The following is a 109,354-nucleotide window of genomic DNA, read 5'->3' on the forward strand; positions in this document are numbered from 1 at the left end:
TCGGGGGGTGGTGGGGGCGTTTTGGGGCGGTCCCCGCCCCCCCCGGCGCCCTCTCTTTTTTTTCACCCCAACCCCCCCGGGGGGGGGTCTTTTCGCCGCGGCGCCCGGCTCAGGCTGTGATGACCGGGCGCTTACTTGCCGCAGTGGTTGTCGTTCACCGTCGGCGCCATCGTGCCCGGAGCCTTGCCGGTCGCATCAGGCAGAGCCCCCTGCGGGCCCGGCGGGCAATTCCGGTCGGCATTCGAATTCGTCGTTGAGAAATCGCGAATGCTATTGGTGATGGTCGAATCCGTGCCGGTGTCAGGGCCGCCATTATCCGGGACTACGACCGTCCGCCCGCTACCGTCGGCAGCGGCTCCGGACGGGTCGCCGACGTTCTGGGCCATCGCTGACGTGGCCAGACCGATCGTAAGCGCCGAAGCTGCGAGAATTTTCGTGAGCATGATGCTTCTCCTTTTTACGAGGGTCGTCGCGTTGCGACTACGAAAACAACCGTTCGGGCGGGCGAAGGTTCCGACAAATTCCCCATGAAATTCAGCATGTTCTCAGGTGTTCAAGGCGGCCGCCATGCCATTCTCCGCGGGCATGCATCTGTGGACTTTTCTGACGGCCCGGCCCGGCATTTTGCTCGCCGCATGAGCGTACGCCTTACCGTCCCGCCGGAACAGGAATGCTCCTTGTGAGTTCATACCTTTGTACAATGCGACGCGCTGATGCGAATGGCGGCAGCGCAAACAAGGAGAGCAGACATCATGGGCCTTGGAACCATTCTCATCATCATCTTGGTCCTTGCCTTGCTTGGCGGCTTCAGCGGCTTGGGCGGCGGACCGTTCTATGGCACGGGCTATTACGGTGGTGGCGGCCTCGGCTTGGTGCTGCTTATCGTCATTATCCTGGTCCTGCTTGGGCGCATTTGATGCATGTCGTGCAAAAGTGTGCAGCGGTTTTGTGATAACGACATGCATAAAACAGGAAGCTAAAGCGCGTCGCATGAGGCCGGCCAAACGCGACACGCGTTAGTGTCACGCTCGCGACAAAAACGCCTGCCGCTTGGTAATTAGCGCCGGGCGTTTTGTCGTGAAAAGACTAGATTTCCAAGATCCTTGGCAAACCGGGACCCTGGCTAGAAAGGGCGACTCGGTGCCGAACCTTTCGGCGCCGAGGACGCCACCATAGCAGCAGCTTATTGTTGGCGATCGGCGGCCAGCGCTTCTTTCAGATCGGCGTTGAGCACACCCTCGTTGAACAGCGACATGATACGGGCTGCCAACCGCTCGCGGACAGGACTGTCGTCCGCAACACCCAACTCGCGGCAGCAGTCGTCGAGCGCTTTTCTCAGCACGCTCAGTTCGGCTGGAGTTGCTGCACCTTGCATCGGCATGCCATCCTCCCTTGAAAAGGGCGAAAGCGCGAAGCGTCTTTCAAGCGTCCACTCGCCGTGCCTGTGTGGACGACTCCAATTCAATTAGCGCCGCTCTCGTCCAAACTCAATGTACGGAAATTACCAAGCAGACAGTTTGGGAACGACTGCCTTGCACCTGCATTGTTGCTGCGATCCAACCCACCCCTCATTTGGATCACTGGGCGTAGCCCACGACGCCCGAATGGAGCCCGTTGCATCCCTCGCGACGGGCTCTTTTCGAGCCCGGCGATTCAATTGTCGTTTTCGTACCAAACCGACTTTGGTACGTTTCCAACTCTAACTTTCAGTCGGATGTTTTCGTAGGCAAGCGGCAGGAGAAACTGCCGTGCATCGATTCATTTTTTTATTTAGTAGGCTCCATACCTTTCAGTGCTTATATAAGCGTTATCGTCCGCAGGTTATACCGGGCGCGGACGGCTGGGAGATAAAAAGGCTCTTGCCCTGTTTTGGGCCCAGCTATGTCTGATCCAGCAAATTCCAATAAAAATCCGTACAAAAACAAGCTGTTGCGCCGAATGAGCGCCGGCGATTTCGCATCTCTCGAGCCGCACATCGAGCGCTGTTCGCTGGAGTTACGGCAATCGCTCGAAGTGTCCGGATCGCCGATCGAGGCCATTTATTTCCTCGAGGACGGCATCGGTTCGGTGGTTGCGAAAATGCCGAACGGCAGCGATGCGGAAGTTGGCCTTGTCGGCTTGGAAGGTATGACCGGCTCGGCCCTGATAATGGGCGACGACCGTACGGTCCATGATTGCTATGTGCAGCTGGCGGGAGAAGCTGCCAGGATCGACGCCGAGCCGTTCAAGGCGGCGCTGACGCAAAGCCCGACGCTGCGGCTGTTCTTGCTGCGCTACGTGCAATATCTGCATGTCCAGACTGGCTATACCGCGCTGGTCAACGCGCGATCGAAACTTGAAGACCGGCTGGCGCGCTGGCTTCTCATGTGTGACGATCGGGTGGACGGCGGCCGGCTGACGATCACTCACGAATTCCTGTCGATCATGCTTGGCGTAAGACGTCCGGGTGTCACGGTCGCGCTGCAGCTGCTCGAGGGGCGAGGGCTCATCCGGTCCCGCCGCGGCGAAATTATCATTCGCGATCGCGATGGTCTCGTCGCACTGGCGGATGGCGGCTACGGCCTGGCCGAGGCCGAATATACCCGCCTGGTCGAGCATATCGGCGAGCGCTGACGCGGCGCTTTCCTGGCCGATTGCTGCCGCAGGTCGAGGCCCCTTGCGACACTACACGGCGGGTCGGAAAAATTTTCAAAGCTCCCGGACCGTCAGGGAACTTGTTTCCCGTCGGAGGGTTATGGGACGCCTCTACTTTGCGAGGCGGCACCAACCATTCGGGAGAGGATCATGGCGACCACGAAAAAGGCCGCGAAGGCGGCAAGCAAGGGCCTTGAGGATCTGTTCCTCGACGGGCTCAAAGACCTCTACTACGCCGAGAAGAAGATACTGAAAGCGCTGCCTAAAATGGCCAAGGGCGCGGAGTCGGAAGAAGTGACCGCCGCCTTCGAGAAACACCGCATGGAAACCGAAGGACATGTCGACCGCCTGGAAGAGGTGTTCGAGAAATTCGGCAAGCCGGCCCGCGGCAAGACCTGTCCGGCGATTGACGGCATCATCGAAGAGGGCTCGGAAGTGCTCGAGGAGTATAACGGTGCTCCCGCGCTCGACGCCGGGCTTGTCGGCGCGGCGCAGGCCGTCGAACATTACGAGATCGCTCGCTACGGCACTTTGATCGCGTGGGCGGAAGAACTCGGCAAGAGCGACGTTGTCGAGCTGCTCAGGGCAACTCTCAAGGAAGAGGTCGCGACCGACGAAGCGCTTTCCAAGCTCGGCGAAAGTGGTGTCAACGAACGCGCAATGCAAGAAGCCGCTTGATTTCAAAACCGCAACCGAGCCTCGGAAATGGTTGCCAAGGCTCGGTTGGCCGCGGTGAACCGGTGAATTCTGCATTGGTCTGTCATGAACGGCAGGACGGGGCAGCAAGAGCTTGAATCGGTGCCTCGGGACGGACTTACTCGATCTGCTCGAACGTGCATTGCCGGGGCTGCTTGTCCGGCCGCCAGCGCAATAGCTTGGTTCCATGCCGGAACCGGTCGCCTGTCACATGGTCGAAACGAACCTCGACCACCAGTTCAGGCTTTATCGGCTCCCATTGTCCGCTGCGCTCCGTGCTCCAGCGGCTTGGCCCGCCCGGCGCCTTGCCGGTGAAACCCGGTTTGGCCCGCAGTTTTTCCAGCTGTCTGGTTAGCGCCGCCCTGTCGTCCTTGCCGATGGTCGAGGTGAATCCGACATGGTCCAGCCTGCCTTCGTTGTTGTAGAGGCCAAGCAGCAGGGATCCGACTTCGTTGCTGCCGGCGAGATAGCGAAAGCCGCCGACCACACAATCCGCAGTTCGCAGCCGCTTGACCTTGACCATGGCGCGCTCGCCGGGCCGGTATGGCCCGGCGATCAGTTTTGCAACGACACCGTCGGTCGAGCCATGGCCGGCGCCTTGCAGCCAGCGCTCGGCGGCAGCGGCGTCGTGCGTATATTTGGACAGGTGCAGTTCGGGCCGTGCCGCCGACGCGACAAAGGCCTCAATCGCCTGCCTCCTGGTGGTGAGAGGCTCTTCGATGATGATCCCGCCGCCGGGTTCGGCCAGCATGTCGAACAGGACCAGCATGGCAGGCGTCTCGAGGCTCAACTTGCGGATCCTGCTTTCGGCGGGATGAAGACGCATTTGCAGGGCCTCGAACGAGGACGATCCGTCGACCTCGATGACGATTTCGCCGTCGGCAACAAACCGCCGCGACCTCACATCGCGCAGCACCGCGACCAGTTCGGGAAAATAGCGGCCAAGCGGCTTGCCCGATTTTGCACGCAGATCGACGGCATCGTCGCCCTTGAACACGAGGCAGCGAAACCCGTCCCATTTCGGTTCGTACTGCCAAAGCCGGTCGCCGCCAGGAATTGCGTCGGCGGCTTTGGCTTCCATCGGACGAAGGTCGAGCGGCAACGGAAATGCGGTCATGGCTGGTCCGCGCCGCCGCTGAGGCATTCGCTACCGCCGTCGGCCATTCCCCTGCGCCCCGCTTTCCCGCCTCGGCACCTTGCGGCCGGTTTGGTCGGGTGAAGGCGACCGCGGATCGACCTCGTCGGACCCACCGATCTCCTTGGTGATGCGATAGGCCAGATAAGCGACGGCTCCGGCAAGCAGCAAGCGGACCATGACTGCAAATCCTTCGTTGGCGTGAACCCACCAACCCGCAGGCCGAAGGTTTTGTTCCGCCGCTGCCTATCGCCGGGGTGAATCGTCGGCGGCGCAACCAAAATCCAGGCGCATCGTTTGTTGCTTATCGACGAAAAGAATTTGCGATGAAGACGCTCTTGCCCTTGTTCGCTTTGACCCTGGCGCGATTCCTGGCCAGCAGCGCTTGGCCTGACGGGTGACCGCGATGCTCCTCGTTGTTCCGGTCTGGCAGGACATCGCGGCACGACTGCTTCTGACCGCGCTCGCCGGCCTGTTGATAGGCCTCAACCGCGAGGCGCGCGGGCACGCGGCGGGGCTACGCACCACCGTGCTGGTCGGATTGGCCGCCGCCATCACAATGATCCAGGCCAGTATTCTGCTCGAGACCGTTGGCAAGCACCCGGATTCGTTTGCATCGATGGACGTCTTGCGCTTTCCGCTGGGCGTGTTGACCGGCGTCGGCTTTATCGGCGGTGGCGCCATTCTTCGCCGCGGCAATCTTGTCAGCGGCGTCACCACGGCGGCCACGTTGTGGGTGATGACGGCGATCGGATTGGCTTTCGGTGGTGGCCAATACGGCTTGGGCGCGGCCGGCACGGCGCTGACGCTGGCCACCTTGCTGGTCCTGAAATGGGTGGACCTTCGAATGTCGCGCGAACACCATGCCCAGTTGGCGCTGACGTGGAAGGCCGCGGCTCGACAGGAGCTCGATGCGCTCATCGGGCCGCTTGGCTACCAGGCACGCCTCGTCGCAATAGAGAGGCGCCCAGATCTCAAGGACCCTGTGTTCTCGTTCGAGATCAGTTGGAGGCGGCCCGACACGGGCGCACCGCCGATGGATCTGCTGGCATCGGTGGGCGAGCATTGCGAGATCCAGAAGTTTGATCTCCTCAGCGAACCTGCCCGCTAGCTGGCGGCTTGCAACGATCGCGGCCTGAATCAGGCCATAGCTTCTCCACACCCCTTTCGATACCTATCTGTCGAGGCAGGACTCAAGGAGCAAGCAAAAGACCGTGGCACAGCGATCGGGAAGTGCTGATCTTCCACTTCACGGCGGACGCGTGCCGAAATGGCTCGGCGACCGCATGACGCGGCTTGGCGCGGTCATGTGCGAGGCGATCATCCACCATTACGGCCGCGATGAGTTGCTGCGCCGGCTGGCGCATCCGTTCTGGTTCCAGTCCTTTGGCGCCGTGATGGGGATGGACTGGCACTCTTCCGGCATCACCACCAGCGTCGTCGGAGCGTTGAAGCGCGGTCTGTCGCCGCTTTCCGGCGAACTCGGCATCCACGTTTGCGGCGGCCGCGGCGCGCATTCGCGCAAGACCCCGCACGAGCTTGCCCTGATCGGCGAGCGTGTCGGCCTCGACGGGCAAGGCCTCGCGACTGCCAGCCGGCTTGTCGCCAAGGTGGACAGCGCCGCGGTCCAGGACGGTTTCGATCTCTATCTGCACGGCTTTATCGTCACCGACGACGGCAAGTGGGTGGTGGTGCAGCAGGGCATGAACGGCGACAGCAAGGTGGCGCGCCGCTATCACTGGCTGTCCGAAGGCCTGAAGAGCTTTGTCGACCAGCCGCATGCTGCCATCGAGGGCGCCAACCAGGGCGAGATCGTCAACCTGACCGACCGCCGCGCTGAAGCGTCGCGCCAGGGACAACTGGACCTTCTGCACGACCTTGGACCGGATCGCATCGTGAGGGAGCTTGCCGCTTTGGAGCGGGGTTCGGCGCCAGCGCCGGAGCCGGCACAAAAGCTGCTGCCGCATCTGGTGATGCCGGCGCACCACGATGTGCGCGAAAGCGATGTCGTCATGCGCCGCCTGCACGGCAACATCGCGGCGGCGGCCGAGCGCGGCCCGACAGATTTCGCCGGGCTTCTCCTGGTGCCCAATGTCGGCGCGCGCACGGTGCGGGCGCTGGCGCTGGTCGCCGAAGTCGTGCATGGCGCGCCGTGCCGTTTTTCCGATCCAGGCCGTTTCTCGCTGGCGCATGGCGGTAAGGACAGGCACCCGTTCCCCGTGCCGCTGAAGGTCTATGACGAGACCATCGGCGTACTGAAGTCGGCTGTCCAGAAGGCCAGGCTCGGCCGTGACGAAGAGATCGGCGCCTTGCGGCGGCTGGACGACCAGTCGAGGCAGGTCGAGCGCTATGTCACCGGCCCAAGCCTGAAGGAAATCGTCGCCGGGGAGTTCGAGCAATCGCATCTGCTCGGCGGCCGCAGCGTCTTCGGTTGGGAGGTCGTACCCGAAACGGCCGCAGTCAAATCAACGAAGTGATCGGCTCGGATCAAGCCTCCAAGTCGATCAGGGCGACGCCGAGTTCGGGACGGTGCCTGCGGCGCAGATGGCCAGGCGTCTCCACCAATGTGACCTCGAGCGTCGGCCGCACGATGCCGTCCAGCAGATGACCGCCCCTCGTGGTGCCGTCACTCAATCCAAGGACTGCGTGGACGTGCAAGCTGGGCCTGCCGTCGTCGCCGATGGCAACATCGCCGATCGCGCTCAGCACTTCGCACTGTTCCCGGACGGGGATTTTCCGATAGGTCTTTTCCCCGGGGTCGAACCAGCCGACAGTCGCCGTTTCGAAAGCACCGAGCGCGGTCAGCGACGCACTGCCAACGCCGTGGTCGACCGCAAACGCGGTCAGCTGCGCAAACGCCTCGTCGCCGGGATCAAGCACAACGACGAACGTTCTCTGTCCGGCGCTTTCGGCAACAAGCTGTGATTTCATGATTTCGCTCCAGCCGTCAGGAATTCAAATCCACCACACCACCAATGCCAGCAAGACGAGACCCACTAGGCCGGCGATGAAAATGATCCGGCGCGCCCGCGTCCGCAGGATGATCTCGCCCTGCCGCGCCTGTTCCGCTGAAAAGACAGGACCATCCTTGTCCCGGTCGTTGCTCATCCATCGTCTCCTTTCGGGCAATTATTCAGCATTGAATAGATCTGGCGCCCGATAGAACACAATCTCGTTTGGCGGATGAGGTTCCACGATGGACCATCGACGGTTGGAACCGACTGGGACTCGGCCGTCTGCCGAGGCGGGACGGAGATTGACCACGAGGTGAACCCAGCCGGCTTGGACCGGCTGGGCGCCGTTTGCATCTATTCCTTCGGCGCGGTCGCGGGCGCGGTATAGCGGCGGCGCACCGCGTCCAGGACGTGGCTGCGGCTCTCCTGCGCCGAAAGTGTGCCGTCTTTCTCCGCTTCGGCGGTTTCGCGCGCCAGTTCCTTGTCCCTGATCTGGTGGCGAAACCATTCGGAATAGTCGCCGGCGCGCAAATGATGTTCCCAGGTCCTGTCGTCGATGCCCTCGGCGATCTGGGCGAAAATCATCAGATTATGGGCGCGGAGGTTCATCGCATTGTCGGGGCCGCGGAAATAGAAGCTGCCCTTCTCGTCCAGCTGGCCCTCGGCATATTTGCGGCTGTGGCGCTTGAGCGACTGTCGCGGTTCGATCGGCTCGACCATGGCAGGTTTCTTGCGCGCCTGCGGCCGCCAGAACAGCACGCGCTCGTCTTTTGGAGAGTTCAGGTCCTTGTGCTTTGGCGGTTCGGTGCCGGTCTCGTGACAGAACGTCTTGATGACCTTTTTCGCCTTGGGGCCGAGTGCGATGACGGCGGTGACCAGCCGCAATGCCTCGGTTGAGATCGCGTCCGGATGAACCGTGATCAGGATCGTGCCCGGCAATTCCATGGCCAGCACCATTGGCGTGTCGTCGCGCCGCTTCGGCAAGAGGTGATGCGCCTCGTCGATGATCAGCCAGTGTGGTCGTGCCGTGCGGAAGCGAACACCGCCAAGGCCCGGCAGCAGGTCGGCAAAGAAGTCCGGCCGCTCGTTAACGCGCAGCGCCAGGCCATTGACGACCAGATTGTTGTCCGGCTTCTCCAGGAGATCGAGCAACTGCGTCTTCGTCGGCGCGTTCGAGCCGTCGCCCAGCCGGACGGCGCCTTCGAGGCCGTCATAGTCGCCTTCCGGATCGAAGATGCAGAACTGGAACTTTCTCTCGACGAAGCGCTCCGTCAGTGCGGTCGCCAGGGTCGATTTGCCGATGCCGGAGCTGCCGGCGATCAGCACCGTATCGGTTGGCGACAGATACACCTCCTTGCCATCCTCCGAGCCAAGCAGAATGCCGTCGCGGTTCGGCACAAGCTCGCGATCGCGCTCGACCACCTTGGCGATCAGTTCCTCGACGCCTTTTCCGCGCGCGCCGCGTGTCACGAGATCCGCCGTATCCTTGACTGCCGGCAGTGCGTTGTCGACGGCCACGCTGAAGCCGCAGGCGCGCAGGAAGGCGTGGTCGTTTTCGGCGTCGCCGACACCGACGACGTTGTGCGGCGACAATCTGAGGTCCTGAAGCGCAGCTGTCAGCCCGGTCGCCTTGTTGATGCCGCTGGGCAGGATCATCACCGCGCCCTTGTTGAAGATGATTTCCAGCTCCAGCCCCAATTTCTTGATGACCTCGAGCGCGGTAGCCTGATGCGGTTCCCAGGTTGCGACGATCGAGCGTCCGACCGAAAGCGGTTTGACACCGCGTTTCCTGAGTTTGGCGATGAACTCGGGGGCGGGCGGCGGAGATATCGTCCGCTCCTCCTCGCTGGCCGGCGTGTAGATCAGCGCCCCGTTTTCCGCGACCACCTTGTCGAAGATCGCGACTTCGGGAAAGACGCGTTTCAGGTCGGGCAGCTCGCGCCCGGTGACGAGAATGAGTTTGCGCCCGCTCTTCTTGAAGCGTTCAAGCGCCGCAAGCGTCTTCTCGGCAACGACCCCTTCATGCGCCAGCGTGCCGTCATAGTCAGTGGCCAGGGCAATGAAATACATGCCGTCAGTAGCCGCCCACGATCGGCAATATCTCGCCGGTGATATAGCTCGAGCAGTGCGGCGAGGCGAGGAACACGTAGGCCGGCGCGATCTCCTCCGGCTGGGCCGGCCGTTTCATCGGCGTATCAGCGCCAAATTTCGAAACATCGCCGGCTTCCTTGTCCGAGGGGTTGAGCGGCGTCCAAACCGGGCCTGGCGCCACGGCGTTGACCCTTATGCCCTTCTCGACAAGGTTGCCCGAGAGCGCGCGGGTGAAGGCATGAATGCCGCCCTTGGTCATGGAGTAATCGACCAGTTGCTTCGAACCCTCGATGCCGGTCACTGAACCGGTATTGATGATCGCCGAACCGGGTTTCATGTGCGGCACGGCCTCCTGCGCCATGTGGAAATAGCCGTAGAGGTTGGTCTTCAGCGTCGTGTCGAAATGCTCCTCGGTCAGCTCGCTGAAATCGCTGGAGTGGATCTGGAAAGCGGCGTTGTTGACCAGCACGTCGATCCGCCCAAACTCCTGCACGATCTCAGCCACCGCGTTGTGGCAGTGGTTGCGTTCGCTGACGTCGGCCTTGATCAGCATGCAGCGCCGGCCTTCCGCTTCGACGGCCCTTTTGGTATCTTTGGCGTCCCTATCCTCCGAGAGATAGACGATCGCCACATCGGCGCCTTCACGCGCATAGAGCACGGCCACCGCACGGCCGATGCCTGAATCGCCGCCGGTAATGACGGCAACTTTGCCGTCGAGCTTTTTCGATCCGATATAGTACGGCGCATCGTAAAGCGGCGCCGGCTCGATCGCCCATTCATGCCCCGGCTTCGGCTGGTGCTGCTCGGGGAAGGGCGGCTCGGGATATTTGCGGGCACCGGCCTGCATGGCGCCTTTTTGCCTGCCATTGGATTTGGACTTGTCCTTCTCGTCGATCCGGCGCTGGATGTGCCGTTGCTTGGCGGCCTCGCCGGCGATTTCCGATTTCATCTGCATGGTCATCTCCCTGGCTTGAAACCCAACAACGCATGTCCGGCGAAAAGGTTTATGCGACCACGTCATTCCTTGAGCCCGGCGACACGCTCCAGCAGCGGCCGTTGCAGCAGCGGCAGATAGCCGACGGCGCTGAAGGCCGCGTTCCTGACGCCTTGCATGATGCCGTTGTCCGATTGGGCCAGCGAGAGGATGCGCTCGCTGAGCGTGATCCACCGTTGCCCCACCGGGTGGCGTTCGCTTGTGTAGCCGGCAAGCGTGCCGTCGACGAAACGCCTGGCGAATGACGCGGCGTCCTCGATGCCGAGATTCATGCCGCGCGCGCCCAGCGGCGAATGGACATGCGCGGCATCGCCTCCCAGGAAGGCGCATGCGGTTTGATAACGCGGTGCCTGTCGCACCGGAATATGGAAGCGGTCGGTCCGCAACAACCGCGTGATCCGGTAATTGCCGGGGATGCGGGCCAGCGCATCCTCGGTGTTGGAGACCGCGCGATAGCGCTTCTCGCCGATCGGGATGACGAAACCGACGTCGCCGTTCCTGTGAAGAAATGCGTGGGCGGCCATCGGCTCATAGGGCCAATCGTCGATGTCGGCGTCGGCAATGCTCCATTGCCGCCGATGCGTGTAGCCATCGAAGCCGATGCCCATGGCATCACGCACCGTGCTTTGCGCACCGTCGGCTCCGAAGACAAGGTCGAAACTTGCCTCGTCACGGCCGTCTGGCGCCTCGATCCGCACCTCGGCCCGGCCTTTGTGCTCGACCATGCCGACAAATGTGCTTCGCCATTCGACGTCGATGCCAAATCCCTTGAGCGTATCGGTCATCAGCGATTCGGTGTCGCGCTGCGGCAGCGACAGCAGAAAATCATGGCGGTGGGGCAGGATCGAGAAATCGATCTCGCCGAGCGCTCGTCCTTCGAAGTAGAAACGGGCTCGGCGAATTTTCAATCCTTCGGCGAGCAATCGGGCAGCGACTTTGGACGGTTCAAGGATGTCGAGGCTGTGCGAACTGATGCCGACCGCCTTGGCGAGCGGCGTCGGGCCTTCCTTGCGGTCGATGATGCGAGGTGCAATGCCGCGCCTTGCCAGTTCGACTGCCGCCGTCAGCCCGGTCGGGCCGGCGCCGACGATCAGGATGGAAGCGTCCCGCGAAGCCGTCATCGTCAGGCGTCAGCTTTTTGGCAGTGCGTAGGCAATGATGTCGTCGCCGATCCTGGTCTCCATGAAATGGTGGCCGCCGGGTGCAAGGGTCGCCAGCCAGGTCAGGACATAAAGCCATACACCGGCGGCATTGCCGGCAAGCAGCAGGCTGCCGGCGGCCAGCAGGGCGATCCCGGCGGGCAGATAGTACCAGGATCCGCCCAGCGCGATCAGCCAGGCACCGCCCCCTCCGATCAGCAGGCCGAGGATCGTCAGCAGCGCGCCGACGAACATCGTCCACCAGAAGGCAACGCCGGACCGGCGGGGAATGGGATGGGGGTGGGGGATGATCATGATGCTTATCCGGGTGAAACAGAACGTGACCTCATCCGAACGTATGGAGGGTTCGATGGTTTCCGGTCAGCCCGACCTGATGGGCCAGGGCGAGGTAACCATTCTGTGATCTCCGCTGCCCCAGCCGGAACTTACCCACGCAGCCGCAGTTAGGGGTTTTGGGGGGTGAATACGGTTTGCTGGATGCGAAATCGGCGAGGGAATGCCGCAGGTCTTTTCAAGGAGCGCCAACGGCATTTCACGCTTCGCTCTGTGGGGCGCGTGTTTCATGGCGATCTTTGCGGCTCTCGGCGGCACCGCCATCCTGCGTTCGGACTTCGTCACCGGCGTTGGCCGGCCGTTGGCGCAACCAGTGCCGTTCAGCCACAGGCACCATGTCGGCGAGCTTGGCATCGATTGCCGTTATTGCCATAGCGGCGTCGAGACTTCGTCATCGGCGGGTCTGCCGGCGACCGAGGTGTGCATGACCTGCCATTCGCAGCTTTTCACCAACGCGGACATGCTGGCGCCGATACGGGCAAGCCTTGCTTCCGGGCAGCCATTGCAGTGGCAGCGGGTGAACAGTGTCCCCGACTTCGTCTATTTCAATCATTCGATCCATATCGCTAAAGGCGTCGCCTGCGAGACTTGCCATGGCGAGGTCGACGACATGCCGCTGATGCGGCGGGCGCACGCACTATCGATGGAATGGTGCCTGGCATGCCATCGCGATCCCGAGCCTAATTTGCGTCCGCCGCAGGACGTGTTCCTGATGCACTGGAAGCCACCGGCCGGCATCGCCGAAATCCGCCGGTCACTCATCAGCCTTCTCGATATCCACCCCGAGACCATGACCGACTGTTATGTCTGCCACCGCTGACAAACCGATCGCGGCTCCAGACATGGCCGGCCTGGGCGAACGGCTTTCGCCCGGCCCGGAGCTGTGGCGAAGCCTCGACGAGCTCGCCGATACGCCGGAATTCCGCCGCTTCGTCGATGCCGAATTTCCCTCGATCGCCGAGCGCATCCCGCGGCTCGACCGGCGCACGCTGCTGAAGCTGATGGGTGCATCGCTGACGCTGGCCGGGCTTGCCGCCTGCAGCCGGGCCGAAGACATCCTGCCTTATATCCGCCAGCCGGAAAACATCGTTCCCGGCAAGCCGCTTTATTACGCGACCACGCTTTCGAGCGATGGCTACGGTATCGGTGCGGTGGTCGAAAGCCATGAGGGCCGGCCGACCAAGGTGGAAGGCAATCCCGACCATCCGGCCTCGCGCGGTGCGACGGACGCCATCATGCAGGCGGCGGTGCTGTCGCTTTTCGACCCCGATCGCTCGCGCATGCCGCTGAAACACGGCGAACCGGCGGCCTATGGCGACTTCCTTGCCGACATGGCCGAGCTCACCTCGCGGCTGGCCGGCTCAGGCGGTGCCGGCGCGGCGCTGCTGATCGAGGCGACGACCTCGCCCACCATGAAGGCGCAGCTGGAGGCGCTGCGCGCGCGCTACCCCAGGCTGAGGCTGTTCCAGCACGATCCCCTGGCAACGCCGTCCGGCGCCGAAGCCACGCAGACCCTTTTCGGCAGGGCGCTTGCACCGGTCTACCGGTTCGATCGCGCCGACGCGATTGTCAGTCTCGACGCGGATTTCCTGGGCGAGGGCCCCGGCCGTCTCGCTTACGCCCGTGACTTTGCCGCGCGGCGTCGCGTGCGCCGGGCGGACGATACGATGAGCCGGGTCTATGCGGTGGAATCGACGCCGACGATCACCGGCGCTGCCGCCGATCACCGCAGGCCGGTGCGGCCGAGCGAGGTCGAAGCCGTCGCCGCGGCGCTGAGCGCGGTGCTTGGCGGCGAAGCGGCGCCAAGCGCCTTGGCACTGGACCCGGCCTGGTTGGCTGCCACTGCGGACGACCTGAAGGCGGCCGGCCGCGCGGCGCTGATCGTGCCGGGCGCCCATCAAACACCGTTCGTCCATGCCGCGGCTCTTGCCATGAATGCGCGGCTTGGTGCGCTTGGCAACACCTTGGAACTGATCGAGCCGCCCGACGCGATGCCCATCGAGGGCGACCTCGCTGCACTTTGCCAGGCGATCGCCGCGCGAGATATCGACACCGTTGTCATACTCGGCGCCAATCCTCTCCACACCGCACCTGCGGGGTTCGATGTCCGCGACGTGTTTTCGCAGCTGAAGCTTCTTGTCCACTGGGGTCTCTACCGCGACGAAACCGCCTTCGTCGCACACTGGCATGTCCCTGCTGCGCATGACCTCGAGAGCTGGAGTGACCTGCGCGCCCATGACGGAACCGCGTCGATCGTGCAGCCGCTGATCAGGCCGCTTTACCAGGGGCGGACGGTGCATGAAATCCTGGCCGTGCTTGGCGGTGAACTAGCTGTTTCTGCGCTGCCGCTCGTCCGCCGGACCTGGGCGCAAACGACGCGGGCGCAAGCACTGGACGATCCCGCGTGGCGAAAGGCGCTTCGCGACGGCTTTGTATCCGGCAGTGCCAGCACTCCAGTCGAAGTTGCGATGCCCCCGGATTTGCGTGGCCTGAAGCCACGCATCGAAGCGGCAAAAGGCGTCGAAATCCGTTTCGTTGCCGATCCCTGGCTGCGCGACGGACGCAATGCCAACTCGTCCTGGCTGCAGGAATTGCCGCGGCCGCTGAGCAAGATCGTCTGGGGCAATGCAGCGCTAATGTCGCCGGCGACGGCGGGGCGGCTTCAGGTGGAAAACGCCCGGGTCATCAATATCGCCTCGAACGGCACGGACATCGATGCGCCGGTCTGGATCATACCTGGCCATTCCGACGAGACCGTGACACTTGCTCTGGGCTTCGGCCGGAAGCTCGGTTCGGTGGCAGCACTCGCCGACGGCCACGACGCGTACAGGCTGCGAAGCCTCGAGGCTCCCTGGATCGTCTATGGCGCCACGGTCGCGCCGCAGGACGGCAGCGCGCGGGTCATCACCACGCAGCACCACCAGGCGATGGAGGGCAGGGCGATCGTTCGCCATGCCTCGCTCGAGGCCTTCCGCAAAAATCCACACTTCGTGCGCGACGGCGCCCCGCCCGCGCCAACCGGATCGCTCTATCCCGACTGGCAATACAGCCAGGAAGCCTGGGGCATGTCGATCGACCAGTCGGCATGCATCGGCTGCATGGCTTGTGTCTCTGCCTGCCAGGCAGAAAACAACATCGCCACCGTCGGGCCGGACGAGTCGGAACTCGGCCATGAGATGCATTGGCTGCGGATCGACCGGTACTATTCCGGTCCGCTCGACGATCCCGACGTCTTTTTCCAGCCGGTGCCTTGCATGCATTGCGAGAAGGCGCCGTGCGAGGTCGTCTGTCCGGTCAACGCCACCACCCACACCCATGACGGGCTGAACGCGCAGGTCTACAACCGCTGCATCGGCACGCGCTACTGCTCGCAGAACTGCCCCTACAAGGTGCGGCGCTTCAACTTCCTGGACTTCCAGAAATTCGAGAAGGATGCGGCTGGACCGGAACAGGCCGCGCACAATCCGGACGTCAGCGTCCGTTCGCGCGGTGTGATGGAAAAATGCACCTACTGCGTCCAGCGCATTTCCGAAAAACGCATCAAGGCGCAGATCGAAAACCGCCACATAGCCGACGGCGAAGTGGTGACCGCCTGCCAGCAGGCCTGCCCGACGCAAGCGATCGTTTTCGGCGACCTCAACAGCAAGAGCGCCGCTGTCGTGCAGGAAAAAGCAGCGCCGCAACACTACGCCTTGCTCGAGGACCTCAACACGCGACCCCGCACCACCTATCTCGGCAAGATCAGGAATATCAACGGCCGTCTCTCGCCAGGCGGGAAAGCCGATGGCTGAGGCTATTGCTGGAAAACCGGGCGCACTGCCCGTTCTGCGCGGCCGGCACGACCTTCCGGAGATCAGCGGCCGTATCAGTGCGATCGTCCTCGACGGCAGGCTGCCGCGCTATTTCTGGACCGCGTTTTTCGCCTGCTTCGTCTTCGTCCTCATCTTTCTCTATTCGATTACCTATCTGATCTCAGTCGGCGTTGGCGCCTATGGCGTCAACATTCCGGTTGTCTGGGGCACGATGATTGGCAATTTCGTCTGGTGGATTGGCATCGGCCATGCCGGCACGCTGATCTCGGCGGTGCTTCTGCTTCTGCGCCAACCATGGCGCGCCTCGATCAACCGCTTTGCCGAGGCGATGACGCTGTTTGCCGTGGCGATGGCGGGGCTTTTCCCGATCCTGCATCTCGGCCGCCCATGGTTCTTCTACTGGCTGCTGCCGCTACCCACCACGCATATGCATTGGCCGCAATGGCGCAGCCCACTGGTCTGGGATTTCGCGGCGATCGCCACCTATGCCAGCGTTTCGCTGATGTTCTGGTATATGGGCCTGCTGCCCGATCTCGCCGTCCTGCGCGACCGGGCGAAATCGCGCCCGGCGCAGCTGTTCTACGGGATACTGGCGCTCGGCTGGCGCGGTTCGGCCTTTCATTGGGCGCGCTACCAGACGGTCTATTTCCTGATGGCGGCACTGGCCACGCCTCTGGTCGTCTCGGTGCATTCGATCGTCTCGCTCGACTTCACCTTCGCCATCACGCCGGGCTTCCATTCGACTATCTTTCCTCCCTATTTCGTTGCCGGCGCGCTGCTGTCCGGCTTCGCCATGGTGCTTACCATCGCCATCCCGCTGCGCTGGGCGTTTTCGGTCCAGGATCTGATCACGCTGCGGCACATGGACAATGCCGCCAAGCTGATGATCGCCGCCGGCATGATCGTCATCTACGGCTATGCCTCCGAGGTTTTCTTCGCCTGGTATTCGGGCGAAACCTACGAGCGCACGATGATGTGGCAGCGCGCCTTCGGACCTTATGCGCCGCTGTTCTGGACCATGCTCGCCTGCAACGGCGCTGTTTTGCAATTGCTCTGGTTCCGGCGGGTGCGCCTCAACATGGCGGTGCTTTTCGCCATTGCCCTGATCATCAATGTCGGCATGTGGATCGAGCGCTACGTCATCGTCGTCACCGGGCCAAGCCGCGATTACCTGCCGTCGTCCTGGGGCGAACAATCACTGAGGTGGCTCGACTTCGGCATCCTGTTCGGCTCGATCGGCACCTTCTTCGCATTGGTCTTCCTGTTCATCCGCGTCCTGCCGGCCATCACCATTTTCGAGGTCGAGGAGCTGGCCGGGGAGAGGGGCGGCGCAAGATGAGCCTTTACGGCGTCATTGCGGCTTTCGCCGATCCCGGAGCGCTGACCGAGGCGGTCCGCACCATGCGGGCGCGCGGCTACCGGCGCATGGACGCGTTCTCACCGTTCCATGTCCATGGGCTGGCCGACATGCTCGGCATGCGCAAGACGCGCTTGCCATGGGCCATCCTTGGCGGCGCCGTCGCCGGCGCGGTGTTTGTCTATGGCCTGATCCTCTATTCGGTCGAGATCGATTTTCCGCTCAATGTCGGCGGCCGGCCGCTGCATTCCTGGCCGGCCTTTCTCGTCATCGCCTTCGAGGCCGCGATACTTGGCGCTGCGCTGGCCGCATTCTTCGGCATGCTGGCCGCCAATCGCCTGCCCGAATATTATCACCCGGTCTTCAACGCCACGAGCTTCACCTATGCGCGCGGCGGCAAGTTCTATCTGCTCGTCGAGGCCGCCGATCCGAAGTTCCGCAAGGGCGTGACCAAGGGCCAGCTGACACGGCTCGGCGCCGAAACCGTCGAGGAGGTGGAGGCGTGAACATGCGCACGATCCTGCTGTCGGCAGCCTTGCTGGTCGCCGGCTGCCGGCAGGACATGGAGGACCAGCCGCGCTACGATCCGCTCGAAAGCAGCAACCAGTTCGCCGACGGCATGTCGGCGCGGGCGCCGGTCGAGGACACGGTCGCACGCGATGCCGATCTTTCGCCGGTACCCGACACGTTTCCCTATCCGGTCACGATGACGCTGCTGCGGCGAGGCCAGCAGCGCTTCGACATCTTCTGTTCGCCTTGCCACGGCCGCGCCGGCGACGGCCACGGCATGATCGTCGAGCGGGGCTTTCCGGCGCCGCCCACCTATCATCAGGACGCGTTGCGCAAGGCGAGCGACAGGCATTTCTACGACGTCATCAGCAACGGCTATGGCGCCATGTATTCCTACGCGGCGCGTGTCCCGCCTGCCGACCGCTGGGCGATCGTCGCCTATATCCGCGCCCTGCAATATTCGCGCGATGCACCAATTGCCGAGCTGCCGGAAAGCCTCCGCGCCGAGCTCAATGCGGAGCCGGATCGATGATGCGGGCGATGATGCGGCTTGCCGCCGAACGTTTGATTTTGCCGGCGCTTGCCGTGGCCGCCGTAGGACTTGTGCTTTGCGCCACGGGATTGGCCTTCGACTTCAGAGCCATGTTGGCCGGCTGGCTGCCTGCGGCGCTCTTCCTGCTCGGCCTACCGCTCGGCGCGCTGACCATCCTGATGGTGCATGGGCTGACCGGCGGCCGCTGGGGCGAGGCAATCCGCCAGCCGCTGCGCGCTCTCGTCGCGACGCTGCCGCTGGCGCTGCTTCTGCTGCTGCCGGTTCTGGTCTGGCTTGACCTGGTCTTTCCTTGGGCGAGTGCCGACGCGGCTGCATTGCCTGAGACCGTGCGCCAGAAATTCTTCTATCTGAACGTTCCGTTCTTTTTGCTGCGCTTTGCCGCCTGCGGCGCGATCTGGCTGGTGTTGGCGTGGCGTGTGCTCGACTGGACAACGGCCGATGGCGGCCACGGCAGCGCCGGCCGCGGCAAGGCCTATGCCGCTGGATTGATTGCGCATGGGCTGGCGCTCACGATCTTTGCCATCGATTGGATGCTCTCGCTCGAGCCGGAGTTCTCCTCGACCATCTATGCGCTGCTGGAAGCGTCCGCCGAAGTCGTTGGCGCTTACGCCCTGGCGATGACGGTACTGTGCGTGAACCGCTCGATCGAGGTCATGCCGGGCGGCGAGGAGGATGTCGCGCTCAGCGAGGATTTGGCCAACATGCTGTTCGGCTTCGTGCTGCTGTGGACCTACCTGTCGTTCATGCAATGGCTGGTGACCTGGGGCGGCGACCTGCCGAACGAGATCCGCTGGTACCTCATCCGCAGCAGCAATGGCTGGCAGTATCTGCTCTGGCTGCTGATTGCGCTGCAATTCGCGATCCCCTTTGCCGAGCTGCTCAGCCGGGATCTGAAGCGCAGCCATGCCGGCCTGCTGTCGATCTGCGGCATCGTGCTGGCCGGCCACTACGTCGATGTCCTGTGGCGGATCAGACCGCCGTTGGCGGACGGTAATGTGATCGCATTCTGCTACGATCTTGCCGCGCTGGCAGGAGCTGGCGGCCTCTGGCTTGCGCTGCTGCTTTTCGTGCTTGGCCGGCCGGACCGGATCGCCCTCTGGTGCCGGAGGCCGGTCCATGGCTAGGGCGGCCCGCCATCCCGAAACGCGTGACGTCTGGCCGGGCGCGCTGCTTGCCTTCGCGGCCGGCCTGCTGCTGCTCCTGGCCGCAACAGTCATCGTCCTCGGGTTCATCTTCGACACCAGGCCGTTCTGGCCGCTGCCGGGACCGTCATCGGTCGGCAAGCGGGGCAGTCCAGCCTTGCAGCGCTTTCCGGAAGACGACCTCGCTGCCTTCCGCAAGGCGGAGGAGCGGGAGCTGAACAAGGTCGGCTGGGTCGACCGCACCGCCGGCATTGCCCGCATTCCGATCGAGGACGCCATGTGGGCGATCGTCAGCCATGGTTTGCCGAACTGGGGGCAGCCGGCGCCGGCCGCCGGCGCCGACTGCCGATTGGTCGAGGCCGAGATACCACGCGCGCCACAGGCCGCGCGCTGCCGGACCGCGCCAGGCCAGGGAGGCCGGCCGTGAAGGCCTGGCTAACTGCTTTTTCCCTTCTCGCGGCACTGCCGGCCATGGCTTTCGCACGCCCGGCCTTCGATCCCGAGATCGGCGCGCAGCTCAGCCTCGACCGGGTGTTTCGCGATGCGTCCGGCGAGCAGCGCACGATCGGCCAAATGCTTGCCGGCCGGCCGGCGCTGCTGATTTTCGGCTACGACAAATGCCCGAACCTTTGTGGTGTGACCCAACAGGCGGTCGCCTCGGATTTGAAAAAGACCTCGCTCGACCCCGACACCTATCGCGCTTTGTTCGTCTCGATCGATGCCGCCGACACGCCCGAAGATGCGGGCGATGCGCAAGCCACGGTCGCCGCGGCGGCCGACGCGAGGAACCTGTCGGCGTGGCGGTTCCTGACCAGTGCCGACGGCGCCGGCGGCGCCCTTGCCGCGGAAGCCGGCATCAGTTTCGACACCCACGCCCCGATCGACCAATTCGCCCATCCGATCGCGGTCATCGCGCTGACGCCAAAAGGCCGGATAGCGCAGGTGCTGCCGGCGCTGAGCTTCACGTCGCGCGATCTTGAGCTTGCCCTTGTCGAGGCATCTTCCGGCAGGCTCGGCTCGATCGCCGATCATGTCTTCCTGCTCTGCGCCGGCTTCGATGCGTCCAAGGGGCGATATACGCCGGCGATCTGGGCTGCGTTGAAGCTCGCCAGCATCGTGATGGTGGTGGGGTTGGCGACGGCCATACTGCTGCTGGCGCGCGGGAGGCGGGCGTGAGCTTCGGCATCCGGTTTTTCCCGCAGGAAGCCTCGTCCATCGCAGGCAGCGTCGATGCCTTGTTCTACACATTGCTGGCTTTCGCAGTCGCGCTCGGCCTGTTCCTGACCGTTCTCGTTGTCGGCTACGCCGTCAAATATCGTATCGGCTCCGCAGCCGACCGTACCGGGGCGCGTGCCCGCAGCCTGCCGCTGGAGATGACGTGGACCATTGCCAGCCTGGTGATGGCCTTCATCTTCTTCGGCTGGGGCGCAGTCCTTTTTGTCCGGCGCGACCGTCCGCCACCGGACGCCGTCGAGATCGCCGGCCTCGGCAAGCAATGGATGTGGGAATTCCGCCATCCCGGCGGCCAGCGCGAGATCAACGAGCTGCACGTGCCGGTCGGCAAGGCGGTGGTGGTGTCGCTGGCATCACAGGACGTCATCCACTCCTTCTACGTGCCAGCCTTTCGGGTCAAGCAGGATGCCGTTCCCGGACGCACGGCCAATGTCTGGTTCATCGCCACGCAGCCGGGGCGTTATCACCTGTTCTGCGCCGAATATTGCGGCACGCAGCATTCCGAGATGGGCGGCTGGGTGACGGTGCTGGCGCCGGAGCAATATGCATCATGGCTCGGCAGTCAAGGTGAAGGCGAAAGCCTTGCCACGAGCGGCGGGAAACTGTTCCGCGCGCTCGGCTGCTCCGGCTGTCACGGCAATTCCAGCAAGGTGCGGGCGCCCGGCCTCGATGGGGTTTTCGGCCAGCCGGTGGCGTTGGCCAACCGGCAGACGGTCATCGCCGACGAACGCTATCTGCGCGATTCGATCCTTGTCCCGAACAAGGAAATCGCCGCCGGCTACCAGCCGGTGATGCCGAGCTTCGACGGTCTCGTTGACGAAGCCGAACTGCAGATGCTGATGGCCTATCTCAAATCCCTATCGCTCCAATCTCCCTCGTTCCCGGCGGCAAAAAACGAGGCGCCGCAATGAGCAGCGATTTGGCGTCGGCAAGCTATCTCGCAGAAGGTGCCGGGCCGCGCTCCTGGCTGCTGACAACCGACCACAAACGGGTGGCGTGGCTCTATTTCGTCTCGCTGACGGCCTTCTTCTTCCTCGGCGGAACCTTTGCCGTGCTGATGCGCATCGAGCTTGCGACGCCGGCCGGCGACCTGGTCTCCGACGATGTCTACAACCGGCTGTTTTCGCTGCACGGCATCATCATGGTGTGGCTCTTCCTGGTGCCGTCGATCCCGGCAACGCTCGGCAATTTCCTGCTGCCGCTGATGATCGGCGCGCGCGACCTCGCCTTTCCACGGCTCAACCTGGCAAGCTGGTACGTCTTCATGTTCGGCAGCCTGTTCGCGCTCGCCTCGGTGGTTTTGGGCGGCGTCGACACCGGCTGGACCTTCTACACGCCGCTGTCGACGCTCTATGCCAACGGCTTTGTCTCGACCGCGGCATTCGGCGTTTTCATTGTCGGCTTTTCGACGATCATGACCGGCATCAATTTCATCGTCACCGTCCACACCTTGCGAGCGCCTGGCCTCACCTGGTTCCGGCTGCCGATCTTCGTCTGGACGCTGTACGCCACCAGCCTGGTGATGGTGCTGGCGACGCCGGTGCTTGCAGCATCGCTGATCCTCATCGTGCTGGAGCGCGTCTTCGGCATCGGCATCTTCAATCCCGCCCTCGGCGGCGATCCGCTGCTGTTCCAGCATCTGTTCTGGTTCTACTCGCACCCCGCCGTCTACATCATGATCCTGCCAGGTATGGGAGTGGTCTCGGAAGTGCTGCCTTGCTTTAGCCGCCGGCCGCTGTTCGGCTACAAGGCCGTCGCCCTGGCTTCGATGGCGATCGCCGTCTTCGGCTTTCTCGTCTGGGGCCACCACATGTTCGTCAGCGGGCAGTCGGCCTATGCCGGCGTGGTGTTTTCGTTCCTGTCCTTCTGCGTCGCGATCCCATCGGCGATAAAGGTCTTCAACTGGAGCCTGACGCTGCGCAAGGGCGAAATCAGCTTCGAGACGCCGATGCTTTATGCGCTGTTCTTCCTGGCATTGTTCACCTTCGGCGGGCTGGCCGGCCTTTTCCTTGCCGCGCTCGCCATCGACGTCCACGTTCACGACACCTATTTCGTCGTCGCCCATTTCCACTACATCATGGTAGGCGGCATGGTGACCGCCTACATGGCAGGGCTGCATTTCTGGTGGCCGAAACTCACCGGCCGAATGTATTCGGAGGTTTGTGGCCGTATAGCCGCGGCTGTGACCTTCATCGGCTTCAACCTGACCTTTTTTCCGCAATATGTGCTCGGCTTTCTGGGCATGCCGCGGCGCTACCATACCTATCCGCCGGAATTCGCTTTCTGGCACATCCTGTCGTCGGCTGGCGCCGTGGTGCTGGCGATCGGCTATCTGATGCCGCTCCTCTACTTGGCATGGTCGCTGTTTCGAGGCGCGCAGGCGCCGGCCAATCCGTGGCGAGCGACCGGGTTGGAATGGCAAACAAGCTCGCCGCCGCCAGCGCATAATTTCGATCGCATGCCGACCGTCACCAGACCAGCCTACGACTATCCAATGAAAGGCCTGACCGAGAAACGGTCGGACCCGGTGGAGGATCTGGTTTGAAGTCACCGACGACAAGCATCGCCTTCGACCGGCCGGCTCGCGAAACGGCTGCCGACAGCTTCGCCATGTGGGTGTTCATCGGCTCCGAGGCGATGCTGTTCGGCGCCATCCTGCTCGTCTTCATGTTCGCCCGGTTGAGTTATGGCGACGCCTTCGCCGGCGCGGCGAAGCATCTGTCGCTGCCGTTGGGCACGGCCAACACCGTCGTCCTGATCACCAGCAGTTTTGCCATGGCGCTCGCCCATATGTACACGGTCGCGCGGCGATGGCGCGCCGCTGGCTGGGCATTGGCTGCGACGGCGCTGCTCGGCGTCGTCTTCCTGGCGATCAAGGCGACGGAGTACGCCAGGGAATTCAGCGAAGGGCTGGCGCCGGTGCTCGGCGCACCTTTCATCTATAAGGGCCCGGATCCTGTTCATGCCGAATTCTTCTTCGGCCTCTATTTCGCGATGACGTCACTGCACGCCTTGCATCTGATTTGCGGCGTAATCGTCATCGGCGGCATCCTCGCGCTGTGGCCACGCACGATCGAGGCCAGCCGGTTCCGGCGCGTGCAGGCAATCGGCCTCTATTGGCATTTCGTCGATGTCGTCTGGGTCTTCCTGTTCCCCGTCCTCTATCTGATCAACAGATGAGCGAGTTCCGCAAACTCACGCTTGCTTATATCGGGCTTTTAGCCTTGCTGGCCCTGACCGTCGGCTCGTCCTTCCTCGCGCTCGGCGGCTTCAATTCGGCACTCAATCTGGTGATCGCCGCGGCCAAGACCGCCGTCATCGCCATCCTGTTCATGCATCTCGCCAACGACGGCGTCCTGCCGCGTCTTGCGGTCGCTGCTGCCGGGTTTTGGCTGATGATCCTGTTCGGGCTGACGCTGATCGGACAATAGGCCGAAGCGGCGCACCTCGTGATGCCTTGCCTGCGCTCGGACCGGCCTCATATGGCCCGCTTTTGCCCGGCCGCCAGCGTAGAAATCTTTTGGCCGTGGCCATTGAGTTGCCGGGCCTCGTCCTCGGCTGCGTCTTCGAGCTTGGCGACGAGCAGATCCTTGAGGTCGCCAACCTCTTCCTCGATGTCTTCGATGGGTACGCCGGCATCGGCCGCCTCTTCCTTGCATTCCCTGGCGAGGATTTCCGCCTCCCTTTCAAGCTTGATCGGAGGCGGCGGCACATGAACGTTTTCGTGGATCCAGTCCTGCAAGAATTCTATCGCGCTGTCACTCATGGCGCTCACCTATAGCGGCAACCCTGTAGTGCACATTAACGTACGTGCTGCAAAATGGATGCTTGGCAACGCCGGATTTCGGGTAGCGATACTTGACGATAGCGTGATCGCTTAGGAACTGGAGCTTCTGCAGCCAAATGGAATCACTTGGCGTCGCGGAATTGCGTCTAACCAGACAGTTGGAGCGGGATCTAATTTGAAAGCATCCCGCCCTAAGACGTGTTGCGCCGACGCGCCGGTGTTGCTCGATTCGGATCGCTTGTCGGCCGACCATCGTCATCGGCAGCAGCCGGTCGTGTCGGCCGCTCAGCGGCGCGGTCGGCGCGCATTTTGCGTTTATGCGCCATCCAGAACGGCAAGAGCTCGGCAAGAAAACTGTATATCGTGGTCTTCATCGGCATGCTCCGGACACGGGTTACAACTCGTGATCCCCGAGTTCCGTTCCGACAAAGAGTTCCGTTCCGACAAATCCGTCGCTTCTACAATTGCGATTCGATCGGCAGGCAGCCAACCAGCGCTGCAACGATGCGCCGATAGAGACTGGCCTCCGGTTCACGCGAATATTGACGCATCTCGCCATCCGCCATGCCGAGCCACCGCAAGGCCCCTTTGTCCAGGACCAGTTGATAGCTCGTCTGCGGCGACTTTTCGTGCTCGAACAGCCGGCGCAACTCCATCACCAGATTGGCATCGTGGAAAAGCACGCCCATTTCCGCATTCAACGACACCGAACGCGGATCGAAATTGAAGGAACCGACAAACCCCAGCGTGTCGTCGACCGTAAAGGCTTTGGTATGGAGGCTGGCTCCCTTTGAGCCGAAAACGGAGATGTTGGCCTGGCGGTTGAAGGGTTGCAATTCGAAAAGCTGGATACCTTTTTTAAGCAGCTTGCGGCGGTATCTGGCATAGGCGCCGTGCACGGCGGCGACGTCCGTCGCGGCGAGCGAGTTGGTGAGGATTGCAACCTCGGCGCCACGATCCACCAGCTTCGACAGGATGGCCAACCCGGTGCGGCCGGGGATGAAATAGGGCGAGACGATTTCGAGGCGCTGCCTGGTCGCCGCGATAGCGGGAAGCAGCTCTTTGGTCAGCCAGTTCCTGCGCCGCTTGCCGCGCACCTTTTCCGGCGGATCGGAAATGACGCGAACGCCTTTCGTCCAGCAGACGTCGCTGTGCGCTGCAATGAACTCCGTGATCGTGCGCCAGGCACTGAGGCTGTTCAAAAGCTGGCCGTCCGCGGTCGCATCGAGATTGTCGAGGAAATCGGCGCGCGAGCCCACCGCAGCCGGGTTGAGCAGCTGGATCGGCTTTGCCGCCTCGCAATTCCAGAACGCCTCGAATATCTGCATCGTCTGCCCTACGGCAGGACCGAGAAGCAACAGGTCGAGATCACGGAAATTTGTCTCCGCGGCGTCGAAATAGGCATCGCCGATATTTCTTCCTCCGACGATGGCCAGGCTCCCGTCGGCGATCCAGGCCTTGTTGTGCATGCGGCGGGTCATCGCAAACAGCCGGGCGACCATCTCCAGCGAGCGAAAGATGCTGCCGTTCCTCATGCCGCTGGGGTTGAACAGCCTCAGCTCGATGTTCTTGTAGCTGTTGAGCGCCAGGTAAGCGGCGTCGCTGTTGCGCGGATTGATATCGTCCAGCAGCATGCGGACGCGGACACCGCGCTCCGCCGCCTTGACGACCTCCTGCATCAGCAGCCGGCCGCTATGGTCGTCGTGCCAGAGATAGTACATCAGGTCGAGGCTGCTGGTGGCACTGCGCGCGGCAAGGATTCGTGCGGCAAACGCGTCATAATTGTCGGCGATCAGCACCAGCCCGCTATTGCCGGCAGCGATCTTGTCCCGGGCAAACCGCGAAATGGCTGTATCCATAAAGTGCACCGACAAACATCAGCGAAGCAAACCGTCTGAAATCTGACTAACAACCCTTCAGGTTCATTCTGGTTGCAGTCGCGGCTGCCTTATCGCGTCAAGGTTCAGCCGGGCCTTGATGGGCAGATGGTCGGAGGCGCGCTGCGCCAGCGGCGTCTTGTGCACCTCGATGCTGGAAATCAGGTGCGGCGGCCTGGCCAGGATGCGGTCGAGCGCAAACAGCGGAAAGCGCGACGGAAAGCTCGGCAGAACCGCATCGATCGGACCGAAATGCGGCAGCAGGGCCAGCAGCGAAGACCTGTTGCGGACGCGCCATTCGTTGAGGTCGCCAAGCAGGATTGTTGGCCGCAGAACCGGGTGCGTGGCTTCGACAAGTGCGTTGGCTTGCTGCGAGCGCGAGCGCCGCAGCAAGCCGAAATGCGCGGCTATGATCCTGAGCGAGACGCCCTTCAGCTCCAGGTCCGCAATCACCGCGCCGCGCGGCTCGAGGCCGGGCAGCCGGATCTGGTTCACGCTTTCGACCACGCCGCGGCGTGCCAGGATCAGATTTCCATGCCAGCCATGGCTGCGGCGGTTTTCCGGGATGTGTGTGGGGACGAGATCGCTGTCGCGCTCGAGTGCTGCGAGATCCAGCAATCCCTGCCTGCTTCCGGTTCTTTCGTCGGCCTCCTGCAAAGCGATGATGTCGGCGTCGAGTTCCTTGACCACGGCCGCGACCCGCTCCGGATCGAACCTGCCGTCGGTGCCGACGCATTTATGCACATTGTAGGATGCGACCGTAGTGCATGAAATTTCATTGCCGGGTGCCGCAAACCGCGGCACTTCCCTTCGCAGCGCAGCGCCAAGCGACCTTGGGAGGGTAGGCGATCGATCCAGCATGTGGTCCATTTGCTGTTGAGTCGGCGAGTGGCGGCCATTGCGATTATGGCGCGTGCGGAGGTCTGAAACAACGACGACCTTGGAAAACCGTTCCCGTCGGTCTTCTTCCACCGCGAGCAGCGGTGAGGTTTCATTGGAAGTCCGCCTCTGTCATGGAACAATCGCAGCCGCGCGCGGTTCAGCAAACTTGCGCCGAAAACGATCTGACGCCATGCGGCGTGATCGAAACGGGATGGCCGGATCATGGAAACACCCACCTTCTGCACCACGCCGTTGCTGCGCATCGCGTACATCGCCGGTGGCCCTGGAGCCGGCGCGCCCGTTCTGCTTCTCCACGGCTGGCCGGACGACGCAACCACCTTCACGCGCATTGCGCCTGTCCTGCATCGTGCCGGCTTCCGCACCTTTGCGCCGTGGCTGCGTGGGTTCGGCAAAACCACCTTCCTGTCGGACGAGACCATGCGATCCGGTGAAATTGCCGCCATGGCTCAGGACGTGATCGATTTCGCCGACGCATTTGGCCTCGGCCGTTTTGCGGTCGTAGGCCACGATTGGGGCGCGCGGATCGCTTACCTGCTCGCCTCGGTATTTCCCGAACGGATACGGTGCTGCTCGGCATTGTCGCTTGGCTGGCAGCCGGGCGAATTCGCAACGCCGCCGTTGGACCAGGTCAGGGCATTCTGGTACCAATGGTTCATGGCAACGGATCGCGGCGCCGAGATCGTTCGCCAGCAAGGCAAGGCGTTCGCGCATTTTCAATGGGAAAGCTGGAGCCCGCCCGGCTGGTTCGAGGAAGAGCTTTTTGACAGCGTTGCCGCTTCCTTCGAAAATCCCGATTGGGCCGACGTGACGTTGCACTCCTACAGGGTTCGCTGGGGCGAAGCCGATCCCGATCCGCGCTACGCCGATCTTGCCCGGCGCCAGATTTCCGCCAAGTCCATTCCCGCGCCTACTCTGACGATCCACGGCGATGCCGACCGCGTTGTGCTGCCACAATCGTCCGAAGGCAAGGAACTATACTTCACGGCCCATTACGAGCGCCAGCTTCTGGCTGGCATCGGCCACTTTCCGACGCGCGAAGCACCCGAGCGCGTTGCCGATCACCTTGTCGGGTTCCTCGACAGTTTCGGAAGAGGAGAAGCGTAGAACTGGAACCCTGACCGGCGATAGTACGTTTCGGGAAGGCAGCGCAGTCAACGGAGAAGTCGAATGCAGTCCTTAGCCGCAGATTCCGCCCCCCGCCCAGGCCCGCTCAGGATTGTCCCGTTTGATGGAACCGTGACCGTCCGGTTCTCCGATGCCATTATTGCGTCGAGCGAGCGGGCAAAGGTGCTCTATGAAGACGGCCATGATCCTGTTTTCTACATACCCTTCGAGGACATCTATTTCGACCTCTTGGAGAAGACGAACACGACGAGCCACGGCCCGCTGAAGGGCACGGCAAGCTATTGGCGTGTTCATGCGGTCGGTTCGTCGGCAGAAGACTTCATGTGGGCCTACGAGACGCCCGACACCCCGGCATTGGCGATCGCCCGCCATGGTGCGTTCGATCCCGGCAGGGCGCGGATCGACGCCGATCCCGCGGAAGACAAGCGGCACACGCCGCACGTCACCGAGTAGACCCACATCGGCGACAGCCGCCAGCTGTCCGTCAGCTCGCGAACTCTTCCCTGAGAATGCGCAGGCCGTCTTCGTATTTCGCTGTCGAGGCACCGATCTGCCGTGCCTGCCATAGATTGTCGGCGAGATCCGCGCGCTTGATCGGCAATGCCAGCGGGTTGGCCGCAGCCCTGCGAACGAACGCGGCATCGCCCTCATTCGGCCGCCGCGTCATGGCATCGACGGCCGATACGATGGACGGTCCAAACCCGGCCGCCTCAAGCCGGTCGCGGTTCCAGCCGTCGCCTTTTTCGACGACGTCGTGAAGATAGGCGATGGCTTTCTGGTCGAGCGTTTCGACGGCATCGACAACCCGACGGCAATGTTCGATATAGGGCCGCCCTGTCTTGTCAGACTGTCCGGCATGGGCCTGTTCGGCGATTTTCGCTGCGCGATAAAGCACGCTCATTGGGTCGACCCCGTAACGAACAGCGCATGTCCTGGCTAACGCGCCATCGTCAGCGCGAGTTCCGATGCACCGCGGGAACCCTGCTGCCTCACTTGCGAGCTGAATGCCGCGGCGGCGGGCCCGACACGTCAGGAGACGCGTTCAAAACTGTCGAGGCTGGTTCCAAAGGCGCGCCAGGCGGGCAGTTTCCTGGCTCGGGCCGGGGCACCTTCCTTTTCCGCCGACAAAGCGGCTTCCGCAACGGTGTGCCACAGCATCTCCAGCTTCCCATCCCTGAGAATGCCGGTATAGCTCACCGCTGCGGCTCCGACCCGCCCTTCGGCCGCGCAAGTGAAGCCGATGACGTCTCCACGGCAGGCTCCGAACAGCGGCACCGTCATCCCGAAAAAGGCGCTGTCCTCCAGCGCCGTCCGGAAGGTTCCGCTGATCCGTCCGCCCTCTTCGCTGGTCAGTTCGACCACCGACCCGTACTGATTCCGCCAGGTGCCCAGCCAACTCATCGCTGCTCCTCCTGATTGCTACCACAGGGATTGCGCTAACACACGGCCGCCAAGCCGCGGCCGAGGCAGCGGCCTTCAATCAGCCGCGATGCCAGCCATCGACATCTGAACGAAGCGCAGCGGCGCTTCCAGCGTCCAGCTGATGCCGTGCCTGGCGAATTCCAGGCGGCCGGTGCCGCTGAGCGCCTGCGGCGTGACGCGTTTGAGCACAACCGTTCCGAAACCGCGTCGCGTGTTTTCATCGACCAATGGTCCGTCCAGCTCCCGCCAGACAAGGCGGAAGCCATCGCTGCCATCGGCGGCTGGGGTCACGGTCCATTCGACCTCGACCCGTCCGTCATGGTGCGACAGCGCTCCGTGCTTTACCGAATTGGTGGCCAACTCGTGAAAGGCAATGCCGAGATATTGCACGGCGTTCGGCTGCAGCATGATCATCGGCCCGCTCATCGACAGCCGGGCCTGTGTCGCGAAGGCCTTGGTCTGGGCATGGATCAATTCGCCGATGGTCGCGCCACGCCATTCCGCATCGACCAGGAGGTCGTGCGATTCCGAAAGCGCCATGATGCGTTCCCGGACCCGTGAAAGGAAGGCCTCTGGCGTACCGGCCAGCTTGCTGGTCTCGCGGATCATCGAGACGATCACCGAATACTGGTTTTTAACGCGATGGTTGACTTCGCGCATGAGTGTGCGGATGCGCCGTTCGCTTTCCTTGTGGGGGCTGATGTCGCGCGCGATCTTGGAGGCGCCGATGATACGCCCGATGCCGTCGCGTATCGGCGAGATGGTGAGCGAAACCGGAACCAGGGTGCCGTCCTTGCGCTGCCGGATAGTCTCGTATGAAGGAATCCGTTCGCCGGCGCGAATGCGGCTGATGATCATGGCTTCCTCATCCAGGTGGTCGGGCGGGATGAGGATCGTCACCGGGCGCCCGATCGCCTCGGCGGGCGTATAGCCGAACAGGCGTTGTGCCGCGTCGTTCCAGCTGGTGATAATGCCGTTCAGGTCTTTGGACACGATGGCGTCCATCGAGGATTCGACGATGGCGGCGAGCCTTATGCCGGCGTCGTCGGCCAGCGTCTGCATGCGCAGGTCGAGCAGGGTGTTGATGGCACCGACAACCTCGCCGGCTTCATTGCGAAGCAGGACCGGATGCGCACTGAACGGGATGAGTTGGCCGTCCGGCCGCTCGGCGATGGCTCGGCCCCCACGAACGTCCCGCTCCTCGAGCAAGGCAACGGCCATTGGACACTCGTCATGCGCCATCGGTCGCCCGTCGAGGTGGCGAAGCTTCCATGACCCGCACCAGCGATCCTGGCCGATAACCGGACGATATCCCCAGAGATCGGCAGCGGCTTCGTTAAAGAAGGTAATGTAGCCTTGTTTGTCGGTGGTGTAGACGGCCACAGGCAACGCCTGCATCAGATCGGCGGAGGAAACTTGCGGGATCCCGCCAGTCCTTAGTTCAACGACGTCCACCAGTCCCCCGCTCCGCTTGGCTTGCCGACGGATTGCTACGTCATCTAAATGCGCGCGAGCGTTTTCGGTTCCGTTCGATCCGCTTTCGGACATTCAGGCTGATTTGCGTTTCGGGGCCGTTCTCGGCTTTTTGCTGGGAGCCTTGCCGCCTTCCTGCGCCAGGCTTTTGCGCAGAACATCGGCGAGATTGATGACGTTCGTCTTGGGCTCAGGTGCCGGCTTGGGCGGTTTCTTGCCCTTGCGCTTGGCCTCGATCATTGCAACCAGCGCCTGTTCATAAGTATCGTCGAACTTCGACGGGTCGAATTTGGCGGGCTTCTTGTCGATCAGCAATTGCGCGATTTCCAGCATCTCGGGATCGACCTTGCGAGCCTTCAGCCCTTCGAACACCGCGTCCGCCGCGACCACTTCATTGTGGTTGCGTAATTCCGTCATCAGCATGCCCTTGCCCAGCGGCTGGATCAGCACCTCTCGGCCTCGCTGGTACAGCACGACGCAGGAGCGGGCTGCTACCTTTTTCCTGGCCATGGCGTCCCGGATCACCGCGAAAGCCTCCGTGGAGGGCGCATCGGCCGGAACGAGATAGTAGGGTTTTTCGAGGTAGCGTGCGTCGATTTCGGCGGCAGGCACGAACTCGCCGATCTCGAGCGTATGCTGCGATACCATCTTCAGTTTCTTGATTTCGTCCGGCTCTATATGGATGAACTCACCCTTTTCGACCTCATAGCCTTTTACCTGCTCCGCCGCCGCGACCGTGTCGCCGGTCTCCTCGTCTAGATAGGCGCTCTTGACCGGGAGACCGTCCTTGCGGTTCAGGATCCTGAAATGCACTTTCTCGGCCTCGCTGACGGCACCGATGATCTTGACGCCACAGGAAACCGATCCGACTTTCATAAAGCCCTTCCAGGCAGCTCGCGGCGTCGCCATGTCGATCACTCATTTGTCGAACGGACGGAACGGCTGCGCGCGGAAATCGTTCCGCCATGGCAGGCTGTTCCACATGCCGGCCCGGACGTTCGTTTCATTTTCGTCAGGGGAAATAGCGGAATGGCCCAACGCAGCGCAGGATTGCTCATCTTTCGCCGAAGGGAAGGACATCTCCAGATCTTGCTGGTGCATCCGGGCGGCCCATTCTGGGCGACGAAGGACGACGGCGCATGGTCGATCCCGAAGGGCTTGGTCGACGAGAACGAGGACGAGCTGGCGGCGGCAAAACGCGAGGCCGAAGAGGAGCTAGGCGTCGCCATCGATGGCGTTTTCGAACACCTTGGCAGCTACAGGCAGCCGGGCGGCAAGCTCGTCATCGCATGGTGCGTCGAGGCGGATTTCGACAGCGACGCCATCAGCAGCAACACCTTTGTCATGGAATGGCCGCCAAGGTCCGGCTCGATGAAGGAATTTGCCGAAGTCGACAAAGCGGGCTGGTTCTCCCTGCCTGAAGCCAACCTCAAGATCCTGAAAGGCCAGCGCGCCATGCTGGCGGACTTTGCCGGCCGGCATGGCGACGGATGAATTTGTTTCAGCCCAGTTCTTAGGGCAGTGCTCGGGCTTCCTCACCGCTCTGCTTTAAGCGCGTTGCGGCCGCAGCGTGCGCAACGTGATCGAGTAGCGATGCTCCGCCCCCGGCGGAATGCTGTGCTCCCATTCGCTGCGCGCGGCGCCCGTCATCAGATAGGCCGATCTTGGCTCGACGGTGACCGTCTTGCGGTCCCATCGCGTGCCGTTTTTCCGCCGCAGGCGAAAGCTGCAGGCGGCCAGCAGGGAAACACCGGCGACGGCCTCGAAATGAGGCTTGTCGCGGTGCCAGCCAATACCGGCGCCCGGCCGGTACTCGTTGATCAGCACCTGCACGAAGGTCTCGGCGGGCAGGCGGGCGAAGGCTGCAACCTTTTCCCTGAGCGGCAGCAGAAAGCCGGGTATCGGCGGTGCCTCGACGACTTCGCGCCGGTCGTAATCATAACGCAGCCCAAAACCGACCACCCGCCGGTTTGCCAGATGGCCGTGAAAGTCGAAGGCCTGAAAAGGCAGGCTTGCGAGCTGGCTCGCCAACGCTGCTTCTTCGTCCGGCGTGATCAGTTCGGGCCGGTAGCGGAATCCTTCCGGCAGATCGTCGGCGGCGGCAAAGAGATCGCCCTGGCGGGCTGCAGCCGATGTCTTGGGCGATGGCATCAACCGTATTTGGTAAAGCCGGCCCGTAGCGGCAAGGCTACTTCGGCAGGAAGGAACCTCGCTCTCCGTGCAGGGTTATTCACACGACGGGGTGGATTGGACCTGTTGAGAATGCCTTCAACTGCGATCAGAAGCATCGATTACCAGCCGGCGACGAGGGTCCTCTCCGTATGGTTCGTCCCGAGCGGAAACCGCTATGATTACGAGGACGTGCCGCCGCAGGTCCACGCGGCATTCCGCAAAGCCTCGTCAAAGGGCCGGTTCTTCAACGAGCATATTCGCGACCGGTACAAATACCATCTGGTCGAGCAGAGTCATTCGAGCTGAGCCTTCAGCCGCTTCCCACGATCTCGGCTCTCCGCCATGCTTGGCCGCGTGGTGGCAATGAGCGGACTTCGCAGTTGGCGAGCGACCTGATATTGATCATGGTCCCACCCAAAACATCGAAAGCTTGGAATGTCCGCCGAAGCCGAAAAAACCGAGCGAAGGCGAGACCTGGCCGAAACCCGGCAAGCTCGGAGCACTGATCGCTCAATCGCTGACCGAAAATGCCAAAGCCCGGTTCGAGGTGGATTCTGCCCCCGGCAAAGGAACGCGGGTGACCATCGTGTTCAACAGATCGGCCGCCCTCGCGACGCAGCCGGTCGAGCAAGCGCCGCCATTCGAGGCCATCCGCCTCAGCCGGCCCCCTCCATCACCTTGCGCGTGTGGCGGGCGATGACCCCTTCTTCGTCGGTCGCCACGATGCGGACTTCCACCTTGCTCTCCGCCTGGCTCATCAGCGCGGCATGAGAGCTGTTGGCGGCCTCGTCGATCGCCACGCCGAGCCAGCCAAGCCTGTCGCAAATCGCTTTGCGGACCGGGGCAGAGTGCTCGCCGATGCCGGCGGTGAACACCAGGCATTCCAGCCCGCCCAGCGTGTTGGCGAGGGCGGCAACTTCCCTGGCAGCGCGGAAGGCGAAAAGCTCCACCGCTTCGCGAGCCCGGCGGTCGTCGCTGGCCTCCAGCGTGCGCATGTCGCCGGAAATGCCGGACACGCCGAGCAGCCCGGATTCCTCGTAGAGCATGTCTTGCAGCGCCTCTCCCGAAACGCCTCTTTCCAGCAGCAGGTACAAAAGCACGCCCGGATCGATGGCGCCGCAGCGTGTGCCCATGACCAGGCCGTCAAGCGCCGAAAAGCCCATCGTCGTATCGACGCTTCGCCCGTCGCGCATGGCGCACAGGCTCGCCCCGTTGCCGAGATGGGCGACGATGGTTCTTTTCGTCGCCAGATCGGGCGATATCTGCTTGAGCCGGCCGGCGACATATTCGTAGGAAAGCCCGTGAAAGCCGTAGCGGTGGATGCCGTCTGCCTCATAGCGGCGCGGCAGCGCAAAACGGCTGACCAGAGGCTCGATGGTCCGATGGAAGGCCGTGTCGAAACATCCGACCTGCGGCAGGTCGGGCCGCAGCGCGGCAAGCGCCCGGATTGGTGCGAGGCTGCGTGGCTGGTGCAATGGCGCAAGCGGGGTCAGCCTGTCGAGAGCCTCGATAACTGTCGGCGTCAGGCGGACAGGTTCGACGAACTCGCGTCCGCCATGGACGATGCGATGGCCGGCGGCGATCAATTTCCTTCCGCCAAGTTCGTTCTCGATCCATTGCAGCGTCTGGCCGATGCCCATGTCGCGTGATGCGTCTGCGGCAAGTGGCCGATCGCACTGCAGCTCCCCATCGGCGGCTTTTGCGGTCAGCCTTGGCGCATCGCCCAAATCCAGCGAACCGCGCGAGGCAAGATCCAGCTCAGCGGACACTCCAAGATCGTAAAGCCCGAACTTGATGCTCGACGAGCCGGCATTCAACGCAAGGATCGATCGTCGCATCAATCGCCGGCCCTCGTCGCGCCGTCCTGCGGCCAAGACCATTTCTGGATCTCGGGCATGTCCTCGCCATGTTCGCGGACATAGGCCGTGTGCTCAGCCAATTTCCCGTGCAACACCGCGGCAAGATCCTTCGCCCGCTCGGCCAGCCCCGGCACACGCGCGATCGCGGCGAGCGCCAGATGATAGCGGTCGAGCTGGTTGAGCACCACCATATCGAACGGCGTCGTCGTCGTGCCTTCCTCGCGAAAGCCGTGCACATGCATGTTGTCGTGGTTGGCGCGCCGGTAGGTCAGACGGTGAATGAGATAGGGATAGCCGTGATAGGCGAAGATGACCGGCTTGGCCCTGGTGAACAGCGCGTCGAACCTGTCGTCGGCAAAGCCATGCGGATGCTCGGAATTCGACTGCAAAATCATCAGGTCGACGACATTGACGACGCGGATATTCAGGTCCGGAATGCCCGAGCGCAGGATATCGGCTGCAGCCAGCGTCTCCAACGTCGGCACGTCGCCGGCGCAGGCCAGGACCACATCCGGATCTTCGTCCTTGGCAACCGTCCCGGCCCATTCCCAGATGCCGGCGCCGGCCTGGCAGTGTGCTTCCGCGCCTTCGGCGGACAGCCATTGCGGCGCCGGCTGCTTGCCGGCGACGATGACGTTGATGCGGTTGTAGGTTTTCAGGCAATGGTCGGTGATCCACAGCAGCGTGTTGGCGTCGGGCGGGAAATAGAGCCTTACCGTGTCGGCTTTCTTGTTGGCGACGAAATCGGCAAAGCCCGGGTCCTGATGGCTGAAGCCGTTGTGATCCTGTCGCCAGACATGCGAGGTCAGCAGGTAGTTGAGCGAGGCGATCGGCTTGCGCCAGGCAAGTTCGCCGGAGGTCTTCAGCCATTTGGCGTGCTGGTTGACCATGGAATCGACGATGTGGACGAACGCCTCGTAGCACGAGAACAGGCCGTGGCGGCCGGTCAGCAGATAGCCCTCCAGCCAGCCTTGGCAAAGGTGCTCGCTGAGCACTTCCATGACGCGGCCGTCGCGGGAAAGATGGACGTCGTAAGGCTCGATCCGCTCCATCCAGATCCGATCCGTGACCTCGAACACATCGTCGAGGCGGTTGGAGGACGTCTCGTCCGGCCCCATCAGTCGGAAATTCCTGGCACCGGCGTTCAAGCGGATCACATCGCGAAGATAGCTTCCGACGGTCCGCGTCGCCTCTCCGACAGCACCGCCCGGACGCTGTACGTCGAGCGCCAGGCCTTTCCAGTCGGGGAGCACCAGGTCTTGTTTCAGCAGGCCGCCATTGGCGTAGGGTATTGCACCCATGCGTCTTGACCCTGTGGGCGCCAGCGCCGCGAGCTCCGGCAGGAGATGGCCGCCTTTATCGAACAGTTTTTCCGGCTCGTAACTGCGCATCCAGTCTTCCAGGATCTGGCGGTGCGCCGCATCGCCGCGTGCATTCGACACCGGCACTTGATGCGAACGCCAGAAATCCTCCACCTTCTTGCCGTCGACCTCTTTCGGCCCAGTCCAGCCCTTTGGGCTGCGCAGCACGATCATCGGCCACAGCGGCCGCTCTCCCTTCCAGCCCGCGGCTCTTGCAGGCTCCTGGATGGAGTGGATCCGGTCGAGCACGGTATCGAGCGTGCGGGCCATCTCGCGGTGCATCGTGGCAGGTTCATGACCTTCGACAAAGAAGGTCTCGTAGCCATAGCCGAGGAACAGGCTGCGCAACGCCTCGTCTTCCATGCGGCCGAGGATCGTCGGGTTGGCGATCTTGTAGCCGTTGAGATGCAGGATCGGCAGGACGGCACCGTCGGATGCCGGGTTCAGGAACTTGTTGGAATGCCAGGCCGCGGCGAGCGGGCCGGTCTCGGCTTCGCCGTCGCCGACGACGCAGGCAACCACAAGGTTCGGATTGTCGAAGGCGGCGCCGAAGGCATGGACCAGCGCATAGCCGAGCTCTCCGCCTTCGTGGATCGAGCCGGGCGTCTCCGGAGCCGCGTGGCTCGGCACTCCGCCGGGAAACGAGAACTGCCGGAACAGCTTGCGCAGGCCGTCTTCGTCCCCGCCGACCTCGGGATAGATTTCGCTGTAGGTGCCCTCGAGCCAGGTGTTCGCGACCATTGCCGGGCCGCCGTGACCCGGCCCGCAGATGAACAGGACATCGAGACCACGTTCACGGATAATCCGGTTTAAATGCACATAGATGAAATTGAGGCCGGGCGTCGTGCCCCAATGGCCGAGCAGCCGTGGCTTGATGTGCTCGGGCCGCAAGGGCTCACGCAAGAGCGGATTGTCGAGCAGATAGATCTGGCCAACCGAAATGTAGTTCGCGGCGCGCCAGTAGCGGTCCATCAGATCGACCTGGTCAAGGCCGGTTGTTTGCGCAGTGGTGCGAGCCTCGTCGTTCATGGAAATGCCTCCGGAATACCCTCGTCCGTCGTTATCTGGGGTGGCGTCGCGTCGGAGAAAGGATTTGCCTCGAAATAAGTTTGGGCGGCGTGGCCAGCGCCCGCTTGCCGATCCTGCAACCCGCCTCGCCACACAAAAGCGGGTCGGTCTTTTGGGGAACCTCGGGGCTTGCTAACGGTTAGGGAGATGCACCGCATTGCTTGAATCCAAAGGGACTGCCGAGGCCCTGAGATACGAGCCGGCCGAGGTGGCGTTGAGCAGCTTGGGCGATTGTAGCGGAGGCCCATAGGAGGAGCAAAAAGATGCTCGATCTCTCCCATGCCCGCAACCAAATGGTCGACATCCACTTGAGCCGCCGTGGCATTCGCGACCGCAATGTCCTTCAGGCGATGCGCGAGGTCCCGCGCGAGGCTTTCGTCGAGCCTGGTTTCGAAGAATTCGCCTATGAGGACGGGCCGCTGCCGATCGCCGAATGTCAGACGATATCGCAGCCCTATATCGTTGCATTCATGATCGAAATGGCGGAGATCGGAGCCGGCGACCACGTCCTAGAGGTCGGCACCGGCTCGGGCTATGCGGCTGCCGTAATGAGCCGGATCGTCGAACGCGTCTACACGATCGAGCGCCACGCCGCGTTGGCTGAAACGGCAAGGCAGCGGTTCAAAAAGCTTGGCTACGACAATATCGAAGTCCGCACCGGCGACGGCACCAAGGGCTGGCCCGAGGCGGCACCCTTCGATGCGATCCTGGTTGCGGCCGCCGGCCCCGGCGCGCCGCTCGCCCTGCAGGAACAGCTCGACGTCGCTGGCCGGCTTGTCATCCCGGTCGGCGATGAATTCGACTCGCAGCGCCTGCTCAAGGTCACCCGCACCGGCGCCGCAACCTACACCGAGGAGGATTTCGGCGGCGTGCGGTTTGTTCCGCTGATCGGCGAGCAAGGCTGGGGCGAGCCAGGCAGCGACAGCCAAATAGCGGCCGATCTTCCGCACCGGCATCAGCGCAGGAGCAGCTTGCCGCAGATGATAGCGGCCGCCGCCGAACCGCTTCCGGATTTCGACGATCCGGCCTTCGGTGCGCTGTTCGACCGGTTTGCCGACCGCCGCGTCGTCTTGCTCGGCGAAGCCAGCCACGGCACATCGGAGTTCTATCGTGCGCGCGCGGCGATCACTCGCACGCTGATCGAGAAGCATGGCTTCACCATCGTCGCGGTCGAAGCCGACTGGCCCGATGCCGCGGCGATCGACCGCTACGTCCGCCATCGGCCGCCACGGCCCGGCGCAGATCCGCCGTTCCAGCGCTTTCCCACCTGGATGTGGCGCAACACCGATGTCGCGGTGTTCGTCGACTGGATGCGAGAGCATAATGAGCGGATCAGGCTATCTTCCCGGCGGGCCGGGTTCTATGGCCTCGACATCTACAATATGGGTGGATCGATTGCGGCGGTCCTGCAATATCTCGATCGGGTCGACCCACAGGCCGCAAGGATCGCACGCGAACGCTACGGCTGCTTGACGCCGTGGCAGAACGACCCGGCCACCTATGGCCGTGTCGCACTCACCTCCGGCTACCAGAAATGCGAGAAGGCCGTGCTCGAGCAATGCCGGGAACTGCTTTCCAGAGAGCTCGACTACGCGCAGCAGGACGGCATCGATTTCCTCGACGCCACCCAGAACGCCCGCCTGGTCGCCTCCGCCGAGCGCTATTACCGCACCATGTATTACGGCGGCGCGCAATCCTGGAACCTGCGCGACACCCATATGTTCGAAACGCTGGACCACCTGCTGCAGGCCCGCGGCCCGAACGCCAAGGCGGTGGTGTGGGCACATAATTCCCATATCGGCGATGCCCGCTACACCGAGATGGGGATCGTCAGGGACGAAGTGAACATCGGCCAGCTCTGCCGCCAGCGTTTTGGCGACGAGGTTGCCTTGATCGGGCTCAGTACGCATTCCGGGACGGTGGCCGCCGCCACCGACTGGGACGGCGACATGGAAGTGAAACCGGTTCGGCCTTCCCACAACGACAGCTATGAGCGGCTTTGCCACGACAGCGGCGTCTCGCCTTTCCTGCTCGATTTCGAGCGCGACGACACGCTGCGCGAACGGCTTCTGGAGCGCCGGCTGGAACGCTTTATCGGCGTCATCTACCGGCCCGAAACCGAGCTCCACAGCCATTATGCGGACGCCTCGCTCGCCCGCCAGTTCGATGCTTTCGTCTGGTTCGATGAAACCAGTGCCGTGACGCCGCTTGGGCCGGAACATGCGGGGACAGGCCTTCCCGAGACCTATCCTTTCGGGCTGTAGCGAATTTGGACCCTGGGAAAGCGGAAAATCAAAAGAAGGAGGTCACCGATGGCCGGAAAAAAGACTCATGAGCAGCAATTGCGCATTATCGAAGAGCGCGAGAACACGAAAAACGCCGGCAAGGATTTCGACGCGGAAGCGGATTTGAAAAAGACCAGGCAAGAGCGCGAGGCGTTCCGGCGCGGTGCCGAGCTCAGATCGGACCCGAAGGACATTGCCGATCCCGACGACCGCAACATAATTCGCGGCGAGCACCAGGAAAGCGCCCACAACAAGCATCGCGCCGACCGCTGAAACGGCAGGATCGCTTGACGTTAAGATAGTACGCCGGTTCCGTTCCCTGATCTGACGGATGCAGCGTTCGTGGCGGCAAGTTGGCGGACGAGGGCCGTCTTGATCCCTGGCGCTATTCAGCAAAAAATGTCGCGGCGATAGCAATTGAGACGAGGCTCAGCATCGCCAGGCCTGCCCTGGCGACATGCGAAGCCTCCCAGACGTTGCGCAAGTCTCTCCAGTCGCCGGTCTGCTTTCGACACATTGAAAAAAACGTCACGGCTGATTGCGGCATGGTAACGTCTTGCACCCAGAAATTATTGACGGGATGCGTGATCAACCAATAGGTCGCATGTTCCGCCAGCAGGAAGGCGAGCGCCGCCAAGGTCCACCAGAATCGGGCGCTTGGATAAGGCGTCAGGTAGAGCAGGATGGCGAGGGCAATGATGCCGCCGATCTCGGCAAAGCCGCCGATCGTGAAGCCGGGATAGTAGATCGCCTGCACTGATTTGTAGGTGGCCTCCTTGAGGCGCAACTTGCCGGGCAATTCCAGTGCGTGCGCGAGCGAGAGCGCCATCGAGACGGCGACCAGAAGAAGGGTGGCGATCATCAATGCGCGCATGCTCCTGCTCCCTGAATGATGCCCTCGTGGCGCGCGCGTACTTAGGGTGGTTGGTGATCCGGAAAAGGCAACGACACCCGACTTCGCCGGCAAGTCCGGTTCGGTCATTCCCCGATCTGGCTGGTCGACCGTTCGTGGACTGTGGCGCCGGTCTGCGCGTCGACCGCGGCCATGCTGACCTCGTAGCCCCAGAGCTTGCGGATATGGCGCAGCGTGGCGTCGCGGCTGCCGCCTTCCAGCACTATGCCGTCGTTGACCTTATGCTGCAGGCGCAGATGCCGATCGCCGAGCAGGTCCACGTCCACCACCTGGATGTCCGGCCGGCTGGCGCCGATGTCGTAGCTGTGGGCGAGTGCGGCGCGGATGCTCTCGTAGCCGCGCTCATTGTGTATCGAGGCGACTTCGTAGTGCGGATCGTTGGCCGCATCGGCAAGCACAAAGAACCGCCATTTCCGGATCAGGGTAGGGCTCAGATACTGGCGGATGAAGGACTCGTCGCGATGGTTGGCCCAGGCGTCCAGCAGGGTCTGGCGCCAGTCGCCATTGCCGGCGATATCGGGAAACCAGTCGCGGTCCTCGGCGGTCGGCGCGGTCGAGATGCGCTGGATATCCTGCATCATGTCGAGGCCCAGCGCGTAAGGGTTGATGCCGGAAAAGCGCGGATCGTCGAAGCCCGGCTGGAAGATCACGTTCGAATGGTTGCGCAGCACTTCCAGCATGGCGCCTTCGCCGATCAGGCCGCGGTCGAACAAAAGGTTCATCAGCGTGTAATGCACGAAGGTGGCGCAGCCCTCGTTCATCACCTGCGTTTGGCGCTGCGGATAGAAATACTGCGCGATGACGCGGACGATCCGGATGACCTCACGCTGCCAGGGTTCCAGGATCAGGCTGTTCTTCTCAAGGAAATAAAGCAGGTTTTCCTCGGGCAGCTTGAGCGATTTCTTGCGCTCCGCCATTGTATCCGTCTCGCGGGGCTTGGTGCCGTCCTTCGAAGGCGGCAGCGTGCGCCATAGGTCATTGTAGGAACGCTCCTCGTATTCCAGGCGCTCGCGAACGCCCTCGCGCTGCTTTTCCGACGACAGTTTCGGCGGCCGGTGATATCTGAACACGCCCTGTTCCATCAGCGCATGTGCGGCATCGAGGATCTCTTCCACCGCATCGACGCCATGCCGCTCCTCGCAGCGGGCAATGTAGCCCTTGGCGAAGTCGAGATAGCTGAGGATGGCGCTGGCATCCGTCCACTGCTGGAACAGATAATTGTTCTTGAAGAAATGGTTATGGCCGAGTGCCGCGTGCGCCGTCACCAGGGCCTGCAGAGCCATGGTGTTTTCCTCCATCAGATAGACGATGCAGGGATTGGAATTGATGACGAGTTCATAGGCCAGCCCCCGTCCGCCTTTGCGATAGAGCAATTCCTGGTAGAGGTAGTGCTTGCCGAACGACCAGTGCCGGTACATCAGCGGCATGCCGACAGAGGAATAGGCGTCGAGCATCTGTTCGGACGAGATGATCTCCATCTGCACCGGATAGACGTCGAGGTGGAGCTCTTCCGTGGCGACCGCCTCGATGGTCTCGTAGGCACGCGACAGCGTCCTGAAATCCCAGTCGGAACCGGAAAACAGCAACCCGGATTTGCTCGCCATCAGCCCCCTCTTTCAGCGCTCTTTTGATAACCCGGCTGTCTGGCGAAGAGCTGGCGGAAAACCGGGTAGATGTCGGCCGCCGTGGCGATGCGGCTCATCTGGAAGTTCGACCACCTCAGCTTGACCGCACTGTAGGCACGCCACAGCGACGTGCCGTTGTCGGTGGCGCCGAAGATGTGGCTCTCGCGCTCGTCGAGGATCTCGACATAAGCAAAATACTGGCAAAGCCGCATGATCTGTTCGTCGAGAAGGGTGATGCAGCGCTCGGAATCGGTGACGAAATTGTCGCCGTCCGAGGCCTGGGCGACATAGATGTTCCATTCGCGGCTGGGATAGCGTTGCTCGACGATGCGGTGCATCTCCTCGAGCGCCGTGGAAACCACCGTGCCGCCGCTCTGAGTGTTGTAGAAGAAGGTTTCCTCGTCCACCTCCTGCGCCTCGTGCGTGTGGCGAATGAAGACGACCTCGGTGCGGTCATAGCGCCGTTTCAGGAACAGGTGCAGCAGCACGAAGAAGCGCTTGGCCAGATCTTTCTCGCGTTCGCCCATCGAACCGGACACGTCCATCAGGCAGAACATCACCGCATTGGCGTTCGGCACCGGCTGGGCGTCGAAGCGGTTGAAGCGGATATCGACCGGATCGACAAAGGCGATCCGCTTGCGGCGGCGCTCCAGCCGCTCAAGCTCTTCCTGCAGCGCCACGATGCGCTGCCGCATCTCGGCGTTTTGCGGCTTCGCCTCCAGCGTCGCGATCTCCTGCGCGACAGCATCGACCGCCTCCTGCTTGGGACGCCTGAGCGCTATGCGGCGGCCATGGCTGTTGCGCATCGTGCGCCCGACATTGATGTTGGTCGGCGAGCCGGTCGCGGCGAAGCCGGCCCGGCGCGGCTTGAAGGCGAGGATCTCCTTGAGGTTGAGCTTGACCATATCAGGCAGTTCGAGGTCTTCGAAAAAGAGGTCGAGCACCTCCTCGCGCGACAGCACGAAACGGAAATCGTCCTCCGATTCGGTTCTCCCCGGGGCGGATCCCATGCCGCCGCCCTGGCCGGGTTTAGGCAGCCGGTCGCCTGGGGCAAAATGCTTGTTGCCGGGCAGGACGTGCTGGCGGCTGCCGCTGTTCCGGGCATCCTTGAAGCTCGGCTCGCCGGTGCCTCGCGCCGGCATCGAAACGGCATGCTCGGCGTCCACGTCGGCGATCTTGCCGGTGCGGATCTGATCGCGGATGGTGCGCTTCAACTCTTCGCGCGCCCGCCGCAGGAAACGCTGCCGGTTGCCGAGGCTTTTGTCCTTCGGGTTCAGTCGGCGATCGATGAAGATCGGCATATGTTACCCCGGGCTGGCTTCAACCCGCCTTGTTCACCCGCATGTACCAGTCCACCAGCCGGCGGACCTGGCGCTCGGTGTAACCGCGCTGGATCATCCGCTGCACGAATTCGGTATGCCGCTTCTCCGTCACGCTGTCCTGCTTGGAGCCGAAGCTGATCACCGGCAGCAGATCTTCGACCTGCCCGAACATCCGCTTCTCGATGACTTCGCGCAGCTTTTCGTAGCTTGTCCATGATGGGTTGCGGCCGTGGTTTCTGGCCCGCGCGCGCAGCGTGAACTTCACCACTTCGTTGCGGAAGTCCTTGGGATTGGCGATGCCGGCCGGCTTTTCGACCTGCGACAGTTCGTTGTCCAGAACCTCGCGATTGAGGATCTGGCCGGTATCGGTATCCTTGTAGTCCTGATCCTCGATCCAGGCATCGGCATAGGCGATGTAGCGGTCGAACAGGTTCTGGCCGTATTCGCTATAGGATTCCAGATAAGCCTTCTGGATCTCGTGGCCGATGAACTCGGCATAACGGGTCGCCAGCTCGGACTTTATGAAATCGAGATAGTCCGCCTCTGTTTCCTTCGGGAACTGCTCGCGCTTGATCGCCTCTTCCAGGATGTACATCAGATGCACCGGATCGGCGGCCACCTCTTCGGTGTCGTAGTTGAAGGTCTGCGACAGGATCTTGAAGGCGAAGCGGGTGCTGACGCCGGTCATGCCTTCATCGACACCGGCCGCGTTTCGGTACTCCTGGACCGACTTCGCCTTGGGATCGGTTTCCTTGAGGTTCTCGCCGTCATAGACGCGCATCTTGGTGTAGAGCGGCGAATTGTCGTGTTCGGCCAGGCGGGTCGAAACGGTGAACCGGCTGAGGATATCGAGCACTTCCGGAGCGCAGGGGCTGTTAGCCAATTCGCTTTCGCGCAACAGCTTCTCGTAGATCTGCCGCTCTTCGGTGACCCGCAGGCAATACGGCACCTTGACCACCAGGATACGGTCGAGGAACGCCTCGTTGTTCTTGTTGTTCTTGAACTGCAGCCATTCCGATTCGTTGGAATGGGCAACGATGATGCCCTGATAGGGGAAAGCGCCGAAATTCTCGGTGCCGTTGTAGCTGCCTTCCTGGGTCGCGGTCAGCAGCGGATGCAGCACCTTGATCGGCGCCTTGAACATCTCGACGAATTCGAGCAGTCCTTGCGTGGTCCGGTTCAGCCCGCCGCTATAGGAATAGGCATCCGGATCGGACTGGCTGAAGTTTTCCAGCTGCCTGATGTCGACCTTGCCGACCAGGGCCGAAACGTCCTGGTTGTTCTCATCGCCCGGCTCGGTCTTGGCGATGCCGATCTGGCGAAGCCTGGACGGCATCAGCTTGACGACGCTGAATTTGGAGATGTCGCCGGACAATTCGTCGAGGCGCTTGGCCGCCCAGGGCGAGATCAGGCCGTTCAGTCGCCGCCGGGCGATGCCGTATTTGTCCTCCAAAAGGTCGCCCATGCGATCGGGGTCGAACAGCCCGAGCGGCGATTCGAACACTGGGCTGACCTGGCCGCCGACCTTCAGCGTATAGATCGGACGCTGCTCCATCAGCCTTTTCAGCTGCTCCGCAAGCGAGGACTTGCCGCCGCCGACCGGGCCGAGGAGATAGAGTATCTGCTTGCGTTCCTCGAGCCCTTGCGAGGCATAGCGGAAATAACCGGCGATACGCTCGATCGTATCCTCCATACCGTAAAAGTCGGCGAAGGTCGGATAGATCTTGATCGTCCGGTTCGAAAAAATACGGCCAAGCCGCTCGTCCTTGCTGGTATCGACAAAGGTCGGCTCGCCAATCGCCTCGACCATCCGCTCGGGCGCCGAGGCGTACATCGACTTGTCCTCGCGGCAGGCAAGCAGATATTGCTGGAGGCTTATCTCCTCCTGCGCCGCATTCTTGTAAACCTCGGAAAACAGATCGAAGACGTCGGATTGATTCTCACGCATGGTATTCCTAGCCCCGGAGCCGGTGTGGCTGCACGTTTGTCTCTTGAACAACCAAATGTCGGAAAGCCCTTGTGGTTCCCTTCACTTTGCAGAGAGTGCCTGTGACCGAATGATAAGACTCTAGATAAGGGCATCCTGAGTGCAGACAAGGCGTGGAACGCCCCGCTCGAAGCATTAAATCCTGAATCGCGCCACGCCGTGCGGGCGACCTCCGATAAGACGGAGGAACGGTTCTGGTCCTTCCCGGTTGTGAAGGAAAGGAGACGGTTCGATGTTTGAGACTAGTTTGTGGTTGCTCGTTGTTGCAGGCGGTCCACTGCTGCTGGCAATCCTGATCGCCTACGCCCTGCTCACCCAGCGTCGTCGCAGCCCGGCGGAGCGCAGGGAAAGCGACCGCGCCACCGAGCGCCTGTACCAGGAAAAGAAGGACTGACCGACAGGATCGCAGCTCAGCTGCCGGCAACCGCCAGCCCGGCCACTTTTTCGGCGCGCAGCAGCATGCCGAACAGGTCACGCGGTTCATCGGGATCGGCCAGAAGGTCTAGTTCCTCGTAAAGGCCGGTCCGCTGAAGCTGATCGCGGACGTAGCGCAGCGCGGAAAAATCCTCGATCGCAAAGCCGACGGAATCAAACAGCGTGATCTGTCCGGCGTCCGTCCGGCCTGCTGCCTTTCCTGTCATCACCTGCCACAATTCGGTGATCGGATGGTCCGCATCGAGCTGCTGGCTCTCGCCTTCGATGCGCGTCTGCGGCGGATACTCGACGAAAATATTCGAGCGCAGCAGAATGTCGCGATGCAGCTCGGTCTTGCCCGGGCAGTCGCCGCCGACCGCGTTGATGTGCACGCCGGACCCGACCATGTTGTCGGTCAGGATTGTTGCCGACCGCTTGTCGGCGGTCACCGTGGTGATGATCTCTGCACCTTCGACGGCCTCCTGCGCCGACGCGCAGAGCTTGATGTCGAAACCCATGCCGGCAAGGTTCTTCATGCATTTGGTCGAGGCCGCCGGGTCGATATCGTAGAGGCGCAGCCTGTCGACGCCAAGCAGCGCCTTGAACGCAATCGCCTGGAATTCCGATTGCGCGCCATTGCCGATGATCGCCATGCACCGGGCGGCCTTGGGAGCGAGGTATTTCGCGGCAACCGCCGAGCTGGCCGCCGTTCGCAGGGCGGTCAGGATGGTCATTTCCGAAAGCAGCATCGGATAGCCGTTGCCTACATCGGCAAGCACGCCGAAAGCGGTCACGGTCTGACGGCCGTCACGCGTGTTCTTCGGATGCCCGTTGACATATTTGAAGCCGTAAAGCTGCCCGTCGCTGGTCGGCATCAGCTCGATGACGCCGTCAATGCTGTGCGAGGCGACGCGCGGCGTCTTGTCGAACAGCTCCCAACGCCTGAAATCCTCTTCGATATAGGCGGCGAGTTCGACCAGAAAACGCTCGATGCCGATGGCAAGCACCAGCTTCATCATGCGGTCGACGCTGACGAATGGAACGATGTTCAAATTGACGGTCATGGCTTAGAACCCCCTCGTCGGGCGATCCATGATCCGCCGGCCCATCAGGCTTGCGGTCAGGTCGACCAAAAGCGTGGCGGTGCGGCCGCGCTCGTCAAGAAAAGGGTTGAGCTCGACCAGGTCGAGACTGCTGACGAGGCCGCTGTCATGCAGCATTTCCATCGCCAGATGCGCCTCGCGGAAGGTGGCGCCGCCGGGAACGGTGGTGCCCACCGCCGGGGCGATCGACGGGTCGAGAAAATCGACGTCGAGACTGACATGGAGCATGCCGTTGGCGGCGCTCACCCGTTCGAGAAAGGCGCGAAGCAGTTGCGCGATGCCGTGCTCGTCGATCGAACGCATGTCGTGGACCGTCACGCCGGCTCTGCGCAATGCATCCCTTTCCGCCAGGTCCACGCTGCGGATCCCCAGCGCGCATATGCGAGCCGGCTCCACCTGCGCTGCAAGGCGGGGGAAATAGCCCTCGAAGCCGGGCTGCCCGCTGGCATAGGCGAGCGGCACACCATGCAAATTGCCGCTGGTCGTCGTGTCGAGCGTATGAAAATCGGGGTGCGCATCGAGCCACAGCACGAAGAGCGGCCGGCCGGCATTCGCCGCCCGGCGGGCAATGCCGGCGAGCGTGCCGGCCGAAATGCTGTGGTCGCCGCCGAGAAAGATCGGCATCGCATCGGCGCTCGCGGCATAGGCCGTTTCGCTGATTGCCGCCGTCCAGGCCGCAATTTCCGGCAGCGCCTTCACCGCCGCGTTGCCGTGTACGACAGGACGCATGTCGGCAGGGACGATCGTTCCGAGGTCGGTCAACGTATGGCCGAGCTCGGTCAGTGCGCCGGCCAGGCCGGCCGTGCGCAGCGCACTCGGCCCCATCTCGCAGCCCATGCGGCCTGAGCCGGCCTGGATCGGCGCCCCAACGATCGTGCAATGCATTTGTCATACCCCGCCAATTACGATGCCTTTATTGAAGCCGGCATCGCTGGCAGAATGAACATGTCAAATTGGCAAATTTGTCGAAGTGCCTTACCATAGCGGCAGCATCTACTTCCGTTGTGAGCAATCATGGACCGCCTCGACGAGCAGATCATCACCTCTTTGCGGCACGACGCCCGGCGCAGCATTTCCGACCTTGCCGTTAGCCTGGGTGTCTCCCGGGCAACGGTAAGGTCCCGGATCGAGCGGCTTGAAAGAGACGGCGTCATCGTCGGCTACACCGTCATTCTGCGCGCCGACGCGGTCGATCAGCGCGTGCGTGGCATCATGATGATCGAGATCGAAGGCCACGCCGCCGATCGCGTCATTCGGGCGCTGGGCGGCTTCTCCGAGGTCTCGACCATCCACACCACCAATGGCCGGTGGGACCTGGTGATAGAACTCGGAACCCAGACCCTGAGCGAGTTCGACGCGGTGCTGAGACGTATCCGCCTGATCCCCGGAATTACCGGCAGCGAAACAAGCCTGCTCCTGGCAACGCCGCGCACCACCAAGGCGCGGCTGTGACCTTCGAGGAACCGCCTTGGACCTGTAGCGATAACGAAATCCGAAGCCACGGAACCTTCAATTGCCGCCGCGGTTAGAGCAATTCCGGGAAAAGTGTGAAACGGTTTTCCGTTCGGAATTGCGTCAAAACAAGAGAGATCGGTTCAGCGTTTCCCCCGATGAACCGTTCTAGGCTCGGACAGCTTCGAGGGAGAACAATCATGGCTCACGCCCAGCAGGAACTCGTCGAATTCGTTATCAGCAAAGCCTTCAATCCGGTCATGCGGGCCAAACCGGACGGAAAATCCGATGCCGAGCGCAAGACGCTCGAGCACGTCCAGCAAGCCACGAAGACCGAGATCGAGCGCTATCGCCATTACGGCTCGGCCGAGGAGGTCGCGACCAATTTCAAGCGCGACCTGAGCTCAGATGCCGCCAAAAAGTTGCACGCCCAACTGCGGCGCCTGCATCTGCCGACGATCGAGGATATTCGCGACGACTTTGAGGACAAAGCCCGCAAGCTCGGGGTCAAGGCCTCGTCGTAGATCCGCGACCGGTCCTCGGTGACGTCCGTCAGGCTGTCATCACAAACCGTCCTTGGTCGGAGGCCACCCTGACCGAACCGTCTCGGGGATGTTGTCCGACGTCAGATCGCCCCGATTGAGCTTTTCGATCGCTTCATCGGCTTCGCTTTCGTCGAGACCGGAAAGCGGCAACCCGCCGACCACGACGGCTTCGCCGCTCTCGCTGTCATAGACCTCCCAGAGGCCTTCTGAATCCTGTCGTTTGTCGAACGGCATGGCACTCCCCAACACCGCTATTGTACGCCTGCCACCCATTTCAGGGCCTGGGCTTTTTCGTCCTCCGGGAACACCCGCGCCTCGATTTGCGGAAACAGCGCGTCTGTCATTTCCGTAGCTGCCTTGATCCATTGCTTGTCGGAAATCACGGCGGCACGTTTGAAGCGGTGGAGCTCGCCAAGTTTGCTCAGCCCATACTGCAGGTCGCGCCGCAAGGCGCCAGCCGTCATGTCCTCGAAATCAGTAAGATCGGTCAGGACGCCGATGTCCTTATGGTCGCTCAGTTTCGCTTCGATTGCCGGGATGACTCTGTCGTAGTCGTCCGCCGTCACAGTGCCGGTGACACGAAAGGCGGCGACGTTCTGGGGAGCGGAAATCATCTCGATCATTTTTTCCTCCGGTTTCTGACTGGCTGGCTGCCTGAAACAAACTCGGGCCATTCGCGGATGTTCCCTGCCAAAGGCGTGTTTCACTTCGACCTAAAATGACGATCGGCCGGCTTCCCCGATCGGCCCTCGGATCGCCTGGGTGACGACGGTGTAACGCCTGATTTGGCCCTCCTCAGGGTCCTCTCCGTCGAAGTGGATTACTGCATTCAGCGGCAGCTGCGCGGTGTTGCCGAACTGCTTGACGGCGGAGACATGCACGATCTGCACGTCGGGGTCACGCGTCATGGCCTCCATTGCCGCAAGCTCGGCCGTGCTGCTGCCGCCGATCCGCCAGCTGGCTTCCAGCACTCCCGATCGCCAGATGCCCGAGGAATCGACACCTTGGCCGATGTCGTAGTTGCGCCGTGAGGCAAAGAATCCGGAATAGCCATCCATCGCGGCGTCGTAGATCCTCGCCTGCGCCACAGCCAAACTTAGCGCCGGAGAAAGCTGCAGCCCGTCCAGCGCCTCCCATCCGCCGCGCACGACGACCAGATCGGATCCGCCGTAAACGGGCTGTCCGGCATTGTCGGCCGTCATTCGCTGCACGCCGTAATAGGCGACCGATGTTCCGTCGATCGCCGTTCTGCCAATGCTCAGCGTGACGATGTCGCGAAGCTCCGTTTCGAGAACAAGGCCGTATTCCCTCAGGTCGGAGGATGGATATCGTTCCAGCAGCCTTTCGATGTCGGCAACGGTCGCGGCGGTGTGCTGGTCGCGGCCCCGCGAAGCGCGCGGTGGCTTGAACCGGACCAGCCCTAGCTGCAGCAGACGTTCCGCTGCGCGCAGCGCGTCATCGCGTGAAAATGCGGTATAGCCGGGCAGTACGGCAGCGCCGACGGCTCTGCCGAAGCCGGCTGGCCATTCTTTTGGCCGTGCCGCCGACCCGTCCACCAGCTCGTGGGTTATGGCCTTGGTGGTTGCGAGGCGCCAGGGCACCACACCACCGAAGAGGTCCTCCGGCCCGTTTATGCCCAGTTGGAGCGCATCGACGGCAAGCAGGCTGTCGTCCGGCACGAAATACAGTCGGCCACTGTCACCGCCGCCGCCACGCAGGCCCTGGCGGAAGGCAAAGCCCTTCAACGCCGCAATCGTGCGCGCAACGGCAGCGACGGTTTCCCGCTCGTGGGTATAGATTGTCTCGCCGCCCGGCACGGAGAACGCGATCACAACACCTTTTGCCCCGCTTGATTGCATACCGCTTAGCCCGGTCATGTCGCGCCCTTCGTCCATTGCCGAGCCTCTTGCCGCCATTCCGCGGCGATGCGTCCGAACCGAAAAACCCGCTTCCTCGGCGAATGTTCCGGCCAACGGCCGGCAATCCGGTTTGACCGTGGTTTGACCGGGGCGGCGACCGGAACATCGGCGGCTCGTAGCTGTTTATGAGGGAATCTCAGACAGGGAGATGGAGACATGGCTTTCACGCTCAAAAGCTCTGCCTTTGCCGATGGCGAAAAAATACCGCCGCGCTATTCCCGCGATGGCGGCAACGTCTCGCCGCCATTGGAGTGGACGGACGCGCCGCAAGGAACCAAAAGCTTCGTCCTGGCCGTAGAGGACCCCGACGCCCCTTCAGGCATGTTCCGTCATTGGGCGGTCTACGACATCGACGCACAGCGCAACTTTCTTCCCGAAGGCACGACCGCCGGCGCCAAGACCGAGAGCCTCGGACACGGCGTCAATGATTTCGGCAATCCTCATTATGACGGTCCCCAGCCGCCGCCTGGGCATGGGCTCCACCATTACCATTTCCGGCTTCTTGCGCTCGACGTCGAGACGCTGCGTCTCGGCGAGAAGGCTGCCGTCGAAGACGTGCTGAAACAGGCCGCGCCGCACGTCGTGGGAGAGGCCGAGCTCGTCGGCACATTCGAACGGGCTTGAGACCGGAGCTCGCTGTCGCATGAACTGCGGCGAATGGCCGGAATAATCGCTAAAGCGCGTCGCGTTCGATCGGCCTCATGCGACGCGCTTTAGATTCTTGTTTTTACGCATGTCGTTATCACAAAACCGCTGCACATCCTCGGGTCAAGCCCGAGGGCATGCTTTTGCGCGACATGCATCAGCGGTTCATGTTCATGATCGCGTTCATCGGCATCAAATTGTGGTCGAGGTTGGCCATGATCCAGATCGAGCCGCCAATCACCAGAACTACGATCAGCACGCCGAAGGCAAGCGCTAGAGCGTTGTTGGTGTTGTCCGGCCCCGTCGTGATGTGCAGGAAGAAGACGAGATGCACGCCCATCTGGGCGATCGCCAGCACAATCAGCGCCACCGGAATGCCGGGTGCCCATATCAGGTTGGTTCCCAGCAACCAGAACGAGGCGATGGTCAGCAGCGTTGCCAGCCCGAGGCCGATCACATAGCCGCGTAGCCCGGATCCGACCTCGGTGTCGCCGAGGTATTCGTCACCCGGCGCCGTATCGATGTCGTAGCGCTCCAGCCCATCGGTGTCGCGCCGTTGCGCGTGGCGATCGTCCGCATTGCTCATCGACTTGCTCCCAGGAGATAGACCACCGTGAACAGGGCGACCCAGATGATGTCGAGGGCGTGCCAGAACAGGCTGAAGCACATGAAACGCCGAAGAATATTGTCGCGGAATCCCTTGGCGAAGATCTGCGCCATCATCGTGAGCAGCCACAGCAGCCCCGCCGTGACGTGAAGGCCATGGCATCCAACCAGCGTGAAGAACGCCGACAGGAAAGCGCTGCGCGTCGGTCCGGCACCGCTGGCAACCATATGCGCGAACTCGCGCAACTCGAGCAGGATGAAGCTGGCGCCGAGCACGAAGGTGACAGCCATCGCGACATAGAACCAGGAGCTTCGCCGCGCTGTCACGGCGAGGCTGGCGAGACCGCAGGTGAAGCTCGACAACAGCAAAGCGGCCGTCTCGATCGCGACGTTGCGCAGGTCGAACAGCTCGGCTCCGCTTGGTCCGCCCGCCGTCTTGCCCGCCAGCACGGCATAGGCCGCGAAGAAGGCCGAGAACATCACGATGTCGCTCAGAAGGAAGATCCAGAAGCCGTAGCCCACGACGATCCGGATCGGTGCCGGGCCGCCGTCGCCGTGGCCGGGTGCATGGCCGTGCCCGCCATGGAGGCGGTAAGGGTCACGCTCTCGAACGTCGATCGCGGTCATGGCCTTGGCCCTGTGTAGGTAACCAGCGCCTCGCGGCGGGCACTTCGGTTGGCGCGGTCGATCCGGGCGACTTCGGCGGCAGGAATCACGTATTCGGGGATGTCGCGCCACGCGAATACGACGAAGGTGGCCAAAGCACCGAGCGCGCCGAGCGCCACCATCCACCAGATGTGCCAGATGAGGGCAAAACCCATTACGGTCGCAAAGAAGGCGCAGATGAACCCGGTGGGACTGTTGCGCGGCATCTCGATCGGCTCGTAGTCAGGCTCGTCGCGCAGCCGGTTTTGCTCGCGTGCCCGCTGCTTGATGCTCCAGTAGGGCTCTTCGCCCTCGACATGCGGAAGCGCGGCGAAGTTGAAGACCGGCGGCGGCGAGGGCGTGGCCCATTCCAGCGAGCGGCCGTCCCAGGGATCTCCGGTGGCGTCGCGAAGCGCCGCGCGCTGCCGGATGCTGACGACGAGCTGTACGATCTGCGCGACCACGCCGGCGGTAGTGATTAACATGCCGACGCCGGCAGCCAGCACCCAGGGATACCATGCCGACACGTCGAAATGCTGCATTCGGCGGGTCATGCCGAGCAGGCCAACAGCGTAGAGCGGCACGAAAGTGACGTAGAAGCCGATCAGCGTCAGCCAGAAGGCCAGCTTGCCCCAGCCCTCGTGCAGCCGGAAACCGAATGCCTTGGGAAACCAGTAGGTATATCCCGCGAAGGCGCCGAACAGCACACCGCCGATAATGACGTTGTGGAAATGCGCCACCAGGAACAGGCTGTTGTGAAGCAGGAAATCGGCCGGCGGCACGGCCAGCAACACGCCCGTCATGCCGCCGATGACGAACGTCACCATAAAGCCCAGCGACCACAGCATTGGCGTCGCGAAGCGGATGCGGCCGCCGTACATGGTGAACATCCAGTTGTAGATCTTCACGCCGGTACCGACAGCAATGATGCTGGTGGCGATGCCGAACGCGGCGTTGACGTCGGCCCCGGCGCCCATGGTGAAGAAGTGGTGCAGCCACACCATGAAGGAGACGATGCAGATGAAGAGCGTCGCGGCCACCATCGAGCGGTAGCCGAACAGCGGCTTGCTGGAGAAGGTGGAGATGACCTCCGAGAAGATGCCGAACGCCGGCAGGACGAGGATATAGACCTCGGGATGGCCCCAGGCCCAGATCAGGTTCACGAACATCAGCATGTTGCCGCCGGCTTCATTGGTGAAGAAATGAAAGCCGAAATAGCGGTCGAGCGTCAGCATCGCGAGCGTGGCGGTGAGGATCGGGAAGGCGGCGACGATGAGCAGGCTGGCGGCGAGTGAGGTCCAGCAGAACATCGACATGCGCAGGTAACTCATGCCGGGCGCCCGCATCTTCAGGATCGTGGTGACGAAATTGATCCCGGTGAGCAGCGTTCCGACGCCCGATATCTGCACCGCCCACAGATAATAGTCGACGCCGACGCCCGGTGAGTAGGCGGTCTCGCTGAGCGGCGGATAGGGCAGCCATCCGGTACGGGCGAATTCGCCGATCACCAGCGAGATGTTGACCAGCAGCGCACCGGTGGCGGTGAGCCAGAAGCTCACCGAGTTGAGCGTTGGAAAGGCAACGTCGCGGACGCCGAGCTGCAGCGGCACGACCAGGTTCATCAGGCCGATGACGAACGGCATCGCCCCGAAAAAGATCATGATGGTGCCGTGGGCGGAAAAGACCTGGTTGAAGTGATCGGGCGGCAGATAGCCGGGCGCCTGGAAGGCGAGGGCTTGCTGGGACCGCATCATGACGGCGTCGCTGAAGCCGCGCAGCAGCATCAGCAGCGCCAGCAGCGTGTACATCACGCCGATCCGCTTGTGATCGACGCTGGTGATCCATTCGCGCCACAGATAGGGGAAATGGCCGGCCAGAAAGACCCAGGCCAGCACGCCGAGGATTGCCAGGGCGACGACCGCCGAGGCGATCATAGGCAGAGGCTGATCGAACGGAATGACGTCCCAGCTCAATTTTCCGAGCATTGTCAGCCTCCTGCCTTGGGCGATACGCTCGGCCCGGGGCGACCGGCCTGGGGGCCGGGCGCGGGCGGAACGCCCTGCGTCGCGATTTCATGAAAAAGGTCCGGCTCGACCGAGCGATAGGTCGAAGCCGGCACGTCCAGGCTCTGTCTGGCTAGTTCCTGGTAGCTGGCCTTGTCGAGTGCCTGTCCCTGGCTTCGCGCCGAATTGACGAACGCGTCGAAGGCATCCGCTGCGACTGCATGCAGCACGAATTGCATGCCTGGAAAACCGTCACCGCTGAAATGGGCCGACCGCCCATAAAATTCGCCCGGCTGATCCGCCTGCAGGTGAAGCTGCGTCGTCATGCCATTCATCGTATAGATCATGCCGCCAAGCTGAGGCACGAAGAACGCGTTCATGACGCTTGCCGAGGTAAGCGAGAAATGCACCGGCCTGCCCGCCGGCACCACGAGCTGGTTGATGCTCGCGACATTCTGCTCGGGGTAGATGAACAGCCATTTCCAGTCGAGCGAGACGACCTGCACCTCAAGCGGCTTTTGCTGCGAATCCAGCGGCTTCATTGGATCGAGGTCATGCGACCCGATCCAGATGATGCCGCTCAGAAACAGGATGACGAGGATGGGGATCGACCAGACCACCAGTTCGATGCGTCCGGAATAGGCCCATTCCGGCAGGTACCACGCTCTTGTGTTGGTTTCCCGGAACCACCAGGCAAAGCCGAGCGTCGCCACGATCGTCGGGATGACGATGGCCAGCATGATAGCAACCGAATTGAGCAGGATCGTCCGCTGCGCCGCCCCCACCGGCCCTTGCGGATCGAGCACGCCGCCCTGGCAGCCGGCAAGCAGCCCGACCAGCAAGATCGTCGCGCCGAGGCAGCCAAGACGGATGGCGGCACAGTTTCGAACGATCACCCTCAGCAGCATGAGATCTCGCCGTTTCCTGAAAACTGATTGGAACGTTGCAGGCAGCGTGGCTGCCAACCCCGAATGTGCGTGCCGGTGTGCTCCTGGCGACAGTTTCTTCACGCACGCGGCTCCGGCTGGCAGAACCGCATGCCGTGGATGTTGTCGTTAAGCGGTCGACCTGTCGAGAACCCCTCCAAATCCTAACAAACCAGCGCCAAATCTTGAAAAACCAGAGCCAAATCTTAAGAAACCAGGAACAGGACCCAGATCGAAGTTATCGCCAGAAGCGTGGCGAATGCCAAGGCGGTAAACCGGTTCATGGCCGCGCCCACGGTTGGTCCATTTAGTCCGCTCCCTGCGACGTGGCTGCTGATTCCAGTGATGCTGCTCCAGATGGCTGCGCCAACCGAACGAATGTTCGTCGCGAAAGTTCCCCAAAAGCCAGATCCATCGCAGCCTTTGGTTGCAGGCCGGCGGCAACGCGATGCGCACCAAGGATGGTTGGGCGGCTTTCTCGCCAAACGGAAGCGAGGACTGGCTTTGCGTATGTAAAAACTACTTGTCTAGGTGAAAATAGTTGCTACTAATCGGCTGGGCCGGCGCATGGCCGCCTCTGGGAGGAATTTCGGGCATGACAAGACTGCGCGGTCTCGCGTGGGATCACCGACGCTGCTGGGGTCCGCTCGACGCCAGCATCGGGCCGTATTGTGCCGCCAATCCCGGTCTTGAGATCGAATGGGACCGCCGCAGCCTCTACGAATTCGGCGAGGGCGCGCTTGGTCCGGTGCTCGGCGCCTATGATCTTGTCGTGTTCGACCATCCGTTCATCGGCGATATTGCCGAAGGCGGGCTGATGGTGCCGTTCGATTTGTCGGCCGAGCAGCGCCGCGGCTTCGAACGGGATTCGGTTGGCGCATCCTGGCAATCCTACGCAAGGGACGGGCTTCAATGGGCGTTGCCGATCGATGCTGCCTGTCAGGTTGCCTCGTATCGCCCCGATCTCCTGGAGCGCTACGGACCGCTGCCGCGCAGCCATGACGAGGTGCTGGAGCTCGGCCGGCGCGCCTTGAAGGACGGCAAATGGCTTGGGCTGCCGTTGGTGCCGACTGACGCCATGTGCCTGCTTTTGACGCTGGGTGAGCCCCGGGAAGACGGCGACGAGTTCATCGCCGGGGAAAAAATCGAGCGGGCCGTCGGGCAATTGCGCCAGCTTGCGGCGCTGTCGCATCCGAACTCGCCGAAATGGAACCCGATCCGTTGCTACGATCACATGATCGCGCATGACGACGTGGTCTACGTGCCGTTCGCCTTCGGCTATGTGAACTACGCCTCTAAGGCAGACAGGCCGCATCTGCGCTTCGCCGACGTGCCGACGCCGCGATCCGCCGGCGCCTTGCTCGGCGGCGCCGGCATCGGCGTCAGCGCCCAATCGCAACACAAGCAAGCCGCCATCGACTACGCGCTGTTTCTGTGCTCGCCCGGCTATCAGCGAGGCGACTATGTGAAATCCGGCGGACAGCCGGGGTCGCTGGCGGCGTGGCAGGATACCGTGGTCAACGCTCTCTCGGGCGGCTTCTTCGCCTCGACGCTGGCGACGATCGAAGCCTCCTATCTGCGCCCGACCCATCCGGGCTTCATCAGCTTCTTCCGGCAATGCGCCCCTCATGCCGCGGCGGCGATCGCCGGCGAATTGCAGGCGGCCGAGCTCGCGGACCGGCTGAACCGGCTCTATCGCGAGACCAGGGATGGCCAGCCGCAACGGAGCGTCGCGTAATGGCCGCCGATATTGCCCAGATCGTCGACGAAGGCGAAAGCGGCCGCAACGGCTATCGGGTGCCGGCGGTGGAGAAGGCGCTCGACATACTGGAATTCATGGCTGCCAGCGGCGAGCCGCTGACCCAAACCGAGATCGCCACCGGAATGGGGCGCTCCATTCACGAGATCTACCGCATCCTGCTGTTGCTGGAGAAGCGCGGCTACATTTTCCGGACGCAATCGGACCGCTTCCGCCTGTCGCTGAAGCTGTTCGAGCTGGCGCATATGCATCCGCCGGTAAACCGCCTGGTCGAATGTGCGCTGCCGGTGATGCGCGGCCTCGCCGCCAATGCCGACCAGAGCTGCCATCTGGTCGTGCGCGAAGGCGAGAGCGCACTGGTCGTGCTGCAGATCGATTCGCCTTTGCCGATGCGTTATTCGGTTGCCCTTGGCTCGCATTTCCCGATCCTCGAAACGAGCTCCGGCGCGGTGCTGCTGGCGCATTCGAGCCGCGCCGAGCTTGACCGCATCGTCGAACGGATCGTCGCCGCAGGCGAAGGCCAAGGCAGCCGGGCGGAAATCGAAGCGCGGCTGAACGAGGTCGCAAGGCTCGGCTATGAAATGCGCGCCTCGCTGGCTGTCGAGGGCTGCACCAACATCTCGATGCCGGTGCGCGACCATACCGGCGCCGTCATTGCCGCGCTCACCGTCCCCTTCCTGCCGCAAAAGGCCGCCCGCTTCGATCGCAGCACCGTCTTCGAGCGGACGAAGGCGGCGGCCGAGACGATATCGGCGGCGCTGGGCGCGGGCGAAGCTGCCGCCTCTTCACGTGCCGACCCGGAACGGCGGGACTATCCGTTCAGCAACTGACAAGAAATACAGGGAGAAGAAACATGAACTGGTCCAAATCGATGCTGTTTGCCTCGGCGGCGGTGCTTGCTCTGAGCGCCGCCGCGGCACACGCCGAAAACGTGCCGAAGCGCATCGGCTACGTCACCAACTACGCCACGCATGAGTGGTATCAGAACGTCATCAAGGGCATGCAGTCCCGCGCCAAGGAACTCGGTATCGAGCTCGAGGTGCAGGACGCCAATCTGGACGTTGCCAAGGAGGTCTCCGCCGCCGAAGATTTCATGGCCAAGGGCGTCGACGTCCTGATCATCACGCCCGTCAACGAGGAAGGCGTCGTGCCGCTGCTGCGCCAGGCGAAATCCAACAATGTTCCGGTCGTGCTCGAAGGCAATCCGGTCAAGGGCATGACCACAATGGTCGCGATCTGCGACTACGACACCGGCTACACCGCCGGCGTCGAAGCCGGCAAATACGCCAAGGAAAAGCTCGAAGGCAAAGCCAAGGTGATGAATGTCGGCCTGCCGCTGCTGTCCGCCACCGTGCTGCGGTCGCAGGGTTTCATGGATGGCCTCAAGACCATCATCCCCGACGCGGTCATGGTCCACGACCTCGACGGCGGCGGCAATCCCGATCGCGCGCTCGAAGTCTCTTCGGCGGCTCTTGCCAAGAACGCCGACATCAACATCATCTACGGCATCAACGATTCCTCTTCGCTCGGCGGCCTTCAGGCCTGGAAAGCGGCCGGCAAGTCGCAGGACGGCCTGTTGACTGTCGGCACCGGCGGCGAAGGCCTCGCCTTCATCAATGCGATGCAGAACGAGCCGTCCTACCGCATCGAGGCCGCGATGTTCCCGGAAAAGGAAGGCTACACCGCCATCGATGCAGCGGTTAAGCTCTTCAACGGCGAAGAGGTGCCGGAGCACATCGTCAGCCCGACCGCGCCGATGAACGGCGACGACTGGAACAAGTTCTACGACTACGATGGCACCACACGCAAAATCAAATGGGATGCCGTCAATGCGCTTCAGCCACCGGAAAAATGCATGAAAACTTCCGCCGATCTGAAGAAGTAAGGATTCCGGCTAGCCCTTCCCGCGCGGCGGGAAGGGCATCGGATCGGATATGCCGAACGGCAAAACAGGGCAACCGTCCTGTTTTGGCCGGCAGTTTCCAGATGGCGACGGCACCGATACGGGCCCGGAAATGAAATGGACATGAGCGAGCTTACGCAATCATCTGCGCCAAGGCGTTTCATCGGCGGCCAGCTGCTGGGCAGCAGCCAGCTGGTGCTCGGCGTGATCCTGGCCGTGCTCTGCATCGCCATCTCGATTGCCGCGCCGCAATTCTATTCCGAGGCCAACATCATCGCCATCCTGCGCCAATGCGCGCTGGTGCTGATCGTTGCCTCCGGCATGACGATGCTGATCATCACTGCGGAAGTCGACCTGTCGGTCGGTGCATCGCTGGCTTTTGTCGGCTGCATCGGCATGGCCGTGCTCAATTCAACGCACAGCCTGACGCTCGGGCTTCTGGCGGCGCTCGCCTTTTCAGGCGCGGTCGGCCTTTTCAACGGCCTCGTCGTCACCAGGCTCAAGGTGAACTCGCTGATCGCCACGATCGGCACCATGATGATGCTGCAGGGCGGCGTCTATCTGTTCACCCGCGAGGCGGTGCAGAACCATCACCGGCTTGCCGGCTTCACCGATCTCGGCGCTGGTTATATCGGCCCGATCCCGCTGCCCGTGGTCGTTGCCGCGCTGATTTTCGCGCTGGCCGCGGCAACGCTGCGCTTCACCACGCTCGGTCGCTATCTGTACGCGGTCGGCGCCAATGAGCGAGCGGTCCGCCTCTCCGGCGTGCGCTCGCAACGGCTGAAGCTGTTCGCCTTCGTCGTCACCGGCCTGTGCGTCGGCGTCGCCGGCATGATCCTGTCGTCGCTGATGAATGCCGGCCAGCCGACCGCCGGCCGCGGCTTCGAGCTGACGGTGATTGCCGCCGTCATCCTCGGCGGCACCAGCCTGCTTGGCGGCCGCGGCTCGCTGCTCGGCACGTTGCTTGGAGTGCTCGTGCTGAAGGTCATCGACAACGGCATCATCATCCTCGGCTGGAACCAGGACCTGCAGACGGTGGTGCCCGGCATCGTCATCATCCTGGCGACCTATCTCGACATCGTGCGGAACAGAGCCAATGTCGGTTGATTTCCTTCACCCCGGCGAAACCGTGGCTGTCGACAAAAGCGTGCCGGCGCTGGAGATGCGCGGCATCGGCAAGCGTTTTCCCGGCGTGGTGGCGCTGGACAATGTCGATCTGACCTTGGAACCCGGCAAAATCCATGCCCTGATGGGCGAGAACGGCGCCGGCAAGTCGACGCTGATCAAGATCATGGCCGGGGTCTACGGCAAGGATGCCGGCACCATCCGCCTGCGCGGCCGCGAGGCCGACATCAAGTCGCCGCGCGATAGCCTGAAAGAGGGCATCAAGGTGGTGTTCCAGGAGATCGCGCTGATCGCCGAATTCAGCGTCGCCGAAAACATCTTCCTCGAAGGCTATCCGACCGGCAAAGGCGGCTCGATCGACTGGAAGAAGATCCGTGCCGATGCGGCCGCTCTGTTCAAGCGTATCGGCTTCAACGTCGACCCGGCGGCGCGCACGGGATCGCTGCCGGTCAGCCAGCAGCAGATGGTCGAGATCGCCCGCGCACTCGCCCATGAGGCCCGCGTCGTGGTGATGGACGAGCCGACCTCCTCGCTGACGCCTAACGAGGTCTCGCTGCTGTTCACCGTCATCCGCCGGCTGGCCGCGCTGGGCATCGCGGTGCTCTATGTCAGCCACAAGCTCGATGAGGTCTTCGAGATCGCCGACACCGTGACCGTGCTGCGCGACGGCCGCCACGTCTCGACCAGGCCGATCGGCCAACACACCAACGACACGCTGATCCAGGACATGATCGGCCGGCGCATCGAAAACCTGTTCCCGCGCAAGCGCGGCGCGCCGGGCAGCAAGGTCGCGCTTTCCGTTGAAGGGCTCAGCACCGCCAAGAAGCTGAAGGATGTGTCGTTCGAGGCGCATGCCGGCGAGGTCCTCGGCTTCTTCGGCTTGATGGGAGCGGGCCGAACCGAGCTCGCCAAGGCCATCGTCGGCTACGACCCGATCACGTCCGGCGCCATTTCGGTCGATGGCAGCCGGCTGCTGCCGCACGAAACGCACACCGGCGTCCGGCTCGGCATCGGCCTGCTCACCGAGGAGCGCAAGAGCGAGGGGCTGATGGGCGAGTTGCCGGTCTACCAGAATGCCAGCCTCGCCTCACTCGGCGCCTTCGCCAGAATGGGCTTCGTCGACAAGGTCAGCGAACGCAAGGCGGTGCAGGACTATGTCGACCGTTTCCGCATCCGGACGCCCAGCCTGTTCCAGCAGGTCAAGAACCTGTCCGGCGGCAATCAGCAGAAAGTGCTGATCTCGCGCTGGCTGATGCGAGGCCTGAAGGTGATCGTCGTCGACGAGCCGACCCGCGGCATCGACGTCGGCGCCAAGTCGGAGATTTTTGCGCTCATCGACCGGCTCGCCGGCGAAGGCCTGGCGGTCGTCATGATGACGTCCGAAATGCCCGAGCTGCTGGGGCTTGCCGACCGCATCGCGGTGATGTGCGAAGGCCGCCTCACCGCGATCATGCCTCGCGACGAGGCCACGCAGGAGAACATCCTCAATGCGGCAATCGGCTAAGACGATGACGCTTCGCAAAGGGACCAAGCGATGAGCCTGGCAAGCACCGACTCCATGAAAGCTGGGCCGTCCATGCTGGCGCGGCTCGTCGCGCGGCAGGAATTGGCATTGCTCCTCTGCCTCATCCTGGTGATCGCGTTCTTTTCCTTCACCGCCGAGAATTTCTTCTCCGTGCGCAACATCACCAATGTGCTCGGTCAGGCTTCGCTGGCGCTGACAGCCGGCATCGGCTGCGCCATCGTCTTCATATCAGGCGAGGTCGACATCTCGATCGGCTCGCTGCTGGCGACGATCGCACTGCCGCTGATCATCATCATGAACGACACGAATTCTCTGCTGCTCGGCATCAGCGGCGCGCTGCTGTTCGGGCTGATCATCGGCGTCGTGAATGGCTATCTGACGGCCTATGCCGGCATCAACTCGCTGATCGTGACCCTGGGCACGATGTTCATCATGCGCGGCGGCGTTTATCTCTATACCGGCCAGCGTGCTATTCCAGACGACGCCGCGCTCGACAGCTTCATCGCGCTGTCGGACGGCCGCCTGTTCAACGTCGTTCCCTATTCGGCTGTCATCGCCATCGTCCTGCTCGCCGTCTTCGTCTACGTGATGCAGCACCGGCCGTTCGGGCGGCAGATCTATGCCGTCGGCGGCAATCCGGAAGTGGCACGGCTGGCGGGTTACGACGTGCGCCGCGTCAAGTTCACCTGCTTCATCATCAGCGCGCTGCTGGCGACGGTAGCCGGCATCATCCTGGCAGCCCGCGTCGGTTCGGCGCAGCATACGGCCGGGCTGAATTTCGAGTTCCAGGTCGTCGCCGCCACCGTGCTCGGCGGGGTGAGCCTTGCCGGCGGCATAGGCAGCCTGACCGGCATGGCGCTCGGCGTGCTGATCCTGCAGTTCCTGTCCAACGGCCTGCGCGGTCTCGGCCTGCCGACCGAGTGGCAACTGGTCATCACCGGCATGATCATCATTGCCGCCGTCGCCTTCGACGAAGCAAAGCGCCGGCGCGCCATTGGAGGCTGATATGGATCGTCTCAAAGGGAAAACCGCAATCGTCACTGGCGCCGCCGACGGCATCGGCCACGCGATCAGCGAGGCGATGGCAAGGGAAGGCGCGCACGTCTTCCTCGGCGACATCGCCGACGAGAAGGGTGAAAAATTCGCAGCCGAGCTGCGCGCCGCCGGCCACCGCGCCGACTACATCCATTGCGACGTGGCGGAGGAGGCCGACATCGCCGCCCTGATCGACGCAGCCGTCGGCAAGACCGGCCATCTCGATATTCTCGTCAACAATGCCGCCATCGCCATCGGCGGCATGCCGGTTCACGAAATGAGCGACGAGCAGTGGCACCGGCTGATCGCGGTCAACCTTACCAGCGTGTTCCGCGGCTGCAAATATGCGCTGCCACATATGATCGCGCAGAAATCGGGCTCGATCATCAACATGGCCTCGGCACAAGGGCATATCGGGCTCGACGGCTGGACCGCCTATGCCGGCGCCAAGGGTGCGGTGATGGCGATGACGCGCCAGATGGCGGTCGAGTTCGGCCCGCTCAACATCCGCGTCAACTCGATCTCGCCCGGCACCATCAACACGCCGATGAACGACAAATTGGTCAAGGAGATCGGCGGCAATCTCGCCAAAGCCTGGGTCAAGATGCATCCGCTCGGCCGCATCGGCAAACCGTCCGAGGTGGCCGAAGCCGCCGTCTATCTGGCCTCCGACGCCGCCGGCTTCACCACCGGTACCGACCTGCGCGTCGACGGCGGCCTCACCGCGGCACCCCGCTACGTACCCGACCTGCTTTGACAACCAACGAGACATGAAATGAACAAAGCCCTCGAAGGCGTCCGCATTCTCGATTTCAGCCATCTGCTGCAAGGGCCGTTCGCCACGCAGCTGCTCGGCGACATGGGCGCCGACATCATCAAGATCGAGCGTGCCGGCGCCGGCGACATGTTCCGCGGCATGACCTTCTTCGCCAAATGGGTCGGCGGCTCCGAAAGCCCGAATTTCCTCGCCTGGAACCGCAACAAGCGCTCCATCGCGCTCAACCTGAAAAGTCGCAAGGTGCATGCCATCATCATGGACATGGCTGAGAAGGCCGATGTGGTGGTGCAGAATTTCCGCCCCGGCGTGCTCGCCAGGCTCGGCTATGGCTACGAGGATTTCAGGGCGGTCAATCCCGCCATCATCTATTGCTCGGGTTCCGGCTATGGCGAGGAGGGCCCCTACGTCGAGCGCCCCGGCCAGGACATGCTGATCCAGGGATTGTCCGGGCTGATCTCCAACACCGGCCGCGGCGATCAGGCTCCTGTTCCGGCCGGTGCCGGCCTGGCCGACCAGATCGGCGCCATGAACATGGTCTACGGCATCCTGTCGGCGCTCTACTATCGCGAGAAGACCGGCAAGGGCCAGAAGATCGAGGTCAATCTGCTCGCCGGCATGCTGGCGCATCTCAATCAGGAATATGTCGCCGTGCTCAATCTCGGCGAGGATTTCGTGCGCCCGAAGTCCGGCATCGGCCACCCCGGCATGCAGGCGCCGTTCGGCGTCTATGAAGCGAAGGACGGCGGCTATGTGTCGATCGCCATGAGCCCGTTCAAGACGCTGTATGAAGTGCTGGAGGCGCCGCAGCTTGCTGTCTACGACGATCTGAAGACGCTGTTCGACAGGCGCGACGAGGTGTTCGACAAGGTCAACGCCGAAACCAGGAAGTTTGCCACGCAGGACCTGCTGGCGCGGCTGCTGGCAGCCGACATCTGGTGTGCCGAGGTGAAGGACATAAGGCGCGCAGCCGAGGACCCGCAGGTCAAGCACCTGGGCATGATCACCAGCTACGATCATCCGCGCGGCGGCAAGGTCAGGGTGGTCGCGCCGGCGGTCAAGATGAGCGAGACGCCGGCTACCATAGAGCGGCCGGCACCGCTGGTCGGCCAGCATGGCCGCGAGATACTGGCCGAGTTCGGCCTCTCCAGCGGCGAGATTGCAGCGCTTGAGGCGTCCGGCGATATGACCGTGGATGCTGCCTGACGATGAGCGTTTACCAGACACTCAGCTTGGAAATATCCGGGCGCGTCGCAGTCGTCACCTTCCGGCGCGCCGATCAGCTCAACGCCATGAACCGGCTGATGCAAAGCGAGATCACCGAGGTTTTCGAGGCGCTGTCGCAGGATGACGGCGTCGGCGCGATCGTGGTGACCGGCGAGGGGCGCGGCTTCATGGCCGGCGCCGACATCAAGGAATACGCTGCCCAGACGGCTATCGAGTTCGACGCCTTCCAGGCCGCCGGCACGCGCATGTATGCGGCGGTCGAGAACAACCGCAAGCCGGTCATCGCCGCGGTCAACGGCTTTGCGCTCGGCGGCGGCATGGAGCTGGTGCTGTGCTGCGACATCGTCATCGCCAACCAGTTCGCGAAGCTCGGCCTGCCCGAGATCAAGCTCGGGCTGGTCCCGGGCGGCGGCGGCACGCAGCGCAGCGTCCAGAAGCTCGGCCGCAACCGCTCCAACCTTTTGCTGATGACCGGCGCCATCGTGCCGGCTTCCGAGCTCGCCGCCGGGCTGGTCAACGAGGTCGTCGACGCCGAAAAGCTGATGCCGCGGGCGCTGGAACTCGCCGGCATGATAGCCGCCGAACCGGCTGCCGCGATCGAGGCATTGAAGGCGCTGACGGCGCACGCCGTGTCGGGCGACTTGGCGGAAGGCCTTGCCATGGAGCGCGACGTACTGGGCGGGCTTTATCGTAGCGAGACCGGCCAGCAGCGGGTGAAGGCGTTCGCCGAAAAAAGCGCCGCGCGGCCGAAGGCTGGGCAATGACATCCCTGGTCAAGCAAAACCGGCCGCGCTTCACCGATGTCGAGGGCCTGGCCGCGATGGTCGGCGGCGGCGACGTCTTCGGTGTCGGTGGCCATCATTTTGCCCGGCTGCCGATCGCCTTGTTGCGGGCCATCGCCCGCTTGGGCGTCAAGGATCTTCGCTATGTCTGCTGGGCCGGCGGCCTGCCGCTCGAACTGCTTCTCGAAGCGAATGCCGTGGCGGAGGTTGATATCTGCTTTTCCAGCCTCGATATTTTTGGCTTGCCGCCGCGCTTCCGCGCGGCTGCCGAGACCAATGCCGTGCCGGTCCGCGACTGGACGGCGCTGGCCATGATCCAGGCGCTGCGGGCGGGGCAGCAGAACCTGCCGTCGATGCCGTTTCAGCTTCCGGAGGGTTCGGACATGCTGGCGCGCGTGCCGGGTGCGATCGCCGTGCCCGATCCGATCGTGGGAGCCACGACCGGGATCATCCCGGCCTTGCGGCTCGATACGTTCGTCGTCCATGCCCAGCGTGCCGACGAGAGCGGCAATGTCCAGATCATCGGACCACGAGCGCTCGATTTCGCCATGGCCGGCGCGGCGCGCGAGGTGCTGGTGACGGTCGAGGAGATCGTCCCGGTCGGAGGGCTGCGGCATGATGGTCGGCAGAGCATTTTGACCCGCAACCAGGTGTCGGCGATCGCGCTGGCACCAGGCGGCGCCTATCCCGCCTCCTGCCTGCCATTCTATGTGACGGACTATCAAGCGTTAGCGGAGGCGTTCGCGGCCAAGGAAATACCTTTGTCGGACAGCCTGAGCATGCCTTCGGAAGGCGTGCCGGAGCGGGTTCAAGACGCTGCAAAAGTCGGCGCTGAAACAGTCCTCGCAATGCCCAGGCTCGTGCACGGCAACAAGGAGGCGTCCATCGACGAGATCATCGCCGCCCGCATCGCCGCTGAGCTCGACAATGAGAGCTTTGCCAGTGCCGGCGCGGTGTCGCCGCTCGCCAATGTCGCCTACCGGCTGGCCAAAGCGACGCACGCGCCGGACATGATCATCGCCACCATGAGTTGCGGCCATCTCGACATAGCACCGAGCCGGATGATCCTGTCGCTGATCGAAAGCCTCGATTGCGAAACGGCGGTGGCGCATGCCGGCGGCGACGACACCTATTCGACCTACTATCAGGCCGGCGCGGTGACGCATGAGATCGTCGGTGCCGCGCAGGTCGACCGCCGTGGGCGCGTCAACACCATTGCGCTGCGCAAGTGTGACGGCAGCCTTATCCGGCTGCCCGGGCAAGGCGGCATGGCCGACGTCGCCAACATGCATCGCGATTATCTGCTCTACGTCCCCCGCCATTCCGTGCAGTCGCTGGTCGAGACGGTCGAGATTGCCAGCTCGGCGCGCGGCCTGTTGACTGAGGCCGAACGCGAGCCGATGGGCTATCGGACCGGCGCGGCATTGGTGTTCACCGACCTTTGCGTGTTTCGGCTCGACGGGGAGAGCCGGCAATTGGCCGTCATCGAGACCATGCCGTGCGTGACGCGCCAGCAGCTCCAGGATGCCACCGGCTTTGCCCTGACATTCGATGCCGATTGCCGCGAAGTTGCGCTACCCTCAAACGAGACGCTCGACATCCTGCGAAACCGCATCGACCCGCTCGGCCTGCGGCGCCTCGAATTCGTCAGCGCCAGGGAGCGCAGCGCCCTGATCGCCGAGATCCTGGCCACCGACCGGCGGATGGTCGAGCGCTGCATCGCCGCACAGCGGTCGCATACTGCACCGGATTGAAGGGGGTGCGCATGGCAAAGCCGTTGCTCGAAATGTCGGCCGCGAGGGTCTTCTTCGATGGCATCTTCACCAGCCCGCGCATCGCCCATCCGGAAGGCGTGGCCATCCATCGCGACGGCTCGATCTGGTGCGGCACCGAAACCGGCGACCTGCTGCGCTTGGCCGCCGATGGCGGCTCGGTCGAACGCATGGGCGGTACGGAGGGCTTTCTGCTCGGCATCGCCTTCGATAGCGCGGGAAACTGTTTTGCATGCGATTTGAGACATTCGGCGATCTTTCGCTGGGATGCCGCGACGGCTGGTATGCAGCGCTTCGCCTCGGCCGGCATCCGCGTGCCGAACTATCCGATCGTCGACGAGACACGCGGCTGGCTCTACGTGTCGGACAGCCTCGGCGAAGACAACCGCTCCGGCATTTTTCGCTACGATTTGAAGACCGGCGAAGGCGGCCTGTGGTGCAGCGAGACCATGGCCTTCGCCAACGGCATGGCGATGGCGCCGGGTGGCGATGGGCTTTACGTCGTGGAAAGCCATGCGGCCTGCGTCAGCTATGTGCCGATCCTTGCCGACGGCACGGCAGGGTCTCGCCAGCTCGTTGTGGAGGGCGTGAGCAACGTTCCCGATGGCGTCGCCTTGGCGCCGGACGGGTCGCTGTTCATCTCGTGCTACGAGCCGAGCCGCATCTATCGTTGGCGAAAACACAGCGGGCTCGAGGTGCTGATCGAGGATCCGGCGGCAACGACGCTCGCTCATCCAACCAACATCGCCTTCAAGGGCGACAAGCTCTACACCGCAAATCTCGGCCGCTGGCACATCACCGAGATCGATTTGAAGGCGATTTCCTAGATCGGGCCGAACCGGGCGGCGTTCCTCAGGGCTATTGCAGGCGGCCGTGACTGGAGCGGATGCGCAACACCTGCACCCGCAACGGCAGCTCGATCAGGAACTCTTCGTCCCGCTCCAGATGGTGGATTTTCGTCGGATCGCCGCCGGTGAACGCCGCCATCGCCTCGACGTTTTCCCAATAGGAGATCGTCACGAATTCCGAATGGGTCGGCGTGTCCTCGCGAAAGGTCTGCACGCCCAGGGCCTTCTCGATCAGCGGCTTGATGCCGGCCTCGTAATTGTAACTCTCGTAGGCATCTGCCTTTTCAGGCGCGGTTCTGCCGCGCCAGATACGAGCGATGGTCGGCGTTTTCTCCGTAGCTTTCTCTGTCATGGCCAATGAATTCCTGCTGGTCTGCTTGGTCCGCGGCGTTCGGCAAGGCCAGCCAAGGAACGCATCTCCCCGGCTGGCAGCCTGGTATCCAGTTGCCGGCGACTTTTTATCCTCCCCGGCCGACGAGCTCGCGCTGCCCCAGACAGGCCTCCTGCCGACCGGTAGGAGACTTACTCCTGATCCTCGGCGCCGCCTCCGTGGAAGAAGGACCGGATTTCCTGCATGTCGACGCTGCCGTCACCGTCCTCATCGACGGCGTTGAATATCCGCCCGACGAAATCCTGGACTTCGCTCTGAGAGAGCGCGCCATCGCCGTCCGCATCTACTATGGCGAACATCATTCGCATCTTCGCGCCATGCATCCCGCGTGCAATGCCAGCGCGGCCTCCCATCTCCCAACCTCGGTCAGGCGGGCCCATCCTGTAGCCGCGATGCCAGCGGTCGGGACCTCGCCGTTCCTCCCGGGGCGCGCGATCTTCCTGCATTCTCTCCTCCAGCATCTCGGTCATCATCTGGCGCATCATATCGCGCATGGCATCCTGGCTCTGCCCGCTCATTGCGGGCGACTGTTCGGCGCCACGATCCGGTGCCGCCGCGGCGGGCGCAGGTGGGCTCGTCTGGCCGAATGCCGGCGCGGCCAACATGGCCAGCGCCGCGGCAATTACGGTGGTTTTGCTTGCGAGCGTCATCGTATTCTCCATCGGTATGAATTGTGGCCGAATATGTCTGCATCCAAGCCAAACCGGCTGCTCGCCTCATGGTTCCTGGGCAGTCGGCACAACGGCGGAAAAGTCCGCCCGATCGCGGCAACGAAAGCTCGTTGTCCACGTTGCCATGGATGGATGCGACGCTCCACCAGGAGGAAAAAATGGCCGACGATAAGAGCAAGCGAGATTTCCGCGAGCGCGACCGCGTTGCTGCGGAAGACGACCGTGAAGTCGAGTATTTTGCCCAACAGAACGGCGTCACGGCCGACCAGGTCCGCCAGCTGATCAAGAGCTTCGGCAATGATCGCGGGCGCCTGACCGTAGCTGCGAAGGCGTTGCGAGGGATTTCACCTGCCGGAGCCGACGAGGTGACCAGGGAAGCCCGCCAGCAGGCGACACCCATGCATCTCGGTAAACCCGACGAGTGATGCCAGGCAGCTGCTCTGCCGCTGCCGCGGGCGTCAGAACCTGCGGCTCAAATAGTCCGAGCCGCGCAGGCCGAACCGCCACTCGGCATCGACAGCCTTGGAAATGCCGATCCGGCGGCCTGTTAGAACGGCGCTGGCGTCGCCCGGCTGCCTGAATTCGAATGGCGGCACGTCCAGCGGCAGCCCGTCATGGGATTTGTCGATTGCCAGCGCCTGGCAAAGGCGACCCGGTCCCGAACAAAGCAGCCGGGGATCGTCAAGGCCGCGATTGGCCCGCATCACCTCCAGCCCTAATCGCGGTTCGATTGCGCGGATAAGCACGGCACTGCCGGGCAGGCACACGGCATTGAGGCACCAATGCAGGCCATAGGAGCGATAGACATACGCGCTGCCCGGGGCGCCGAACATTGCGCCGTTGCGCACCGTCCTGCCACCGAAAGCATGCGAAGCCGGGTCATCCGGGCGATAGGCCTCGGTCTCGACGATGCTGCCGCCAACGCCGTGCAAAAGCAGCGAGGCGCCAATCATGTCGCGCGCCACGATGGTGGCGTCACGGGCAAAGAATTGATGGTTCGTAGCCAACGTGCACCGGACTGATCGCGCCTGGACCTGGCGCGACAACAAATTCTCGGACCGGAAGCAAAATGTCCAGCCACTGCGCCGCGGGTCTGGAACGGCTGTATTCAGTGCAGCATGGCTGCGCCGATGAAAACCGCCGCGGCCAGCACGACGATGGCGGCAATCACCAGGACCGGCCCATATCTGCTCGGTTGGACGTCGGGCTCATCCTTCAGCGGGCGCATCGCATTGGCATAGCTCGCCTGGTTGGTGAACTCCGGCGTTTCATGGCGCGCGGCAGGGCTCTTCGGCGGAGCGTTGCCGGCGGATTCCGCGTCCGTTTCCATGGGAGCCGCAGCCGGATCGATGCCCGGGGTCTTGTCCCCTTCGCGCCCGGCGTCGATATCGCCCCGCGCCTGAGCCGGGCTTCGCCCAAGAGGTGCTGCGTCGGTCATCGTCGAGGTCCTTTCAGAGCATCGGCCTCAAGCATTCTAACCTGCGTCTCATTTCAAAGTTCCCCCGTTTCAAAGTGCCGACGAGCGCGCCTGGGCCTGCTTCCAGGAACAACCGGCGATCGAGCGGGTTGAGCAAGCATCGGGAGAGCAACATGGACTTGGTGCGCCACGCGCCCAGATCGGCAGTTCGAAACAGGCTCCAGCGCATGATCTACTTCACCGCCGACACGCATTTCAGCGACCCGCGCATTTTGCGCATCGACCGCCGCCCGTTCGGCTCGCTGGCGGAACATGACCGGTCGCTCATTGCGTTTTGGAACGAGACTGTCGGGCCGGACGACGAGGTCTGGCATCTCGGCGATTTTGCCAGGGGATCGGCCGCGTTCGTGTCGTCGCTTCTGGCGTCTCTTCATGGCAGCAAGCATTTGATCATCGGCAACAACGATGCTGCGGCCAGCATCGAGGCCACAGGTTGGGCGAGCACCCAGCACTACAAGGAGCTGGCGCTCGACGGCAGTCTGCTGATCCTTTGTCACTACCCTTTTCGCACCTGGAACCAGATCGGCAGGAAATCGATCGACCTGCATGGCCATTCCCACGGCAGGCTGACCCCGGTCACGCGCCAGTATGACGTCGGCGTCGACAGCTGGGATTTTCGTCCGGTCACGCTGACCACCATCCTTGCCAGCCGCGGCCGAAGGGCGGCGCGGCAAAGCCGTCAAAAAGTCGAGTGATCGAAAGTGCCGGCCGTGCGTTGAGGAATTTCAACGCCAGGGAGCACGCCATGAACAGACGTGAACTGATCGATGCCGACGGCGGCAAGCGTGTCGCAAAGCCCATCCCGCGCGATGCCGCGTTCGACAGCACCTTGGCCCTGCTGCGCGAGGGCTATGACTTCATTTCGGCCCGCTGCCGGCGCATGAACACCGACATCTTTGCGACGCGCCTGATGCTGCGGCCGGCAATCTGTGTCCGTGGTGCCGAGGCTGCCGAGATGTTTTATGGCGGCGACCACTTCACCCGAATTGGTGCGATGCCGCAGACCACGCTGCGTCTGCTGCAGGACAAGGGCAGCGTCCAGGCGCTCGACGGCGCCGCTCACCGCCACCGCAAGGCGCTTTTCCTGTCGATCCTGTTGGATGGTGACCAGATCGAGCGGCTCCGCGCAACCTTCCGTCGCGCCTGGCTCGACCAGCTGGAAGACTGGCAGCGGCGTGACGAGATCGTCCTGTTCGACGCCGTAAACCTCGTCCTGACCCAGGCGGCAGCGGCTTGGGCCGGCATCCCCGCCGACAAGTATCGCGCCGAACTCTGCCGCGAGCTCAGCGGCATGGTCGAGAACGCCGGCGGCATTGGGCCGTCGACCGTGCTGGCGCTGTGGCGGCGACGCCGGACCGAACGCACTATCGGCGAGCTTGTACGGCGCGTTCGAAGCGGCGCGCTTGATTTGCCGGCAAACAGCCCGGTCCGCCTGGTCAGCGAACATGTCGATGCCGAGGGAATGCCGCTCGATCTTGCCAGTGCCGCGGTCGAAATCATCAACATTATCCGTCCAATCGTCGCCATCGGCCGCTTCATCATGTTTGCGGCGCTGGCGCTTCACCAGCACCGCCAATGGTACGATAAGTTCGCCGCCGGCGATGACGACGGGCTGGAAGCCTTCGCCGAGGAGGTTCGCCGGCTCTATCCGTTCTTCCCGTTCATCGGCGGCCGCGCCCGCCACCCCTTCGAATGGAAGGGCTACCGCTTCGGCAAAGGCGACTGGGTCCTGCTCGACCTGCACGGCACCAACCATGATCCGCGCCTGTTTGTGGAGCCGGACCGATTTATCCCGGAGCGCGGCTTGAGCTGGAAAACCCACGGCTTCGACTTCATCCCGCATGGCGGCGGAGATCCGGCGACTACCCATCGCTGCCCCGGAGAAGCCGTCACCGTCGCGCTGATCATGGAAGCGGTTCGCCTGCTGACGCGGTCGATGGCCTACCAGGTGCCTGATCAGGATATGACCGTCTCGCTTGCCCGCATGCCGGCGCGGCCGAAATCCGGGTTCAGGATAGATAATGTGCGGCGAAAACCCGGCTGAAAGGCTGCCGGTCGAACCGGAACCTCTGCGGAGCTGAGGCGTTCGAAAATTGCAAGGCGTAAAGGCAAACGCAATGGCTCAGAAGATCACGACAGGCGCGAACGACCGGCCGCGCAATGAAACCATCGGCCAATCCGGCGAAGGCCTGCCGGACGACAGCAGCAGGCCGCTCGAGGTCGACGAAGGCTGGGTCGCCCGGCTGAGAAACAAGCTGCAGGGCAACCCCCGGCAAGCCGCTCAGACCAACACGGACGAAGTCCCCGCAGGCACTCCAGGCGCTGGCGAGAATATTTGCCGCCGCTGTGCAGGGTCAGGCATGATCGACGGCCGCACCTGCCCCGAATGCGGCGGAACCGGCAAGGTGATGACGCCGATAGGCGGAGGCTGAGCAATTCCAGGAAAAGTGTGAAGCGGTTTTCCGTCCGGTATTTGCGTCAAACAATAAGATAGACCGGTTCTGCGTTTCCGCGGAACGATGAACCGTCCAGCGCCGGTCAGATCGCCGGCACCCACTTCCAGAACACGCCCTCCTTGCGGTCGGGGTAGTGCTTGAACTCGCATTCGAAGCGCCAGCCATAGTTCTTGGCGGTGGCAAGCGCCTCCTTGCTGACCGGGTTCATGCCGGTTCCCGGCGCAAACCAGTCCTCCAGCAAGTCGTCGGGGATATAGGCGCCGATCCTCAAAGGCAGCTTTTCGAGGACGACATCCATTTCAGGTGGTGCAGGCACGGGGCCGCTCCTTTGATATTACCCGCGAAGAAGCCGTTTAACGCCAAGCGGGTTCATTCTTCTGTTCATAGTCCTGGAACGCCTTCTGGAGACCGCCGATCACCTCGGCGGACGTCTCGAACATCGCCTTCAGCTGCGGCTCATCGACCTTCTCGATGTCCTCGCGAAGGTGCTGCTTCACCTCCTCCAACTTTTTCTGCATTTTCTGCGTGTGGTGGCGCGGATCGCGGTCGGCAGCGCTAGTCATGATCAATCTCCAATTTGTGGATCTCGGAGAACTCGCCCGGCTCTGAGGATCGACAGGCGGGTTTGCAGCGTAAACGGCTTGCCGATAGCTGTGGTTCCCGACTGCGGATGCGGTCTTCGCGCGCCCTGCGCGCCGTTCCTTCTTTCAATCGCCCGGTAGCAAGTCCGAAGGGCGCTTGCCGCGAATTCAAGACGCAAGCAGTGGCAAACGAGCATAGATGAAACTGAGAACTGGTGGCGTCTCTGGCCAAGGACGGCAATCCACCACCTATAGCCTACGCCTCGTCCGCGATCCATTCGAGCGAGGCGCCATGCGGGTCAGTCCAAGCTAGAGGGGAGCCGTTCGCAGATAGGAGGAAGCGGCCAGGCGGCCAGCTTGTTCCGGCGCGTGTGGCGATGGACGGGAAGACGCGAGGGAACTCGTTCGATACCCAATAAGGCGCGAGACGCATCGCCTGCTCGGCGAAAGCTTCTCTGTCACCAAGGTCGGAGACATAGTCGAGGACGGCTGTGTGAAAGATGACGAGTGTAGCGTCGTTTGGCGCTTCGTTGCAGAGTTGCACGAGGTCGCTCCCGCGCAGGTCGCCCTTCACCACCCGAGGTTTGACTGTGGCAGCGATCTTTAGGGCCGCCCGCAGATTGGCAAGCCGTGCTGTCTGTTCCGGCCAGACCAGTGTCTCAAGCCATGCGACTTGCGAGTCGTCCGAAGCATCTATCGGGCTCAGGTCCAATCCAGCCCGCCAGACGACTTGCGGCAAGGCCGTCGGCAATGGCGTTGTTTCGCTGGCGAGGCATCGGAAGACAGGCGGCTCCAAGGCCATCGCAGGTGCGCGGATCACCTTGCGTCCGTAGTCATAGCCGTAGAGGTCGGGCATGAGGCAGAGCCCTGCGGAGGTCCCGACCTCGATGAGGGCCAGCGGCTGCGGCAAACGCGCCAGGACGGGGAGCAGGGTGGCGCATCTTCCCGGCTCGTTGGTTTGCGTTGAGCGCTCGAGCATGAGCGAGCGGATAGCGTCGGGATTAGCCTGAAGCGCCTGGCGAAGCTCGGTCCACCCTGTCGGCGTGCCGAACAGGTGACGCACCGCTGCAAGTAGAAGGTTCGGTTGCCGCTTTAGGTCCGGAAGAGTCGACAGGAAACCGAGCGCCTCCCGATCCCCAGCGACTGCCCGAGCCAACTCCTCGTAGAGCGGCGAGCGACCGCGAGCTTCCGTATCGGCGAAGCGAATATATCGGGCTGAGATCTCGGCCAAGCCCTCCTCGTCCATATCCGCTGATCCTCGGTCCCAACGTCTCATCACAGTACACGATCCACGGATCTGATTGGAGCCAGGCCCGGCGTTTTTACACAGGCTTGACCCCCGCGGACTTGCCGCGGTCGCCTGCTTAACCGTTGCGCTAGGAGGCTGTGCGCAATCCAAAATCTGGGGAACTGGTGTCTCGCCCAGGGGTGCGGTCCACCATGTCTCCGGTATAAACCGCAACCCATGTCTCCGGGTTGGACAATTTGAGATTTGCCGCACCCGACAGGATTCGAACCTGTGACCTCTGCCTTCGGAGGGCGATGCGCAGGCGCCACTTGGATAAACATGCTATCCTGAAAGCCTTGTATCCCGCCGACTTGCCGTTATGCTTATCACAGTCATCTCTCCAATCTGTGTGGGACGTTCTGTGGGAAAGCGAATTTCTGACATCGATAGCCCGTCCAAGCGGGGCCGTCTAGCGCCGCGGAAGAACCCATATTGGCAAGGCGTCAGTGGCGGGCGCGGCGGCGTCAGCCTGGGATATCGCAAGTCTGCCCGCGGCGCTGGCGTCTGGATCGCCAAGATCGTTGCTGACGGCCATCGCGTCGAGGAAAGGCTTGGCACCGCTGACGATGACGGATCACCGGCGGCCGGTGCTCTCACATATCGATCGGCCGTTACCGCCGCCCTGGACTGGAGCAAGCGGCAATACGAGGCCAGCCAGGCGGCGGCTGCCGGCTCAACCGTCCCCACGGTTCGAACTGCCGTCGCGGGATATGTGGTCGAGCGGAAGAAACGATCGGCACGCGAGGGCGGCAACGCCGAAGGACGGTTGACGCGACATGTTCTTGCCGACGAAGAATTTGCCGGTCTGCCTCTGGCGAAATTGCGAGCGAGCGATATCGATGGTTGGCGCGGCAGGCTGCCAATCAGCGGACTTGTTGTAATCGATGAGGACGGTCCCGAACCTATCGCGCCGGCCACCGTGAACAGGCTGATGAACGATCTCCGGGCCGCCTTGAACGGCGCCGCCGAACGCCACCGGCGCGAACTCCCCGCCTATCTCATGGCCGAGATCAAGGTGGGCACCCGTGCCATGAGCGTCACCGGCGACGCTCGTAAACAGCTACTCTCAGACCAGCAGATTCGATCGACCATCGCCGCGGCATTTGAAGTCGACGACGATTTCGGTCGCCTGGTGCTGGTAGCCGCTGTCACGGGTGCGCGCCATTCCCAATTCTCCCGGCTTCGGGTCGGTGACGTACAAAGCGAACAATTGCGATTGATGATGCCAGGGTCCGCCAAAGGCCGCTCGGCGAAGGCGAGGCCGTCCGTTGCAATTCCCGCTACCGTCGAAACGCTCGAGAAGCTGCGCCCGGCGCTGACCGACCGCGGCGCCAACGAGCCCCTTCTGGAGCGATGGGCATATCGCAGCGTCGGCCCGGTGAAATGGGAAAAGGACCATCGGCGCGCTTGGGGGCCGGCGTATGAGGTCGACAACTGGTGGACGGCGACGATCGAGCGCGCCGGCGTGCCAGCGGACACGATCATGTATGCGTTTCGCCACTCATCGATCGTGCGTGGCCTGAAGGCGGGCCTGCCTGTTCGCCTAGTGGCAGCGCTTCACGACACCAGTTCGGAAATGATCGAGCGGCACTACTCAGCGTTCATCGTGGACGCGACGGAGGAGTTATCGCGGCGGGTCGCACTCATTTTATGATTCTGACATACAGAATAATTCCGACATACGCGAGCAAGTACAGCGATGTCCCTACTATCAAGGACGGCCTCTACAGTATTGCTCACCGATAGCCGTTGACAAAGTTACAATATCGTTTAGCTTAGGTGTTGCGTTGCATCGGTGCTATCGAACCTGATGAACTGGTTGGCCTGGAATGGCGCGACGCACTTTCCGAAATTGAGCGCGACGAATTCGTTCTTCAGATTGAGCGTGTGTCGCTTCGTTGAAAGGGCAGTCAGATGACGGTTCACACCGTGGCGCCTGCGCGCGCCGATCGAAAGAAATCCGCAAAGCCAGAAATCCCGTGGCGCCAGCGGCCATTCCTGCCGCTGATGACGGCGGCGGAATTGCTAGGGCTTTCACCGTCTTCGCTCTACCGCATGGAGTCGGAAGGCAGATTGACCTTCAACAAGCTCGGCGGTCGCACTCTGGTTACCGTCGATAGTTTGGTGAAATTGATCGACGCCGCCGATCTCTGGACGCCATCAGGTAGAGGATCTGCAGCCAGAGCAAAGCGCCAGGAACGTGCACGCGCAGGGTGGGTAAGTTGACGGCCGCTTCTCTCTCGCGTCAGCAGCGCCGTCGCCTTGGCCGCGGTCGTCTTGAGGTTATGGACCGCCCGCCGGTCTTTTGTGACCTGCGCCCAGCAACTGTTGCAGACCTGCGGCCTGGCGACGCCATGATGCCGGGCATGCAATGGTTGGTCGCACGCGGCGCCAATGAGCAGGGTTTGCCTGGCGATATGTTCTTCGAAATTCCGCTGAACCTGCCGCCAGAGAAGCGGGCCAATACGGGGCCGAACGTTCGGGCAGCCCTTGAGGCACTCCGTGAATCCGCTGAGTTCAGGCGCATGATGGACCGCTACCATTGGTTCTCCCCAACGGCGGGCGAGCCAGGCTATTCCGACGGTCACACGAAAACGGACTAGCACTCACTCCGACGACCAATCGACCTTGGGAAGGGAAAACAGAAACGCCGGCCGCGTCCTGAAACACGCGAGCCGGCGAGAAGGTCGAATTATGAATATTGCCAATATAGTTCCAGAGGGCGTCTCTGGCAAGTCTGAATGGGCTACTATGCGCGACCGTGCGCGTGCCAACAGGGACTTTGAGCAGCTTGTCGCAGCGGGCTATTCGTCGATGCTCCGGCCAGCCGCGCCCCCCGGCGCCACGTGCTCATTCTGGGATCAGACCAAGGGTATTTTGGTCGATCGCATCAGTGACGGAAAGGTCCCATCCAAGTTCAAGAGCGGGAAGTGGGCAGGCTTCAAGGACTGGCGGAAAGCCGAAATCACACCGGCTGACATTGCCGAATGGAGCCGGTGGTCGGGCCCTGTCAATTGGTGCATCGTTACCGGTGACGTAGCCGCCCTCGACATCGACATTAAGATCAGCGTGTCGGAGACAGGCCCGGAGGCCGATCGCGCTCGAGCCCTGGTCGGTGCAATCAAGATATTGGCGGCCGATGCACTCAGCCTGCCTGTCGAGCGTCTTCCGATGCGGTGGCGCGAGAACTCGACCAGTTGCATGATCTTGGTGAAGCTTTGCGCGCCGCTGGGCAAACGGAGGCTGCACCTGATCGACACGGCGAGCGGCCGAGAACATGCCGTAGAGTTCTTGGCGAGGGGGCAGCAAATCGTTGTGGCCGGTATGCACGCATCCGGCGCGCGTGTTCAGTCGTCGCTGCCCGAAGTTCCGCTCGAGGCTTTGCCCATCTTGGAGAGCGCGAAACTGGACGCGCTTATTCCGGCCATCGTCCAAGCGGCAGGCTCGTTGGGCTTCAATCTTGCGTCGTCCACCAGCGGATCCGGAAAGGTATCGAAGCCACCCTACGCGCCAGCCGTTGCGGTGCTCCGCGCTGTGATGTCACGCCGCGCGGACTGGGCGCCGTCGATCGTTCCATGCACACCGACCGCAGATCGTGAATGGCGGGTCACGTCGTCAGAGCTTGACCGTGATCTTGAGGAAGACCTGGCCATTTTCCCGGACGGCCTCATCGACTTTGGTACGGAGTGGACCCGCCACACCCCTGCTTCGCTCATCCAGGAGTTCGGAGCGATCGCAGCCGACTGCTCCATAGGCTTCGGAGGCAGCCCGCTTTACGGCGCCCGTGATGGGCGTTCGTTCGCCGTGGTCGGCGAGCCCGATTCGTCTATCCGGCGTCCGACCGAAGCCGAGGCGCTGACGTGGCTTTGCCGTGAACTGGCCGGCGACCAGTTTCCCGCTTTTGACGAGGGCTCGACTTGGGCAACGTCGTTACCGGCAATCGCCGGGGCCGTTGGGTTGTCTTGGCGAGCGTTGGAGGCCGTCCGGTTCTACGAATTTGCAGAAGGCGAGGGGCCGGAAACCTGGCAGACCGACAAGCTGCTAGAGAAGGCCGACACGCTGGCTGCATTGCAGGCTGTTGATTCGGATGCTTTTGATCGTCTCGAATTCGCGAACGAGATGAAATCCGCGCCGGCGGACCTACGAAAAATCGTCGACGAGCGCCGGGCTGCCGTGGCTGCATCGCCTCCCGAGCCAGAAGCCCCGGCCATGGATCGCGCCGAGGAAGCAGAACCCCTCGACATCTTCGCGCAGGACGATCCTGCCGAACTCTCTGCGCTGCCTCCGGACTGTCTGCCCCCAATGCTACACCGATGGGTCCAAAGCGAGGCCCGACGAAAAGGCGCGCCGGAGAGCTTCGCCGCGTTGGCTGCGGTTGCTGTTGGCTCTGCCGCGGTGGGAGCATCGCTTCGAATTCAACCCAAGGCGCGCGACACCGACTTTGTTCAGCCGGCAGCCTTGTGGGCTGCGATCGTCGCCGAGCCAGGCCGAGGCAAGTCGCCCGTGATCAGCGCCGCGGAGAAGCCGCTGCGTGAACTCGACGCCGAATGGTACGCCGCCGGCAAGGACAGACACGATCGCTGGTCCGCCGCTTCACAGGCTCACAAGAAAAAGCCAAAGGACCATCCAGACCCCGGCCCTGAACCCGTCATCCGCCGAATCGTCGTGGACGACATAACGCTCGAGCAACAAGTCCGCGTCCACGCGCAAAATCCACGCGGTCTGATGCGGTCGCCTGACGAGTTGATGGGCTTCTTCGGCTCGCTTGGCCAATACAAGAAGGGCCCCGAAGGCGACCGAAGTCAGGCGCTACGTCTGTTCGACGGGCGCCCCATCGCGGTTGATAGAGTGGGCGGCGGTTCTATTCGAGCAGATCAGCCCCTGATGGGCGTCATCGCCGGAACGCAACCGCAGAAACTGGCCGAGATCGCGCGCAATCTGGGCGCAGACGGAATGCTTCAGAGGTTCCTTTTCGTCGTCGACGATGGAGCAGAACGCGAGGCCGTCGATGAAGAGCCGGACGCGGAGGCAGTTGGCGCGTACCGCCGTGCGCTTCGCAAACTGGCGGCAATAGAGCTCCCGTACTCAGTGCCTTTGAAGATGACCCCCAACGCCCAAAAGGCCTTCCGGGAAGCGTCGACGTCGATCACCCGCCTAAGGAACGTGCCCGGCGGTTCCGTCGCCTGGCGTGGTCACCTGGACAAATGGGGGCTGTTCCTGCCGCGCATTGTGCTCACCTTCCACGCGTTGGAATACGCCTTTGCGCTGGAGGACGCCGATTTCAGTTCCGACATCAGCATCGCAACGGTTCGGCGCGCCATCAACTTTTCGCGGTTCTTGCTTCGCCATGGGCTTCGACTTTACCAGACATTCTTTGCCGCTGATCCTGCGGCCACCGAAGCAAGGGCGGTTGCAGGATATCTGCTGACGCGGCCGGACACGGAGCTTGTAAGGGCGCGAACCATTTCTGATGCCCGCAAGGATCTTCGCGATCGCCGGAAGCTTCTGGCGGCCATGGCCGAGCTTGAGGAAGCCGGATGGTGCTCGGTTGAAGAACGTAATGCCGAAGGTCCGTCGCGCTGGCGGATCAATTCGAAGATCCACATTCGTTTCCACGCACAAGCCGTACGTGAAACTGAGGAACGATCGCGTCGGCGGCATGCAATCGAGGCGGCGGGCGAAGCTAGGAAGTGGATCAATTCAGACAAAATGTCCGAAGGAGAAGACCATGCGAATTAAAAGCGCGGCAAACGCGGCATGCGTACGCGAAGAGATAGTTTGCATCTCGCCCCTTTTTTACCATTCCCCCTACCTGGATATCGATATGTCTCTTATGCGCGCACAAGCCGCGTTTGCCGCAGTAGCGCGGGGCGGACAGTTTGTCTTGACGTCCACCTATGGGCTGCTCGCAGGCGCAGTTTCCGCGATACCTCAGCGACACGTAACGAGGAACTGGCCGTGAGAGGCGCCGGCAGTCGGAAGCAGCCCGGCGGATGGCGCGGCAGCGCGGCACAGATCGCCGTGGGCCGCGCCTCCATCATCAAATGGAATCGCACCCGCCACCTGCAACCGAAATGCGGTGCTGCCCGAAAGCGCGACGGCGAGCCTTGCCAAAATCTGGCAATGGCAAATGGGCGATGCCCCCGGCATGGCGGAAAGACGGGAAAGGGCGACAATTGGCATAATCCGGTTTGGCCCGACGGCAAAGCACCTGGCGCCATAGCGAAACTCAATCGGAAGCTGAACGACCGTCAGCGCGCCGGGGCGAAGCGGGCGAAGCGCGTTACGGCAATGTCGCCGGACGAGCGCGACGCGCATGAGCAATGGCAGAAGACGCACCGGCCGGGCTCGGCCGCTGCGCGAGCCAGAACGCGGCGAGATCGCCAGGAGGCGAAGGCTGTTCGCGAGATGATCGAATCGTTCCCGCGGCCGGCGCCAAGCCCGGAGTCGGTTGAGCTCGACAGGCTGATTGCCGATCGGAAAGCGGAGCTTGAACGCCTGCGAGATGAAGCTGACAAAGGGGCCTTTGGATGACTGCGGGAAATAGGAATGAAACACCGGAAGAGCTTTTCGAGCGCGTCTCGCTCCGCCTCAGGACGGTTGGCCTCGAAAGTGCAGTTGAAGCTTTGATTAGCGTCTGCACAGACAAGAATTCGCATTTGCCGGCCAAGGCGACCGCCGGCGTGGCTTTGTTGCGGGCGAACGGGATGCTTGCCGAGAAGGCCGGCAGCAAGAAAACGAAGGATCCCAGCGAGATGACTGGCGATGAGCTCCAAACCGAAATTGACCGCCTGAAGCGGGCGGCCCGCGTCATTGAGGAGCCGCTATCGGACGCAGAAAATGATGGCGACGGCGCCTTCGACTAAGTGGCGCAGTAGCCTCGAATTTCTATGCGATCGACGATAAAGTTCGCCGGCGTCGCCTCTGTCCCAACTCTGTGGGTGTGCCACCATGAAAAACAGGGGCTGCCGAAAATGAACACTCGCTGCCCGCCGGGCATATCGAACATGTTTTCCGGGTTCAAGCCGTTCCTGAAGATGAAGTCAGACAATGGACGGCCAACATAGGCTGCGTTCAGCGAGTTTGACGCCCTAAGCTCCATATTGTCGGTCGTCTCGCATCCGCAGAGAAATACAGAAAGCAATCCCCAAGCACGTTTCAAAATTGTCTCCCCACCTCTACTTCGCTCGAAGGGGCGTTTGACTAGGCGCCGCAGCGTACCGCTTTCGATTAGCTCTTGTTGCTTTTGTCGCGCTGGAAATTCTTCCGAGCCAGCCACAGCCTTCGCGCGAGCGCTGACGGGGTTTCCGGTTCCGATTTCTGATTAGTCGGCCTTGCAACTCTTGCCCCCTTTCGCACGGGAGTGGGTAGAGCATGGCGCTTGACGCTTTCTTTGTAGGCATCGAGATCGGCTTCGTCGACCAGAACGGGGCGGCCAGACAAGTAGGCCAGTTTGCCGGATTGCCTAAGACGTTTGACCTTCGAAACCGAGCACCGGAGCAGTTTGGCAACTTCGACTTGGGTTAAGAGCCTTTGAGCCGACACCGGCGCCCCTCCATAGGTGTATGCGGGAAGAGTGGTTATAAAATCTTGTTCAGTCAAGTTGTGCTTATCAATACCGGAGTTGATTTTGTCGATTGCAAGTATAAGATAAAATCAACTCTTACTTGTCGCACCTTTGTATTGACTAAATTGCGCGATCGGTTCAATGTGAATTTGGCCCGAAAAGCCAGGAGTACAATCAGGTTCTTTTCATCGTCCGGGGTTCGTTGCCATGTCCAGGAGGGAAACCTCTAAAGACAACGAGGGTCTTTGCTTCGACCTTTTCGGCCCCGGACACTAAAGGAAACGCCGCCCGAAAAGCGGCAAGGAGAAGCAATGGCCGTCATCTATGATTTCAACACCAGCAAGCCGATCGCTGATAGCGACGTCGCGAAATTTGAAATTCTGAGCTGGGATGATCCGATCGTCCGTAACATGGTGCACGAAGGGGAGCGCGTTCTTGTCGACGGCCTCGTGCCGGCGGCTATTGCCCTGGAAATGAAGGCGCTGTGCGATCGGTACAACGCCCAGATCGCGAGCTCGTACCGGCACTAGTGCGGGCCTGTCGGAACCGTGAAAAAGGGGTGCCAAGCGGGGCCCCTTCTCTTTTGCGCCTCGGCCTCTTGCGAGGCCGATTCTACTGCATTGGCTGGTGCAATCTTAATTTCTGTCGGCAGCGGCCGCCGAAAGGACTTTTTGGACCGTCGCTTTGCTGAAGGCGACTTGCGCCGCGACTTTGCGGATGCTCAACCCGCTGGCGTTCAGCCTCACGATCTCGGCCTTGACTTCGGGGGTTACCGCGGCGGGGCGTCCGCCGGTCCTCCCCTCAGCCTTGGCCTTCGCGATGCCTTCCATCTGCCGCTCTTTGCGAAGTGCCGTCTCAAACTCGGCGATGCTGGCGAGGATTCCGAAGACCAGCTTGCCCGTCCGTGTGGTCGTATCAAGCGAGGCATCATCCAGCACCTTGAAGCCAACACTCTTTGCATTCAGCCCCTCGACGATCTCGTGAAGGTGCCCCGCCGATCTAGCTAAGCGGTCCAGCTTAGTCACCACGAGTGTGTCGCCTTCGCGTACGTATTCGATGCACCTAGCCAATTCTGGCCGCTCACGGTCGAGCCCCGATTGCTTCTCGTTGAACACCTTGGTCGCACCCGCTGCCTTCAGCCGCTCGACCTGTGTATCGTAGTCCTGCCCTGTCGAGCTAACCCTAGCGTACCCGATCACCTTGCCGTCCATTGCTGTACCTTTTCCTCTAGGAGAGTCGTGGTCACACCGTTAGTGGACGCTAAGTGTACAGTCAATAGGATAGTGGCCAAAAAGTGTACTTTATGTACGGGGCGGTGGCCGAGCATGGCGGGGGTGCTATGGGCCCGGCCTCGGCCTCGCTCGCCGGCTCGGGGCCGGGTCACCCCCCGGATCACACCCAATTGCATCGCCGAAACCTCGGCGACATGCCGCTGAAATTTTCGATTTTCCCGAACTTTTGGACATCCTGTCAGGTCTCGCGAACTCCGCGAAAGCATCTGATTGGACTGGTCATCGGCACCCAAATCGGGTAATTTAAGAACTGCCGGAAAAACCGCGAAACTCGGGCAGTCGCTCCACCCCGTCGAGTGTGTCAACGCTCGACAAGTTCGAAACCCCCAACAGCAGCGCCGCCAGGCGCGTGGGGTCTTTGACGCTGGAGCTTCCGGTGACGCCTCAACCCAATGCCGACGTATCGCTCGACACCATTCGCCAACACGTCACCAACGCGGTCGGGTGTCTGCATCTTATCAACACGACACAGATGGCCCCCGAGTATCTCGCGGCGTGGGCGCTTCAGGAAATCTTTATGGCGGCGGTTGGCGGCGCCGATCTGACGGCAATTGCGCCCGAGACTTCACAGGGGGCGCGCCGCCTGCTGCGCGAAGTCGCTCCCGCCGTCGATGCATCGGTGAAAGGCAAGATCCTGTCTGAACGCCTGTATTTTTCCCTGGGCGTCGGATCTGGATTGCTCGCGGCCGGCGACGACCCCTTTCGTGCAGATCGGCTAGATTATGCCGGTCTCATGGCCGCCGAGTTGCGCGCCATTGCACATCGACGAAATCTGAATTCTCGCGGGTTTCCGCTGCTGCATGACGCCCATGTTCAACACGCGTGGGCGGCGCCGCGCGACGAAACAATCGACAAGCATTAGGAGGCGGCCTTGCCGGTGAAATCTTCGCAATTTTTCAACAATCAGCAGTTCGCACAGGCGGCTTCAAACCTCGCTTCGCTGTTCGAACCCCCGAGCGGCGCGGACGCTGCCGGGTGGGCCACGGCCAATGCCAAGAAAGAGGCGGCCAGCCGGCTTGCTGAATACTACGACTATCGGAACAACCCCGATTTTGATCAGCAAACGTTCGATCGGATGGGCGTGGCCGCAGGCGCCTATCAGCCGAATCAGAGCTATTACAGCGTCGACCAGGACAACGCCGCCAAGCGCTACGGCTACGACACGCAAGCGGCCGCGTCGCGCGCCAACAACGCCGATGACAACGCTCGTGCGCTTCAAACGAATTCGGCCGACAACAGCCGTGCGCTCGAGACGAACAAACTTACCGAGCTCGGCAAGCTCTACCAGCCGCTAAACGAAGGCCAAGTTCGCCCGGACCTGCCCACCGACGTCGCCGGCCAGTTCGGCGTCGGCCACGAACTGCCGGCTGCGCAGGGCCGCGAGAAAGCTCGATCTGAAACGGAGGTCCAGGGCGATCTCGTCGAGAAGATGCGTCAAGCCGGCCTGATCACCGATGGCATGATCGTCGACCGCTACGTTGGCGACAAAACGCCCGTTGAGGCTATCGGCCCAGACGGAAAACCCCGCTACATGGCGCCAGGCGCCGCGGTGCGCACCGGCGCCGCGCCGTACGACGCGCCAAAGGGCGCGGGCATGACCACGACGCTGCCGGATGGCACGATCATCCAGATGGGTGGATCAGGCGGAAAGCCGACGGACGCGCAACTGAAGAGCGCCTATGCCGGCACGATGTCCACGGCGCCTACGATCGATTTGTTGTCGGCGTACGACAATGGCAATTTGCCGAATGCCACGGACTACCAGATGTTCGGCCTCAAGAAGATCGCCCCTGACGCCTTCGCGCCGGCGATCAACAGCGGCATGTCTGACAAGGGCCAGATTTTCTACCAGAATCTCTCGACCGTGCTCCCGTACCAATTGATGGCGCAGTCCGGCCAGGCTGTCACCGAGCAGGAGTACACACGCAAGCTGCGCGAGTTGGTCCCGGTTCCCGGCGAGGCCAGGGAAGTGACAGCCGCCAAACGCCGAACGCTGGAAACATACCTCCAGGCCGTCGCCAATTACGCCGGCAAGGATGGCGCGCCCATTATGGATGCGCTCACCCAATATCGATCGGGTTCAGCGAAAGCCAATTCGACGAGCGGCGCTACCACGACCCCTTCGGCATCGCCAAGCCGACTACGCTTCGATGAGAATGGAAATCCGCTATGACGAAGGAAGCAGAACTCTACGACGGCACGGTTCTGGAGTTTCCGGACACGACGCCCGACGATGTCATTCAGCGTGTCGCCAAGCAGCAGACCGCGGCCCGACGCGGCTCCGCAGCGCCGCCACCCGCCGGCAACAACATCGAAAGCCTGATTCGCGGTACGGAGCAGGCGCCCGAACAGCCAATCTCTACCGCTAAGGACGTCGCCTTGTCGGCTGGGTCCGGCATCCCGCGCGGCTTGGCCGAAACCGTCATGTTCCCGGTCACGCTGAGCCGCATGGTCGAAGGCGGCGGAAACTGGCTCTACAACAAAGCCGAGAACGGCGTCCGCTATGCCATCGGCGCCGACCCGCTGTCTGAAGAAGAACTGGCACGCCGTGCTGAAAAGGTCGATTCGTCGCCCGCTTACGCGGCGGAGGATCGCGTGCGCCAGTTTATGGACGAAAACCTTCACAAGCCGCAGACGACGCCAGGTGAGTACGCCGGTACGATCGCCGAATTTGCCGCGCCGGGCGGTGTGCCAAGCAAAGGTGCGCGCCTCGCCGAGACGGGCCTGGGCGCGCTTCGCAAGTACGGTTCGGAGTTTGTCGGCAACGTCGTTGCCCCGGCGATCGTGTCTGAAACTGCCGGTCAGGCGACGGAAGGTAGCGAATACGAAGGCTTGTCACGCTTTCTCGGCGCAGCCTTTGGCAACGCGGCCACGGCCGGTCTTCGTGTCCATAACGCTCCTGAAAATGTCGTCCGTCGCGCGACCGGAAACGTCACTGAACAGCAGTGGCAGCGCGCCCGTGATCTCCAGAACAACAGGACCGGCGTGGCGTTGTCCGGCCCCGAAGCAATCAGCCAGGCCACCAACGGGGCAAGTGCACTTCCCACCGTCCAACGCGTCGTCGAAGGCTCGACCGACGGCGGGGCACGCATGGGGCCGTTCTATGCGCGACGCCCCGGCCAGGTCGACGCCGCAGTCGGCAGCACGCTGGACCAGATCGCCCCGCAGCATCCGAATCCGTCGACGTTGGGGCAGAGCGCTGCCGTCGCTGCCGAAAGCGCCATCGCCAACACGCCGCAGGGCCAGGCGCTTGCTGACGCTGTCCACGCGGCCGGCCCACGCACTACAGCGATGCAGGCCGGCGAAGAAATACAGGGTGCGCTGCGTCGCATCTTCGACCGCCGCGACGGCATGCGCGACGCGCTCGCCGATCGAGACTATACCGCAGCGCGCGCCGCCCGGCCTGCTGTAGACGTGGGCGGTCTTCAGCCTGAAACGGTAGCCGCCGAGCGCCCGGTCTATTCGATCCGCCCAACTGCTGCCGACGAGGCCACTGGCGAAGCAGCGGCGATGGTCCCGCAGCGCGTTGACACGCCGCCGCAGCCGATCGCACTGGAAAGCCGCACCGGCGCCGACGCCGTTCAGGTCGATCCGCGGCCGGCTCTTCGGTACATCGACGATGCCTTGGTGAACGCTCGGGGCACTACCGCCGATGCGCTCGCGACCGTGCGCGGCAACATCATCGGGCCAAATGGCGCTGACACCGGCGTAACAGGGCTCGACAATCTGCGCGGAAACATCAATGGGATGATCTCGCGCGCTGTGCAGGAAGGCGACGGCCAGACCGCTGAAGCGCTTCGCGCTGTTCAAGGCCATCTCGACCAGGCGCTCGAAAGCGTGCCCGAGTACGCCGCCGCTCGCCAGGGTTATCGCGCGGCAAGTGTGCCGCTTCGGCCTTTTGAGAATTCGGCCGTCGCCGACGTCATCCGGCGCGACCAGTACAATCGCGACTTTGCCACCCCGCCCGAGAATGTGCCCGGAACGATCGGCGCGGGTGGTCCGACAGCAGCGCGCGAGTTCAACAGCGTTGCGCCGACGGATGCGCGCATTGCCTTCGAAAACCATCTGGCGACGCAAATTCTCGACAAGGTTACGGATGCGAGTGGCCGTGTGAACGGCGACAGCTTGGCGATCGCGGTACGCGACAACGAGGACATGCTTTCGCAGTATCCGGCAGTCGCCGAGCGACTGCAGCAGATCGTCGGCGCTAACGCTAACATGGCACCGGTACGCGCGGCCCCCTTGGGCCAGGTGGCGGCTGCAAAGGACACTGTGGCTGCCGGCAATGCCATCCTGCCCCACGATCCTCTCACCGGCTCGGCTGGTGAAGCTGGCGATGCCGTACGCCGGCTGGCGGCCGAAGATCCTGCGATGACAGCAGCACTTGTGCGCCAGAACCTAGCCGACCGCCACACGAAGGCGTCGACCGACACGCAGGAAGGTACTCACGAATATTCCGGCGCCAAGTTTCGCAAAGATGTCGCGGGCAACGACACGCGGAAGGAAGTGCTCGACGCAGTGCTACGATCCCTTCCTGACGACAAAGCCTCATTGTCGATGCCAGAGCTTCTGGACGTGCTCCAGGCGACCGGCCGTCGAAAGCAGATCGGAAGCCCTACCGAATTCAACCGCAGTCTCAACGCCGATCTCGGCGACGCCTCGCCGGTGGCCCGTGCAGTTGCCGTGGCAACTTCGCTTGGCCGGTCGTTGTTCACCAACGCGGGTGACGCCGTTAAGCGCAAAGCCATGCGCGACGGTCTGGGCACGCTGGCCGACATGTTCATCGCGCCGAACTCGGTCGACCTGATCCGCAATGCCAGGAACCGGACCGGTGGCGCAATCGCTGCCGATGCTGCAGCTCGCACGGCATTGGAGAGCGGCGGGGTTATCTACGACCCCGCCGGGCAGCGTTGATGCGCTCGTTCTCGACGATCCACCGGTTCTCGCTACGCGGGGCGAAGCGCATGTCGCTCACCGGCGCTGAAACCGAGGGACACTTTCGACCTGCGGTTGGCCGCCTTTCAGGCGTATGATTCAGTAGGTGGCAAATGGGTCCTTTTGAGCCGGAGCCGCAACATCTCCAGCAAACGGATCGCTTCCACCTCCATTCTTCCGCCCGAGGTATGCGTCAACTTGGTTTTGGCAGTTACCCATCTCCAGAAGAGCTGCGTTGGAACCGCGCAAGCTCAAATTCAGGATCTGATTTCCATTAAAAAACACGCGAAGGGAGTGCTTTCGCATCAGTTGGTCAACAAATGCCGTCTGGTTTGTTCCGAAGATAAGCGCAGGCATCGAGCCAAAGCGATAGCCGGTCGCGGGCGAACGCCAGCCGGTCTCGTTATCAATCTGCAGCGTCAGATCGTAGTCTTTACCAGCTTCTATTGAGGTCCAATTCGAGTTTGCTAAAGCCACATAAAGACCAGATTTGGAATCCGGCGCCTCGAAGCCAATCCTGAATGTTGTATTATCTTGATACAGAGTAGCGATAAAACATTGATACTTAGTAGTCTTATCGATGTAGACCGCCCAAGTACCTACGTTTTTCCATAGGGCCGTCTCCAGATTGGAGTCGGACATCGCTTCTGTCGTCGAACTAAGCACCAATCCTGCGACACTCAAAGCAACAATGTGCGAGAACATCACCGCCTCCCCTAATCCCATCAGCATGATCGCGCGTTTTGGGAGTTGTGTCGAGTGTTTAGCGGGTCCGATCTACGGCATGGTTAGCAGGAGTGCCGTGTTGGTTGACTCTATGCATTCCCGGACAAATGAACTATAAACACATCGTCGGAACCGCGCAGAACTCGGGCATCTGCACCAACCGCTTCGGATCCCACCGGGGCTGACGTCAACGGTCTTCCAATCAGCATCTGAAACCCTGTCGTGCGGAGCGCTGCTCCTGCGCCGCGATGCTATCTGGAAGCGACGTTCTGGTGCATCAAATGGCTGCTCCCGAAAAGCCCGTCATCGATTTCAGCTACCAGTACTACCTTCCCTACGGCACGCAGCTTGACAATGATCTTGCCGAACTCGTCACCAGCATCGACGAGACGATCGACGCTTTGGCCGACGTACGCCGCAGTGACGGCGCGCTGCCGAACGAAAAGGTCACGGTCGACAGCCTTTCCCCTTCCGTCCTGGCGTTGCTGCGCGGCGACGGCCCAACCGGACCCACAGGGGCGACCGGCCCGACTGGTGTCGGGGCCACCGGCCCTACAGGGCCGACTGGCATCACCGGTGCTACCGGCGCCACGGGCGTTGTCGGAGCGACCGGCGTTGGCGAGCCAGGTCCGACCGGCGTCACCGGAGCAACCGGTCCGTCAGGTCCAACCGGCGTCGTCGGCGCAACCGGTCCTGCTGGCGGCCCGACCGGCGCGACGGGTGTCGCAGGCCCGACTGGACTTACGGGTGCAACAGGTCCAACTGGCGTGACCGGAGCAACGGGCGTGACCGGGAACGTCGGGGCTACTGGACCGACTGGCGTTACGGGACCGACCGGCGTTACGGGACCGACCGGCATCACCGGTGCAACCGGCGTGACTGGTGCGACGGGGCCAAGCGGCAGCCCTCTGCCTCGGATTGCCAGTACCGCCAGTTCGGCGACGCCTACGCCGGATTCGACCAATACCGATGAATATATTTTGACCGCGCAGGCGGCCGCTGCGGCTTTCGGTGCGCCGACCGGCACGCCAGCTAACGGCCAGAAACTGATCATTCGCATCAAGGACAACGGCACCGCCCGCGCCTTGACGTGGGATGCCATTTATCGGGCAGGAACCGATGTCGCACTGCCCGCAACAACCGTCCTCAGCAAGACCATGTATCTCGGCTTTATCTACAACACGACTGATACGAAGTGGGACTTGGTCGCGAAGGTGAATAATATCTGATGCCGTACTCCCAGACGATTGCACTCACTTCTGGCACATCCTGGGTTGTCCCTGGGGACTGGAACAGCGCCGATAACCAGATCGTGGTTATCGGTGGCGGTGGCGGTGGCGGTGGCGGTGCGTTCGGCGGCGGCGGCGGCGGCGGCGGCGGTGGCGCCTGCTGCTTCAAGACTAATTATGCCCTGAGCGGGGCCGGGCCCATCTCTTACGCGCTTGGTGACGCCGGTGCGGCGGGTTCGGCGGGTGGAGACACCACGTTCGATGCCAGCGACTTCATCGCCAAAGGCGGCACGGCTGGCGCCAGCGCGACGACAGCGGCAGGCACCGGCGGCACCGCGGCAGCGTCGACGGTCCCCGCCGGCGGTTCGAAATTCAACGGCGGCAACGGCGGTACGGGTGAGTCCGCCGGGTCTAAGCGTGGCGCGGGCGGTGGCGGTGCCGGGGGCACGAATGGAGCCGGTAACACTGGCGTCACCCCGGCTTCAGGCGGCACCGGTGGATCCGGCGATGCGGGGTCAGGTGGCGCGGGCGGCACATTTACTAACCCAGGGGGCGTTGGTGGTGCCGGTAGCGAATTCTCCATTACCGCAGGCGGCTCGGCTGGCTCTGGCGGTGGCGGCGGTGGTGCGTCAGGCAATTCAGGCGGCGGCGCTGGCGGGAACTATGGCGCTGGCGGCGGCGGGCGAGGAAATGGTCTAGGCACCAGCGGCGCTGGCACCGGCGGCCTTATCATCATTCAGTATAATCCGGCGGTTTCGACCGACACGTCTGGCATGTTTCTGATGTTTTAACCGATAGCCACCATTGGCCGTGACGACGGCAACGGTCAGTTCCGTGGGAGCTTGTGAATCTCCAGTCTGACCGGACCGCCTCTGTCGCAGCTTGTGCAGAACAGAGCCCGCTCGACCGTGCTGAACAGCGCATCCTTGCCATAACGCCGGACCAGACCGGCCGGCTTCACCTCGGCATGATGCGAACAGTTTTTGCACCAGGCACGCAGCTTGTGCCATTCGCGCAGATCGCCAAGAGACACGTCGAGCCCGGCATGCACGCTGCCTTCCACTATCGCTTGCGGTGGCACCATGGGCTCGCCTGGCGTGATAATCTTTTCCATCACATGCCGGCTGTTGTAGTGGATCAGCAGCATCCCCGGCCGGCGCCGAATGGCGGCTTGCCATGCGGCTTGGCTGACGCTTGAATCCGGCGATCGACAGATGGTTTCGACAAGGGCCTTTTCCTCCCGATCCCAAACCTCGATCCGGAAATTGTCCTCCGCAGTTTTTGCCATAGCTTCGCCGGCCAGCGTCCATTTTGGCGCTTCGCCATCGCTCCTTCCCGCCTCAGGTTGAAACAGAAATAAGGAACATTTTCCTCTCTGGTCAAGGCGCTCTTGACAATTTTGTTCTCATTCCGTTCACTGTCTCCAAAGATCGCAAAAAGAAGCCCTGCGTGCCGCACTGAAACCCGTCCCGATGAGCGATGAACCTATCCGCCTGCCGGATGCAATAGAGCCCGTCACGCGGCCTGGCGTTCAGCACCATAGGTGCGAGCATCCCGGCTGTGGCAAGGATGCAGGATGGGGATTCGCCAAGCCGCGGCAGCCATCGCACTGGTTCTGCTTTGAACACCGTTCTGATGGCGAAGCATATCTCTAGGAGCGTGGGAAAGGATGATCAGAGCGCCGAAACGACAGAATGAGTATGTCGACCGGGAGATCGACTGCCAGGAGGCGATGGAACCGGGCTTTCAGGTGATCGTCGATTGCATGCTCGAGGCGGGATGGACGCGCGGGGAGATCATGCGGTCGTTGAAGCGGCTCATCGCGGCCGACAACATGACCCAGAAGGAAAATGCCAAGGTCGAGGCACAGCTCGCCATCGCTCGGGCCATGATGCGTGCCGGCCGGCCTTGACGATCGCAGGACGGGCGCCAGTATCCTGGCGATGGATGACAACCACATCTACGGGGAAAGAACTGGCCTGCAGCTCGTTCGCATGGCGATCGAACTCACCTGTCCAGCCGGCGTTCTGCCGAGCGAGGAGGCAGTGAACCTGCTCTATGGGCCGCTGCCGGTGCATGAGGGCGAGGCGCTGGCAAAGGCGATTATTGAGACGGTTGAGAGGCTGACGCGCGAGTAGGCTGCTATGCCACCCACGCGTTATGCGCGCTCTAGTCGTCGGGGCGCCTGAGAACTCTGAAATCGCCCGAACGTGCGCTTGGCTCTGCATCATAATCCTTTGCCATGAGCCCGCGTTGGAGCAACGCCCGTACTGCCTCAGCACGGTTCGGCAGTCTGTTCTCAAACCGCCAAGCATCCAGGACAGCGAGTTCCTCGGCATTGAGCATGAACTGCAGACGATATGTTCGCTTGAGGGCATCCATTTTTTCAGTTCTCTCAACGTCGGCAAACAGTTTCTGGGTCAGTTCGCTCACCGAGACGACGTCTGTGCCGACGGTATCCGGCAGGTGTTCTGCCATCCATTTGTCGAGGAAGTTTATCCCGCGTGTGCTCATATCGCCACAAGCTGGGAGATGGCGTTAAGTTCCTGCGACATCTCAACTATCCTCCTCGCTGAAACCCAACAGGGAGGCATGACGTATATATTTGTGCTCGCCCCGAAGGTGCTTGATCCGCAGCTTCACGCCTGGCCCAACCCACTGCGTTGCCGGTCGCTTCTTGACGCCCTGCGGAGGTTGGCCGGCATGTTCCTTGACCCGCTTCCACAGCCGCTCCTTCATGTCACGCCCCAACGAGATGAAGGCTGAACCGACATACTTTCCGGTGTCGGGATGCGCGAGCAAGGCGAACGCCGCCTTGCCCGGCTCGCGCTCGACGCCCAGCAGTTCGTATTCCTGGACCGTGAAGCTCTTCGTCTTCAGCCAATTCGAAGTCGGGCCGCTTCGATACGGGCTGTCGGCCAGCTTGGAGACAATCCCCTCTAGCCCCGCTTGGTCGGCGAGATAGAAGATCGCCTTCGGGTCGCCTGGTAGAGCCTCGCTGAACTGGATAGTGCTGTTCGGCTTAATGATGCTGTAGAGCATCTCGCGGCGCGCTTTGCAGCCGATGTCGCGCAGATCGTGGCCGTTCAGATGCAGAATATCGAACGCGCCGAGGATCATCGCGTAGGGATCGCTGTGCACGGCCTTCTGCAGCGCGTCGAAGTCGGGCAGCCCGGCCTTGTTGGTGACCACCGCCTCGCCCTCGAAGATCGCGTTTTCGACGTCGAGCTCGCGCGCGGCTTCAACGAGGCCGGTATATTTGCTCGTCCAGTCCGCACCGCTCTTGGTAAAGGCGCGGATATCGTCGGGACTGTTGATGACGATCTGGGTGCGGTAGCCGTCGAGCTTGATCTCGTGAATCCAGTGTTCACCCTCGGGCGGCTTGGCGACCAGCTTTGGCTCCATAGGCGGAATGAACTCGAGGCGGCCGCCGCCGGTACTTACAATTTTACGCACCCAGTGAATACTAGGTACAAAGCTTATATTAGCCAGAGTGAACGGAACGTGATTCCGCATGGCTGTCGCAACGAAAGTAGCTTGCCAGCGTTGCCATTGATCCAAAGAAGGAGCAATCCGGATGGCCGACGACAAGCGCAAACGAGATTTCCGCGACCGCAACCGCGTCTCGGCGGACGAAGATTATGAGGTCGAATATTTCGCGACGGAGAATGGCATTACGCCGGAGCAGGTCCGGGAATTAATCAAAGCGACCGGCAATGACCGCGCCGCTTTGACAGCGGCTGCGAAGCAACTGAGGACCGTTCTGGAAGGAGGCCCGCTGATCGCCAGATAGTTGGACATTCCCGATGGCGAGGGGCTTTGTTGACGGACTTTTGATCTTTCATCACTCCGCCCCGCCAGCATGGCGCCAGCCTTCGTTCGCTGTTCGCGCAGCTTTGCAGTTTTCTCTTCCCTGGCCGCCCTAAATGCAAAAAACCGGCCGCGCTTTTCGGGTGGGCTCTGGTCCGACACTCAATGGAGGCAGCGTGCCTACCGCCCCAGCGGACGCTTGGAGGCCAAAACAAGGTTGTCCTCGTCCTCTATGCCGGCCATGAAATTTGCGATTATCCGCGATGCGAGAGCTTCACGTTCGTGATCAGATTGAGCGTTGACCTTCAGTCGATCGAACACGCGGCCGAGTAGGGCAATTTCGGACGGGGTGAAAACACCAGCTCGCTCAGCGGTTCGACGAATCGGCATGACACGGCCCCCTTCCTTGCGCAGGTAATCCTATTCAGAAACCCCAGCAAAAACAAAGCCCGCCGCGCTGTTGGGCACGGCGGACAATCAAGCGCTGACACCAAGCTTAGGGACTTCGGGGGTTGGGCTTGCTTGGCGCCAGATCGTGGGGAGAAGTTAGGCGAATCAGCTATAACGCGTCCACCAACCGACGGTGGGGAAGGCTATTGCAGAGCCGGGGGGCTGGCTACCCACAGAAGCAGCGCAATGCCGATCCCGTAGGGAACCAGAACGACCGCCAGCGCTACCCAAAAGCCGGGCTCCGCCAACATCGCCATTTCACTGCGAAGCTCTTCCATCGCGTGTTTCCAAGGAGGGTGTGTTTTCAGCCTTCCGCCGCTGCTCCCGTAGCCGAGCCGTCTTTGCGTCTCGGGCCGCGCGCTCAATATCAATTAATGACCGTGCAGCATCTGTCGTGCGCTGCTCTCTCTCATCTCTTTGCGTCCAAGTAGCCAAGCGTCGCTCCCTAAAGTGCATGCCGCCGACCTGGCGGCACGGTGCTGCTTGATCGAACCATGGTCGCAGGCGAGTGTTCCAACTGACCGCAAAAAATCCCGCCGCACTGCCAAGGCGGCGGGACCGATCAAGCGCCTTTGCACCAGGCGGGGTGGGCGGGGTCGGGCTTGCCCGGTGCCGGGCGGACCGTAAGGCAACTCTAGAAGCAACAGTGGCAAAGCGTCTACCAACGGCGAAGGACGGAAATCGGCCGCCCACAGATCAGGGTCCCGGGCAGCTAATCGCTGGCAACCAGACGGTAACGGAAGTGATTGCGGATGTGATCGTTGAAGTAGCGACCCTTCGCGAAGGCGGCTCGGAATTCGGCGTAAGTGTCCTGCGGCACGTCCTCGAATTCGTACCGTTTGCCGCTAGCGGCGAACCACACCGAGAGAGTTTTGCTGTCCGGGTCGTATTCCGTTTTGCGTATGGAGGTGGACGGCATGACGACGGCTCGATCAAAAGCAGTTAACGCTCGGAGAGGTCGGCGCGTCCCTGGTCAGTGCGGTGCGCCGGCCAAGAGCCCGACCGCCGCCGGCTCTGGACTTGGCCCTCAATTAGAAGCACTCTGCCCCTCAAGAGGAGACAGGGGTTGGGCAAGTCTCGCTATAATGGTCGAACCGACCAGTGGCGTAAGCTGGGGCGCGTGCGCCAACTGGCTGGCGTTCCGAAGCGGCTCGTGTTCGTGACCTTGGCCGCGATGGCAGCCTATGCGACGCAGTTCGTCATGCAACATAGCGATCCTGTGCCCGAGCTCAACGTATCAAACTGGATCGGATCAAAGCCGGCGCCGATCGCCGGTGTCGCGTCTGTCACGGATGGCGATACGATCGAGATCCACGGCCAGCGCATCCGGTTTAACGGCATCGATGCACCCGAGAGCCGGCAGTACTGCAACGACGCGAAGGGTTCTGAGTATCCGTGCGGGCGCCGTGCCGCCGAAGCGCTGGACAGTTTCTTGGCGGTCTCGAGGCCGATTCAATGCACCTTCGTCACTTGGGATCGCTACCGCCGCTTTGTGGGCGACTGCCGGCGGGCGGACGGCTCCAGTGTCGCCTCATGGATGGTCGAGCACGGCCAGGCGCTGGATTGGCCGCGCTACAGCCACGGCGCGTACGCGGAGCAGCAAGCGAAGGCAGAGGCGGCGAAGGTCGGTCTGTGGGTCGGAAGGTTTCAGGCGCCCTGGGAATGGCGGGCGGCGCACGCCGATGGCGCGACGCCCAGCCAGCCGCTTGGCCTCCTCAGCCGCAAGTTGGTCGCGCAGAACGGTTACTCATGCGAGCCGCGGCGAACGTGCAAGCAGATCAGTTCGTGCGATGAGGCCCAATGGTATCTCAGCAACTGCTCCTGGGGTGGAAAGTTGGACCGCGATAGCGACGGCGTGGCATGCGAGACGCTGTGTTAATGTGCCGAGTGCGAACGGCTGCGACTAAATGACGGCCGCGTAGTGGCGGAGTTCGGCCACGGTTTTGGTGAGCCCTTGCCGTTCGAGGGTGTCGAGGTATTCCTCTGCCGTCCTAGGAGGGTTTTTCAAGCGCGCGCGACAGCGTTGCGCCGCCACAACGACCGCAGCTGTATTCAGCCCGAACTGATGGAACAGAAATTCGTCCGGATGCAGGAGCTCTAGCTGGAACTTCGCTAGGTAGTCTCGCGGAAAGTCTTTTAGATTGAAAGTGATGATGGCGTCGCAAGCCGCGTGGATGGCGGCTGCAAGAACATGTCTGTCATCACCGTCTGGGAGCTTCAGGCCTTCGATCAGGTCCTCGTAGCCTTCGACCGAGCAGTCAGGTACAGCCTGATTCATCAGCTGCTTCGTCCGCAACAACTGCTCTGGCTTAAGGTCCTTGCGGTCCTTAAGGACGTTACGAATCCATTCGTCATGAATGCGCTCGGTCCATTTCGCACGGAACAGCCCTCCCGCTGCGAGCTCCATGAGGAAGTCTCGCAGCGGGGCTGGGTACAGTGCGCAGGCGTCAAGAATGACGGTGTAACTGGACTTCCTAATAGCCCATCCCCAAGTCTTGCGCTTGGGCAGCTAGTTCGTCCATTACACGCTGACGCTCTTCCTCAGTTGACTTGCGGAACGCATCTAAATCACGGAACTTAACTCGACGATGAGTTCCTACCATGTGGAACTTCACTTTGCCCTCCTCGAGAAGTCGAACTAGATAAGGACGTGACACGTTCAGATAGTCAGCGGCTTCCTGTGTCGTCAGTTCGGCATGGATTGGGAACAGGGTAACGGCGTTACCCTGCGCCATTTCGGTCAGCAAATGATAGAGAAGATCATTCACTGCCTTAGGAAGGCGCAGCATCTCTCCCCCATCCACTTGAACGCGCAATTCAGCGCCCTCGTGTTTGGCTCTAGAAAGATGGCGGCTGGCCTGCGCAGCCAATTCGGCGTCGTCGGCCGAAGGCAATATCGGTCGTTCGAGCAGCGTTGTCATGGTCGTCTTCCCCTGTGTTCAACGGATATAGCACCGCGAATCCACAATCGCAATATCCGAAATAACCGAAACAAGTGAACGAACCGTCACCTCTTTGGTTCCCGTTCCCGCAGGTGCCGATCTTCGCTTGCCGGAGCCACGCCCCTGACGTTTCCAACTTGCCAAAAGCCGCTTATGTGGGAAGGCAGTGTGGGATGGCCCAGAGGTCAGCCCGTGAAAAGGACGTAAGTGATTGAAAACCTTGGCGCACCCGACAGGATTCGAACCTGTGACCTCTGCCTTCGGAGGGCAGCGCTCTATCCAGCTGAGCTACGGGTGCCTTCAGGATCGGTGATCCCAAAAACGAACCAGCCGGTAAACCGGCCAGCCACGGCTTCTTAGCGGAAGCAGGCGCCGGCTTCAACGGGCAAATGGAATACCGCTTGCCTCCTCAGGCGATGCCGACGACCGATGACTCCTTGAGTGGGTCGTGGAGCCGGCCGTTTCCTTCGGCCCGAACCATCCATCCACGCTTCATTGATGATCACCCCTTGATCCTTGAGATGTGTAGCTTACGGTCCCGCCGAAAGAACAGCCTGGAATCGAGGGAATTGTATGATCACAGGTGAACTACGCGCGAAAATCGAGGCCGTCTGGAACGCCTTCTGGGCGGGTGGCATCGCCAATCCGCTCGAGGTGATTGAGCAGATCACATATCTGCTTTTCATGCGCGGACTGGACGAGGCGGAGCAGCTTGAAGAAAACCGCTCGACGCGGACAGGCCAACCTATGCGGCGGCGCATCTTCAAGGATGGCAAGGACGGTATCGGCAAGGATGGAGGCATCGCTTACGACCAGATGCGCTGGTCGCGGCTGAAGAACAGCGACGCGGGCACGATGTTCAGCACCATGTCAGAACACGTCTTTCCATTCCTGCGCACCATGGCTGAGGACGGAACCGCGCACGCGACGCATATGAAGGGCGCACGCTTCACTATTCCTTCGCCGGCGCTGCTGGTGAAGGTGGTCGACCTCATCGACAAGCTGCCGATGCAGGACCGCGATACCAAGGGCGATCTATACGAATACATGCTGTCGAAGATCGCCAGCGCGGGCCAGAACGGACAGTTCCGCACGCCGCGCCACATCATCGCGCTGATGGTGGAGATGACGGCGCCGACGCCGAAGGACATCATCTGTGATCCGGCGTGCGGCACCTGCGGCTTTCTCGTCGCTGCCGGCGAATATCTGCGTAATACTCATCCTAAAATGTTCCACGACCAGGAGAGTCGCGACCATTTCCACGAGGAAATGTTCCATGGCTTCGACTTCGACCAGACGATGCTGCGCATTGGCTCGATGAACATGACGCTGCACGGAGTCGAGGATCCCGACATCCGCTACAAGGATTCGCTCAGCCAGGAGCATGCCGGCGACGAGGACCGCTACTCGCTGGTGCTGGCCAATCCGCCCTTTGCCGGTTCACTGGACTACGAGACAACCGCCAAGGATCTGCTGTCGATCGTCAAGACCAAGAAGACCGAGCTTCTTTTCATGGCGCTGTTCCTCAAGCTGTTGAAGCCCGGCGGGCGCGCGGCGGTGATTGTGCCGGACGGAGTGCTGTTCGGTTCATCCACCGCACATAAGGCGATCCGCACGATGCTGGTCGAGGACCATCGGCTCGATGGCATCGTCAAGCTGCCGTCTGGCGTGTTCCGGCCCTATGCCGGTGTCTCAACCGCGATCGTGCTGTTCACCAAGACCAATTCCGGCGGCACGGATCACGTCTGGTTCTACGACTGCCAGGCCGACGGCTTTTCACTAGATGACAAGCGCAATGCCTTGCTGCCGGGTGAGAAGCTCGGGCCGATACCTGGCCACCGTGAAGCCAGTCATTTCGTCAACTTGACCCTGACCGAGGAGGAACTGGCGAAGAACAATCTGCCCGACATCGCCGCGCGCTGGGCCGAGCGCAACGGCGCCGAGCGCGAGCGCCCACGCACGGCGCAAAGCTTCTTCGTGTCCAAGACCGAGATCGCTGCAGCCGGCTACGATCTTTCCATAAACCGTTACAAGGAGGTGGTGCACGAGGCGCAGGAGCACCGCCCGCCGAAGGAGATTATCGCCGAGCTGAAGGCCTTGGAGAAAGAGATTGCCGAGGAGCTAGAAGAATTGGAGTCGATGCTGTGACAATACATATTGCCCGCCTCGACGAGGTCTGTGAAATCAATCCCCGCATGCCCAAGTCGATCTCCGACAGCGATATCGCCTCTTTCCTTCCCATGGCGGCAGTTTCCGAGGATGGACTGATCGACTTTGAGGAGGCGCGGGCTGTTCGGGAGGTCAAGAAAGGCTATACCTACTTCGAGCGCGGCGATGTCTTGGTGGCAAAGATCACACCCTGCTTCGAGAACGGTAAGGCGGCGCGGACGAGTGCGCTAACGAAACCCTTTGGATTCGGTTCGACCGAGTTTCATGTTCTGCGTGCTGGCAACGAAGTCGATCCTTCGTATCTTTTTCACCTGATCTGGAACTCGAAGTTCCGCGAAGTCGGCGCAAACAACATGACAGGCAGCGCCGGCCAGAAACGTGTCCCGACAGACTTTCTAAGGCGCGTCGAAATCCCCCTCCCGCCACTCTCCGAACAGCGGCGGATCGCGGCGGTCCTGGACAAGGCCGACGCACTGCGCCGCAAGCGCAAGCATACCATCGAACTGCTCGACAGCTTAATGCAGTCAATCTTTCTGGAGATGTTTGGTCCTCGCTCGACCCAAAGGGCTAGTTGGACGATTACTAAGCTCGCCGATTTATGCACGTCGAGAGCCGGCATTAAGGCTGGACCGTTTGGCTCTGCGCTAAAGAAGGAAGATTACACTTCCGCAGGTTATCGCGTATATGGTCAAGAACAGGTGATTGGAGGGTCCTTAGATATTGGAGATTACTACATATCGGAAAGCAAATTTCGCTCTTTGCAATCCTGCGCTATAGCTGCCGGCGATGTGTTGGTAAGCTTGGTCGGGTCTTTTGGAAGGGTCCTGGTCGTTCCAGAGAAACACGAAGCCGGAATTATAAATCCACGACTATTACGGCTTCGACCGGATACTCGCATGGCATTGCCAATTTTTTTAAAGGGATTGCTGAGCTCACAGCACGCCCAAGCTAGCTTACAAGCAGTTAGTCGAGGTGGGACAATGGGAATATTAAACGCCGGCATTCTAAGAGAGCTTGATGTTGTTTGTCCGCCCATAACATCACAGCTCGAGTATCAACGCCGAGTTGAAAAGCTTGAATCGCTTATGGCGGCGAGCCGCCTGGCTCTGCTTCAAGTTCTCCATATCTTCTCCTCCCTTCAATCTCGCGCCTTTTCCGGCCAGCTCTAGCGATGTCCGACTCGCTGGCCGGCAGTGATTGGACCGATCGCGAGATTGACCTGATCGTCGCCGACTATTTCGACATGCTGTCGCTGGAGCTGACGGGCCGTCCCTTCGTGAAGGCGCAGCGCAACGCGCAGCTTCAGGAGTTGATTGGCCGCAGCCGCGGTTCGATCGAATTCAAACACCAGAATATCAGCGCGGTGCTCTATCGGCTCGGCATGCAATGGATCGCCGGCTACAAGCCAATGGCCAACTTCCAGCGTGCGCTAGTCGACGGCGTCGAGCGCCATATCGCCGGCGACCCGGCGCTCTTCGAGAACCCAATAGCGACAGCGTCCGCACTCGGCTTGCTCGAGCCTCAACCAATCTTCTTCGAGGCGCCGCCTGTCACGGATTTCGAAGCGGGGCCGCCCGTGCTGGGGCGGATCGTCCGGAGGTTCGATCCTGCGCTCCGGGACGCTCGCAATCGACAACTGGGCAACGACGGAGAGGAGCGCGTCTTCTTTGCCGAACAGTCAGGCTTGCGTGTGGCAGGGCGCGACGATCTTGCCCGAAAGGTGCGTTGGGTATCAGTGGAGGATGGCGATGGCGCCGGCTATGACATCCGCTCGTTCGATCCGGCCGGCCGCGAGCGGCTGATCGAGGTGAAGACCACGAAGGGTCACAAGCAGACCCCGTTTCTGCTTTCGGAGAACGAACGGGCCTTTTCAGAGGAGCGGCCAGATGCTTTCCGGCTTGTGCGACTGTTCGATTTCGCCCGCCAACCGCGTGCGTTCGAACTCACCCCACCGCTCGACAGATCTGTGTTGCTCAAGGCTGCTATCTGGCGGGCAGAGTTCTAACGCGGCTCAGTATTTGAATCTGCTTGCGAATTCTTTCCGCTACCGTAGTTTTCAGCCATGTCCAACTTCGCCTTCCTCGCTGCCGAGTTTCCTATTGTCCACGAGGCGGCGGTTGAGGCCGAGCGGCAGGCGGCGGTATCGCCGACGGCTGCGGCGTTCTTCGCCGGCAAGACGGTCGAGCTCGCGGTCAAATGGGCGTTTCGCGCTGACCCCGGTCTGAAGCTACCCTATCAGGATAACATCTCAGCGTTGCTGCATGAGCCGAGCTTTCGCCGCGCCGCGGGTGAAGCGGTGTTCGCCAAAGCAAAATTCATCAATACGTTGCGCAATCGCGCCGTGCACGAGGAGAAGACGATCCGTCGAGGCGATGCAGCGGGCGCGGTAAAAGAGCTTTTCCACGTCTGCTTCTGGCTGGCTCGCACCTATGCTCGAAAGAACACGCCTGCGGATGGGCTGGCGTTTGACGCATCGGTTCTGTCGCGGCGGGACGAGACACTGAAGAAAGCCTTCGCGCATCTGAAGGCGCAGCAGGAGTTGCTCGACGCGAAGAACGGCGAGCTGACCAAGCTGCTTTCAGACAAACAGAACCTCGACGCCGAATTGCAGCGCCTGCGCGCCGAGGTGGCGGCGGCCCGCCGTGCGGCCGAGGCGACGCCTTCCGCGCATGACTACAACGAGGCTGAAACCCGCGACCGCTACATCGACCTGTTGCTGCGCGAGGCCGGTTGGGCGCTGGACAGGCCGGAAGATCTTGAGTTCCGCGTCGAGGGCATGCCGAACAACGAGGGCGTCGGCTTTGTCGACTATGTTCTGTGGGGCGCCGACGGCAAGCCGCTCGGCCTTGTCGAGGCCAAGCGCACGCGCAAGGATGCCCGGCAGGGTCAGCAGCAGGCTAAGCTCTACGCCGACCGCCTGGAAGCGCGCTATGGCCAGCGGCCTGTCATCTTTTATTCGAACGGCTATGAGCACTGGATCTGGGACGATCAGACATATCCACCGCGCCAGATTGGCGGCTTCTACAAGCGGGACGAGTTAGAATTGATCATCCAACGCCGCGCAAGCCGCAAGTCGATAAGCTCAGAGGCGATCAATCGCCGCATAATCGAGCGTCCATATCAGCACCGAGCCGTCAGGGCTATTGCACGTAGCTTTGAAAAGGATGGCGAGCGGAAGGTGCTGCTGGTAATGGCGACCGGCTCAGGCAAGACGCGCACAGTTATCGCGCTGGTCGACCTGCTAATGCGCGCCGGTTGGGTGAAGCGCGTGCTGTTCCTCGCCGACCGCGTCGCACTGGTCAACCAGGCGGGAGGCGCGTTCAAGGCGCATCTGCCGGACTCAGCGCCCGTCAATCTCGTCACCGAACGGACCAGCGAGGGCCGCGTCTTTCTGTCGACCTACCCGACGATGATGAACTTGATCGACGGAAAGGCCGACGAAAAGCGCAAATTTGGCCCGGGTCACTTCGACCTGATCGTCATTGATGAGGCGCATCGCTCTGTCTACCAGCGCTACCGAGCGATCTTCGAATATTTTGACAGCTTCCTCGTCGGGCTGACGGCGACGCCCAAGGACGAGATCGACCACAACACCTATTCGCTATTCGATCTCGAAGACGGTGTGCCGACCGATGCCTACTCGCTAGACGAGGCAGTGGCCGATGGCCATCTGGTGCCGCCCAAGGCGATTTCCGTGCCGCTGAAAATTGTGCGTTCAGGCCTGCGCTACGACGATCTGAGTGATGAGGAGAAAGACCGTTGGGATATGCTGGAATGGGGCGAGGAGGAGATCCCCGACAGCGTCGATGCCGCGGAGGTCAATAAGCGGCTGTTCAACACGGACACCGGCGATCTCGTTGTCGCGCACCTGATGACCAACGGCATCAAGGTCGAAGGTGGCGACCGCCTCGGCAAGACCATCATCTTCGCCAAGAACCAGGCACATGCGTTGTTCATCGAGGCGCGATTCAACGCGGCCTATCCGAACCTCGCCGGCCACTTTGCCCGCGTCATTACCTATGAAAGCGGCGCGTACGCGCAGACACTGATCGACGATTTTTCGAAGAAGACGAAGGCGCCTCACATCGCTATCTCGGTCGACATGCTCGATACGGGCATCGACGTCCCCGAAGTGGTCAATCTTGTCTTCTTCAAGCAGGTGCGCTCAAAAACGAAATTCTGGCAGATGATGGGGCGCGGCACCCGGCTTTGTCCGGACCTTTTCGGACCTGGCCAGGACAAGGAATTCTTCCGTGTTTTCGACTACTGCCAGAATCTCGAATTCTTCGGCGCCAATCCGGAACTGAAGGAAGCAAGCTCTGCGAAATCGCTGTCTGAACGGCTGTTTGCGGCGCGGCTCGATCTGGTGCGTGCGCTCGATGAAAAGAAACAAAGGTCCGATGGCCTGGCTGAGGATCCTACGCCTTTCAAGGTCCCGGACGGTGTCGCCGCGCCGCCGACCGAGGAGGATATCAGAACCGATGCAGTTGACGTTCTGCGCGACACCGTAGCTGGGTTGAATCTGGACAACTTCATTGTGCGCCAACGTCGTCGCGCGGTGGACAAGTACCAGAAGCCGGAAGCCTGGATTGCGATCGACGACGAGAAGCGAAAGGAACTCGTTGACGAGATTGCACCTCTGCCGTCGGCGAAGCAGTTCGGAACCGAGGAAGCCAAACGGTTCGACCTGTTGATGTTCTCGCTGCAGCTCGCGCTGCTGAAGGGCTCCAGGCGCTTCAGCACCTTGAAAAAGCAACTCCTCGAGATCGCGTCAGCGCTGGAGGACCAGACTGGCATTCCGGCAATTGCTCATCAGGCCGCCTTGATCGAGGAGATTCAGACGGACATCTGGTGGGAAGGCGTCAGCGTTCCTTTGCTAGAGCTGGTCCGTTTACGGCTGCGTGATCTCGTCCAGCACATCGAGAAGGGCCGGAAAGCGATGGTCTATTCCGATTTCGCCGACGAGATCGGCGAGGGCCTGGAAATCGACCTGCCCCAAGTAGGCGAAGCCGACTTCGCTCGCTTCAAGCAAAAGGCACGCCACTTTCTCAGGAAGCATGAGGACCATCTCGTCCTGCACAAATTGAAACAGGGAAAGCCGCTAACGATTCGCGACCTAGCCGAGCTGGAGAAGATGCTGCTCGACGCCGGCATTGGTGACACCAGCGACATCGAACGTGCCCGAGAGACGAGCCATGGCTTCGGTCGCTTTGTGCGTTCATTGGTTGGACTAGACCGCGCAGCCGTTTCAGAGGCCTTTGGCGAGTTCCTGTCTGCGGGCACAGCGTCTGCCGCACAGATCGAGTTCGTAGGCATGATCATCGAGCACCTGACCGACCAGGGCACGATGGATCCAAGCCTGCTCTATGAGCCGCCCTTCACCGACGTCGCGCCTACTGGACCTGAGCAGGTCTTTGACGAGGACCGTGTGATGAGGCTCGTCAACCGCATCCGCGAAATCAGCGACACCGCAGTAGCAGCCTTGGGATAGACACCGTCCCGTCCGGCGCCACCGCCTGCTCATTCGGTCACGGTAAGCACCGCCTTGCCGCTGATGCTGCGCTGCCGCAGCGCGTCGAGGGCTTGGCCGACGTCCCGCCACGGCACGGTCAGGACCACACGCGTTTCGAGCCGGCCGGCTGCGATCAGCGCGAGCAGCGAGGCGATGTCAGCGCCAACCTCCGGACCGGAGGCGTAGTAGGCGAAGGTCTGCAGCCGAGCGCCTTCGTGCCCCGGAACGAACTGGCGGAAGCCGATGGGCGTGAGTTCGCCGCTGCTCGAGCCGAACATGACGACTGTCCCGCCGGGCGCGATCCGTTCGATCGCGTGGGCGAGGCTATCGCCGCCCACCGATTCGGTAATCAGCGAGAACAGTCCTTCGGTCAGCTCGATCGTTTCGACGACCCGCTCGGCTCCGAGGCCGCGGAGATCGTCGGCATGCCGTTCAGCGGCGACCGCCACCACCGACGCGCCCTGCTGGCGGGCGATCTGGATCTGGAAACGGCCGACCGCGCCGCTTGCGCCGGTAATCAGGACCCGCTGGCCGGCCAGGTCGCCGCCGAGGCGCAGGGTCCGCAGCGCGGTCGTGCCCGCGACCGGAACAGTGGCGGCGGAGACAAAGCTGACGTCGTCCGGCAGGACGGCGAGGTGGTCGGTCGGAACGGCGACCCGTTCGGCCCACCCGGCCTCGTCGACCAGAGCCGCAACCCGGGCGCCGACGGCCGGCCCGGAGCCGTCGGCCGCGGCGCGCTCGACAATTCCGGCGACGTCCTGGCCAGGCACCCAGCCGTTCGGACGGATGTTGAGCAAGCGCAGTTCGCCGCGGTTCAGCGAGACTGCCCGGACCGAGACCAGCGCCTCATGCGGGGCGGGCTCGGGCTCACCAAGCTCGGCGAGCCGCAACCCGGTGGCGCTGTCGGAAGATGTGACCAAGGCGAGCATTGGTATCGTCCCTTCTTGCTGCGTGGCGGACGCCAGCCTGTTTTCGTGCGCCGGGCTTGTTGGTCCGACGTTCAGAACGCAAGCAGGGCATGACTAAATGGAAGTCCGCCTGTCGGCTTCTGAGTTACTCATCCCTAAACTATCGACTTTCCTGTTTGAGTAATTTAGATATCTTGGCAGTCGATCGCTAAAAACAGTCAATGTGAGACAGCCGCTCCGCTACCCCTGGCCTTTCGATCCGGATGACGTCCTCGCCCCGGCAATCGCCGTGCGCGTTGACGTTACCGAAACCGGGGCGGAGGTGCCGGACCACCACCACCGCAAGGGGCAACTCGTCTTCGCGCTGGGCGGCGGCGTCACATGTCGCGTCCCCAGCGGTCTGTGGATGGTGCCGCCGCATTGCGCGGTGTGGATTCCCGGCGACATGGAGCACAGCAATATCGCGACCGCCAATGCCCGGATTTTCTTCGTCTATATCGAACCGGGAGCTGCCGACCTGCCGGACCGGTGCTGCACGCTTTCGATCACGCCGTTGCTGCGCGAGCTCATCATAGAGCTGACGGATCGCGTTGAGGACGATGACGCGAGGGGCGAGCTCCTGACCAGGGCTCTGCTCACCGAACTGCCGCGCATGCCTGTCCAGCAGCTGCATTTGCCGATCTCGTCCGAGCCGCGCTTGAGGCGCATCGCGGCGGCGTTGGCGCAAGATCCTGCCGATCGCAGCACCCTGGCGGAATGGGCCAGTCGCGTCGCGCTCAGCGAGAGCAGTCTCGCACGTCTCGTGGTGAAGGAGACAGGGCTGACCTTCGGGCGCTGGCGCCAGCAACTGCACCTGATCGTCGCAATGCGCGAGCTGGCCTCCGGCGCCAGCGTGCAGCAGGTTTCGGCCGATCTCGGTTACGAATCGGTCACCGCCTTCATCACCATGTTCAAGAAAGCGCTTGGCAAGCCGCCGGCAAAGTATCTCAGCAGTGTCGCGCAAAACGGCGGCTCTGCGTTTGTCGCCTGAACCCGCACGCGGTCAACACTCGGACTTCAACTATCACTGCTCCTCGGCATACAGCAGCCGCGTCTTTGCCTCGGAGGTCGGCAACAGGCTGCGCTGGATCAGCGCCTCGACGTGGTCGTTGCGCTGGCGCGCGCTGTCGGCGCCCATCACCACGATGATCAGCCTGTGCCCCTCCGCATTATAGGAGGTGACGATGTTGAAGCCCGAAGCCCTGATGTAGCCGGTCTTGATGCCGTCGACCCCGCGCACCCGGCCGAGCATGTCATTGTGGCCCCGCACCAGCCTGCCGCGGAACATGAAGTCGCTTTCAGAGAAATAGTGGAAATGCTGCGGGAAGCGGGCGTGCAGCGCCATGCCGAGCACCGCCATGTCGCGCGCGCTCGTGTGCTGGTCGCCGTCCGGCAGGCCCGAGGCGTTGCGGAACACGGTGCTGCTCATGCCGATCTGGCGCGCCTTGGCGGTCATCATGCCGGCGAACGCCTCTTCGCTGCCGCCGAGATATTCGGCAACGGCGACCGCCACGTCATTGGCCGATTTGACGATGATGGCGCGGATCGCCGAATCGACGTCGATGGTCTCGCCGCGCCTGAACCGCAGCTTGGTCGGCGGCTGCCGGGCGGCGTTGTCCGACACCGGGATTTGCGTCTCCTTGCTGATGCGGCCCTGGTCCAGCGCCTCGAACAGGAGGTAGAGCGTCATCATCTTGGTCAGCGACGCCGGATAGCGCGGCGCCGTCGAGTTGACCTCGAACAGCGTCTTGCCGGTGCCGGCATCGATGACCATGGCGGCATATTTCTGCGGCGGCGCCGGTACCGCCAGCACGCTGTCGGGCGGCGTGACAGTCGTGCAGCCGGCAGCAAACAGCAGCAGCGCCAGCACAGCGACGCATTTGTGGATGGACGAAAAGAACCGGAAGGCGGACAAGTCAGTTCCGAAGGCAGGCAGTTTCTGAGACGAGGCGAAGCTATCTTAACGCAAAGGCACAGTCCATTTGGTTAATATCGGTCTGGCCCTCGAACGGTGCCCTGTCCACAGGCCGACGTGGCGCCGCCTGATGTGAATTGCCGGCCACCGCGCTTGCGCAACCGGCGGCGAGTGGGCTTTGCTGGCGCCGACAGAATCGGGCCG

The 109,354-nt window shown here is 62.3% G+C and carries 117 protein-coding genes, 1 tRNA gene and 1 pseudogene; 63 read left to right on the top strand and 56 right to left on the bottom strand.

What is annotated here, in order from left to right:
* Window positions 1-131: 131 nt before the first annotated feature.
* Complete coding sequence (locus tag NKH16_RS10885) at window positions 132-443, bottom strand: hypothetical protein (protein WP_023720549.1); 312 nt, start codon at window positions 441-443, stop codon at window positions 132-134.
* A gap of 309 nt (window positions 444-752) precedes the next feature.
* Here NKH16_RS10885 and NKH16_RS10890 point away from each other — a divergent pair, with 309 nt between their 5' ends.
* Window positions 753-917, top strand: coding sequence for a DUF3309 family protein (locus NKH16_RS10890; protein ID WP_023677107.1), 165 nt, complete (start codon window positions 753-755; stop codon window positions 915-917).
* Between the two features lie 266 nt (window positions 918-1,183).
* Here NKH16_RS10890 and NKH16_RS10895 read toward each other — a convergent pair whose 3' ends face one another.
* Window positions 1,184-1,381 carry a hypothetical protein gene (locus NKH16_RS10895; RefSeq protein WP_352449586.1) on the bottom strand — a complete coding sequence of 66 codons (198 nt, stop codon included), beginning with the start codon at window positions 1,379-1,381 and terminating at the stop codon, window positions 1,184-1,186.
* 500 nt (window positions 1,382-1,881) lie between these two features.
* On the opposite strand from NKH16_RS10895, the gene NKH16_RS10900 reads away from it, so the two are divergent.
* Together NKH16_RS10900 and NKH16_RS10905 are read left to right on the top strand one after the other, a co-directional pair.
* Window positions 1,882-2,613, top strand: coding sequence for a Crp/Fnr family transcriptional regulator (locus NKH16_RS10900; protein ID WP_352473082.1), 732 nt, complete (start codon window positions 1,882-1,884; stop codon window positions 2,611-2,613).
* Between the two features lie 171 nt (window positions 2,614-2,784).
* Complete coding sequence (locus NKH16_RS10905) at window positions 2,785-3,312, top strand: YciE/YciF ferroxidase family protein (RefSeq protein ID WP_023677104.1); 528 nt, start codon at window positions 2,785-2,787, stop codon at window positions 3,310-3,312.
* 136 nt (window positions 3,313-3,448) lie between these two features.
* Here NKH16_RS10905 and NKH16_RS10910 read toward each other — a convergent pair whose 3' ends face one another.
* Both NKH16_RS10910 and NKH16_RS10915 read right to left on the bottom strand, forming a co-directional pair.
* A complete protein-coding gene (locus NKH16_RS10910) occupies window positions 3,449-4,447 on the bottom strand; it encodes an ATP-dependent DNA ligase (protein ID WP_352834836.1) in 999 nt (332 codons plus the stop codon).
* A gap of 30 nt (window positions 4,448-4,477) precedes the next feature.
* A complete protein-coding gene (locus NKH16_RS10915; RefSeq protein WP_023677102.1) occupies window positions 4,478-4,645 on the bottom strand; it encodes a hypothetical protein in 168 nt (55 codons plus the stop codon).
* A gap of 226 nt (window positions 4,646-4,871) precedes the next feature.
* On the opposite strand from NKH16_RS10915, the gene NKH16_RS10920 reads away from it, so the two are divergent.
* The gene (locus NKH16_RS10920; protein ID WP_031194456.1) at window positions 4,872-5,576 is read left to right on the top strand and encodes an MgtC/SapB family protein; all 705 of its coding nucleotides are present in this window, start codon (window positions 4,872-4,874) and stop codon (window positions 5,574-5,576) included.
* A 103-nt stretch (window positions 5,577-5,679) separates the two neighbouring features.
* The gene (locus NKH16_RS10925) at window positions 5,680-6,942 is read left to right on the top strand and encodes a DUF763 domain-containing protein (protein WP_352449581.1); all 1,263 of its coding nucleotides are present in this window, start codon (window positions 5,680-5,682) and stop codon (window positions 6,940-6,942) included.
* A gap of 10 nt (window positions 6,943-6,952) precedes the next feature.
* Here NKH16_RS10925 and NKH16_RS10930 read toward each other — a convergent pair whose 3' ends face one another.
* The 6 genes from NKH16_RS10930 to NKH16_RS10955 all read right to left on the bottom strand — a co-directional run bounded on the left by NKH16_RS10930 (window position 6,953) and on the right by NKH16_RS10955 (window position 11,958).
* Window positions 6,953-7,396, bottom strand: coding sequence for a PPC domain-containing DNA-binding protein (locus NKH16_RS10930; RefSeq protein WP_352449580.1), 444 nt, complete (start codon window positions 7,394-7,396; stop codon window positions 6,953-6,955).
* Between the two features lie 24 nt (window positions 7,397-7,420).
* Window positions 7,421-7,573 (bottom strand): peptide ABC transporter permease, encoded by a 153-nt coding sequence (locus NKH16_RS10935; RefSeq protein WP_352449579.1) that lies wholly within the window; start codon window positions 7,571-7,573, stop codon window positions 7,421-7,423.
* Between the two features lie 200 nt (window positions 7,574-7,773).
* Window positions 7,774-9,489 carry an HAD family hydrolase gene (locus tag NKH16_RS10940; protein WP_352449578.1) on the bottom strand — a complete coding sequence of 572 codons (1,716 nt, stop codon included), beginning with the start codon at window positions 9,487-9,489 and terminating at the stop codon, window positions 7,774-7,776.
* A gap of 4 nt (window positions 9,490-9,493) precedes the next feature.
* Window positions 9,494-10,465, bottom strand: a complete 972-nt coding sequence (locus NKH16_RS10945) for an SDR family oxidoreductase (protein ID WP_352449577.1) — start codon at window positions 10,463-10,465, stop codon at window positions 9,494-9,496.
* A gap of 62 nt (window positions 10,466-10,527) precedes the next feature.
* Window positions 10,528-11,625: an FAD-dependent oxidoreductase gene (locus tag NKH16_RS10950; protein ID WP_352899272.1), complete on the bottom strand. Its 1,098-nt coding sequence runs from the start codon at window positions 11,623-11,625 to the stop codon at window positions 10,528-10,530.
* A gap of 9 nt (window positions 11,626-11,634) precedes the next feature.
* Window positions 11,635-11,958 (bottom strand): hypothetical protein, encoded by a 324-nt coding sequence (locus NKH16_RS10955; RefSeq protein WP_352744888.1) that lies wholly within the window; start codon window positions 11,956-11,958, stop codon window positions 11,635-11,637.
* A 202-nt stretch (window positions 11,959-12,160) separates the two neighbouring features.
* On the opposite strand from NKH16_RS10955, the gene NKH16_RS10960 reads away from it, so the two are divergent.
* From NKH16_RS10960 to NKH16_RS11015, 12 genes are read left to right on the top strand one after another with little or no spacing between them, the layout of a single operon-like run.
* The gene (locus NKH16_RS10960) at window positions 12,161-12,817 is read left to right on the top strand and encodes a cytochrome c3 family protein (RefSeq protein ID WP_502894900.1); all 657 of its coding nucleotides are present in this window, start codon (window positions 12,161-12,163) and stop codon (window positions 12,815-12,817) included.
* Window positions 12,801-15,788 carry a TAT-variant-translocated molybdopterin oxidoreductase gene (locus NKH16_RS10965; RefSeq protein WP_352744883.1) on the top strand — a complete coding sequence of 996 codons (2,988 nt, stop codon included), beginning with the start codon at window positions 12,801-12,803 and terminating at the stop codon, window positions 15,786-15,788. The genes NKH16_RS10960 and NKH16_RS10965 overlap by 17 nt, the downstream gene beginning before the upstream one ends.
* Entirely contained in the window at window positions 15,781-17,148 is a 1,368-nt protein-coding gene (gene nrfD / locus NKH16_RS10970; protein ID WP_352744881.1) for an NrfD/PsrC family molybdoenzyme membrane anchor subunit, read from the top strand. The genes NKH16_RS10965 and nrfD overlap by 8 nt, the downstream gene beginning before the upstream one ends.
* The gene (locus NKH16_RS10975) at window positions 17,145-17,672 is read left to right on the top strand and encodes a DUF3341 domain-containing protein (protein WP_352744878.1); all 528 of its coding nucleotides are present in this window, start codon (window positions 17,145-17,147) and stop codon (window positions 17,670-17,672) included. The genes nrfD and NKH16_RS10975 overlap by 4 nt, the downstream gene beginning before the upstream one ends.
* A 2-nt stretch (window positions 17,673-17,674) precedes the next feature.
* Window positions 17,675-18,208 carry a c-type cytochrome gene (locus NKH16_RS10980; RefSeq protein WP_352457837.1) on the top strand — a complete coding sequence of 178 codons (534 nt, stop codon included), beginning with the start codon at window positions 17,675-17,677 and terminating at the stop codon, window positions 18,206-18,208.
* Window positions 18,205-19,353 carry a hypothetical protein gene (locus NKH16_RS10985; protein ID WP_352899276.1) on the top strand — a complete coding sequence of 383 codons (1,149 nt, stop codon included), beginning with the start codon at window positions 18,205-18,207 and terminating at the stop codon, window positions 19,351-19,353. Before NKH16_RS10980 ends, NKH16_RS10985 begins: the two co-directional genes overlap by 4 nt.
* Window positions 19,346-19,798, top strand: a complete 453-nt coding sequence (locus NKH16_RS10990; RefSeq protein WP_352744873.1) for a hypothetical protein — start codon at window positions 19,346-19,348, stop codon at window positions 19,796-19,798. The genes NKH16_RS10985 and NKH16_RS10990 overlap by 8 nt, the downstream gene beginning before the upstream one ends.
* Window positions 19,795-20,547 (top strand): SCO family protein, encoded by a 753-nt coding sequence (locus tag NKH16_RS10995; protein ID WP_352899278.1) that lies wholly within the window; start codon window positions 19,795-19,797, stop codon window positions 20,545-20,547. Before NKH16_RS10990 ends, NKH16_RS10995 begins: the two co-directional genes overlap by 4 nt.
* The gene (coxB, locus tag NKH16_RS11000) at window positions 20,544-21,515 is read left to right on the top strand and encodes a cytochrome c oxidase subunit II (RefSeq protein WP_352701979.1); all 972 of its coding nucleotides are present in this window, start codon (window positions 20,544-20,546) and stop codon (window positions 21,513-21,515) included. The genes NKH16_RS10995 and coxB overlap by 4 nt, the downstream gene beginning before the upstream one ends.
* The gene (gene ctaD / locus NKH16_RS11005; protein ID WP_352899280.1) at window positions 21,512-23,149 is read left to right on the top strand and encodes a cytochrome c oxidase subunit I; all 1,638 of its coding nucleotides are present in this window, start codon (window positions 21,512-21,514) and stop codon (window positions 23,147-23,149) included. Before coxB ends, ctaD begins: the two co-directional genes overlap by 4 nt.
* Window positions 23,146-23,784, top strand: a complete 639-nt coding sequence (locus tag NKH16_RS11010) for a cytochrome c oxidase subunit 3 (RefSeq protein ID WP_352744865.1) — start codon at window positions 23,146-23,148, stop codon at window positions 23,782-23,784. The genes ctaD and NKH16_RS11010 overlap by 4 nt, the downstream gene beginning before the upstream one ends.
* Window positions 23,781-24,035 (top strand): cytochrome C oxidase subunit IV family protein, encoded by a 255-nt coding sequence (locus NKH16_RS11015; protein WP_352744863.1) that lies wholly within the window; start codon window positions 23,781-23,783, stop codon window positions 24,033-24,035. Before NKH16_RS11010 ends, NKH16_RS11015 begins: the two co-directional genes overlap by 4 nt.
* Window positions 24,036-24,082: 47 nt before the next feature.
* Here NKH16_RS11015 and NKH16_RS11020 read toward each other — a convergent pair whose 3' ends face one another.
* The 3 genes from NKH16_RS11020 to NKH16_RS11030 form a co-directional block, all read right to left on the bottom strand.
* Window positions 24,083-24,370, bottom strand: a complete 288-nt coding sequence (locus NKH16_RS11020) for a hypothetical protein (protein WP_352744861.1) — start codon at window positions 24,368-24,370, stop codon at window positions 24,083-24,085.
* 479 nt (window positions 24,371-24,849) lie between these two features.
* Window positions 24,850-26,250, bottom strand: coding sequence for a phospholipase D family protein (locus NKH16_RS11025; RefSeq protein WP_352449561.1), 1,401 nt, complete (start codon window positions 26,248-26,250; stop codon window positions 24,850-24,852).
* A gap of 63 nt (window positions 26,251-26,313) precedes the next feature.
* Complete coding sequence (locus NKH16_RS11030) at window positions 26,314-27,129, bottom strand: endonuclease/exonuclease/phosphatase family protein (RefSeq protein WP_023677076.1); 816 nt, start codon at window positions 27,127-27,129, stop codon at window positions 26,314-26,316.
* Between the two features lie 243 nt (window positions 27,130-27,372).
* On the opposite strand from NKH16_RS11030, the gene NKH16_RS11035 reads away from it, so the two are divergent.
* Complete coding sequence (locus NKH16_RS11035; RefSeq protein WP_352457822.1) at window positions 27,373-28,275, top strand: alpha/beta fold hydrolase; 903 nt, start codon at window positions 27,373-27,375, stop codon at window positions 28,273-28,275.
* Between the two features lie 63 nt (window positions 28,276-28,338).
* The gene (locus NKH16_RS11040; protein ID WP_352473066.1) at window positions 28,339-28,749 is read left to right on the top strand and encodes a DUF427 domain-containing protein; all 411 of its coding nucleotides are present in this window, start codon (window positions 28,339-28,341) and stop codon (window positions 28,747-28,749) included.
* Window positions 28,750-28,780: 31 nt separating this feature from the next.
* Here NKH16_RS11040 and NKH16_RS11045 read toward each other — a convergent pair whose 3' ends face one another.
* The 4 genes from NKH16_RS11045 to ku form a co-directional block, all read right to left on the bottom strand.
* A complete protein-coding gene (locus NKH16_RS11045; protein WP_352899284.1) occupies window positions 28,781-29,197 on the bottom strand; it encodes an HD domain-containing protein in 417 nt (138 codons plus the stop codon).
* Between the two features lie 128 nt (window positions 29,198-29,325).
* Window positions 29,326-29,697, bottom strand: coding sequence for an avidin/streptavidin family protein (locus tag NKH16_RS11050; protein WP_352457824.1), 372 nt, complete (start codon window positions 29,695-29,697; stop codon window positions 29,326-29,328).
* Between the two features lie 75 nt (window positions 29,698-29,772).
* On the bottom strand, window positions 29,773-31,173 hold the full coding sequence (locus tag NKH16_RS11055; RefSeq protein ID WP_352744855.1) for a PAS domain-containing HWE histidine kinase family protein: 1,401 nt from the start codon (window positions 31,171-31,173) through the stop codon (window positions 29,773-29,775).
* Window positions 31,174-31,266: 93 nt separating this feature from the next.
* Window positions 31,267-32,100, bottom strand: coding sequence for a non-homologous end joining protein Ku (gene ku / locus NKH16_RS11060; RefSeq protein ID WP_352821721.1), 834 nt, complete (start codon window positions 32,098-32,100; stop codon window positions 31,267-31,269).
* Between the two features lie 120 nt (window positions 32,101-32,220).
* On the opposite strand from ku, the gene NKH16_RS11065 reads away from it, so the two are divergent.
* On the top strand, window positions 32,221-32,685 hold the full coding sequence (locus NKH16_RS11065) for an NUDIX hydrolase (RefSeq protein WP_352449554.1): 465 nt from the start codon (window positions 32,221-32,223) through the stop codon (window positions 32,683-32,685).
* Window positions 32,686-32,739: 54 nt separating this feature from the next.
* Here the strand turns inward: NKH16_RS11065 and NKH16_RS11070 are convergent, their stop codons facing one another.
* Window positions 32,740-33,342 (bottom strand): alpha-ketoglutarate-dependent dioxygenase AlkB, encoded by a 603-nt coding sequence (locus NKH16_RS11070; RefSeq protein WP_352449553.1) that lies wholly within the window; start codon window positions 33,340-33,342, stop codon window positions 32,740-32,742.
* 111 nt (window positions 33,343-33,453) lie between these two features.
* Here NKH16_RS11070 and NKH16_RS11075 point away from each other — a divergent pair, with 111 nt between their 5' ends.
* Together NKH16_RS11075 and NKH16_RS11080 are read left to right on the top strand one after the other, a co-directional pair.
* Window positions 33,454-33,669, top strand: coding sequence for a KTSC domain-containing protein (locus NKH16_RS11075; protein WP_352859057.1), 216 nt, complete (start codon window positions 33,454-33,456; stop codon window positions 33,667-33,669).
* A 157-nt stretch (window positions 33,670-33,826) separates the two neighbouring features.
* Window positions 33,827-34,063 (top strand): annotated as a pseudogene (locus NKH16_RS11080) (hypothetical protein); the annotation flags it as partial.
* On the opposite strand, the gene NKH16_RS11085 reads toward NKH16_RS11080, so the two are convergent.
* Together NKH16_RS11085 and NKH16_RS11090 are read right to left on the bottom strand one after the other, a co-directional pair.
* The gene (locus NKH16_RS11085; protein WP_352899290.1) at window positions 34,020-35,201 is read right to left on the bottom strand and encodes an acetate/propionate family kinase; all 1,182 of its coding nucleotides are present in this window, start codon (window positions 35,199-35,201) and stop codon (window positions 34,020-34,022) included. The pseudogene NKH16_RS11080 and the gene NKH16_RS11085 sit on opposite strands and share 44 nt — an antisense overlap.
* Window positions 35,201-37,612 carry a phosphoketolase family protein gene (locus tag NKH16_RS11090; protein ID WP_352899292.1) on the bottom strand — a complete coding sequence of 804 codons (2,412 nt, stop codon included), beginning with the start codon at window positions 37,610-37,612 and terminating at the stop codon, window positions 35,201-35,203. Before NKH16_RS11090 ends, NKH16_RS11085 begins: the two co-directional genes overlap by 1 nt.
* Before the next feature lie 302 nt (window positions 37,613-37,914).
* Here NKH16_RS11090 and NKH16_RS11095 point away from each other — a divergent pair, with 302 nt between their 5' ends.
* Complete coding sequence (locus NKH16_RS11095) at window positions 37,915-39,915, top strand: protein-L-isoaspartate(D-aspartate) O-methyltransferase (protein WP_352899294.1); 2,001 nt, start codon at window positions 37,915-37,917, stop codon at window positions 39,913-39,915.
* Window positions 39,916-39,963: 48 nt separating this feature from the next.
* Window positions 39,964-40,209 (top strand): hypothetical protein, encoded by a 246-nt coding sequence (locus NKH16_RS11100; RefSeq protein ID WP_023720508.1) that lies wholly within the window; start codon window positions 39,964-39,966, stop codon window positions 40,207-40,209.
* Window positions 40,210-40,321: 112 nt separating this feature from the next.
* On the opposite strand, the gene NKH16_RS11105 is transcribed toward NKH16_RS11100, so the two are convergent.
* The 4 genes from NKH16_RS11105 to NKH16_RS11120 form a co-directional block, all read right to left on the bottom strand.
* A complete protein-coding gene (locus NKH16_RS11105; RefSeq protein WP_352899297.1) occupies window positions 40,322-40,810 on the bottom strand; it encodes a DUF1772 domain-containing protein in 489 nt (162 codons plus the stop codon).
* 104 nt (window positions 40,811-40,914) lie between these two features.
* Complete coding sequence (locus NKH16_RS11110) at window positions 40,915-42,453, bottom strand: SpoVR family protein (protein WP_352899300.1); 1,539 nt, start codon at window positions 42,451-42,453, stop codon at window positions 40,915-40,917.
* Window positions 42,453-43,775 carry a YeaH/YhbH family protein gene (locus NKH16_RS11115; RefSeq protein WP_352449546.1) on the bottom strand — a complete coding sequence of 441 codons (1,323 nt, stop codon included), beginning with the start codon at window positions 43,773-43,775 and terminating at the stop codon, window positions 42,453-42,455. The genes NKH16_RS11110 and NKH16_RS11115 overlap by 1 nt, the downstream gene beginning before the upstream one ends.
* 19 nt (window positions 43,776-43,794) lie before the next feature.
* The gene (locus NKH16_RS11120; protein WP_352449545.1) at window positions 43,795-45,744 is read right to left on the bottom strand and encodes a PrkA family serine protein kinase; all 1,950 of its coding nucleotides are present in this window, start codon (window positions 45,742-45,744) and stop codon (window positions 43,795-43,797) included.
* A 271-nt stretch (window positions 45,745-46,015) separates the two neighbouring features.
* Here NKH16_RS11120 and NKH16_RS11125 point away from each other — a divergent pair, with 271 nt between their 5' ends.
* On the top strand, window positions 46,016-46,177 hold the full coding sequence (locus NKH16_RS11125) for a hypothetical protein (protein ID WP_352449544.1): 162 nt from the start codon (window positions 46,016-46,018) through the stop codon (window positions 46,175-46,177).
* A 16-nt stretch (window positions 46,178-46,193) separates the two neighbouring features.
* Here NKH16_RS11125 and ocd read toward each other — a convergent pair whose 3' ends face one another.
* Window positions 46,194-47,261 carry an ornithine cyclodeaminase gene (gene ocd, locus NKH16_RS11130; protein ID WP_352571844.1) on the bottom strand — a complete coding sequence of 356 codons (1,068 nt, stop codon included), beginning with the start codon at window positions 47,259-47,261 and terminating at the stop codon, window positions 46,194-46,196.
* 3 nt (window positions 47,262-47,264) lie between these two features.
* Entirely contained in the window at window positions 47,265-48,185 is a 921-nt protein-coding gene (gene rocF / locus NKH16_RS11135; protein WP_352449542.1) for an arginase, read from the bottom strand.
* Window positions 48,186-48,314: 129 nt separating this feature from the next.
* On the opposite strand from rocF, the gene NKH16_RS11140 reads away from it, so the two are divergent.
* Entirely contained in the window at window positions 48,315-48,752 is a 438-nt protein-coding gene (locus NKH16_RS11140) for an Lrp/AsnC family transcriptional regulator (RefSeq protein WP_352449541.1), read from the top strand.
* 200 nt (window positions 48,753-48,952) lie between these two features.
* Entirely contained in the window at window positions 48,953-49,276 is a 324-nt protein-coding gene (locus tag NKH16_RS11145) for a hypothetical protein (RefSeq protein WP_352449540.1), read from the top strand.
* Window positions 49,277-49,315: 39 nt separating this feature from the next.
* Here the strand turns inward: NKH16_RS11145 and NKH16_RS11150 are convergent, their stop codons facing one another.
* The 3 genes from NKH16_RS11150 to NKH16_RS11160 form a co-directional block, all read right to left on the bottom strand.
* Window positions 49,316-49,531: a hypothetical protein gene (locus NKH16_RS11150; protein ID WP_352449539.1), complete on the bottom strand. Its 216-nt coding sequence runs from the start codon at window positions 49,529-49,531 to the stop codon at window positions 49,316-49,318.
* Window positions 49,532-49,548: 17 nt separating this feature from the next.
* A complete protein-coding gene (locus NKH16_RS11155) occupies window positions 49,549-49,920 on the bottom strand; it encodes a SpoIIAA family protein (protein ID WP_023677052.1) in 372 nt (123 codons plus the stop codon).
* A 90-nt stretch (window positions 49,921-50,010) separates the two neighbouring features.
* Window positions 50,011-51,192, bottom strand: a complete 1,182-nt coding sequence (locus NKH16_RS11160; RefSeq protein WP_352899305.1) for a DUF3182 family protein — start codon at window positions 51,190-51,192, stop codon at window positions 50,011-50,013.
* Between the two features lie 180 nt (window positions 51,193-51,372).
* Here NKH16_RS11160 and NKH16_RS11165 point away from each other — a divergent pair, with 180 nt between their 5' ends.
* Window positions 51,373-51,840: a YbhB/YbcL family Raf kinase inhibitor-like protein gene (locus tag NKH16_RS11165; RefSeq protein WP_352744844.1), complete on the top strand. Its 468-nt coding sequence runs from the start codon at window positions 51,373-51,375 to the stop codon at window positions 51,838-51,840.
* Window positions 51,841-52,018: 178 nt separating this feature from the next.
* On the opposite strand, the gene cyoD is transcribed toward NKH16_RS11165, so the two are convergent.
* The 4 genes from cyoD to cyoA are packed head-to-tail and all read right to left on the bottom strand — an operon-like array spanning window position 52,019 to window position 56,023.
* Window positions 52,019-52,447 carry a cytochrome o ubiquinol oxidase subunit IV gene (cyoD, locus tag NKH16_RS11170; protein WP_352744842.1) on the bottom strand — a complete coding sequence of 143 codons (429 nt, stop codon included), beginning with the start codon at window positions 52,445-52,447 and terminating at the stop codon, window positions 52,019-52,021.
* Window positions 52,444-53,094, bottom strand: coding sequence for a cytochrome o ubiquinol oxidase subunit III (cyoC, locus tag NKH16_RS11175; protein ID WP_352744839.1), 651 nt, complete (start codon window positions 53,092-53,094; stop codon window positions 52,444-52,446). Before cyoC ends, cyoD begins: the two co-directional genes overlap by 4 nt.
* On the bottom strand, window positions 53,091-55,097 hold the full coding sequence (cyoB, locus tag NKH16_RS11180) for a cytochrome o ubiquinol oxidase subunit I (protein ID WP_023677047.1): 2,007 nt from the start codon (window positions 55,095-55,097) through the stop codon (window positions 53,091-53,093). The genes cyoC and cyoB overlap by 4 nt, the downstream gene beginning before the upstream one ends.
* 2 nt (window positions 55,098-55,099) lie before the next feature.
* Window positions 55,100-56,023 (bottom strand): ubiquinol oxidase subunit II, encoded by a 924-nt coding sequence (gene cyoA / locus NKH16_RS11185; RefSeq protein WP_352455886.1) that lies wholly within the window; start codon window positions 56,021-56,023, stop codon window positions 55,100-55,102.
* Window positions 56,024-56,636: 613 nt separating this feature from the next.
* Here cyoA and NKH16_RS11190 point away from each other — a divergent pair.
* From NKH16_RS11190 to NKH16_RS11240, 11 genes are all read left to right on the top strand, one after another.
* Complete coding sequence (locus tag NKH16_RS11190) at window positions 56,637-57,779, top strand: extracellular solute-binding protein (RefSeq protein ID WP_352899310.1); 1,143 nt, start codon at window positions 56,637-56,639, stop codon at window positions 57,777-57,779.
* Window positions 57,779-58,630 (top strand): IclR family transcriptional regulator, encoded by an 852-nt coding sequence (locus tag NKH16_RS11195; protein WP_352744835.1) that lies wholly within the window; start codon window positions 57,779-57,781, stop codon window positions 58,628-58,630. Before NKH16_RS11190 ends, NKH16_RS11195 begins: the two co-directional genes overlap by 1 nt.
* Before the next feature lie 23 nt (window positions 58,631-58,653).
* The gene (locus NKH16_RS11200; RefSeq protein WP_352899312.1) at window positions 58,654-59,685 is read left to right on the top strand and encodes a sugar ABC transporter substrate-binding protein; all 1,032 of its coding nucleotides are present in this window, start codon (window positions 58,654-58,656) and stop codon (window positions 59,683-59,685) included.
* Window positions 59,686-59,826: 141 nt separating this feature from the next.
* A complete protein-coding gene (locus NKH16_RS11205; RefSeq protein WP_352899313.1) occupies window positions 59,827-60,810 on the top strand; it encodes an ABC transporter permease in 984 nt (327 codons plus the stop codon).
* Complete coding sequence (locus NKH16_RS11210) at window positions 60,800-62,332, top strand: sugar ABC transporter ATP-binding protein (protein WP_352899315.1); 1,533 nt, start codon at window positions 60,800-60,802, stop codon at window positions 62,330-62,332. Before NKH16_RS11205 ends, NKH16_RS11210 begins: the two co-directional genes overlap by 11 nt.
* A 30-nt stretch (window positions 62,333-62,362) precedes the next feature.
* Window positions 62,363-63,358: an ABC transporter permease gene (locus tag NKH16_RS11215; protein ID WP_352899317.1), complete on the top strand. Its 996-nt coding sequence runs from the start codon at window positions 62,363-62,365 to the stop codon at window positions 63,356-63,358.
* Window position 63,359: 1 nt separating this feature from the next.
* Window positions 63,360-64,145: an SDR family NAD(P)-dependent oxidoreductase gene (locus NKH16_RS11220; protein ID WP_023677038.1), complete on the top strand. Its 786-nt coding sequence runs from the start codon at window positions 63,360-63,362 to the stop codon at window positions 64,143-64,145.
* 18 nt (window positions 64,146-64,163) lie between these two features.
* The gene (locus NKH16_RS11225) at window positions 64,164-65,369 is read left to right on the top strand and encodes a CaiB/BaiF CoA transferase family protein (protein WP_352769354.1); all 1,206 of its coding nucleotides are present in this window, start codon (window positions 64,164-64,166) and stop codon (window positions 65,367-65,369) included.
* A gap of 2 nt (window positions 65,370-65,371) precedes the next feature.
* Window positions 65,372-66,154, top strand: coding sequence for an enoyl-CoA hydratase/isomerase family protein (locus NKH16_RS11230; protein WP_352769357.1), 783 nt, complete (start codon window positions 65,372-65,374; stop codon window positions 66,152-66,154).
* Window positions 66,151-67,926: a CoA-transferase gene (locus tag NKH16_RS11235; RefSeq protein ID WP_352899321.1), complete on the top strand. Its 1,776-nt coding sequence runs from the start codon at window positions 66,151-66,153 to the stop codon at window positions 67,924-67,926. Before NKH16_RS11230 ends, NKH16_RS11235 begins: the two co-directional genes overlap by 4 nt.
* An 11-nt stretch (window positions 67,927-67,937) precedes the next feature.
* Window positions 67,938-68,771: an SMP-30/gluconolactonase/LRE family protein gene (locus NKH16_RS11240; RefSeq protein ID WP_352899324.1), complete on the top strand. Its 834-nt coding sequence runs from the start codon at window positions 67,938-67,940 to the stop codon at window positions 68,769-68,771.
* Between the two features lie 31 nt (window positions 68,772-68,802).
* Here NKH16_RS11240 and NKH16_RS11245 read toward each other — a convergent pair whose 3' ends face one another.
* Together NKH16_RS11245 and NKH16_RS11250 are read right to left on the bottom strand one after the other, a co-directional pair.
* Window positions 68,803-69,144, bottom strand: coding sequence for an antibiotic biosynthesis monooxygenase family protein (locus NKH16_RS11245; RefSeq protein ID WP_352455896.1), 342 nt, complete (start codon window positions 69,142-69,144; stop codon window positions 68,803-68,805).
* A 170-nt stretch (window positions 69,145-69,314) separates the two neighbouring features.
* The gene (locus NKH16_RS11250) at window positions 69,315-69,833 is read right to left on the bottom strand and encodes an EF-hand domain-containing protein (RefSeq protein ID WP_352455898.1); all 519 of its coding nucleotides are present in this window, start codon (window positions 69,831-69,833) and stop codon (window positions 69,315-69,317) included.
* A 23-nt stretch (window positions 69,834-69,856) separates the two neighbouring features.
* Between NKH16_RS11250 and NKH16_RS11255 the strand changes: the two genes are divergently transcribed.
* Window positions 69,857-70,279, top strand: coding sequence for a DUF3606 domain-containing protein (locus NKH16_RS11255; protein ID WP_352746705.1), 423 nt, complete (start codon window positions 69,857-69,859; stop codon window positions 70,277-70,279).
* Between the two features lie 33 nt (window positions 70,280-70,312).
* On the opposite strand, the gene NKH16_RS11260 is transcribed toward NKH16_RS11255, so the two are convergent.
* Window positions 70,313-70,861, bottom strand: coding sequence for a DNA-3-methyladenine glycosylase (locus NKH16_RS11260; RefSeq protein WP_352899329.1), 549 nt, complete (start codon window positions 70,859-70,861; stop codon window positions 70,313-70,315).
* Window positions 70,862-70,962: 101 nt separating this feature from the next.
* On the bottom strand, window positions 70,963-71,292 hold the full coding sequence (locus NKH16_RS11265) for a hypothetical protein (RefSeq protein ID WP_352899331.1): 330 nt from the start codon (window positions 71,290-71,292) through the stop codon (window positions 70,963-70,965).
* A 152-nt stretch (window positions 71,293-71,444) separates the two neighbouring features.
* Between NKH16_RS11265 and NKH16_RS11270 the strand changes: the two genes are divergently transcribed.
* The 3 genes from NKH16_RS11270 to NKH16_RS11280 all read left to right on the top strand — a co-directional run bounded on the left by NKH16_RS11270 (window position 71,445) and on the right by NKH16_RS11280 (window position 73,763).
* The gene (locus NKH16_RS11270; RefSeq protein ID WP_502911688.1) at window positions 71,445-72,026 is read left to right on the top strand and encodes a metallophosphoesterase; all 582 of its coding nucleotides are present in this window, start codon (window positions 71,445-71,447) and stop codon (window positions 72,024-72,026) included.
* 50 nt (window positions 72,027-72,076) lie between these two features.
* On the top strand, window positions 72,077-73,375 hold the full coding sequence (locus NKH16_RS11275; protein ID WP_352899334.1) for a cytochrome P450: 1,299 nt from the start codon (window positions 72,077-72,079) through the stop codon (window positions 73,373-73,375).
* A 73-nt stretch (window positions 73,376-73,448) separates the two neighbouring features.
* A complete protein-coding gene (locus NKH16_RS11280) occupies window positions 73,449-73,763 on the top strand; it encodes a hypothetical protein (protein ID WP_352474772.1) in 315 nt (104 codons plus the stop codon).
* A gap of 106 nt (window positions 73,764-73,869) precedes the next feature.
* Here NKH16_RS11280 and NKH16_RS11285 read toward each other — a convergent pair whose 3' ends face one another.
* The 3 genes from NKH16_RS11285 to NKH16_RS11295 all read right to left on the bottom strand — a co-directional run bounded on the left by NKH16_RS11285 (window position 73,870) and on the right by NKH16_RS11295 (window position 75,614).
* Window positions 73,870-74,103 carry a hypothetical protein gene (locus NKH16_RS11285; RefSeq protein ID WP_352474765.1) on the bottom strand — a complete coding sequence of 78 codons (234 nt, stop codon included), beginning with the start codon at window positions 74,101-74,103 and terminating at the stop codon, window positions 73,870-73,872.
* Window positions 74,104-74,140: 37 nt separating this feature from the next.
* A complete protein-coding gene (locus NKH16_RS11290) occupies window positions 74,141-74,350 on the bottom strand; it encodes a hypothetical protein (RefSeq protein ID WP_352474763.1) in 210 nt (69 codons plus the stop codon).
* A 274-nt stretch (window positions 74,351-74,624) separates the two neighbouring features.
* Window positions 74,625-75,614: a DUF2332 domain-containing protein gene (locus NKH16_RS11295; RefSeq protein WP_352899337.1), complete on the bottom strand. Its 990-nt coding sequence runs from the start codon at window positions 75,612-75,614 to the stop codon at window positions 74,625-74,627.
* A 361-nt stretch (window positions 75,615-75,975) separates the two neighbouring features.
* Between NKH16_RS11295 and NKH16_RS11300 the strand changes: the two genes are divergently transcribed.
* From NKH16_RS11300 to NKH16_RS11315, 4 genes are all read left to right on the top strand, one after another.
* A complete protein-coding gene (locus NKH16_RS11300) occupies window positions 75,976-77,310 on the top strand; it encodes a site-specific integrase (protein ID WP_352899340.1) in 1,335 nt (444 codons plus the stop codon).
* A gap of 260 nt (window positions 77,311-77,570) precedes the next feature.
* A complete protein-coding gene (locus NKH16_RS11305; protein ID WP_352899343.1) occupies window positions 77,571-77,882 on the top strand; it encodes a helix-turn-helix domain-containing protein in 312 nt (103 codons plus the stop codon).
* A gap of 128 nt (window positions 77,883-78,010) precedes the next feature.
* Window positions 78,011-78,259 carry a hypothetical protein gene (locus NKH16_RS11310; protein WP_352899346.1) on the top strand — a complete coding sequence of 83 codons (249 nt, stop codon included), beginning with the start codon at window positions 78,011-78,013 and terminating at the stop codon, window positions 78,257-78,259.
* A gap of 91 nt (window positions 78,260-78,350) precedes the next feature.
* Complete coding sequence (locus NKH16_RS11315; RefSeq protein WP_352899349.1) at window positions 78,351-81,395, top strand: DUF3987 domain-containing protein; 3,045 nt, start codon at window positions 78,351-78,353, stop codon at window positions 81,393-81,395.
* A gap of 192 nt (window positions 81,396-81,587) precedes the next feature.
* Here the strand turns inward: NKH16_RS11315 and NKH16_RS11320 are convergent, their stop codons facing one another.
* Entirely contained in the window at window positions 81,588-82,214 is a 627-nt protein-coding gene (locus NKH16_RS11320) for a hypothetical protein (RefSeq protein ID WP_352899352.1), read from the bottom strand.
* A 101-nt stretch (window positions 82,215-82,315) separates the two neighbouring features.
* Here NKH16_RS11320 and NKH16_RS11325 point away from each other — a divergent pair, with 101 nt between their 5' ends.
* Entirely contained in the window at window positions 82,316-82,522 is a 207-nt protein-coding gene (locus NKH16_RS11325) for a hypothetical protein (RefSeq protein WP_352899354.1), read from the top strand.
* Here NKH16_RS11325 and NKH16_RS11330 read toward each other — a convergent pair.
* Both NKH16_RS11330 and NKH16_RS11335 read right to left on the bottom strand, forming a co-directional pair.
* Window positions 82,519-82,818: a hypothetical protein gene (locus NKH16_RS11330; protein WP_352899357.1), complete on the bottom strand. Its 300-nt coding sequence runs from the start codon at window positions 82,816-82,818 to the stop codon at window positions 82,519-82,521. The two genes, NKH16_RS11325 and NKH16_RS11330, sit on opposite strands and share 4 nt — an antisense overlap.
* A gap of 68 nt (window positions 82,819-82,886) precedes the next feature.
* Complete coding sequence (locus NKH16_RS11335) at window positions 82,887-83,201, bottom strand: helix-turn-helix domain-containing protein (protein ID WP_352899525.1); 315 nt, start codon at window positions 83,199-83,201, stop codon at window positions 82,887-82,889.
* A gap of 333 nt (window positions 83,202-83,534) precedes the next feature.
* Between NKH16_RS11335 and NKH16_RS11340 the strand changes: the two genes are divergently transcribed.
* Complete coding sequence (locus NKH16_RS11340) at window positions 83,535-83,753, top strand: hypothetical protein (RefSeq protein ID WP_352899360.1); 219 nt, start codon at window positions 83,535-83,537, stop codon at window positions 83,751-83,753.
* 105 nt (window positions 83,754-83,858) lie between these two features.
* On the opposite strand, the gene NKH16_RS11345 is transcribed toward NKH16_RS11340, so the two are convergent.
* Entirely contained in the window at window positions 83,859-84,434 is a 576-nt protein-coding gene (locus tag NKH16_RS11345) for a recombinase family protein (protein WP_352899363.1), read from the bottom strand.
* 439 nt (window positions 84,435-84,873) lie between these two features.
* On the opposite strand from NKH16_RS11345, the gene NKH16_RS11350 reads away from it, so the two are divergent.
* Genes NKH16_RS11350 through NKH16_RS11360 form a run of 3 tightly spaced genes read left to right on the top strand, consistent with a single transcriptional unit; the run spans window position 84,874 to window position 89,429 of the window.
* Window positions 84,874-85,377, top strand: coding sequence for a hypothetical protein (locus NKH16_RS11350; RefSeq protein WP_352899365.1), 504 nt, complete (start codon window positions 84,874-84,876; stop codon window positions 85,375-85,377).
* A 9-nt stretch (window positions 85,378-85,386) separates the two neighbouring features.
* Entirely contained in the window at window positions 85,387-86,688 is a 1,302-nt protein-coding gene (locus tag NKH16_RS11355; RefSeq protein WP_352899367.1) for a hypothetical protein, read from the top strand.
* Entirely contained in the window at window positions 86,685-89,429 is a 2,745-nt protein-coding gene (locus tag NKH16_RS11360; protein ID WP_352899370.1) for a hypothetical protein, read from the top strand. The genes NKH16_RS11355 and NKH16_RS11360 overlap by 4 nt, the downstream gene beginning before the upstream one ends.
* A 120-nt stretch (window positions 89,430-89,549) precedes the next feature.
* On the opposite strand, the gene NKH16_RS11365 is transcribed toward NKH16_RS11360, so the two are convergent.
* A complete protein-coding gene (locus tag NKH16_RS11365) occupies window positions 89,550-90,155 on the bottom strand; it encodes a DUF1176 domain-containing protein (RefSeq protein WP_352899372.1) in 606 nt (201 codons plus the stop codon).
* Between the two features lie 302 nt (window positions 90,156-90,457).
* Between NKH16_RS11365 and NKH16_RS11370 the strand changes: the two genes are divergently transcribed.
* Entirely contained in the window at window positions 90,458-91,405 is a 948-nt protein-coding gene (locus NKH16_RS11370) for a collagen-like domain-containing protein (RefSeq protein ID WP_352899375.1), read from the top strand.
* Window positions 91,405-92,196, top strand: a complete 792-nt coding sequence (locus tag NKH16_RS11375; RefSeq protein WP_352899376.1) for a glycine-rich domain-containing protein — start codon at window positions 91,405-91,407, stop codon at window positions 92,194-92,196. The genes NKH16_RS11370 and NKH16_RS11375 overlap by 1 nt, the downstream gene beginning before the upstream one ends.
* Window positions 92,197-92,231: 35 nt before the next feature.
* Here NKH16_RS11375 and NKH16_RS11380 read toward each other — a convergent pair whose 3' ends face one another.
* Complete coding sequence (locus NKH16_RS11380; protein WP_352899379.1) at window positions 92,232-92,552, bottom strand: hypothetical protein; 321 nt, start codon at window positions 92,550-92,552, stop codon at window positions 92,232-92,234.
* Window positions 92,553-93,074: 522 nt separating this feature from the next.
* Here NKH16_RS11380 and NKH16_RS11385 point away from each other — a divergent pair.
* Together NKH16_RS11385 and NKH16_RS11390 are read left to right on the top strand one after the other, a co-directional pair.
* Window positions 93,075-93,317 (top strand): hypothetical protein, encoded by a 243-nt coding sequence (locus NKH16_RS11385; RefSeq protein ID WP_352899382.1) that lies wholly within the window; start codon window positions 93,075-93,077, stop codon window positions 93,315-93,317.
* On the top strand, window positions 93,301-93,543 hold the full coding sequence (locus NKH16_RS11390) for a hypothetical protein (protein ID WP_502911689.1): 243 nt from the start codon (window positions 93,301-93,303) through the stop codon (window positions 93,541-93,543). The genes NKH16_RS11385 and NKH16_RS11390 overlap by 17 nt, the downstream gene beginning before the upstream one ends.
* A 31-nt stretch (window positions 93,544-93,574) precedes the next feature.
* On the opposite strand, the gene NKH16_RS11395 is transcribed toward NKH16_RS11390, so the two are convergent.
* Together NKH16_RS11395 and NKH16_RS11400 are read right to left on the bottom strand one after the other, a co-directional pair.
* Window positions 93,575-93,883, bottom strand: coding sequence for a hypothetical protein (locus NKH16_RS11395; RefSeq protein ID WP_352899385.1), 309 nt, complete (start codon window positions 93,881-93,883; stop codon window positions 93,575-93,577).
* 78 nt (window positions 93,884-93,961) lie between these two features.
* Window positions 93,962-94,996, bottom strand: coding sequence for an ATP-dependent DNA ligase (locus tag NKH16_RS11400; RefSeq protein WP_352899387.1), 1,035 nt, complete (start codon window positions 94,994-94,996; stop codon window positions 93,962-93,964).
* Here NKH16_RS11400 and NKH16_RS11405 point away from each other — a divergent pair.
* Window positions 94,983-95,198, top strand: a complete 216-nt coding sequence (locus NKH16_RS11405; protein ID WP_352851440.1) for a DUF3606 domain-containing protein — start codon at window positions 94,983-94,985, stop codon at window positions 95,196-95,198. The genes NKH16_RS11400 and NKH16_RS11405 overlap by 14 nt on opposite strands.
* Window positions 95,199-95,395: 197 nt before the next feature.
* Here the strand turns inward: NKH16_RS11405 and NKH16_RS11410 are convergent, their stop codons facing one another.
* From NKH16_RS11410 to NKH16_RS11420, 3 genes are all read right to left on the bottom strand, one after another.
* Window positions 95,396-95,605, bottom strand: coding sequence for a hypothetical protein (locus NKH16_RS11410; RefSeq protein WP_352899390.1), 210 nt, complete (start codon window positions 95,603-95,605; stop codon window positions 95,396-95,398).
* Between the two features lie 203 nt (window positions 95,606-95,808).
* The gene (locus tag NKH16_RS11415; RefSeq protein WP_352899393.1) at window positions 95,809-95,943 is read right to left on the bottom strand and encodes a hypothetical protein; all 135 of its coding nucleotides are present in this window, start codon (window positions 95,941-95,943) and stop codon (window positions 95,809-95,811) included.
* Between the two features lie 434 nt (window positions 95,944-96,377).
* Window positions 96,378-96,584, bottom strand: a complete 207-nt coding sequence (locus NKH16_RS11420; protein ID WP_352899397.1) for a KTSC domain-containing protein — start codon at window positions 96,582-96,584, stop codon at window positions 96,378-96,380.
* Window positions 96,585-96,731: 147 nt separating this feature from the next.
* On the opposite strand from NKH16_RS11420, the gene NKH16_RS11425 reads away from it, so the two are divergent.
* On the top strand, window positions 96,732-97,544 hold the full coding sequence (locus NKH16_RS11425; RefSeq protein ID WP_352899400.1) for a thermonuclease family protein: 813 nt from the start codon (window positions 96,732-96,734) through the stop codon (window positions 97,542-97,544).
* 24 nt (window positions 97,545-97,568) lie between these two features.
* Here NKH16_RS11425 and NKH16_RS11430 read toward each other — a convergent pair whose 3' ends face one another.
* The 3 genes from NKH16_RS11430 to NKH16_RS11440 all read right to left on the bottom strand — a co-directional run bounded on the left by NKH16_RS11430 (window position 97,569) and on the right by NKH16_RS11440 (window position 98,905).
* Window positions 97,569-98,174, bottom strand: a complete 606-nt coding sequence (locus tag NKH16_RS11430) for a VapC50 family PIN domain-containing toxin (RefSeq protein WP_352899529.1) — start codon at window positions 98,172-98,174, stop codon at window positions 97,569-97,571.
* A complete protein-coding gene (locus NKH16_RS11435; RefSeq protein ID WP_352496483.1) occupies window positions 98,140-98,586 on the bottom strand; it encodes a helix-turn-helix domain-containing protein in 447 nt (148 codons plus the stop codon). Before NKH16_RS11435 ends, NKH16_RS11430 begins: the two co-directional genes overlap by 35 nt.
* A gap of 242 nt (window positions 98,587-98,828) precedes the next feature.
* Window positions 98,829-98,905: transfer RNA gene (locus tag NKH16_RS11440), tRNA-Arg, on the bottom strand.
* 275 nt (window positions 98,906-99,180) lie between these two features.
* Here NKH16_RS11440 and NKH16_RS11445 point away from each other — a divergent pair.
* The 4 genes from NKH16_RS11445 to NKH16_RS11460 all read left to right on the top strand — a co-directional run bounded on the left by NKH16_RS11445 (window position 99,181) and on the right by NKH16_RS11460 (window position 106,267).
* Window positions 99,181-100,755: a type I restriction-modification system subunit M gene (locus NKH16_RS11445; protein ID WP_352899403.1), complete on the top strand. Its 1,575-nt coding sequence runs from the start codon at window positions 99,181-99,183 to the stop codon at window positions 100,753-100,755.
* On the top strand, window positions 100,752-101,945 hold the full coding sequence (locus tag NKH16_RS11450; protein ID WP_352899405.1) for a restriction endonuclease subunit S: 1,194 nt from the start codon (window positions 100,752-100,754) through the stop codon (window positions 101,943-101,945). Before NKH16_RS11445 ends, NKH16_RS11450 begins: the two co-directional genes overlap by 4 nt.
* A gap of 74 nt (window positions 101,946-102,019) precedes the next feature.
* Window positions 102,020-102,781 (top strand): protein NO VEIN domain-containing protein, encoded by a 762-nt coding sequence (locus NKH16_RS11455; RefSeq protein ID WP_352899408.1) that lies wholly within the window; start codon window positions 102,020-102,022, stop codon window positions 102,779-102,781.
* 57 nt (window positions 102,782-102,838) lie between these two features.
* The gene (locus tag NKH16_RS11460) at window positions 102,839-106,267 is read left to right on the top strand and encodes a DEAD/DEAH box helicase family protein (protein WP_352899411.1); all 3,429 of its coding nucleotides are present in this window, start codon (window positions 102,839-102,841) and stop codon (window positions 106,265-106,267) included.
* Window positions 106,268-106,296: 29 nt separating this feature from the next.
* On the opposite strand, the gene NKH16_RS11465 is transcribed toward NKH16_RS11460, so the two are convergent.
* Complete coding sequence (locus NKH16_RS11465) at window positions 106,297-107,217, bottom strand: zinc-binding dehydrogenase (RefSeq protein ID WP_352899413.1); 921 nt, start codon at window positions 107,215-107,217, stop codon at window positions 106,297-106,299.
* A gap of 202 nt (window positions 107,218-107,419) precedes the next feature.
* Between NKH16_RS11465 and NKH16_RS11470 the strand changes: the two genes are divergently transcribed.
* Window positions 107,420-108,226: an AraC family transcriptional regulator gene (locus NKH16_RS11470; protein WP_352474758.1), complete on the top strand. Its 807-nt coding sequence runs from the start codon at window positions 107,420-107,422 to the stop codon at window positions 108,224-108,226.
* A 33-nt stretch (window positions 108,227-108,259) separates the two neighbouring features.
* On the opposite strand, the gene NKH16_RS11475 is transcribed toward NKH16_RS11470, so the two are convergent.
* Window positions 108,260-109,150 (bottom strand): D-alanyl-D-alanine carboxypeptidase family protein, encoded by an 891-nt coding sequence (locus NKH16_RS11475; RefSeq protein WP_352899416.1) that lies wholly within the window; start codon window positions 109,148-109,150, stop codon window positions 108,260-108,262.
* Window positions 109,151-109,354: the final 204 nt, after the last annotated feature.

It is taken from the genome of Mesorhizobium sp. M1307 (assembly GCF_040318155.1).
Classification (GTDB): domain Bacteria; phylum Pseudomonadota; class Alphaproteobacteria; order Rhizobiales; family Rhizobiaceae; genus Mesorhizobium.

What these genes read in the sequence shown, in the direction of transcription:
- NKH16_RS10885 (WP_023720549.1), bottom strand. Translation starts at nt 443, where the DNA reads ATGCTCACGAAAATTCTCGCAGCTTCGGCGCTTACGATCGGTCTGGCC.
- NKH16_RS10890 (WP_023677107.1), top strand. Translation starts at nt 753, where the DNA reads ATGGGCCTTGGAACCATTCTCATCATCATCTTGGTCCTTGCCTTGCTT.
- NKH16_RS10895 (WP_352449586.1), bottom strand. Translation starts at nt 1,381, where the DNA reads ATGCCGATGCAAGGTGCAGCAACTCCAGCCGAACTGAGCGTGCTGAGA.
- NKH16_RS10900 (WP_352473082.1), top strand. Translation starts at nt 1,882, where the DNA reads ATGTCTGATCCAGCAAATTCCAATAAAAATCCGTACAAAAACAAGCTG.
- NKH16_RS10905 (WP_023677104.1), top strand. Translation starts at nt 2,785, where the DNA reads ATGGCGACCACGAAAAAGGCCGCGAAGGCGGCAAGCAAGGGCCTTGAG.
- NKH16_RS10910 (WP_352834836.1), bottom strand. Translation starts at nt 4,447, where the DNA reads ATGACCGCATTTCCGTTGCCGCTCGACCTTCGTCCGATGGAAGCCAAA.
- NKH16_RS10915 (WP_023677102.1), bottom strand. Translation starts at nt 4,645, where the DNA reads ATGGTCCGCTTGCTGCTTGCCGGAGCCGTCGCTTATCTGGCCTATCGC.
- NKH16_RS10920 (WP_031194456.1), top strand. Translation starts at nt 4,872, where the DNA reads ATGCTCCTCGTTGTTCCGGTCTGGCAGGACATCGCGGCACGACTGCTT.
- NKH16_RS10930 (WP_352449580.1), bottom strand. Translation starts at nt 7,396, where the DNA reads ATGAAATCACAGCTTGTTGCCGAAAGCGCCGGACAGAGAACGTTCGTC.
- NKH16_RS10935 (WP_352449579.1), bottom strand. Translation starts at nt 7,573, where the DNA reads ATGAGCAACGACCGGGACAAGGATGGTCCTGTCTTTTCAGCGGAACAG.
- NKH16_RS10940 (WP_352449578.1), bottom strand. Translation starts at nt 9,489, where the DNA reads ATGTATTTCATTGCCCTGGCCACTGACTATGACGGCACGCTGGCGCAT.
- NKH16_RS10945 (WP_352449577.1), bottom strand. Translation starts at nt 10,465, where the DNA reads ATGCAGATGAAATCGGAAATCGCCGGCGAGGCCGCCAAGCAACGGCAC.
- NKH16_RS10950 (WP_352899272.1), bottom strand. Translation starts at nt 11,625, where the DNA reads ATGACGGCTTCGCGGGACGCTTCCATCCTGATCGTCGGCGCCGGCCCG.
- NKH16_RS10955 (WP_352744888.1), bottom strand. Translation starts at nt 11,958, where the DNA reads ATGATCATCCCCCACCCCCATCCCATTCCCCGCCGGTCCGGCGTTGCC.
- NKH16_RS10960 (WP_502894900.1), top strand. Translation starts at nt 12,161, where the DNA reads ATGCCGCAGGTCTTTTCAAGGAGCGCCAACGGCATTTCACGCTTCGCT.
- NKH16_RS10965 (WP_352744883.1), top strand. Translation starts at nt 12,801, where the DNA reads ATGTCTGCCACCGCTGACAAACCGATCGCGGCTCCAGACATGGCCGGC.
- nrfD (WP_352744881.1), top strand. Translation starts at nt 15,781, where the DNA reads ATGGCTGAGGCTATTGCTGGAAAACCGGGCGCACTGCCCGTTCTGCGC.
- NKH16_RS10975 (WP_352744878.1), top strand. Translation starts at nt 17,145, where the DNA reads ATGAGCCTTTACGGCGTCATTGCGGCTTTCGCCGATCCCGGAGCGCTG.
- NKH16_RS10980 (WP_352457837.1), top strand. Translation starts at nt 17,675, where the DNA reads ATGCGCACGATCCTGCTGTCGGCAGCCTTGCTGGTCGCCGGCTGCCGG.
- NKH16_RS10985 (WP_352899276.1), top strand. Translation starts at nt 18,205, where the DNA reads ATGATGCGGGCGATGATGCGGCTTGCCGCCGAACGTTTGATTTTGCCG.
- NKH16_RS10990 (WP_352744873.1), top strand. Translation starts at nt 19,346, where the DNA reads ATGGCTAGGGCGGCCCGCCATCCCGAAACGCGTGACGTCTGGCCGGGC.
- ctaD (WP_352899280.1), top strand. Translation starts at nt 21,512, where the DNA reads ATGAGCAGCGATTTGGCGTCGGCAAGCTATCTCGCAGAAGGTGCCGGG.
- NKH16_RS11015 (WP_352744863.1), top strand. Translation starts at nt 23,781, where the DNA reads ATGAGCGAGTTCCGCAAACTCACGCTTGCTTATATCGGGCTTTTAGCC.
- NKH16_RS11020 (WP_352744861.1), bottom strand. Translation starts at nt 24,370, where the DNA reads ATGAGTGACAGCGCGATAGAATTCTTGCAGGACTGGATCCACGAAAAC.
- NKH16_RS11025 (WP_352449561.1), bottom strand. Translation starts at nt 26,250, where the DNA reads ATGGATACAGCCATTTCGCGGTTTGCCCGGGACAAGATCGCTGCCGGC.
- NKH16_RS11030 (WP_023677076.1), bottom strand. Translation starts at nt 27,129, where the DNA reads ATGCTGGATCGATCGCCTACCCTCCCAAGGTCGCTTGGCGCTGCGCTG.
- NKH16_RS11035 (WP_352457822.1), top strand. Translation starts at nt 27,373, where the DNA reads ATGGAAACACCCACCTTCTGCACCACGCCGTTGCTGCGCATCGCGTAC.
- NKH16_RS11040 (WP_352473066.1), top strand. Translation starts at nt 28,339, where the DNA reads ATGCAGTCCTTAGCCGCAGATTCCGCCCCCCGCCCAGGCCCGCTCAGG.
- NKH16_RS11045 (WP_352899284.1), bottom strand. Translation starts at nt 29,197, where the DNA reads ATGAGCGTGCTTTATCGCGCAGCGAAAATCGCCGAACAGGCCCATGCC.
- NKH16_RS11050 (WP_352457824.1), bottom strand. Translation starts at nt 29,697, where the DNA reads ATGAGTTGGCTGGGCACCTGGCGGAATCAGTACGGGTCGGTGGTCGAA.
- ku (WP_352821721.1), bottom strand. Translation starts at nt 32,100, where the DNA reads ATGGCGACGCCGCGAGCTGCCTGGAAGGGCTTTATGAAAGTCGGATCG.
- NKH16_RS11065 (WP_352449554.1), top strand. Translation starts at nt 32,221, where the DNA reads ATGGCCCAACGCAGCGCAGGATTGCTCATCTTTCGCCGAAGGGAAGGA.
- NKH16_RS11070 (WP_352449553.1), bottom strand. Translation starts at nt 33,342, where the DNA reads ATGCCATCGCCCAAGACATCGGCTGCAGCCCGCCAGGGCGATCTCTTT.
- NKH16_RS11075 (WP_352859057.1), top strand. Translation starts at nt 33,454, where the DNA reads ATGCCTTCAACTGCGATCAGAAGCATCGATTACCAGCCGGCGACGAGG.
- NKH16_RS11085 (WP_352899290.1), bottom strand. Translation starts at nt 35,201, where the DNA reads ATGCGACGATCGATCCTTGCGTTGAATGCCGGCTCGTCGAGCATCAAG.
- NKH16_RS11090 (WP_352899292.1), bottom strand. Translation starts at nt 37,612, where the DNA reads ATGAACGACGAGGCTCGCACCACTGCGCAAACAACCGGCCTTGACCAG.
- NKH16_RS11095 (WP_352899294.1), top strand. Translation starts at nt 37,915, where the DNA reads ATGCTCGATCTCTCCCATGCCCGCAACCAAATGGTCGACATCCACTTG.
- NKH16_RS11100 (WP_023720508.1), top strand. Translation starts at nt 39,964, where the DNA reads ATGGCCGGAAAAAAGACTCATGAGCAGCAATTGCGCATTATCGAAGAG.
- NKH16_RS11105 (WP_352899297.1), bottom strand. Translation starts at nt 40,810, where the DNA reads ATGCGCGCATTGATGATCGCCACCCTTCTTCTGGTCGCCGTCTCGATG.
- NKH16_RS11110 (WP_352899300.1), bottom strand. Translation starts at nt 42,453, where the DNA reads ATGGCGAGCAAATCCGGGTTGCTGTTTTCCGGTTCCGACTGGGATTTC.
- NKH16_RS11115 (WP_352449546.1), bottom strand. Translation starts at nt 43,775, where the DNA reads ATGCCGATCTTCATCGATCGCCGACTGAACCCGAAGGACAAAAGCCTC.
- NKH16_RS11120 (WP_352449545.1), bottom strand. Translation starts at nt 45,744, where the DNA reads ATGCGTGAGAATCAATCCGACGTCTTCGATCTGTTTTCCGAGGTTTAC.
- NKH16_RS11125 (WP_352449544.1), top strand. Translation starts at nt 46,016, where the DNA reads ATGTTTGAGACTAGTTTGTGGTTGCTCGTTGTTGCAGGCGGTCCACTG.
- ocd (WP_352571844.1), bottom strand. Translation starts at nt 47,261, where the DNA reads ATGACCGTCAATTTGAACATCGTTCCATTCGTCAGCGTCGACCGCATG.
- rocF (WP_352449542.1), bottom strand. Translation starts at nt 48,185, where the DNA reads ATGCATTGCACGATCGTTGGGGCGCCGATCCAGGCCGGCTCAGGCCGC.
- NKH16_RS11140 (WP_352449541.1), top strand. Translation starts at nt 48,315, where the DNA reads ATGGACCGCCTCGACGAGCAGATCATCACCTCTTTGCGGCACGACGCC.
- NKH16_RS11145 (WP_352449540.1), top strand. Translation starts at nt 48,953, where the DNA reads ATGGCTCACGCCCAGCAGGAACTCGTCGAATTCGTTATCAGCAAAGCC.
- NKH16_RS11150 (WP_352449539.1), bottom strand. Translation starts at nt 49,531, where the DNA reads ATGCCGTTCGACAAACGACAGGATTCAGAAGGCCTCTGGGAGGTCTAT.
- NKH16_RS11155 (WP_023677052.1), bottom strand. Translation starts at nt 49,920, where the DNA reads ATGATCGAGATGATTTCCGCTCCCCAGAACGTCGCCGCCTTTCGTGTC.
- NKH16_RS11160 (WP_352899305.1), bottom strand. Translation starts at nt 51,192, where the DNA reads ATGGACGAAGGGCGCGACATGACCGGGCTAAGCGGTATGCAATCAAGC.
- NKH16_RS11165 (WP_352744844.1), top strand. Translation starts at nt 51,373, where the DNA reads ATGGCTTTCACGCTCAAAAGCTCTGCCTTTGCCGATGGCGAAAAAATA.
- cyoD (WP_352744842.1), bottom strand. Translation starts at nt 52,447, where the DNA reads ATGAGCAATGCGGACGATCGCCACGCGCAACGGCGCGACACCGATGGG.
- cyoC (WP_352744839.1), bottom strand. Translation starts at nt 53,094, where the DNA reads ATGACCGCGATCGACGTTCGAGAGCGTGACCCTTACCGCCTCCATGGC.
- cyoB (WP_023677047.1), bottom strand. Translation starts at nt 55,097, where the DNA reads ATGCTCGGAAAATTGAGCTGGGACGTCATTCCGTTCGATCAGCCTCTG.
- cyoA (WP_352455886.1), bottom strand. Translation starts at nt 56,023, where the DNA reads ATGCTGCTGAGGGTGATCGTTCGAAACTGTGCCGCCATCCGTCTTGGC.
- NKH16_RS11190 (WP_352899310.1), top strand. Translation starts at nt 56,637, where the DNA reads ATGACAAGACTGCGCGGTCTCGCGTGGGATCACCGACGCTGCTGGGGT.
- NKH16_RS11195 (WP_352744835.1), top strand. Translation starts at nt 57,779, where the DNA reads ATGGCCGCCGATATTGCCCAGATCGTCGACGAAGGCGAAAGCGGCCGC.
- NKH16_RS11200 (WP_352899312.1), top strand. Translation starts at nt 58,654, where the DNA reads ATGAACTGGTCCAAATCGATGCTGTTTGCCTCGGCGGCGGTGCTTGCT.
- NKH16_RS11205 (WP_352899313.1), top strand. Translation starts at nt 59,827, where the DNA reads ATGAGCGAGCTTACGCAATCATCTGCGCCAAGGCGTTTCATCGGCGGC.
- NKH16_RS11210 (WP_352899315.1), top strand. Translation starts at nt 60,800, where the DNA reads ATGTCGGTTGATTTCCTTCACCCCGGCGAAACCGTGGCTGTCGACAAA.
- NKH16_RS11215 (WP_352899317.1), top strand. Translation starts at nt 62,363, where the DNA reads ATGAGCCTGGCAAGCACCGACTCCATGAAAGCTGGGCCGTCCATGCTG.
- NKH16_RS11220 (WP_023677038.1), top strand. Translation starts at nt 63,360, where the DNA reads ATGGATCGTCTCAAAGGGAAAACCGCAATCGTCACTGGCGCCGCCGAC.
- NKH16_RS11225 (WP_352769354.1), top strand. Translation starts at nt 64,164, where the DNA reads ATGAACAAAGCCCTCGAAGGCGTCCGCATTCTCGATTTCAGCCATCTG.
- NKH16_RS11230 (WP_352769357.1), top strand. Translation starts at nt 65,372, where the DNA reads ATGAGCGTTTACCAGACACTCAGCTTGGAAATATCCGGGCGCGTCGCA.
- NKH16_RS11235 (WP_352899321.1), top strand. Translation starts at nt 66,151, where the DNA reads ATGACATCCCTGGTCAAGCAAAACCGGCCGCGCTTCACCGATGTCGAG.
- NKH16_RS11240 (WP_352899324.1), top strand. Translation starts at nt 67,938, where the DNA reads ATGGCAAAGCCGTTGCTCGAAATGTCGGCCGCGAGGGTCTTCTTCGAT.
- NKH16_RS11245 (WP_352455896.1), bottom strand. Translation starts at nt 69,144, where the DNA reads ATGACAGAGAAAGCTACGGAGAAAACGCCGACCATCGCTCGTATCTGG.
- NKH16_RS11250 (WP_352455898.1), bottom strand. Translation starts at nt 69,833, where the DNA reads ATGACGCTCGCAAGCAAAACCACCGTAATTGCCGCGGCGCTGGCCATG.
- NKH16_RS11265 (WP_352899331.1), bottom strand. Translation starts at nt 71,292, where the DNA reads ATGACCGACGCAGCACCTCTTGGGCGAAGCCCGGCTCAGGCGCGGGGC.
- NKH16_RS11270 (WP_502911688.1), top strand. Translation starts at nt 71,445, where the DNA reads ATGGACTTGGTGCGCCACGCGCCCAGATCGGCAGTTCGAAACAGGCTC.
- NKH16_RS11275 (WP_352899334.1), top strand. Translation starts at nt 72,077, where the DNA reads ATGAACAGACGTGAACTGATCGATGCCGACGGCGGCAAGCGTGTCGCA.
- NKH16_RS11280 (WP_352474772.1), top strand. Translation starts at nt 73,449, where the DNA reads ATGGCTCAGAAGATCACGACAGGCGCGAACGACCGGCCGCGCAATGAA.
- NKH16_RS11290 (WP_352474763.1), bottom strand. Translation starts at nt 74,350, where the DNA reads ATGACTAGCGCTGCCGACCGCGATCCGCGCCACCACACGCAGAAAATG.
- NKH16_RS11295 (WP_352899337.1), bottom strand. Translation starts at nt 75,614, where the DNA reads ATGGACGAGGAGGGCTTGGCCGAGATCTCAGCCCGATATATTCGCTTC.
- NKH16_RS11300 (WP_352899340.1), top strand. Translation starts at nt 75,976, where the DNA reads ATGCTTATCACAGTCATCTCTCCAATCTGTGTGGGACGTTCTGTGGGA.
- NKH16_RS11305 (WP_352899343.1), top strand. Translation starts at nt 77,571, where the DNA reads ATGACGGTTCACACCGTGGCGCCTGCGCGCGCCGATCGAAAGAAATCC.
- NKH16_RS11310 (WP_352899346.1), top strand. Translation starts at nt 78,011, where the DNA reads ATGATGCCGGGCATGCAATGGTTGGTCGCACGCGGCGCCAATGAGCAG.
- NKH16_RS11315 (WP_352899349.1), top strand. Translation starts at nt 78,351, where the DNA reads ATGAATATTGCCAATATAGTTCCAGAGGGCGTCTCTGGCAAGTCTGAA.
- NKH16_RS11340 (WP_352899360.1), top strand. Translation starts at nt 83,535, where the DNA reads ATGGCCGTCATCTATGATTTCAACACCAGCAAGCCGATCGCTGATAGC.
- NKH16_RS11345 (WP_352899363.1), bottom strand. Translation starts at nt 84,434, where the DNA reads ATGGACGGCAAGGTGATCGGGTACGCTAGGGTTAGCTCGACAGGGCAG.
- NKH16_RS11360 (WP_352899370.1), top strand. Translation starts at nt 86,685, where the DNA reads ATGACGAAGGAAGCAGAACTCTACGACGGCACGGTTCTGGAGTTTCCG.
- NKH16_RS11365 (WP_352899372.1), bottom strand. Translation starts at nt 90,155, where the DNA reads ATGTTCTCGCACATTGTTGCTTTGAGTGTCGCAGGATTGGTGCTTAGT.
- NKH16_RS11370 (WP_352899375.1), top strand. Translation starts at nt 90,458, where the DNA reads ATGGCTGCTCCCGAAAAGCCCGTCATCGATTTCAGCTACCAGTACTAC.
- NKH16_RS11375 (WP_352899376.1), top strand. Translation starts at nt 91,405, where the DNA reads ATGCCGTACTCCCAGACGATTGCACTCACTTCTGGCACATCCTGGGTT.
- NKH16_RS11380 (WP_352899379.1), bottom strand. Translation starts at nt 92,552, where the DNA reads ATGCTGCTGATCCACTACAACAGCCGGCATGTGATGGAAAAGATTATC.
- NKH16_RS11385 (WP_352899382.1), top strand. Translation starts at nt 93,075, where the DNA reads ATGATCAGAGCGCCGAAACGACAGAATGAGTATGTCGACCGGGAGATC.
- NKH16_RS11395 (WP_352899385.1), bottom strand. Translation starts at nt 93,883, where the DNA reads ATGGCAGAACACCTGCCGGATACCGTCGGCACAGACGTCGTCTCGGTG.
- NKH16_RS11405 (WP_352851440.1), top strand. Translation starts at nt 94,983, where the DNA reads ATGGCCGACGACAAGCGCAAACGAGATTTCCGCGACCGCAACCGCGTC.
- NKH16_RS11410 (WP_352899390.1), bottom strand. Translation starts at nt 95,605, where the DNA reads ATGCCGATTCGTCGAACCGCTGAGCGAGCTGGTGTTTTCACCCCGTCC.
- NKH16_RS11415 (WP_352899393.1), bottom strand. Translation starts at nt 95,943, where the DNA reads ATGGAAGAGCTTCGCAGTGAAATGGCGATGTTGGCGGAGCCCGGCTTT.
- NKH16_RS11420 (WP_352899397.1), bottom strand. Translation starts at nt 96,584, where the DNA reads ATGCCGTCCACCTCCATACGCAAAACGGAATACGACCCGGACAGCAAA.
- NKH16_RS11435 (WP_352496483.1), bottom strand. Translation starts at nt 98,586, where the DNA reads ATGACAACGCTGCTCGAACGACCGATATTGCCTTCGGCCGACGACGCC.
- NKH16_RS11445 (WP_352899403.1), top strand. Translation starts at nt 99,181, where the DNA reads ATGATCACAGGTGAACTACGCGCGAAAATCGAGGCCGTCTGGAACGCC.
- NKH16_RS11455 (WP_352899408.1), top strand. Translation starts at nt 102,020, where the DNA reads ATGCTGTCGCTGGAGCTGACGGGCCGTCCCTTCGTGAAGGCGCAGCGC.
- NKH16_RS11460 (WP_352899411.1), top strand. Translation starts at nt 102,839, where the DNA reads ATGTCCAACTTCGCCTTCCTCGCTGCCGAGTTTCCTATTGTCCACGAG.
- NKH16_RS11465 (WP_352899413.1), bottom strand. Translation starts at nt 107,217, where the DNA reads ATGCTCGCCTTGGTCACATCTTCCGACAGCGCCACCGGGTTGCGGCTC.